The organism is Paracoccus broussonetiae, from assembly GCF_031854425.1.
Classification (GTDB): Bacteria; Pseudomonadota; Alphaproteobacteria; order Rhodobacterales; family Rhodobacteraceae; genus Paracoccus; species Paracoccus broussonetiae.
Genome location: NZ_JAVRQI010000009.1, coordinates 54,775 through 166,609, shown reverse-complemented (window position 1 = coordinate 166,609; position 111,835 = coordinate 54,775). Strand labels below are relative to the sequence as shown.

The 111,835-nt window shown below is 64.2% G+C and carries 113 protein-coding genes and 1 tRNA gene (2 of these 114 running past the window's edge); 55 read left to right on the top strand and 59 right to left on the bottom strand.

Annotated features, from left to right (window positions below; translation table 11 throughout):
- The 10 genes from RM190_RS13215 to ltnD form a co-directional block, all read left to right on the top strand.
- Positions 1-374, top strand: the end of a protein-coding gene (locus RM190_RS13215; protein WP_311759923.1) for a Gfo/Idh/MocA family protein. It extends 559 nt beyond the left edge of the window; the window shows 374 of its 933 coding nt (coding positions 560-933); its start codon lies beyond the left edge, outside the window; it ends in the stop codon at positions 372-374.
- Positions 368-1,285: a 2-dehydro-3-deoxygalactonokinase gene (locus RM190_RS13210; RefSeq protein WP_311759922.1), complete on the top strand. Its 918-nt coding sequence runs from the start codon at positions 368-370 to the stop codon at positions 1,283-1,285. Before RM190_RS13215 ends, RM190_RS13210 begins: the two co-directional genes overlap by 7 nt.
- Positions 1,282-1,878 carry a 2-dehydro-3-deoxy-6-phosphogalactonate aldolase gene (locus tag RM190_RS13205; RefSeq protein WP_311759921.1) on the top strand — a complete coding sequence of 199 codons (597 nt, stop codon included), beginning with the start codon at positions 1,282-1,284 and terminating at the stop codon, positions 1,876-1,878. Before RM190_RS13210 ends, RM190_RS13205 begins: the two co-directional genes overlap by 4 nt.
- Entirely contained in the window at positions 1,875-2,720 is an 846-nt protein-coding gene (locus RM190_RS13200; protein ID WP_311759920.1) for an SMP-30/gluconolactonase/LRE family protein, read from the top strand. Before RM190_RS13205 ends, RM190_RS13200 begins: the two co-directional genes overlap by 4 nt.
- Positions 2,717-3,727 (top strand): aldose epimerase family protein, encoded by a 1,011-nt coding sequence (locus RM190_RS13195; protein WP_311759919.1) that lies wholly within the window; start codon positions 2,717-2,719, stop codon positions 3,725-3,727. Before RM190_RS13200 ends, RM190_RS13195 begins: the two co-directional genes overlap by 4 nt.
- A gap of 45 nt (positions 3,728-3,772) precedes the next feature.
- A complete protein-coding gene (locus RM190_RS13190) occupies positions 3,773-4,525 on the top strand; it encodes a GntR family transcriptional regulator (RefSeq protein WP_311759918.1) in 753 nt (250 codons plus the stop codon).
- A gap of 101 nt (positions 4,526-4,626) precedes the next feature.
- A complete protein-coding gene (locus tag RM190_RS13185) occupies positions 4,627-5,601 on the top strand; it encodes a Bug family tripartite tricarboxylate transporter substrate binding protein (protein ID WP_311759917.1) in 975 nt (324 codons plus the stop codon).
- 57 nt (positions 5,602-5,658) lie between these two features.
- Positions 5,659-6,132, top strand: coding sequence for a tripartite tricarboxylate transporter TctB family protein (locus RM190_RS13180; RefSeq protein WP_311759916.1), 474 nt, complete (start codon positions 5,659-5,661; stop codon positions 6,130-6,132).
- A gap of 10 nt (positions 6,133-6,142) precedes the next feature.
- Positions 6,143-7,636: a tripartite tricarboxylate transporter permease gene (locus RM190_RS13175; RefSeq protein ID WP_311759915.1), complete on the top strand. Its 1,494-nt coding sequence runs from the start codon at positions 6,143-6,145 to the stop codon at positions 7,634-7,636.
- Positions 7,633-8,532 (top strand): L-threonate dehydrogenase, encoded by a 900-nt coding sequence (gene ltnD / locus RM190_RS13170; RefSeq protein WP_311759914.1) that lies wholly within the window; start codon positions 7,633-7,635, stop codon positions 8,530-8,532. The genes RM190_RS13175 and ltnD overlap by 4 nt, the downstream gene beginning before the upstream one ends.
- 53 nt (positions 8,533-8,585) lie before the next feature.
- Here ltnD and RM190_RS13165 read toward each other — a convergent pair whose 3' ends face one another.
- Genes RM190_RS13165 through RM190_RS13135 form a run of 7 tightly spaced genes read right to left on the bottom strand, consistent with a single transcriptional unit; the run spans position 8,586 to position 15,359 of the window.
- Positions 8,586-9,341 (bottom strand): hydroxypyruvate isomerase family protein, encoded by a 756-nt coding sequence (locus RM190_RS13165; protein WP_311759913.1) that lies wholly within the window; start codon positions 9,339-9,341, stop codon positions 8,586-8,588.
- Between the two features lie 53 nt (positions 9,342-9,394).
- On the bottom strand, positions 9,395-10,237 hold the full coding sequence (locus RM190_RS13160) for an ureidoglycolate lyase (RefSeq protein ID WP_311759912.1): 843 nt from the start codon (positions 10,235-10,237) through the stop codon (positions 9,395-9,397).
- The gene (locus RM190_RS13155; protein ID WP_311759911.1) at positions 10,234-11,175 is read right to left on the bottom strand and encodes a DMT family transporter; all 942 of its coding nucleotides are present in this window, start codon (positions 11,173-11,175) and stop codon (positions 10,234-10,236) included. The genes RM190_RS13160 and RM190_RS13155 overlap by 4 nt, the downstream gene beginning before the upstream one ends.
- Positions 11,172-11,864, bottom strand: a complete 693-nt coding sequence (locus RM190_RS13150) for a GntR family transcriptional regulator (RefSeq protein WP_311759910.1) — start codon at positions 11,862-11,864, stop codon at positions 11,172-11,174. Before RM190_RS13150 ends, RM190_RS13155 begins: the two co-directional genes overlap by 4 nt.
- A gap of 13 nt (positions 11,865-11,877) precedes the next feature.
- Positions 11,878-12,816: a 2-hydroxyacid dehydrogenase gene (locus tag RM190_RS13145; protein WP_311759909.1), complete on the bottom strand. Its 939-nt coding sequence runs from the start codon at positions 12,814-12,816 to the stop codon at positions 11,878-11,880.
- A 3-nt stretch (positions 12,817-12,819) separates the two neighbouring features.
- Positions 12,820-13,554, bottom strand: coding sequence for an SDR family oxidoreductase (locus tag RM190_RS13140; RefSeq protein WP_311759908.1), 735 nt, complete (start codon positions 13,552-13,554; stop codon positions 12,820-12,822).
- A gap of 23 nt (positions 13,555-13,577) precedes the next feature.
- Positions 13,578-15,359 carry an IlvD/Edd family dehydratase gene (locus RM190_RS13135; protein ID WP_311759907.1) on the bottom strand — a complete coding sequence of 594 codons (1,782 nt, stop codon included), beginning with the start codon at positions 15,357-15,359 and terminating at the stop codon, positions 13,578-13,580.
- A 129-nt stretch (positions 15,360-15,488) separates the two neighbouring features.
- Here RM190_RS13135 and RM190_RS13130 point away from each other — a divergent pair, with 129 nt between their 5' ends.
- From RM190_RS13130 to RM190_RS13115, 4 genes are all read left to right on the top strand, one after another.
- Positions 15,489-16,400 (top strand): dihydrodipicolinate synthase family protein, encoded by a 912-nt coding sequence (locus tag RM190_RS13130; RefSeq protein WP_311759906.1) that lies wholly within the window; start codon positions 15,489-15,491, stop codon positions 16,398-16,400.
- A gap of 170 nt (positions 16,401-16,570) precedes the next feature.
- The gene (denD, locus tag RM190_RS13125) at positions 16,571-17,548 is read left to right on the top strand and encodes a D-erythronate dehydrogenase (protein WP_311759905.1); all 978 of its coding nucleotides are present in this window, start codon (positions 16,571-16,573) and stop codon (positions 17,546-17,548) included.
- The gene (locus RM190_RS13120) at positions 17,535-18,287 is read left to right on the top strand and encodes a GntR family transcriptional regulator (protein WP_311759904.1); all 753 of its coding nucleotides are present in this window, start codon (positions 17,535-17,537) and stop codon (positions 18,285-18,287) included. The genes denD and RM190_RS13120 overlap by 14 nt, the downstream gene beginning before the upstream one ends.
- A 32-nt stretch (positions 18,288-18,319) precedes the next feature.
- Entirely contained in the window at positions 18,320-19,054 is a 735-nt protein-coding gene (locus RM190_RS13115) for an SDR family oxidoreductase (protein ID WP_311759903.1), read from the top strand.
- A 130-nt stretch (positions 19,055-19,184) separates the two neighbouring features.
- Here the strand turns inward: RM190_RS13115 and RM190_RS13110 are convergent, their stop codons facing one another.
- From RM190_RS13110 to RM190_RS13085, 6 genes are all read right to left on the bottom strand, one after another.
- The gene (locus tag RM190_RS13110) at positions 19,185-20,069 is read right to left on the bottom strand and encodes a carbohydrate ABC transporter permease (RefSeq protein ID WP_311759902.1); all 885 of its coding nucleotides are present in this window, start codon (positions 20,067-20,069) and stop codon (positions 19,185-19,187) included.
- Entirely contained in the window at positions 20,069-20,995 is a 927-nt protein-coding gene (locus tag RM190_RS13105) for a carbohydrate ABC transporter permease (RefSeq protein ID WP_311759901.1), read from the bottom strand. The genes RM190_RS13110 and RM190_RS13105 overlap by 1 nt, the downstream gene beginning before the upstream one ends.
- 55 nt (positions 20,996-21,050) lie before the next feature.
- Complete coding sequence (locus tag RM190_RS13100) at positions 21,051-22,367, bottom strand: ABC transporter substrate-binding protein (protein ID WP_311759900.1); 1,317 nt, start codon at positions 22,365-22,367, stop codon at positions 21,051-21,053.
- 78 nt (positions 22,368-22,445) lie between these two features.
- A complete protein-coding gene (locus tag RM190_RS13095) occupies positions 22,446-23,492 on the bottom strand; it encodes an ABC transporter ATP-binding protein (protein WP_311759899.1) in 1,047 nt (348 codons plus the stop codon).
- A gap of 136 nt (positions 23,493-23,628) precedes the next feature.
- Positions 23,629-24,522, bottom strand: coding sequence for a sugar kinase (locus RM190_RS13090; protein ID WP_311759898.1), 894 nt, complete (start codon positions 24,520-24,522; stop codon positions 23,629-23,631).
- Between the two features lie 90 nt (positions 24,523-24,612).
- Entirely contained in the window at positions 24,613-26,055 is a 1,443-nt protein-coding gene (locus tag RM190_RS13085) for an aldehyde dehydrogenase family protein (RefSeq protein WP_311759981.1), read from the bottom strand.
- 186 nt (positions 26,056-26,241) lie between these two features.
- Between RM190_RS13085 and RM190_RS13080 the strand changes: the two genes are divergently transcribed.
- Positions 26,242-26,898 carry a peroxiredoxin gene (locus tag RM190_RS13080; RefSeq protein ID WP_311759897.1) on the top strand — a complete coding sequence of 219 codons (657 nt, stop codon included), beginning with the start codon at positions 26,242-26,244 and terminating at the stop codon, positions 26,896-26,898.
- Between the two features lie 100 nt (positions 26,899-26,998).
- Positions 26,999-27,637 (top strand): FMN-binding negative transcriptional regulator, encoded by a 639-nt coding sequence (locus tag RM190_RS13075; protein ID WP_311759896.1) that lies wholly within the window; start codon positions 26,999-27,001, stop codon positions 27,635-27,637.
- Here RM190_RS13075 and RM190_RS13070 read toward each other — a convergent pair.
- The 7 genes from RM190_RS13070 to RM190_RS13040 form a co-directional block, all read right to left on the bottom strand.
- Entirely contained in the window at positions 27,634-28,431 is a 798-nt protein-coding gene (locus RM190_RS13070; protein ID WP_311759895.1) for a hypothetical protein, read from the bottom strand. The two genes, RM190_RS13075 and RM190_RS13070, sit on opposite strands and share 4 nt — an antisense overlap.
- Before the next feature lie 69 nt (positions 28,432-28,500).
- Positions 28,501-30,645 carry a polyribonucleotide nucleotidyltransferase gene (pnp, locus tag RM190_RS13065; RefSeq protein ID WP_311759894.1) on the bottom strand — a complete coding sequence of 715 codons (2,145 nt, stop codon included), beginning with the start codon at positions 30,643-30,645 and terminating at the stop codon, positions 28,501-28,503.
- Positions 30,646-30,950: 305 nt separating this feature from the next.
- Positions 30,951-31,286 carry a hypothetical protein gene (locus tag RM190_RS13060; protein ID WP_311759893.1) on the bottom strand — a complete coding sequence of 112 codons (336 nt, stop codon included), beginning with the start codon at positions 31,284-31,286 and terminating at the stop codon, positions 30,951-30,953.
- A 210-nt stretch (positions 31,287-31,496) separates the two neighbouring features.
- Positions 31,497-31,766 carry a 30S ribosomal protein S15 gene (gene rpsO, locus RM190_RS13055; RefSeq protein ID WP_311759892.1) on the bottom strand — a complete coding sequence of 90 codons (270 nt, stop codon included), beginning with the start codon at positions 31,764-31,766 and terminating at the stop codon, positions 31,497-31,499.
- Between the two features lie 151 nt (positions 31,767-31,917).
- Positions 31,918-32,685 (bottom strand): calcium-binding protein, encoded by a 768-nt coding sequence (locus RM190_RS13050; protein ID WP_311759891.1) that lies wholly within the window; start codon positions 32,683-32,685, stop codon positions 31,918-31,920.
- Between the two features lie 102 nt (positions 32,686-32,787).
- On the bottom strand, positions 32,788-33,441 hold the full coding sequence (locus RM190_RS13045) for a YggS family pyridoxal phosphate-dependent enzyme (protein WP_311759890.1): 654 nt from the start codon (positions 33,439-33,441) through the stop codon (positions 32,788-32,790).
- A 69-nt stretch (positions 33,442-33,510) separates the two neighbouring features.
- On the bottom strand, positions 33,511-34,524 hold the full coding sequence (locus RM190_RS13040) for a porin (protein WP_311759889.1): 1,014 nt from the start codon (positions 34,522-34,524) through the stop codon (positions 33,511-33,513).
- 445 nt (positions 34,525-34,969) lie between these two features.
- Between RM190_RS13040 and RM190_RS13035 the strand changes: the two genes are divergently transcribed.
- The 10 genes from RM190_RS13035 to RM190_RS12990 all read left to right on the top strand — a co-directional run bounded on the left by RM190_RS13035 (position 34,970) and on the right by RM190_RS12990 (position 46,067).
- On the top strand, positions 34,970-35,434 hold the full coding sequence (locus RM190_RS13035; RefSeq protein WP_311759888.1) for a DUF3576 domain-containing protein: 465 nt from the start codon (positions 34,970-34,972) through the stop codon (positions 35,432-35,434).
- A 66-nt stretch (positions 35,435-35,500) separates the two neighbouring features.
- The gene (leuS, locus tag RM190_RS13030) at positions 35,501-38,038 is read left to right on the top strand and encodes a leucine--tRNA ligase (RefSeq protein ID WP_311759887.1); all 2,538 of its coding nucleotides are present in this window, start codon (positions 35,501-35,503) and stop codon (positions 38,036-38,038) included.
- Positions 38,025-38,510, top strand: coding sequence for an LPS assembly lipoprotein LptE (gene lptE, locus RM190_RS13025; protein ID WP_311759886.1), 486 nt, complete (start codon positions 38,025-38,027; stop codon positions 38,508-38,510). Before leuS ends, lptE begins: the two co-directional genes overlap by 14 nt.
- On the top strand, positions 38,507-39,535 hold the full coding sequence (holA, locus tag RM190_RS13020; RefSeq protein WP_311759885.1) for a DNA polymerase III subunit delta: 1,029 nt from the start codon (positions 38,507-38,509) through the stop codon (positions 39,533-39,535). The genes lptE and holA overlap by 4 nt, the downstream gene beginning before the upstream one ends.
- Positions 39,536-39,588: 53 nt before the next feature.
- A complete protein-coding gene (locus RM190_RS13015) occupies positions 39,589-40,752 on the top strand; it encodes a TIGR03862 family flavoprotein (RefSeq protein ID WP_390908396.1) in 1,164 nt (387 codons plus the stop codon).
- Between the two features lie 71 nt (positions 40,753-40,823).
- Complete coding sequence (locus tag RM190_RS13010) at positions 40,824-42,068, top strand: MFS transporter (RefSeq protein WP_311759883.1); 1,245 nt, start codon at positions 40,824-40,826, stop codon at positions 42,066-42,068.
- A gap of 65 nt (positions 42,069-42,133) precedes the next feature.
- On the top strand, positions 42,134-43,333 hold the full coding sequence (locus RM190_RS13005) for an MFS transporter (protein WP_311759882.1): 1,200 nt from the start codon (positions 42,134-42,136) through the stop codon (positions 43,331-43,333).
- Positions 43,320-44,354 carry a glycosyltransferase family 4 protein gene (locus RM190_RS13000; protein ID WP_311759881.1) on the top strand — a complete coding sequence of 345 codons (1,035 nt, stop codon included), beginning with the start codon at positions 43,320-43,322 and terminating at the stop codon, positions 44,352-44,354. The genes RM190_RS13005 and RM190_RS13000 overlap by 14 nt, the downstream gene beginning before the upstream one ends.
- Positions 44,351-44,968: a glycosyltransferase family 29 protein gene (locus RM190_RS12995; protein WP_311759880.1), complete on the top strand. Its 618-nt coding sequence runs from the start codon at positions 44,351-44,353 to the stop codon at positions 44,966-44,968. Before RM190_RS13000 ends, RM190_RS12995 begins: the two co-directional genes overlap by 4 nt.
- Before the next feature lie 76 nt (positions 44,969-45,044).
- The gene (locus RM190_RS12990) at positions 45,045-46,067 is read left to right on the top strand and encodes an aspartate-semialdehyde dehydrogenase (protein WP_311759879.1); all 1,023 of its coding nucleotides are present in this window, start codon (positions 45,045-45,047) and stop codon (positions 46,065-46,067) included.
- A 216-nt stretch (positions 46,068-46,283) separates the two neighbouring features.
- Here RM190_RS12990 and RM190_RS12985 read toward each other — a convergent pair whose 3' ends face one another.
- The 3 genes from RM190_RS12985 to RM190_RS12975 all read right to left on the bottom strand — a co-directional run bounded on the left by RM190_RS12985 (position 46,284) and on the right by RM190_RS12975 (position 49,987).
- A complete protein-coding gene (locus tag RM190_RS12985) occupies positions 46,284-46,919 on the bottom strand; it encodes a 5'-methylthioadenosine/S-adenosylhomocysteine nucleosidase (RefSeq protein ID WP_311759878.1) in 636 nt (211 codons plus the stop codon).
- A gap of 89 nt (positions 46,920-47,008) precedes the next feature.
- Positions 47,009-48,580: a PAS-domain containing protein gene (locus RM190_RS12980; protein WP_311759877.1), complete on the bottom strand. Its 1,572-nt coding sequence runs from the start codon at positions 48,578-48,580 to the stop codon at positions 47,009-47,011.
- Between the two features lie 72 nt (positions 48,581-48,652).
- Positions 48,653-49,987, bottom strand: coding sequence for an ActS/PrrB/RegB family redox-sensitive histidine kinase (locus tag RM190_RS12975; protein WP_390908394.1), 1,335 nt, complete (start codon positions 49,985-49,987; stop codon positions 48,653-48,655).
- Between the two features lie 159 nt (positions 49,988-50,146).
- On the opposite strand from RM190_RS12975, the gene RM190_RS12970 reads away from it, so the two are divergent.
- Both RM190_RS12970 and RM190_RS12965 read left to right on the top strand, forming a co-directional pair.
- Positions 50,147-50,698: an ActR/PrrA/RegA family redox response regulator transcription factor gene (locus RM190_RS12970; protein WP_311759875.1), complete on the top strand. Its 552-nt coding sequence runs from the start codon at positions 50,147-50,149 to the stop codon at positions 50,696-50,698.
- Positions 50,699-50,784: 86 nt separating this feature from the next.
- Complete coding sequence (locus RM190_RS12965; protein WP_311759874.1) at positions 50,785-51,093, top strand: H-NS histone family protein; 309 nt, start codon at positions 50,785-50,787, stop codon at positions 51,091-51,093.
- A gap of 30 nt (positions 51,094-51,123) precedes the next feature.
- On the opposite strand, the gene RM190_RS12960 is transcribed toward RM190_RS12965, so the two are convergent.
- The 3 genes from RM190_RS12960 to RM190_RS12950 all read right to left on the bottom strand — a co-directional run bounded on the left by RM190_RS12960 (position 51,124) and on the right by RM190_RS12950 (position 52,963).
- Positions 51,124-51,735: an HD family hydrolase gene (locus RM190_RS12960; RefSeq protein ID WP_311759873.1), complete on the bottom strand. Its 612-nt coding sequence runs from the start codon at positions 51,733-51,735 to the stop codon at positions 51,124-51,126.
- Between the two features lie 111 nt (positions 51,736-51,846).
- Entirely contained in the window at positions 51,847-52,353 is a 507-nt protein-coding gene (secB, locus tag RM190_RS12955; RefSeq protein ID WP_311759872.1) for a protein-export chaperone SecB, read from the bottom strand.
- Positions 52,354-52,402: 49 nt separating this feature from the next.
- The gene (locus tag RM190_RS12950; RefSeq protein WP_311759871.1) at positions 52,403-52,963 is read right to left on the bottom strand and encodes an FxsA family protein; all 561 of its coding nucleotides are present in this window, start codon (positions 52,961-52,963) and stop codon (positions 52,403-52,405) included.
- Between the two features lie 109 nt (positions 52,964-53,072).
- On the opposite strand from RM190_RS12950, the gene RM190_RS12945 reads away from it, so the two are divergent.
- Together RM190_RS12945 and RM190_RS12940 are read left to right on the top strand one after the other, a co-directional pair.
- Positions 53,073-53,729, top strand: coding sequence for a Tim44/TimA family putative adaptor protein (locus RM190_RS12945; RefSeq protein WP_311759870.1), 657 nt, complete (start codon positions 53,073-53,075; stop codon positions 53,727-53,729).
- Positions 53,729-54,343: a Smr/MutS family protein gene (locus RM190_RS12940; protein ID WP_311759869.1), complete on the top strand. Its 615-nt coding sequence runs from the start codon at positions 53,729-53,731 to the stop codon at positions 54,341-54,343. The genes RM190_RS12945 and RM190_RS12940 overlap by 1 nt, the downstream gene beginning before the upstream one ends.
- Positions 54,344-54,371: 28 nt before the next feature.
- Here RM190_RS12940 and RM190_RS12935 read toward each other — a convergent pair whose 3' ends face one another.
- From RM190_RS12935 to hslV, 3 genes are all read right to left on the bottom strand, one after another.
- A complete protein-coding gene (locus RM190_RS12935; RefSeq protein ID WP_311759868.1) occupies positions 54,372-54,551 on the bottom strand; it encodes a PLD nuclease N-terminal domain-containing protein in 180 nt (59 codons plus the stop codon).
- A 54-nt stretch (positions 54,552-54,605) separates the two neighbouring features.
- Positions 54,606-55,910: an ATP-dependent protease ATPase subunit HslU gene (gene hslU, locus RM190_RS12930; RefSeq protein ID WP_311759867.1), complete on the bottom strand. Its 1,305-nt coding sequence runs from the start codon at positions 55,908-55,910 to the stop codon at positions 54,606-54,608.
- A gap of 91 nt (positions 55,911-56,001) precedes the next feature.
- Positions 56,002-56,556: an ATP-dependent protease subunit HslV gene (gene hslV / locus RM190_RS12925; protein WP_311759866.1), complete on the bottom strand. Its 555-nt coding sequence runs from the start codon at positions 56,554-56,556 to the stop codon at positions 56,002-56,004.
- An 85-nt stretch (positions 56,557-56,641) separates the two neighbouring features.
- Here hslV and RM190_RS12920 point away from each other — a divergent pair, with 85 nt between their 5' ends.
- Positions 56,642-57,547, top strand: a complete 906-nt coding sequence (locus RM190_RS12920; RefSeq protein ID WP_311759865.1) for a hypothetical protein — start codon at positions 56,642-56,644, stop codon at positions 57,545-57,547.
- Positions 57,548-57,580: 33 nt separating this feature from the next.
- On the opposite strand, the gene trxA is transcribed toward RM190_RS12920, so the two are convergent.
- The 6 genes from trxA to dapB are packed head-to-tail and all read right to left on the bottom strand — an operon-like array spanning position 57,581 to position 67,196.
- Positions 57,581-57,901 (bottom strand): thioredoxin, encoded by a 321-nt coding sequence (trxA, locus tag RM190_RS12915; protein WP_311759864.1) that lies wholly within the window; start codon positions 57,899-57,901, stop codon positions 57,581-57,583.
- A 54-nt stretch (positions 57,902-57,955) separates the two neighbouring features.
- Entirely contained in the window at positions 57,956-61,348 is a 3,393-nt protein-coding gene (gene addA / locus RM190_RS12910) for a double-strand break repair helicase AddA (RefSeq protein WP_311759863.1), read from the bottom strand.
- Positions 61,341-64,280, bottom strand: coding sequence for a double-strand break repair protein AddB (gene addB / locus RM190_RS12905; RefSeq protein WP_311759862.1), 2,940 nt, complete (start codon positions 64,278-64,280; stop codon positions 61,341-61,343). The genes addA and addB overlap by 8 nt, the downstream gene beginning before the upstream one ends.
- Complete coding sequence (locus RM190_RS12900) at positions 64,273-64,944, bottom strand: nucleotidyltransferase family protein (RefSeq protein ID WP_311759861.1); 672 nt, start codon at positions 64,942-64,944, stop codon at positions 64,273-64,275. The genes addB and RM190_RS12900 overlap by 8 nt, the downstream gene beginning before the upstream one ends.
- The gene (gene tsaE / locus RM190_RS12895) at positions 64,941-66,356 is read right to left on the bottom strand and encodes a tRNA (adenosine(37)-N6)-threonylcarbamoyltransferase complex ATPase subunit type 1 TsaE (RefSeq protein ID WP_311759860.1); all 1,416 of its coding nucleotides are present in this window, start codon (positions 66,354-66,356) and stop codon (positions 64,941-64,943) included. The genes RM190_RS12900 and tsaE overlap by 4 nt, the downstream gene beginning before the upstream one ends.
- A 33-nt stretch (positions 66,357-66,389) precedes the next feature.
- A complete protein-coding gene (gene dapB, locus RM190_RS12890) occupies positions 66,390-67,196 on the bottom strand; it encodes a 4-hydroxy-tetrahydrodipicolinate reductase (protein ID WP_311759859.1) in 807 nt (268 codons plus the stop codon).
- Positions 67,197-67,265: 69 nt separating this feature from the next.
- Between dapB and rbfA the strand changes: the two genes are divergently transcribed.
- From rbfA to truB, 3 genes are read left to right on the top strand one after another with little or no spacing between them, the layout of a single operon-like run.
- Entirely contained in the window at positions 67,266-67,685 is a 420-nt protein-coding gene (rbfA, locus tag RM190_RS12885; RefSeq protein WP_311759858.1) for a 30S ribosome-binding factor RbfA, read from the top strand.
- Positions 67,675-68,430 (top strand): phosphodiester glycosidase family protein, encoded by a 756-nt coding sequence (locus RM190_RS12880; protein ID WP_311759857.1) that lies wholly within the window; start codon positions 67,675-67,677, stop codon positions 68,428-68,430. The genes rbfA and RM190_RS12880 overlap by 11 nt, the downstream gene beginning before the upstream one ends.
- 1 nt (position 68,431) lies before the next feature.
- Positions 68,432-69,328: a tRNA pseudouridine(55) synthase TruB gene (gene truB, locus RM190_RS12875; RefSeq protein WP_311759856.1), complete on the top strand. Its 897-nt coding sequence runs from the start codon at positions 68,432-68,434 to the stop codon at positions 69,326-69,328.
- Here truB and RM190_RS12870 read toward each other — a convergent pair.
- The 8 genes from RM190_RS12870 to RM190_RS12835 all read right to left on the bottom strand — a co-directional run bounded on the left by RM190_RS12870 (position 69,325) and on the right by RM190_RS12835 (position 75,494).
- On the bottom strand, positions 69,325-70,260 hold the full coding sequence (locus RM190_RS12870) for an MBL fold metallo-hydrolase (protein ID WP_311759855.1): 936 nt from the start codon (positions 70,258-70,260) through the stop codon (positions 69,325-69,327). The two genes, truB and RM190_RS12870, sit on opposite strands and share 4 nt — an antisense overlap.
- 78 nt (positions 70,261-70,338) lie before the next feature.
- Positions 70,339-70,986, bottom strand: a complete 648-nt coding sequence (locus RM190_RS12865; RefSeq protein WP_311759854.1) for an RluA family pseudouridine synthase — start codon at positions 70,984-70,986, stop codon at positions 70,339-70,341.
- Positions 70,983-71,609, bottom strand: a complete 627-nt coding sequence (locus tag RM190_RS12860; RefSeq protein ID WP_311759853.1) for a LysE family translocator — start codon at positions 71,607-71,609, stop codon at positions 70,983-70,985. The genes RM190_RS12865 and RM190_RS12860 overlap by 4 nt, the downstream gene beginning before the upstream one ends.
- A 176-nt stretch (positions 71,610-71,785) precedes the next feature.
- Positions 71,786-72,181, bottom strand: coding sequence for a GFA family protein (locus tag RM190_RS12855; protein WP_311759852.1), 396 nt, complete (start codon positions 72,179-72,181; stop codon positions 71,786-71,788).
- Complete coding sequence (locus tag RM190_RS12850) at positions 72,159-72,617, bottom strand: GAF domain-containing protein (protein WP_311759851.1); 459 nt, start codon at positions 72,615-72,617, stop codon at positions 72,159-72,161. Before RM190_RS12850 ends, RM190_RS12855 begins: the two co-directional genes overlap by 23 nt.
- Complete coding sequence (locus tag RM190_RS12845; protein WP_311759850.1) at positions 72,614-73,444, bottom strand: NAD-dependent epimerase/dehydratase family protein; 831 nt, start codon at positions 73,442-73,444, stop codon at positions 72,614-72,616. The genes RM190_RS12850 and RM190_RS12845 overlap by 4 nt, the downstream gene beginning before the upstream one ends.
- Positions 73,441-74,280 carry a glycosyltransferase gene (locus tag RM190_RS12840; protein ID WP_311759849.1) on the bottom strand — a complete coding sequence of 280 codons (840 nt, stop codon included), beginning with the start codon at positions 74,278-74,280 and terminating at the stop codon, positions 73,441-73,443. The genes RM190_RS12845 and RM190_RS12840 overlap by 4 nt, the downstream gene beginning before the upstream one ends.
- Complete coding sequence (locus RM190_RS12835) at positions 74,277-75,494, bottom strand: NAD-dependent epimerase/dehydratase family protein (protein WP_311759848.1); 1,218 nt, start codon at positions 75,492-75,494, stop codon at positions 74,277-74,279. Before RM190_RS12835 ends, RM190_RS12840 begins: the two co-directional genes overlap by 4 nt.
- A gap of 151 nt (positions 75,495-75,645) precedes the next feature.
- On the opposite strand from RM190_RS12835, the gene RM190_RS12830 reads away from it, so the two are divergent.
- The 5 genes from RM190_RS12830 (at position 75,646) to RM190_RS12810 (ending at position 79,361) form a co-directional block, all read left to right on the top strand.
- Positions 75,646-76,092, top strand: coding sequence for an RrF2 family transcriptional regulator (locus RM190_RS12830; protein WP_311759847.1), 447 nt, complete (start codon positions 75,646-75,648; stop codon positions 76,090-76,092).
- Positions 76,093-76,258: 166 nt separating this feature from the next.
- Complete coding sequence (locus tag RM190_RS12825; RefSeq protein ID WP_311759846.1) at positions 76,259-77,110, top strand: shikimate dehydrogenase; 852 nt, start codon at positions 76,259-76,261, stop codon at positions 77,108-77,110.
- A complete protein-coding gene (gene coaE / locus RM190_RS12820) occupies positions 77,107-77,703 on the top strand; it encodes a dephospho-CoA kinase (RefSeq protein ID WP_311759845.1) in 597 nt (198 codons plus the stop codon). The genes RM190_RS12825 and coaE overlap by 4 nt, the downstream gene beginning before the upstream one ends.
- Positions 77,696-78,427 (top strand): DNA polymerase III subunit epsilon, encoded by a 732-nt coding sequence (dnaQ, locus tag RM190_RS12815; RefSeq protein WP_311759844.1) that lies wholly within the window; start codon positions 77,696-77,698, stop codon positions 78,425-78,427. Before coaE ends, dnaQ begins: the two co-directional genes overlap by 8 nt.
- Before the next feature lie 55 nt (positions 78,428-78,482).
- Complete coding sequence (locus RM190_RS12810) at positions 78,483-79,361, top strand: YihY/virulence factor BrkB family protein (RefSeq protein WP_311759843.1); 879 nt, start codon at positions 78,483-78,485, stop codon at positions 79,359-79,361.
- Here RM190_RS12810 and RM190_RS12805 read toward each other — a convergent pair.
- From RM190_RS12805 to RM190_RS12795, 3 genes are read right to left on the bottom strand one after another with little or no spacing between them, the layout of a single operon-like run.
- Positions 79,358-81,142, bottom strand: coding sequence for a sensor histidine kinase (locus RM190_RS12805; RefSeq protein WP_311759842.1), 1,785 nt, complete (start codon positions 81,140-81,142; stop codon positions 79,358-79,360). The genes RM190_RS12810 and RM190_RS12805 overlap by 4 nt on opposite strands.
- A gap of 11 nt (positions 81,143-81,153) precedes the next feature.
- A complete protein-coding gene (locus RM190_RS12800) occupies positions 81,154-81,741 on the bottom strand; it encodes an RNA polymerase sigma factor (protein WP_311759841.1) in 588 nt (195 codons plus the stop codon).
- 6 nt (positions 81,742-81,747) lie between these two features.
- Entirely contained in the window at positions 81,748-81,894 is a 147-nt protein-coding gene (locus tag RM190_RS12795) for a NepR family anti-sigma factor (protein ID WP_311759840.1), read from the bottom strand.
- A gap of 92 nt (positions 81,895-81,986) precedes the next feature.
- On the opposite strand from RM190_RS12795, the gene RM190_RS12790 reads away from it, so the two are divergent.
- Positions 81,987-82,790: a response regulator gene (locus tag RM190_RS12790; RefSeq protein ID WP_311759839.1), complete on the top strand. Its 804-nt coding sequence runs from the start codon at positions 81,987-81,989 to the stop codon at positions 82,788-82,790.
- Positions 82,791-82,812: 22 nt separating this feature from the next.
- Here RM190_RS12790 and RM190_RS12785 read toward each other — a convergent pair whose 3' ends face one another.
- The 11 genes from RM190_RS12785 to RM190_RS12735 form a co-directional block, all read right to left on the bottom strand.
- Positions 82,813-83,778 carry an NAD(P)H-dependent flavin oxidoreductase gene (locus tag RM190_RS12785; protein ID WP_311759838.1) on the bottom strand — a complete coding sequence of 322 codons (966 nt, stop codon included), beginning with the start codon at positions 83,776-83,778 and terminating at the stop codon, positions 82,813-82,815.
- Positions 83,779-83,857: 79 nt separating this feature from the next.
- Positions 83,858-84,913 (bottom strand): aldo/keto reductase, encoded by a 1,056-nt coding sequence (locus tag RM190_RS12780; protein ID WP_311759837.1) that lies wholly within the window; start codon positions 84,911-84,913, stop codon positions 83,858-83,860.
- A 20-nt stretch (positions 84,914-84,933) separates the two neighbouring features.
- A tRNA-Sec gene (locus RM190_RS12775) sits at positions 84,934-85,029 on the bottom strand.
- 7 nt (positions 85,030-85,036) lie between these two features.
- A complete protein-coding gene (selB, locus tag RM190_RS12770; RefSeq protein WP_311759836.1) occupies positions 85,037-86,962 on the bottom strand; it encodes a selenocysteine-specific translation elongation factor in 1,926 nt (641 codons plus the stop codon).
- Positions 86,959-88,296, bottom strand: a complete 1,338-nt coding sequence (selA, locus tag RM190_RS12765) for an L-seryl-tRNA(Sec) selenium transferase (protein WP_311759835.1) — start codon at positions 88,294-88,296, stop codon at positions 86,959-86,961. The genes selB and selA overlap by 4 nt, the downstream gene beginning before the upstream one ends.
- Entirely contained in the window at positions 88,296-89,204 is a 909-nt protein-coding gene (gene fdhE / locus RM190_RS12760; RefSeq protein ID WP_311759834.1) for a formate dehydrogenase accessory protein FdhE, read from the bottom strand. The genes selA and fdhE overlap by 1 nt, the downstream gene beginning before the upstream one ends.
- Before the next feature lie 27 nt (positions 89,205-89,231).
- Positions 89,232-89,918, bottom strand: a complete 687-nt coding sequence (locus RM190_RS12755) for a formate dehydrogenase subunit gamma (protein WP_311759833.1) — start codon at positions 89,916-89,918, stop codon at positions 89,232-89,234.
- Positions 89,918-90,907, bottom strand: a complete 990-nt coding sequence (gene fdxH / locus RM190_RS12750) for a formate dehydrogenase subunit beta (RefSeq protein ID WP_311759832.1) — start codon at positions 90,905-90,907, stop codon at positions 89,918-89,920. Before fdxH ends, RM190_RS12755 begins: the two co-directional genes overlap by 1 nt.
- A complete protein-coding gene (gene fdnG, locus RM190_RS12745) occupies positions 90,904-93,987 on the bottom strand; it encodes a formate dehydrogenase-N subunit alpha (RefSeq protein ID WP_311759831.1) in 3,084 nt (1,027 codons plus the stop codon). The genes fdxH and fdnG overlap by 4 nt, the downstream gene beginning before the upstream one ends.
- Before the next feature lie 142 nt (positions 93,988-94,129).
- Positions 94,130-95,206, bottom strand: coding sequence for a hybrid-cluster NAD(P)-dependent oxidoreductase (locus RM190_RS12740; protein ID WP_311759830.1), 1,077 nt, complete (start codon positions 95,204-95,206; stop codon positions 94,130-94,132).
- On the bottom strand, positions 95,206-96,447 hold the full coding sequence (locus RM190_RS12735; protein ID WP_311759829.1) for an aromatic ring-hydroxylating oxygenase subunit alpha: 1,242 nt from the start codon (positions 96,445-96,447) through the stop codon (positions 95,206-95,208). The genes RM190_RS12740 and RM190_RS12735 overlap by 1 nt, the downstream gene beginning before the upstream one ends.
- Before the next feature lie 548 nt (positions 96,448-96,995).
- Between RM190_RS12735 and RM190_RS12730 the strand changes: the two genes are divergently transcribed.
- The 7 genes from RM190_RS12730 (at position 96,996) to RM190_RS12700 (ending at position 104,216) form a co-directional block, all read left to right on the top strand.
- Positions 96,996-97,445 carry a CopD family protein gene (locus RM190_RS12730; RefSeq protein WP_311759828.1) on the top strand — a complete coding sequence of 150 codons (450 nt, stop codon included), beginning with the start codon at positions 96,996-96,998 and terminating at the stop codon, positions 97,443-97,445.
- A gap of 120 nt (positions 97,446-97,565) precedes the next feature.
- Positions 97,566-98,837 carry a transcription termination factor Rho gene (gene rho / locus RM190_RS12725; protein ID WP_311759827.1) on the top strand — a complete coding sequence of 424 codons (1,272 nt, stop codon included), beginning with the start codon at positions 97,566-97,568 and terminating at the stop codon, positions 98,835-98,837.
- Positions 98,838-98,853: 16 nt separating this feature from the next.
- Positions 98,854-100,113 carry a tRNA uridine-5-carboxymethylaminomethyl(34) synthesis GTPase MnmE gene (mnmE, locus tag RM190_RS12720; protein WP_311759826.1) on the top strand — a complete coding sequence of 420 codons (1,260 nt, stop codon included), beginning with the start codon at positions 98,854-98,856 and terminating at the stop codon, positions 100,111-100,113.
- The gene (gene mnmG, locus RM190_RS12715) at positions 100,079-101,983 is read left to right on the top strand and encodes a tRNA uridine-5-carboxymethylaminomethyl(34) synthesis enzyme MnmG (RefSeq protein ID WP_311759825.1); all 1,905 of its coding nucleotides are present in this window, start codon (positions 100,079-100,081) and stop codon (positions 101,981-101,983) included. The genes mnmE and mnmG overlap by 35 nt, the downstream gene beginning before the upstream one ends.
- Complete coding sequence (gene rsmG, locus RM190_RS12710) at positions 101,983-102,564, top strand: 16S rRNA (guanine(527)-N(7))-methyltransferase RsmG (RefSeq protein ID WP_311759824.1); 582 nt, start codon at positions 101,983-101,985, stop codon at positions 102,562-102,564. Before mnmG ends, rsmG begins: the two co-directional genes overlap by 1 nt.
- Positions 102,557-103,333: a ParA family protein gene (locus tag RM190_RS12705; RefSeq protein WP_311759823.1), complete on the top strand. Its 777-nt coding sequence runs from the start codon at positions 102,557-102,559 to the stop codon at positions 103,331-103,333. Before rsmG ends, RM190_RS12705 begins: the two co-directional genes overlap by 8 nt.
- A gap of 10 nt (positions 103,334-103,343) precedes the next feature.
- Positions 103,344-104,216: a ParB/RepB/Spo0J family partition protein gene (locus tag RM190_RS12700; RefSeq protein ID WP_311759822.1), complete on the top strand. Its 873-nt coding sequence runs from the start codon at positions 103,344-103,346 to the stop codon at positions 104,214-104,216.
- Between the two features lie 99 nt (positions 104,217-104,315).
- On the opposite strand, the gene RM190_RS12695 is transcribed toward RM190_RS12700, so the two are convergent.
- Both RM190_RS12695 and hrcA read right to left on the bottom strand, forming a co-directional pair.
- Complete coding sequence (locus RM190_RS12695) at positions 104,316-104,867, bottom strand: nucleotide exchange factor GrpE (protein WP_311759821.1); 552 nt, start codon at positions 104,865-104,867, stop codon at positions 104,316-104,318.
- A 5-nt stretch (positions 104,868-104,872) separates the two neighbouring features.
- Entirely contained in the window at positions 104,873-105,928 is a 1,056-nt protein-coding gene (hrcA, locus tag RM190_RS12690; RefSeq protein WP_311759820.1) for a heat-inducible transcriptional repressor HrcA, read from the bottom strand.
- Positions 105,929-106,014: 86 nt separating this feature from the next.
- On the opposite strand from hrcA, the gene rph reads away from it, so the two are divergent.
- The 8 genes from rph to RM190_RS12650 form a co-directional block, all read left to right on the top strand.
- Entirely contained in the window at positions 106,015-106,728 is a 714-nt protein-coding gene (gene rph, locus RM190_RS12685) for a ribonuclease PH (protein WP_311759819.1), read from the top strand.
- Positions 106,725-107,330, top strand: a complete 606-nt coding sequence (rdgB, locus tag RM190_RS12680) for an RdgB/HAM1 family non-canonical purine NTP pyrophosphatase (protein WP_311759818.1) — start codon at positions 106,725-106,727, stop codon at positions 107,328-107,330. Before rph ends, rdgB begins: the two co-directional genes overlap by 4 nt.
- The gene (locus RM190_RS12675) at positions 107,323-107,697 is read left to right on the top strand and encodes a RidA family protein (protein ID WP_311759817.1); all 375 of its coding nucleotides are present in this window, start codon (positions 107,323-107,325) and stop codon (positions 107,695-107,697) included. The genes rdgB and RM190_RS12675 overlap by 8 nt, the downstream gene beginning before the upstream one ends.
- On the top strand, positions 107,694-108,884 hold the full coding sequence (hemW, locus tag RM190_RS12670; RefSeq protein WP_311759816.1) for a radical SAM family heme chaperone HemW: 1,191 nt from the start codon (positions 107,694-107,696) through the stop codon (positions 108,882-108,884). Before RM190_RS12675 ends, hemW begins: the two co-directional genes overlap by 4 nt.
- On the top strand, positions 108,881-109,237 hold the full coding sequence (locus RM190_RS12665) for a YbaN family protein (protein ID WP_311759815.1): 357 nt from the start codon (positions 108,881-108,883) through the stop codon (positions 109,235-109,237). Before hemW ends, RM190_RS12665 begins: the two co-directional genes overlap by 4 nt.
- Positions 109,238-109,339: 102 nt before the next feature.
- The gene (gfa, locus tag RM190_RS12660; RefSeq protein ID WP_311759814.1) at positions 109,340-109,924 is read left to right on the top strand and encodes an S-(hydroxymethyl)glutathione synthase; all 585 of its coding nucleotides are present in this window, start codon (positions 109,340-109,342) and stop codon (positions 109,922-109,924) included.
- A 130-nt stretch (positions 109,925-110,054) separates the two neighbouring features.
- Positions 110,055-111,185 (top strand): S-(hydroxymethyl)glutathione dehydrogenase/class III alcohol dehydrogenase, encoded by a 1,131-nt coding sequence (locus tag RM190_RS12655; protein WP_311759813.1) that lies wholly within the window; start codon positions 110,055-110,057, stop codon positions 111,183-111,185.
- A gap of 78 nt (positions 111,186-111,263) precedes the next feature.
- A protein-coding gene (locus tag RM190_RS12650) for an ATP-dependent Clp protease proteolytic subunit (protein ID WP_311759812.1) crosses the window boundary here: on the top strand, positions 111,264-111,835 show its 5' portion. 67 nt of this gene lie beyond the right edge of the window; only the first 572 of its 639 coding nucleotides appear in the window; it begins with the start codon at positions 111,264-111,266; the stop codon falls past the right edge of the window.

Here is a 111,835-nt window from a genome sequence, read left to right as displayed (position 1 = left end):
CGACCGGGGCCGAGCTTGAATTCCCGGCAAACCGCGACACGCCCATCGCAGGTCGGTTGACCATGCTGACCGAGGAAGGCGCGCCGGTCGACCTGGACTTCGACTTCCGCGAAACGGGCGTCCAGACCTGGAACATGCGGATCGAAACCGATCGCGGCGTGATGGAGCTGTCGCAAGGCGGCGCGACCATCACTGCCGATGGCGAGGTTCTGTCCGCAGAAGGCGCGCTGGCGGGCGAATACGACCGCATCTATGCCCGCTTTGCCGAGCTGATCGCGAAAGGCGAAAGCGATGTCGACCTGACACCCTTCCGCCATGTCGCCGATGCCATGATGCTGGGGCGCCGGGTGCAGACCGACGCGTTCGAATGGTAAGCCCCGTCGTGACCGGTCCGGACTGGATCGCGGTCGACTGGGGCACCACCCGGCTTCGCGTTTGGGCCATGCAGGGATCCGAGGTGCTGGACAACCGCTCCTCGGACAAGGGCATGGGCAGCCTGACGCCGGAAGGGTTCGAACCCGCGCTTCTGGAACTGGTCGCGGACTGGTTGGGTGACCGGCCGGTTCCGGTCATCGCCTGCGGCATGGTCGGCGCGCGGACGGGTTGGGTCGAGGCGGAATACCGCCCCACCCCCTGCACGCCGCTGGACCCGCTGCGCGCGACACGACCCCTGGTCGCCGATCCGCGGCTTCAGGTCCATATCCTGCCCGGCCTGTCCCAGATCGACCCGCCCGACGTGCTGCGCGGGGAGGAAACCCAGATCGCGGGATTTCTGGCGCGGAACCCGGATTTCGAAGGCACGCTTTGCCTGCCCGGCACGCATTGCAAATGGGTGCGCATCGCATCCGGCATGGTCGAGGGGTTCCACACCTTCATGACCGGAGAGGTCTATGCCCTTTTGTCGCGCCAATCCGTACTGCGCCTGACCATCGGCGACGCACGACCGGACATGGACAGCTTTCTGGAAGCTTCGGCCCAGGCGGCGACCAATGCCGACATGGCCCCGGCAGGCCTGTTCCCCCTGCGCGCGGCGGCATTGCTGAACGGGTTGACGGCGGAACAGGGCGCTGGACGGCTTTCGGGCCTGCTGATCGGGTCCGAACTGGCCGCAGCCCGACCGCTATGGAGCGATCGCCGCGTGGTCATCATCGGCGCGCCCGAACTTTCGGCGCTTTACGCGGGGGCCTTGACGCAGGCCGGTGCGGATGCTCATCAAATGGATGGTGGCGAACTGGTCCTTGCCGGACTGACCGCCGCCGCTTCCGCCCTGACGAGGACCACATGACCCAGCCAATCATAGCCATCCTGCGCGGCCTGACCCCGACCGACGCACTTGCCGTGGGCGAGGCCCTGATCGATGCCGGCATCGACCGAATCGAAGTGCCGCTGAACTCTTCCGATCCGCTGGAAAGCATCCGCCTGATGGCCACGGCCTTTGCCGGGCGCGCCACCATCGGCGCCGGCACCGTCCTGACGGTCGAGGATGTGGCCCGCGTCGCGGATGTGGGCGGGCGCATGATCGTTTCGCCCAACACCAATCCCGAGGTCATCCGCGAAACGCGGCGGCTGGGGCTGGAATCCTATCCGGGCGTGTTCACCGCAACCGAGTGCTTTGCGGCCATCGCCGCCGGGGCCACCGGTCTGAAGCTGTTCCCCGCCGATCAGGCCGGGACGGTCGCGCTCAAGGCGCTGCGTGCGGTGCTACCGCGCGACATGTCGGTCTATGCCGTGGGCGGCGTCGGTCCGAACAATTTTGCGGACTGGATCGCAGCGGGCGCGCAGGGCTTCGGCATCGGCAGCTCGCTTTACAAGCCCGGCGACAGCGCCGATCAGGTGGGCCAGCGCGCCCGCGAAATGGTCGCGGCGCTTCCGGCATGAAATACACGCTGTTCGACCCTCGCCCTTGCCTGCTGGGCGAGGGGGCGTTCTGGCACCCCGAGCGCCAGCAGGCCTTCTGGTTCGATATCCTGAACCGCCGGATGCTGAGCCGCAGGCACGGCCGCGAACTGGCATGGAGCTTTGACGATCGTGTCTCGGCGGCAGGCTGGATCGACCACGACAATCTGCTGATCGCCAGCGAAACGGCGTTGTTCCGTTTCGACCTGCGCGATGGCAGCCGTCAGCATCTGGTCGCGCTTGAGGCCGACCGCCCCGACACCCGCTCGAATGATGGCCGCGCCGATCCGCAGGGCGGGTTCTGGATCGGGACCATGGCCACGGATGGAAGCCCGGGACAGGGCGCCATCTATCGCTATTACCGGGGTGAGCTGCGCAAGCTGCATTCTCCCGTCTCGATCCCCAACGCGATCTGCTTTTCGCCGGATGGCAAGCTGGGTTATTTCGCCGACACGGATGCCCAGATGGTCTGGGTCCAGGATCTGGATAGCGATGGATGGCCCAAGGGCCAGCCACGCGTCTTCCTTGACCTGCGCGGGACCGACCAGTTTCCCGATGGCGCAGTGACCGATGCGAAAGGCAATTTCTGGAACGCCCGCTGGGGCACCGGCAAGCTGGTCTGCCATGCCCCCGACGGCCAATTGTTGCAATCGGTCGAGCTGCCCGTGAAACAGACGACCTGCCCCGCCTTCATCGGCGAAAGACTGGACCGCATCCTTGTCACCAGCGCGGCGGTCGACCTTGGCGGCGCGCAGGACGGGCGCAGCTGGATGGTGCTGCCGGTCGGCGTGACCGGGCGACCCGAACCACAGGTGCAACCATGACGAAGGACGCTTTCGGCAAGCTGCCCGATGGGCAAGAGGTCAGCCGGATCACCATAACGGGCCACGGGCTGACCGCCTCGGTCGTCACGCTGGGCGCTTCTCTGCAAGACTTGCGCCTGGACGGGGTCGCGCATCCGCTGGTGCTGGGCTTCCCGACCCTGCCCCCCTATCTGGACGAGGGGCGCTATTTCGGCGCGATCGTCGGACGCTGCGCGAACCGCATCGCCCGCGGCGAGGCCGAAATCGACGGGCGCCCCCTTGCCCTGGATCGAAACGAAGCCGGGCGGACGACGCTGCATGGCGGCTCGGACGGGACAGGGGTGCGCAACTGGACAGTCGCCGATCACGGGCCGGATTTCGTCGCATTGTCGGATTACCTGCCGGACGGTCACATGGGCTTTCCGGGAGCGATGCTGGTGCGCGTGCGCTATCAGATCCTGCCCGGCCCGGCACTGCGGATCGAGATTGTCGCGACCTCCAGCGAAACCACGATCTGCAATTTCGCGCAGCACAGCTATTTCAATCTGGACGGCAAAGCCGACATCTCGGACCACCGCCTGACCATCCCGGCCGAGACCTACCTGCCGGTGGACGAGGCGTTGATCCCCTTGGGCAGCCCTGCGCCCGTCGCGGGCACGCATCTGGATTTCCGTCAGCCGGTCCAGCTGGCCGAACGGCTGGGCGGTCCGTTGATCGACCATAACCTGTGCATCGACACGACCCGCCACCACCTGCCCCGTCCCGCGGCAGTGTTGCAGGCGGGAGATGTCCGCATGACGATCGACTCGACCGAGCCGGGACTGCAGGTCTATGCCGCCGCCCACATGCAGGGCGGGGCCAAGGGGATCGGCGGCGCGCCTTATGGCCGCCATGCCGGGATCGCGATGGAATCCCAGCTTTGGCCCGATGCGGTCCATCACGGGGATTACCCCTCGACCCTGCTGACCAGCGACCAGGTCTATCGCCAGACGACCGTCCTGGGCTTCACGCGCACCGGAAGCAGTTGACGCACTCATCCGCTTCAAGGGAAATGGTGTTTCAGGAGGAACACCATGACCACGACATCCGCGGCGCCTGCCCCCAGCGGTCCGCAACCTGCCCCCGCCGCCGAGATGCCTGCCGCAGCGCAGATGCATCTGATCCTGCATCGGCGGATCATCAGCGGTGACATCCTGCCCGGCACCCGCCTGTCCGAACAGGAGATCGCGGACCAGTATGACCTGTCGCGCCAGCCGGTCCGCGAAGCCTTCATCCGCCTTGCCGGAGAGGGCCTGCTGGAAGTACGGCCCCAGCGCGGGACCTTCGTATCGCGCATCGACATGGACTGGGTGCTCAGCACGCGTTTCATCCGCGAGGCGGTCGAATCCGATATCGTCCGCCTTGCCGCCCGGAATGCCCGCCCCGAACAGATCGCGACCCTGCGCGAAATCCTGGTCCGGCAGGACGCCATTCCACAGGGCGACGCCAAGGCCCTGGTGATGCTGGACGAGGAATTTCATTATACTCTGGCCGAAATCGCCGGAAAGGTGATGGCCTGGAACCATCTTCAGGTGCTCAAGGTGCATCTGGACCGGGTGCGGCACCTGGTCTCGGCGGTGACGCCGAACGACATCATGCTGGACCAGCACCGCGCCGTCGTCGACGCCGTCGCAAGTGGTGAGGCGGACCAGGCCGAAACCGCCATGCGCCTGCACCTTCGACGCGTCTTCGGCGACCTTCCGGGCATCATGCAACTGTCGCCCCAATATTTCGACAAGGCCGAAAAACTGGCATGTATGCATTACGATCTGGCGGTGAATACGTGAAACGTCGTGCGTCCTTCAGGCGCAGTTGACAATGTATACATGAAACATGATCCTTCCTTCCGGAGGAAAGGCGCGGAAACGCGCCATCAGGGAGGAAGATCATGAAACGCAGAGCCGTTCTGCCGCTGCTTGCGGCGGGTTGCATGCTGGGCACCTGGAGCGCCCCCGCATTTGCCGAATATCCCGAACGACCCATCGAAATGATCGTGCCTTGGGGCGCAGGTGGCGGCACCGATGCCGTGGGCCGGATCTTTGCGCAGATCCTGCAGGAGGAACTGGGCAAGCCGGTGAACGTGGTGAACCGCACGGGCGGTTCGGGTGTGGTCGGCCATACCGCCATCGCCCGCGGCAAGCCCGATGGCTATACCATTGGCGTCATGACGATCGAGATCGACATGATGCATTGGCAGGGGCTGACCGACCTGACCTACAAGGATTTCGACATTCTCGCGCTGGTCAACGCCGATCCCGGTGGCATCATGGTGGCCGAGGACGCCCCGTGGAAGACCGCAGCCGAATTGCGCGATGCGATCAAGTCCGAGCCGCCGGGAACCGTCAAGGCCTCGGGAACCGGTCAGGGCGGCATCTGGCACCTGAACCTGCTGGGCTGGCTGATGTCCGAAGGCATCCCGCTGCAATCCGTGCCCTTCGTCCCCAGTCAGGGTGCGAATGCCGGGCTGACAGACATGGTCGCCGGCGGAGTGCAGATGGTTCCCTCGTCCCTGGCCGAGGGACGCGCCCTGATCGACGCGGACCGCGTGCGTGCCCTGGCCAGCATGTCGGACGAACGGCAGGACCTGTTCCCTGACACCCCGACCCTGAAGGAGGCCACCGGCTCGGACTGGAAGCTTTCGGTCTGGCGCGCCATTGCCGCGCCGAAGGACATGCCCCCCGAAGCGCGCGAGCGTCTGATCGCGGCCATCGAAAAGGCGTATAACAGCGACGCCTATCAGAACTTCATGAAGGACCGCGGCTTCGGCCTGCGTTGGGCCGGCCCCGAGGAGGCGACCGCGACCGTCGCTGCCGATGACGCCAGCCTTGGCGACATCATGAAAAAAGCCGGCTTGGCAAAGTAAGACAGGGCCGCGGGTGATCCCCGCGGCCTTTTTCCTGCAGTCGGGAAGGGGACCGGCATGAGACTTGGGGACCGCGCGCTTGGCGTGCTGACATTGCTGGGGGGGATTGCGATGTTCATCGCCGCCCGCCAGTTTTCACCGATACCGGGGCAGAAGTACGGGGCCGAGACGCTGCCCACGGTCATTGCCGGTCTGGCCGTGATCGTCGGGATCTGGCTGATCGTGCAGGGCTTGGCGACCGAACGCGGCGCGCCCCTGGCGACCGCGCTCGACTGGGCGGGAGAGCCGCGGACCTGGGCCAAGCTGGGCGCCACCGCGCTGCTGATCCTGGCCTATATCCTGACCGTGGACTGGCTGGGCTTCACCATCGCCAGTCTTGTGCTGGTCGCCGCGATGATGCTGCTGACAGGGACAAAGCCATTGCCGGCGCTGCTGATTTCACTGGTGACCGTGGTCGTCGTGCAATTCGCCTTCGGCAAGATGCTGCTGGTGCCGCTGCCGCGCGGCGAGTTCCTGTCCCTGCCGTGGTGAGGTCCATCAGATGAGCGTTCTCGCACAATCCTTCGCCATGGTCTTCGACCCCCATGTCCTGCTGGTCATGCTGCTGTCCGGCGCCTTCGGCCTGTTTGTCGGCGCCATTCCCGGCCTGACCGCGACCATGGCCACGGCCCTTCTGGTGCCGATCACCTTTTTCATGGAGCCGATTGCCGCAATCGCCTCGATCGTCACGGCATCGGCGATGGCGATCTTTTCGGGTGACATTCCGGGCGCGCTGCTGCGCATCCCCGGCACGCCCGCCTCGGCCGCCTATGTCGATGATTCCTATCGTATGACCCGCGACGGCCGCGGCCCCGAGGCGCTTGGCGCACTGCTGGTCTTTTCGGTGCTGGGCGGCGTTTTCGGCACCATCGTCCTGATCGTCGCCTCGCCGCTGCTGGCCGAGGTGGCACTGAAGTTCTCGTCCTTCGAGTATTTCTGGCTGGTGCTGCTGGGCCTGTCCGCGGCGATCTTTGTCTCGCCCGGCTCGATCCCGCGCGGACTGGTCGCGCTGGTGATCGGGCTGGTCGCGGCCTGCGTCGGCATGGACAATCCCACCGCCGAGCCGCGCTTCACCTTCGGCAATGTCGACCTGCTGGGCGGGATCTCGTTCATTCCGGCGATGATCGGCCTGTTCGCGCTGGCCGAGGTGTTCCGATATCTGGTGCGCGGGTACAAGCTGGGCGCGCCGCTGCGCCCCTCGACCAAGGGGATGCTGCGCAGCCAGATCCCGATCATGCGCAAGTATCCCAAGCAGATGCTGCGCGGCAATATCGTCGGTACGCTGATCGGCGCCCTGCCCGGCGCAGGCGCAGACATCGCCGCCTGGATTTCCTACGCCATGTCCAAGCGCTTCTCGCGCGAGCCCGAGAAGTTCGGCAAGGGCCATGTCGAGGGGCTGGTCGAGGCCGGGGCCTCGAACAATGCCGCCGTCAGCGGCGCCTGGATCCCGGCGCTGGTCTTCGGCATTCCGGGCGACTCGATCACCGCCATCGTGATCGGCGTCCTTTACATCAAGGGGATGAACCCGGGCCCGACGATCTTCATCGAACAGGCCCCGCTCATCAACGCGCTTTTCATCGTCTTCCTGCTGGCGAACCTGCTGATGATCCCGCTGGGCTGGATCGCGATCCGCGCCTCGACCACGATCCTCGCGGTGCCGCAGCGGGTGCTGATGCCGATCATCATGCTGTTCTGCATCGTCGGGGCCTTCGCCATCACCAACTCGGTCTTCGGGATCATCCTGATGCTGGCCTTCGGCATCCTGGGCTTCATGATGGAGGAAAATGACATTCCCATCGCCCCGGCGATCCTCGGACTTGTCCTTGGTCCGTTGCTTGAACAGCATTTCATCACTTCGATGATCAAATCCGACGGCAACATGCTGGCCTTCTTCGAACGTCCCATCGCGGCCGGGCTGGGGATCTTCACGATCCTCGTCTGGACAGCCCCGCTGATCCGCAAACTGCTCGCCCGCCGCAAGGAGGCCTGGACATGAGCCTGACCACTGCCGTCATCGGCCTCGGCTCGATGGGCCTTGGCGCCGCGCTGTCGCTGGCCCGTGCGGGACTCGACATCCGCGGCGTGGATGTGAACCCGGCCCCGCTGGCCGAGCTCGCGTCCGCCGGGGGCCGACCCGTCGCCACCCCGGCCGAGGCTGCCGCCGCCGACGTGATCTTCGTCTATGTCGTGAACGCAGCCCAGACACGGACCGTGCTTTTCGGTCAGAACGGCGCCGTGGCCGCGGCGCGTCCGGGCACCATCTTCGTCCTTTGCCCGACCATGCAACCCGATGACGCGGTCGCCATCGCCGAACAGGTGCAGGCGGCCGGGATGGTCGCCATCGACGCCCCGGTTTCGGGCGGGGCCACCAAGGCCCGCGAAGGTGCGATCAGCATCATGGCCTCCGGCCCTCCCGAGGCCTTCGCCCGCATCCAGCCCGCGCTCGACGCGATCGCGGCGCGGGTCTTCCGCCTTGGCGACACGCCCGGCGCGGGCAGCCGGATGAAGCTCATCAACCAGCTTCTCGCCGGCGTCCATATCGCCGCCATGGCCGAGGCGATGGTGCTTGCCGCGAAAAGCGGCCTCGATCTTGGCACCGTGCAGGAGGTCATTACCGAATGCGCGGGCAACAGCTGGATGTTCCAGAACCGCGGCCCGCAGGTGGTGTCGGGGGACTACACGCCCTTCTCGGCCGTCGACATCTTCGTCAAGGATCTGGGAATCGTCACTGACAGCGCCCACGCACTTGGTAGCCCGGTTCCCCTGGCCGATGCCTCGCTGGCGCTTTACCGCGCCGCCTCGGAAGCGGGGCTCGGGCGCGAGGCCGATGCCGCGATCGCCAAGATCCTGGCGGAACGGGCGGGCGCGACCTTGCCCGTGAAACAGGGCTGATCTTCACTGTTTCCCAAATACCCACGCCGCCCGCGCCACGGGCGGCGTGATTGTCAGATCGCGCGCAAGGCCGGCAACCAGCCCAGGCTGTCGCCGGTCGGACCGACGGGGCGGTACTCCGCGCCGACGGGCCGGGCCCAGCCCAAGTCGCGCAAAGTCGCGCAAATATGGCGGAAATCCAGCTCGCCATGATCCGGCGTGCCCCGGTCGGGAACGGCCGCGATCTGGACATGCCCGATCACCGGCTGCAATGCCTGCAAACGGCGGGTCAGATCGCCTTCCATGATCTGCAGGTGATAGCAGTCGAACATCAGTTTCAGGTTCTCGTGCCCGGCGCGTTCGATCAGGTCCAGCGCCTGCCCCGAATGCGTCAGGAAATAGCCGGGCGCGTCATGGCGGTTCAGCGGCTCGATCAGGATAGTCAGCTCGGGCGCGGCGCGGCAGGCATGATCCAGATTGGCGCGGAACACGGCCTCGGCGGCCGGACCTTCGGCAAAACCCGCCATGACGTGAATGGCGCCGCAGCCGATGGCACGGGCATAGGCAATGGCGCGGTCGATCTCGGCACGGGCCTCGGCCTCGCGTCCGGGCAGGGCCGACAGGCCGTTTTCGCCCGGCTTGCCCCGCAGCGTGTTCAGGCCCAGCATCTCCAGGCCGGTTTCGGCCAGCGCCGCGGCGACCGCCTCGGGCGCCTGGTCATAGGGCCAATGGCATTCGACGGCATCGAAGCCGGCCGCCGCCGCCGCGCGGATCGCGTCGGGCAAGGCCATATCGTTCCACAGAAAGCCGAGATTGGCTGAAAACTTCATCCTTCCCTCCTCAAGGAATCGGGCGGCGGGACAGGCCCGCCGCCTTTCGTCACTCAGGCGCGGCGGACCTTCTGGGTCTGCTCGCCCAGGCCCTCGATGCCCAGACGGATCGTCTCGCCGCCCTTCAAAAAGACCTGCGGGTTCTGCCCCATGCCGACGCCCGGAGGCGTGCCGGTGGTGATCACGTCGCCCGGCATCAGCGTCATCAGCCGCGAGCAATAGGCGATCAGCTTGGCCACGCCAAAGATCATCGTCTTGGTCGAGCCGTCCTGATAGCGCTTGCCATCGACCTCAAGCCACATCGACAGGTTGCCGGCATCGGCCACCTCGTCGCTGGTGACAAGCCAGGGACCGATCGGGCCGAACGTGTCGAACCCCTTGCCCTTGTCCCAGGTCTGGCCCCGTTCCAGTTGCCATTCGCGTTCGGACACGTCGTTGATGACGCAATAGCCCGCGACATGGTCAAGCGCCTCGGCTTCCGAGACCTTGCGCGCGGTCTTGCCGATCACGATGCCAAGCTCGACTTCCCAGTCGGTCTTGGTCGAGCCCTCGGGGATCACCACGTCGTCGTTCGGGCCGACGATGCAGCTGGTCCATTTGTTGAAGACGACCGGCTCGGCCGGGACGGGCATCCCGCTTTCGGCGGCGTGGTCGGCATAGTTCAGGCCGATGGCGATGAACTTGCGCACGTGACCGACGCAGGCGCCCAGACGGGGCGAGCCTTCGACCACCGGCAGCGAGGCGACGTCGATCGCGGCCAGTTTCGCCAGCCCCTCGGGGGTCAGCGCATCATCCGAGATGTCGGCCACGTGGCCCGACAGGTCGCGAATCTTGCCCTCGCCGTCCAGCAGGCCGGGCTTTTCCTGGCCCTCGGGGCCATAGCGCAGCAGTTTCATCTGTCCTCCTTATTTCGGGTTGTCGAATGGGATTGTTCCGATGGTAATGCGATCGCGGAAGTGCGAATTGCGGCAATTCTCTTTCTACGTCCGGACAGCCAAAGCAGCGCGCCGCCCGAGATGATGACCACCGCGCCCAGAAGCGTCGATACCCCCGGCACCTGGCCAAAGACCAGATAGCCCGCGACGCTGGCAAACAGCAGTTGCAGATAGACGACGGGGGCCAGGACCGAGGCGTCGGCGATGCGATGGGCCAGCGTCACCAGACTGTGGGAGCTGGCCCCGATCACCCCGATGAGAACCATCAGCACCACCGTCAGCCAATCATGCGGCTGCTGCCATTGCATCAGCGCAAACGGCGCAAGGCTGATCGTCGCAATACCGCTGGCCCAGATCTGCTGGGTCGCCGTCGATTCCGCCGCCAGCATCCGGCTGAGGATGAAATAGACCGAGGTGCAAAGACAGGCCCCCAGCGAATACAGGATCGCCGGATGGAACCCCGCCTGCCAGGGCGAGACGACGACCAGCACCCCCATGAATCCCAGCAAAATGGCGACGAACTGCGCGACGCCGACCTTTTCACCCAGCACCGGCACCGCCAGCAGGGTAACCAGGACCGGACTTGCGAACATGATCGCCGTCACCGTGGTCAACGGCAGCACGCTCAGCGCGACGAAGTTCAGTGCGGTGCTGCCCAGAAGCGCCAGCGAACGCAAAAGCTGCAGCCGCGGATTGACCGAGCGCAGGACGCCCCAGCCCCGCCGCGGAACCGTGGCCGCAAGCGTCGCAACCAGATGCACCGCATAGCGCACGAAGGCGACCTGCATGGTGGCAAGCCCCGAAACCAGAAGCCATTTGGCGGTCGTGTCCTGGCCGGCGAACAGCACCACGGCGCCCGTCATCAGGGCCATGCCCTTGAGGTTGTTCCCCATGCTCATTCCGGGCGGTCTTCCCCTGTCGCGGTTTGCGCGGCGCCATCGCCGTCCTGTTCCAGGAAGTGGTCGCGGATATTGGCGATCATCGCGCCAAGATGGGCGCCGATCTCGGCCTTGATGGCCGCGACATCGCGCAGGGCCAGCGCGGCGTGGATCGCCTTGTGCTGGCGCAGGACGCGTTCGCGCGACAACTTGCGCCGCGCCGACAGATAACGCGCGCGCCACAGCCGAGCCATATAGGCGCCATGCGTTTCCGCCAGCGCAGCGTTATGCGAGGCGGCGACGATCGCGGAATGAAACTGCATGTCCAGTTCGAACACATCCAGCGTATCGGCCTCGCCATAGATGGTCTCGATCCGGTCCTTGAGCGCGCCGATGGCCGCGATCTCGTCATCGCTGGCCTTTTCGCAGGCCAGTTCGCCCGACAGCAACTCCAGCGCGTGCAACACGCGAATCTGGTCGATGATCTCGGCCAACGAGGGGTTGGCGACGACCGGGCTGCGCAGCGGGCGAAGCTGGACCAGCCCCTCTTTCGCCAGAATACGGATCGCCTCGCGCATGGGGGTGCGCGAGACGCCCTGCCTTTCGGCATTGTCGCGTTCCTTGATCGGCGCGCCGGGGGGCAGGTTGCCGCGCAGGATCTCCCGGCGCAGTTCATAGGCGATGGCCTCGGCCAAAGTATCCTCGGTCATCGCCGGCCTTCCTTCAGTTCACCGGCGTGACGGCAGGCTTGCCGTCCAGCAGGTCGCGCAGGTTCCTGCGCTGCAATTCCCCCATCGCCGCCCGCGTCTCAAGCGTGGCAGAGCCGACATGCGGCAGGATCGTTGCGTTTTCCAGCGCAAGAATGCGCGGATCGGGCGCAGGCTCGCCCCGGAACACGTCCAGCCCGGCCCCGCGCAGGCGACCGTTCTGCAGCGCGTCGATCAGCGCCTCTTCGTCGATGACCGAGCCGCGGGCGATATTGACGATGACGCCGTCCGGTCCCAGCGCGGCGATCACCTCGGCCGAGACGAGGCCCTCGGTCTCGGGCCCGCCGACGACCGCGATGACCATGTCATCGACGGCGGACGCCAGCGCCACCGGGTCGGTATGCCAGTGCCAGCCGGGGGTTTGCTTTTCGCTGCGCGAGAAATAGTGGATCTCGCACTTGAAGGCGGCAAGCCGGTCCGCGATCTCGCGCCCGATGCGGCCAAGACCAAGGACACCGACCTTGCGGCCCGACATCTTGCGCTGCAGAGGATATTCCGGCCCCTTGGCCCAATGTCCTTCGCGCATCCAGCGCTCGGCCGCGTTCATGCGGCGACTGTCCGCGATCAGCAATGCCAGCGCCAGGTCTGCGACATCATCGTTCAACACATCGGGCGTGTTCGTCACGGTGATGCCGCGCGCGGTCGCCGCGGGAATGTCGATGGCATCGAAACCCACGCCGAAATTGGTGATGAAGCGCAGGTTGGGCAGCAGGTCCATGACCTGCGAACCCAGCCCCTTGTGGCCCAGGAAGGCCAGCGCCACCACCTTGGCCCGCTCGGCCTCGGGCAGGTCCGCGATCAGCTCGGGACCGGCAAGATGCGGTGCGGCGAACTGCTCGCGCAGCGCCTTGATGTCACGCTCGGCATAAGGGCCGACAGCCAGAACCTCGGCCATGCCTCAACCCCGACCGATATAGGGCATGTTGGTCGCCATGACCGTCAGCCACTGGATATTCGCACCATCGGGGACGCTGGCCATATGCAGGACCGAATCCGCCACGGTCTTTGCGTCGATCACCGGCTCGACCTTGATGGATCCGTCAGCCTGCGGCACGCCCTTGGTCATCGCCTCTGCCATGTTGGTCAGGGCATTGCCGATATCGACCTGTCCGCAGGCGATGTTGAAGCGCCGCCCGTCCAGCGACAGCGTCCGGGTCAGGCCCGTCACCGCGTGTTTCGACATGGTATAGGGCGCCGAGCCGGGACGCGGCACGTCTGCAGAGACCGAGCCGTTGTTGACGATGCGTCCGCCCATCGGGTCCTGATTGCGCATCTGCCGGAAGGCAGCACGGGCGCAAAGGAACATGCCGCTGATGTTGACGTCAGCGACGGTGCGCCATTCCTCGACACTGATCTCGTCGATCATCTTCGAGGGCAGCACGGCACCCGCGTTGTTGAACAGGACATCCAGCCGGCCCCATGCCGCGACCGCCTTGGCAAAGGCCGCATCGACCGCCGCCGGATCGGTCACGTCGCAGGGCAGAACCAGTGCGTCGGCATGGCCCGCCGCGGTTTCCGCCAGCGCCGCTTCGCGCCGTCCGATCAGGCCGACCTTCCAGCCCTTTTCCAGAAACAGTTGCGCCGTGACGCGGCCCACGCCGCTGCCGCCACCGGTGATCAGGATGTTCTTCACGAGGTTCTCCTCCCTCAATTCCATCAATGGTTGTCGCGCGGCAGGGTCTGCCGCACGCGCTGATAGGCGGTTGCAAGCTCAAGGCAGCCGCCCTTGTCAAGCTGGCCGACTTCCTTGCGGTAGATCTCTTCCCAGGGGGTCTGGCACTCCAGAACCGGGGGCGTCCAGGCATCCTTGCGCGCCTGCCATTCGCCCTCGTCGACCAGCGCGTCCATCCGGCCCGCATTCAGGTCCAGCCGCACGCGGTCCCCGGTCCGCAGATAGGCAAGCCCGCCACCCACGACCGATTCCGGCGAGGCGTTCAGGATGGACGGGCTTTCGGATGTCCCAGACTGCCGCCCGTCGCCCACCGTCGGCAGGTGGTTGATGCCCTTTTTCAGCAGCGCATCCGGCGGCTGCATGTTCACCACCTCGGCGCTGCCGGGATAGCCGACACAGCCCACGCCGCGGATGAACAGGATGCAATTCTCGTCGATGCCAAGCGCCGGGTCGTTGATACGGTCGTGGTAATCCTCGGGGCCTTCGAAGACGATGGCGCGCGCCTCGTGGACGCCCTCATTCCCCGGTTCGGACAGGAATCGCTGGCGGAAGTCCTTCGAGATCACGCTGGTCTTCATCAGCGCGCTGTCAAACAGGTTGCCGGTCAGCACGATGAATCCCGCATTCTCGCGCAGCGGGTTGCCATAGGGACGGATCACCGCCTGATCCTGGCTTTCCCAGCCGATCAGATTCTGCCCCATGGTCTGGCCGGTCACGGTCATGACCTTTTCATGCAGGCGGCCGGCTTTCTTCAGCTCTCCCATGACGGCAGGCACGCCGCCCGCGTGGAAGAAGCTTTCGCCCAGATACTCGCCCGCAGGCTGCATGTTGACCAACAGCGGCACGTCGAATCCGACCTTCTGCCAGTCGGTCACGTCCAGCTCGACCCCGGCATGGCGGGCGATGGCCTGCAGATGCGGCGGAGCATTGGTCGATCCGCCGATGGCCGCGTTGACGATGATCGCGTTTTCAAAGGCTTCGCGGGTCATGACGTCGCTGGGCTTGATGTCTTCATAGACCATCTCGACGATGCGCTTGCCGGTCTGATAGGCCATGTTCATGCGCTCTCGGAAAGGCGCGGGAATGGCCGAGCAGCCGGTCAGCGACATGCCGAGCGCCTCAGCCATGGCGTTCATCGTGCTGGCGGTGCCCATGGTGTTGCAATGGCCAAGGCTGGGCGCGCTGGCGCAGACGCGGGACATGAACTCGTCATAGTCGATCTTGCCCTCGGAGAGCAGGCGGCGGCTTTCCCAGACCACGGTGCCAGATCCGGCGCGCTTGCCCTTCCACCAGCCATCCAGCATCGGGCCGCCGTTCAGCGTAATCGCGGGAATGTCGACGGTCGCCGCGCCCATCAGCATCGCGGGGGTGGTTTTGTCACAGCCGGTGGTCAGCACGACCCCGTCCAGCGGATAGCCGTGCAGCACCTCGACCAGACCCAGATACGCCAGGTTGCGGTCGAGCGCCGCGGTCGGGCGCTTGCCCGTCTCCTGAATCGGATGGACGGGGAATTCCATCGGGATGCCGCCACCGTCGCGGATGCCCGCCTTGATGCGGTCCATCAGAAAGACGTGGATCTTGTTACAGGGCGCAAGGTCGCTGCCCGTCTGGGCAATGCCGATGATCGGGCGGGCCGATTGCAGCTCTTCGCGGGTGAACTGCTGATTCAGGTAACGCTCGATATACAGCGCGGTCATGCCGGGATTGTTCGGGTTGTCGAACCATTCCTGGGACCGGAAGCGCTTGTTTGCTTTGGTGTTCGCCATGGCTTGCCCCCTCCGTAAAGCCAGCTACGCCAAACTTGGTATACCAGAGGAACCGGCGGCGAAAGGGGGCAGCTTGCGCCCGGTGCAAAATGGTATACCATCCGCGGCGATTATTTCTGGGAGGCCGTCATGGCTAAATACGAGGGCATCTGGCCGGTTGCGCCGGTTTCATTCAACGACGACGGCTCGGTCGATTACGACGGCATGCGCCGCATCCTCGACTGCATGGTCGACCAGGGTGTGGACGGGATCTGCATCCTTGCCAACTTCTCGGAACAGTTCCTGATCTCGGATGCCGAGCGCGAGGAACTGACCCGCGTTTCGATCGAGCATGTCGCCGGCCGCGTGCCGGTGATCGTGACCATCAGCCATTATGCGACGCCGATCGCGGTCGAGCGCGCCCAGCTTGCCAAGGATCTTGGCGCGGCGATGGTCATGATGATGCCCCCCTATCACGGCGCGCTGCTGAAAGGCACGGCCGAGCAGACGTTCGAACAATTCGCCCGCGTCGGCGATGTCGGCATCCCGATCATGATCCAGGACGCGCCGCTGTCGGGCGTCGACCTGCCCGTGCCGCTGCTGGTCCGTATGGCGCGCGAAATCGAGATGGTGAAGCTGTTCAAGATCGAATGCCCCCGTGCGGCGGCCAAGCTGCGCACGCTGATCGCCGAAGGCGGCGACGCGATCGAGGGTCCCTTCGACGGAGAGGAAGCCATCACCCTGCTGGCAGACCTGGATGCGGGTGCGACGGGCTCGATGACCTCGGCCATGATCCCCGACCAGATCAAGCCGGTGCTGACCCATTGGAAGGCCGGCGACCGTGCCGCTGCCACTGCCGCCTATGCCCGCATCCTGCCCGCGGTGAACCACGAGAACCGCCAATGTGGCTTCCTGTCGGCCAAGGCCGTCATGGTCGAAGGCGGGGTGATCAAGTCCGAATTCAGCCGCCACCCGATCCCCGCGCTGCACCCGGCGACCCGCGCCATGCTTCTGGATCTGGTCCGTCCGCTGGATCCGGTCGCCCTGCGCTGGGGCAAGTAAGCCGCAATGCCTCCCCGTCCGCGACGCGCGGGCGGGGGAACCTGCAGGAGCCGGCTCCTCCACCTGCCCCGATGCGCCAATCTGGCGCGCGGCATACCATCGAACCACTGGCGCCACCCGAATCGGCAATGTATACATAGCTGACCGAAGCGAGGGAGGAAGGTTCGGACATGAAGCTGTTGATCATTGGCGCGGCCGGCATGGTTGGCCGCAGGCTTGCGGAAAACATCCTGAAGACCGGCAAAGTGGGCGACAAGCCTGTGGATGCACTGACCGCCTTCGACGTCTTTCCCGCCGACCTGTCATCGACCGATGCGATCGCCGTCAAGGTGCTGTCCGGCGACATCGCGGACCGCGCCACGGTTGACGGGCTGGTCGCCGATCGACCTGACGTGATTTTCCATCTTGCCGCCATCGTCTCGGGCGAGGCCGAGGCCGATTTCGACAAGGGTTATGCCATCAACATGGATGGCACCCGCCATCTGTTCGAGGCGATCCGCGCGCAGGGACCGGATTATCACCCGCGTGTCGTCTATACCTCGTCCATCGCCGTGTTCGGCGCCCCGTTCGAGGAAAAGATCACCGACACCTTCATCACCGCACCCATGACCAGCTATGGCGCGCAGAAGATGATCGGAGAGCTGCTGCTGAACGACTATTCGCGCAAGGGCTTCTTCGATGGCGTCGGCATCCGCCTGCCCACCATCGTCGTGCGCCCTGGCAAGCCGAACAAGGCGGCCTCGGGCTTCTTCTCGGGCATCATCCGGGAACCGCTGGCGGGCATGGACGCCGAGCTGCCGGTCGAGGATGACGTCCGCCACTGGTTCGCAAGCCCCGATGCCGCAGTCGGCTTCCTGCTGCATGCCGCGACCATGGACACGGCACAGCTTGGCGTGCGGCGCTGCCTGACGATGCCGGGCCTCAGCCTGACCATCTCCGAGGTGCTGGATGCGCTGCGCGAAGTCGCCGGGGCGGATGCGGTGGCCCGCGTGAAACGCGTCCCGAACGAGACGATCCGCACCATCGTCGCAGGCTGGCCGACCGATTTCTCGCCCGAGCGGGCGTTGGCGGCGGGCTTTACTGCCGATCCGGACTTCCAGTCGATCATCCGGGCCCATATCCGCGACACCGCCGATGCGGCCGGCTGAGCCGACAGGCAGCCGAAAGAACGACCGGGGCAAGCCGCGCTCGTCCCGGCCGGTGCCCAGCCTGCAGGGGTTGACCGAGATGGCCGCGCGCGAGCGGGCCTATCACGACCTGCGCTATCGCATCCTGACCGGGCGGCTTGCGCCCGGCACGACGCTTCTGGAAACCGAGCTGGCCGCCTTGCTGTCGCTGTCGCGGACCCCCGTGCGCGAAGCCGTCATCAAGCTGGCCGAAGAGGGGCTGGTCGAAGTCAGGCCACGCCACGGCGTTACCGTCAAGGCGCTGTCCTTGCAGGATTTCGGCAATATCCTCGACGTCTTCTCGGCGCTTGAGGTCAGGGCCTTCGAGCTGACGGCCGAACGCGGCCTGAGGATCGAGGACGTCCGTCGTCTCGGCCGGATGCTGGACGAGATGGAAAATGCGACCGCCGTCGGCGACATCACCCGCTGGTCCGAACTGGACGACGAATTCCATTCAGAAGTGGTGGCGCTTTGCGGCAACCAGCGCCTTCAGACCGCGATCAATGCCTTCTGGGGCCAGCAATATCGTGCCCGACTGATGATCCTGCCGCTTCGTCCGATGCCGGTGGAATCGAATGACGAACATCGCAGCACCTTCGCCGCCCTGCAGGCGGGCGACAGGGCGCTGACGCGCGAACGGCATAATGCCCATCGCGACCGGGCCGACCGGCAGCAGCTGGACCTGCTGCGCCGCTCATTGGGCAGCAATGGCCTGGCCTGAGAAATCTCCAAGGAACGGATGAGGGAGCAGCAATGAACAAGATCGATCTGGACGGCCGGCTTGCGGTCGTGACCGGCGGCGCGCAGGGCATCGGCCTTGCCGTCGCGCAGCGCTTCGTCGAAAGCGGCGCGCGGGTAATCCTGTGGGACCGCGACGGGGCTGCGGCCGAACGCGCCGCCGCAAGCCTGGGGGCCTCAGCCTCGGCCCGTCAGGTCGAACTTGCCGTCGACACCGAGATCGAGGCGGCGGCGGCAGAAGCCGGTCCCGTCGACATCCTGGTCAACAATGCCGGCATCACCGGCGGCAATGCCAAGACATGGGAGCTTGATCCCGCCGTCTGGCGCCAGGTGATCGAAGTGAACCTGAACGCCCCCTATGTCACTTGCCGCGCACTGGTGCCCGGCATGATCGAGCGTGGCTATGGCCGGATCGTCAACGTCGCCTCGATCGCAGCCAAGGAGGGCAACCCCAATGCGGCGCATTACTCGGCCTCCAAGGCCGGCCTGATCGCGCTGACGAAATCGCTGGGCAAGGAACTTGCCGGGACCGGGATCCTGGTCAACGCGATCACCCCGGCTGCCGCCCGCACGCCGATCTTCGACCAGATGACCCAGGAGCATATCGACTACATGCTGGCGAAAATTCCGATGAACCGCTTCCTGGAACCGGCCGAGGCAGCCTCGCTGGTGGCTTGGCTTTCTTCCGAGGATTGCGCCTTTTCGACCGGCGCGGTCTTCGACATTTCGGGTGGCCGCGCGACCTATTGACGTGGCTGCCGGGGGCTTTCGGCCCCCGGACCCCCGAGGGTATTTTCGAAACAGTGAACGGGGCAGCGCCGCTTTCGCCGTTTTGCAAATACCCCGGGGGGAGTCCGAAGGACGGGGGGCAGCGCCCCCCTTATTCCTTGACGGCGCCGGTCATCGAACTGACGTAGTAATCCACGAAGAACGAATACAGGATCACGACCGGCAGCGACCCAAGCAGCGCCCCGCTCATCAATGCGCCCCATTCATAGACATCGCCGCGCACCAGTTCGGTCAGTACGCCGACCGGGATCGTCTTGTTTTCCGAGCTGGAGATGAAGGTCAGTGCGTAGATGAATTCGTTCCAGCTGAGCGTGAACGCAAAGATCCCGGCCGAGATCAGGCCCGGCACCGCCAGCGGCAGCACGATCTGGGTCAGGATCTGCCAGCGCGTCGCGCCATCGACCAGCGCCGATTCCTCAAGTTCGTAGGGGATCGAGCGGAAATAGCCCATCAGCAACCAGGTGCAGAACGGGATCAGGAAGGTCGGATAGGTCAGGATCAACGCCAGCTTGCTGTCGAAGATTCCGATCTGGAAGACGATCACCGACAGCGGGATGAACAGGATCGAGGGCGGCACGAGATAGGCCAGGAAGATCAGCAGGCCAGTGATCCGCGCGCCGCGAAAGCGCAGCCGCTCGATCGCGTAGGCCGCGAAGACCGAAGCGGCAAGCGACAGGAAGGTCGAACAGACCGCCACGACCAGCGTGTTCCACAGCCAGCCCGGGTAGCTGGTTTCAAACAGCAGGTACTTCATGTGTTGAAGCGTCGGCCCCACCACCCAGAAGGGGCTGTGGTTCTGGTAATCGGTCAACTGGGCATTCGGCTTCACCGCCGTGATCGCCATCCAGTAGAACGGGAACAGCAGCACGAAGATGAAGCAGGCCAGCGGCAGCCAGACCAGGAAGATCTTGCGCCCCCGGCTTTCGAACTGGTCCATGCCCTCATGGTCGTCGGTGACGGTTGCCTGCTGGGCCATCAGTCTGCTCCCTGCTGCCATTTGCGGCGCTGAAGGCCGAAGAAGCTGAAAAGGATCGCGGCCAGCAGGAAGGGGATCATCGCGACTGCGATTGCCGCCCCTTCGCCCAACTGCCCGCCGGGAATGGCGCGCTGGAAGCTGAGTGTCGCCATAAGGTGCGTCGCATTGACCGGTCCGCCGCGGGTCAGGACATAGATCAGCTGGAAATCGGTGAAGGTGAACAGGACCGAGAAGGTCATGACCACCGCGATGATCGGTGTCAGCAGCGGCAGCGTCACCCGACGAAAGCGCTGCCAGGGGGTTGCGCCGTCGATGGCCGCGGCCTCGTTCAGGGATTGCGGAATGGTCTGCAACCCGGCCAGCAGCGAGATCGCGACAAAGGGAATCCCGCGCCAGACATTCGCCGCCATCACCGACAGCCGCGCGTTCCAGGGATCGCCCAGAAAGTTGATCGGCTGGCTGATGATGCCCCATTTCAACAGCACCCAGCTGATGATCGAGAACTGACTGTCGAAGATCCACCAGAAGGCCAGTGCCGACAGCACCGTCGGCACCACCCAGGGCAGCAGGATGATGGCGCGGAAGAAGTTCTTGAAGGGCAGGTGCCGGTTCAGAAGCAGTGCCAGCCACAGGCCCAGGCCAAATTTCAGGACCGAGGCGACGACGGTGTAGAACAGCGTGTTGAAGACCGCCAGCCAGAAGACCGGGTCGTCCATCAGCCAGGCATAGTTCTCAAGCCCGATCCAGACGCCGGGCCGGCCGATCCTGGCATCGGTGAATCCAAGCCAGACCCCCAGGCCCAGCGGATAGGTCAGGAAGCACAGCAGAAATGCCGCCGCGGGCAGCATGAACAGCAGGCCAAGGCCATTGCGGCTTTCGACAAAGCGCCGCCACAGCGAGGCGCGCGGTTCGGGCGGGGGGGGCATGTGCTGCTCCTTCCTCACATCGGAAAGGGGGGCGCCCGAAGGCGCCCCGATGCGGTCAGCGGTAATAGCGCGCGATGCGGCGCTCGGCATTGGCGATCGCTTCCTCGGCCGTGCGCTGGCCGGTCACGGCCTCGGCGAACATGTCGACCAGGACGTAATCGGCCATGACCCCAGCGGATGCCGGTCCCAGCGGGCCAGCATAGCCGTTGGCGCGAAGCGATTCCGAAGCCTTCGCATAGGGCGCGTGCACCGGGTTCGAAGTCCAGACCGGGTTGTTGGCAAAGCCCTTGAGCGCCTGGCAGCAATAGGCGCTGGCGCCGGTCAGCCAGGCGTTCATGCGATCGGCCCCGTACATGAACTCGAGATAGGCCTTGGCGGCATTCGGGAACTTGCAGTGCTGGAAGATCGAGATGGTCGAGGTCTGGTGCAGTTCGACTGACTTGCCGACCGGGCCGATCGGCAGGTTGCTGGTGCGAATGTCCTCACCCAGCGCCTTTGTCGCCTCGTCCTTCATCGCCGCATAATACAGCGAGACGCCGTTCGCGGTCAGCGAGATGTCGCCCGCCAGGAAGGCACGGTTGTTGTTGATGTCGAGCCAGCTTTCCGTGCCCGGAACGAAGACCGCGTACAACTTCTTGGCGTATTCGATCGCAGCCAGTGTCTCGGGGCTGTTGATCGCGACTTCGCCCTTTTCGTTCACGGTCTGGCCGCCATGGCTCCAAAGCAGCCAGTGGACGAAGTTGTTGCCATCGCCCACCGCCTTGCCGAAGGGGAAGCCAGCCGGGGTGCCCTTTTCCTTAAGCGCCGTGCACAGCGCCAGGAAGCCTTCGGTATCCTTGGGGAATTCCTCGAACCCGGCCGCCTTCACATGGCTGTCGCGATAGCAGATGGCGTTGCCGATGGCACAAAGCGGGGTCGAGATGAACTTGCCATCCTGTTCACCATAGGCGCGCAAGCCGTCATACCAGCCGCCGTTCTTCTCGCCCAGCATGGTGCAAAGATCGGTCACGTCGACCAGCTTGTCCGGGTACTGGAAGGGGTCGTCGAACCAGCTCATCACCATGTCGGGGCCCGAGCCCACGTTCGCGGCGACGGCGGCTTTCGGACGCACATCCTCCCAGCTTTCCTGGTCGATGCGGACTTCGACGCCGGTCGCTTCCGTGAAGGCCTTGGTGTTGGCGTTCCACGCCTCTTCCTCGCCCTTGACGAAGGGCACCCAGCGCAGCAGGCGCAGGCTGGCACCCTGTTCGGGGGTGAACATCGGAGCCCCTGCCGCCTGGGCCAAGGCCGGACGTGCAAAGGGGCTGGTCAACACGGCGCCGGCCGCAAGCGCGGCGCCGCCCTGCAAGAGCTTTCTGCGGTCGATGGACATTGCTTCACTCCTCCCAAAGTGCAATGCGGCCGTTTCGCGGCCCGTTATACCCGCCCGCCCAAAGGCAGGCGGGGCCAGTCAGTCCGTCAGGCGCACCCCGCTGTCAGCGTCGAACAGGTGCACGGCGGTCGGGTCGATGGCGACATTCACCACCTCGCCGGGCCCGGCGCTCACGCGGTCGCGGAAGACGCAGGTCACGGCTTCCCCGCCCAGCTTGCCCGCGACATAGGTCTCGGCCCCGGTGGGTTCGGTGACCTCGATCATCAGGGGAATGTCGCCGCCCAGCGTGATCGCCTCGGGGCGGACGCCATAGATCAGCCTGCGCCCCTCGGGCGCGCGGATCACCGGCAGGCGCTGGCCATTCTTGGCGACAAAAGCGCCGCCTTCGACGCTGCCCGGGATCATGTTCATTGCCGGGCTGCCGATGAAGCCTGCCACGAACAGATTCGCCGGACGGTCGTAAAGATCAAGCGGAGCGCCGATCTGCTCGACCCGACCGTCATGCATGACCACGATCTTGTCGGCCATGGTCATGGCCTCGATCTGGTCATGGGTGACATAGACGGTCGTGGTCTTCAGCCGGTTGTGCAGGTTCTTGATCTCGGTCCGCATGCTGACGCGCAGCTTGGCGTCCAGGTTCGACAACGGCTCGTCGAACAGGAACACCTGCGGATCGCGCACGATGGCGCGGCCCATGGCAACACGCTGGCGCTGGCCACCCGAAAGCTGGCGCGGATAGCGGTCCAGCAGATGCGCCAGGCCCAGGATCTCGGCCGCGGGCTTGACCTTCTCGCCGATCTCGGCCCGTGAGGAGCCCTTGAGCTTCAGCGAGAAGCCCATGTTTTCGGCCACGGTCAGATGCGGGTAAAGCGCATAGTTCTGGAACACCATCGCGATGTCCCGGTCCTTGGGCGGCAGGTCGTTGACGACCTTTTCACCGATCAGGATGTCGCCGGACGTGATATGTTCAAGTCCCGCCAGCATCCGCAGCAGGGTCGACTTGCCGCAACCCGAAGGCCCGACCAGAACGACGAATTCACCTTCGTCGATATCGACCGAGACGCCGTGCATCACCTCGACCGCGCCGTAGGATTTCCTTACCTCGCGGATAGTCACCGAGGCCATGCGATCCCTCCTCCCAAAGGTATCCATTGGGGGGCAGGCTGTCAGGAAGGCCGATCCCGATCAAGCATTTTATTGGCGATGCGACAAGATCGACCGTCTTGCTCGTTCATTGCGCAATGTATACGCTGCGAACCCCTTACAATGCATCATGCGGGATCAGGGCGCCCGGATGACAGATCACGCGACCAGCGGTTGCATGGCCCTTCTGGACGGCCTCGGCCATCCCGGCCCCGGCCAGACGTGCGGACAGATAGCCGCCGTTGAAGCTGTCGCCCGCGCCGGTCGTGTCGACCGGCTGAATGCGTTCGCCGCAGGACAGGTCCAGCCAATCCCCCCGAGGCGTGCGCCCCAGCATGTCCCCGCCGCCGTTCTTGACCAGGATTTCCGAGACACCGGCCCCCAGATAGCGGTCGGCGGTGGCGCGCGGGGTGGCGTCGCCGAAATATTGTGCCTCTTCGTCGAAGCTGGGCAAGGCGATGTCGGCAACGGCCGCACCCTTGACGATCCAATCGCACATCTCGGCGGCACCGGACCACAGGCGCAGGCGCATGTTGCTGTCAAAGGCGACCTTCGCCTTGGCCGTCTTCAGCGCGGCCAGCAGCACCTCGCGCCGCTCGGGCGTCAGGATCGCCAGCGTGATCCCCGAGAAATAGACAAGGTCCGCCCCATCGAAGCATTGCGCCAGATGGGCGGGGTCGTCGGCCAGGCAACGCGCGGCCGAACTGTCGCGCCAATAGGTGAAGCTGCGCTCGCCATCCTTCAGGTCGATCATGTAAAGGCCCGGCGCGCGCGTCGGATGACGGGTGATGCACCCGGTGCCGATCCCCGCGCCGCCGATGAAATCCAGCAGCGCCGTCGATATTGCGTCCTGACCCACGCAGGTCAGGTAATCGACCGTCGCATCCTTCGGCATCAGCGCGCGCAGATACCAGGCGGTATTGAACGTGTCGCCCGCGAATGCCTGACGCCAAAGGCCCTGCCCCGCGCCCGACAATTCCACCATGCATTCGCCAACCGATACCACCCGCATCTCGTCCCCCGATATTTGCGAGCCGCAACTTAGCGGGAACGGCCGAAATGAAAAGGGTCGCCCTGCGGCGACCCTTTGCTTTGCTTCGATTCAGGCGTCCACGTCCCAGCCGCTGATCTGCTTGCTGTCCATGAACTCCTCAAGCCCCCAGACGCCGCCTTCGCGCGCCCGGCCCGATGCCTTGACCCCGCCAAAGGCCGAGCCACGGCCGCGGCTTTGGCCATTCGTCTCGATCATGCCGGCGCGAAGCTGGCGGGCCAGGCGATTCCGGCGCGTGCCGTCCTGGGTCTGGACATAGTTGGTCAGGCCATAGACCGTGTCATTCGCGATACCGACTGCCTCTTCCTCGGTGTCGAAGGGAATGATCGACAGGACCGGCCCGAAGATTTCCTGCCGGGCGATGGTCATGTCGTTGTTCACGTCGGCAAAGACCGTCGGGCGGACGTAATAGCCGCGGTTGACGCCCTCGGGCAGGCCGGGACCGCCCGCAACAAGCCGCGCACCTTCGTCGATGCCCTTCTGGATCAGATCCTGGATCTTGTCCCACTGCACCTTGCTGACGACCGGACCGATATGGCGGCCCGGCTGGTGGGCAGTCGCAACCTCGGTTTCCTCGGCGATCTTCTTCGCCTGCTCGACCGCGGTCTCATAGAACGAGCGCTCGACCAGCATGCGGGTCGGGGCGTTGCAGCTTTGGCCCGAGTTGTAGAAGACGTGCCGCACGCCGCGCGCCACCGCCTTTTCATCGGCATCGGCAAAGACAAGGTTCGCACCCTTGCCGCCCAGTTCCAGAGCCACCTTCTTCAACGAATCCGCCGCGGCCTTGCTGATCGCAATGCCCGCGCGGGTCGAGCCGGTGAAGCTGATCATCTCGACGTCGGGATGGACCGAAAGCTGGGTGCCAACGCCAAGGCCATCACCGTTCACCAGGTTGAAGACCCCTTTCGGCAACCCTGCCTCGTCCACGATCTCGGCGAAAAGCATCGAGGACAGCGGTGCGATCTCGGACGGTTTCAGGACGACCGTGTTCCCGGTCAGGATCGCCGGGATCACCTTCAGCGTGACCTGGTTCATCGGCCAGTTCCAGGGCGTGATCAGACCGATGACGCCGATCGGTTCCCATGCGACCATGCTGTCCGGTGCGTGCGGCCCCAGCGGTCGGATGAATTCGAAATTGCGGAAGGCCTCGATGAAGGCTTCGATATGGCTGACGCCGCAGCCTGCCTGATCGGCGACCGCCATGTCCTGCGGCGCGCCCATCTCATGGCTGATCGCCGCGCCCATCTCGGGCTGGCGGCGCTTGTAGATTTCAAGGATCTTCTCGACCTTGGCCAGCCGTTCGGCGGGGGGCGTGGCCGACCATGCCGGGAAGGCGGCCTTGGCCGCGGCGACCGCCGCATCCGTATCGGCCTGCCCACCCAGCGAGATGATCGCGACCGGCTCTTCGTTCGAAGGGTCGATAACCTCGAGGTCATTCGGTGCCGACGGCGCAACCCAGGCACCGTTGATGTAGAATTTCCGCTTATCTGCCAGTTCGCCCATGCGCGGACCCCCTTTGCTCTGTCTGGAGACAAGGTGACACCCGAACCGCCCGGCTTCAAGGCCCGTGCTTCGGGGGCGGCGCGACCGGTTTTTTCACGACCCGAGAAGTCGTGCTGGAAAACCCGCCGCACATGCATATCTTGACCCAGCGGAGCAAACCTAAAAGGACCAATTGCCATGTCCCTGCGCATCAACGACACCGCCCCCGATTTCTCGGCCAATTCCACCGAAGGCAACATCGCGTTCCACGACTGGATCGGCGACAGCTATGCCATCCTGTTCTCGCATCCCCGCGACTTCACGCCGGTTTGCACCACGGAGTTCGGCGCAGTCGCCCAGCTGGTTCCCGAATTCGAAAAGCGGAACACCAAGGTTCTGGGCGTTTCGGTCGATTCGGTCACGGACCACGCCAAGTGGAAATCCGATATCGAGAAGGTCGCGGGCGTGCCCGCGAATTTCGCAATCATCGACGACAGCGACCTGACCGTCGCCAAGGCCTATGACATGCTGCCGGCGGATTACTATCTGCCGACAGAGGGGCGCACCCCGGCCCATTCGGCGACCGTGCGTACCGTGTTCATCATCGGGCCGGACAAGAAGGTCCGCCTGACCATGACCTATCCCATGTCGGTCGGCCGAAACTTCGCCGAGATCCTGCGTGCCCTTGACGCGGTGCGCAAGACCGACGGCGTGCCCCTGGCGACCCCGGCGAACTGGATCCCCGGTCAGGACGTGATCGTGGCGCTGGCACTGGATGACGCCGCTGCCGAGGCGAAATACGGACAGCTTGACAAGAAGCTGCCCTATCTTCGCTTTGCCAAGGATCCGGCCTGACCCGGCCCGGCCGCGTCCCATCGGGCGCGGCCCCCTATCTGTCTGGACAGGGTAATGGAAACGCTTGATCCTGCCCGACGGACCAGCTTCGGACGCACAGATGTACATACCCCCGCATTTCAGTGAAATCAGCCCGGATGAAATCGCGGGGATCATGCAGGACGCACCGCTGGCCTGTATCGTTTCCCAGACCCCTCAGGGCCTGATCGCGAACCATGTTCCCTTGCTGTCCGCGCCCGACGGCACGCTGATCGGGCATGTGGCGCTGGCCAATGACATGCACCGGCTGATCGACGAGGGGCAGGAGGTCATGGCGATCTTCAGGGGCGAGGACGCCTATGTCTCGCCGAATTTCTATCCCTCGAAGCCGGAACATCACCGCCATGTGCCGACCTGGAATTATCAGGTCGTGCATGTCTATGGCACGCTCCGCTTCCAGCATGACGAGCAGGCCAAGCGCGCCGCCGTGGGCCTGTTGACGCGCATCCACGAACGGCGGCTGAACGGCAATGACGCTTGGCGCATGGCGGATGCCCCAGCGGATTACCTGCAGCAAATGCTGTCGAATATCGTTGCCTTCCGGCTGACGGTTACGCGGGTGCTGGCCAAGTCGAAGCTGAGCCAGAACCGGGACGCTCGCGATTATTTTGGTGCGATCGCAGGGCTTGAGGCCAGTGGCCATTCCGGCATGGCCCGGCGCATGGCCAGACTGCGCGACGCGGGCAATGAGCCCACCTAAAGGAAGCCGGCAGCCCTTGCCCGCGCGACGTGATGCCCCAGGAAGGAATCCTCGGGGATCTCGCTCAGCCCCTCGCGCGCCAGCAGCTTGTTGATGTTGCTGGCCGTCAGGTGAACCGCATGCGTGCCGGGGCCAAAGCTGCCATCACGCAGTTCGCCCGGCTGGATGAAGCGGCGGCAATCGCGGGTCAGTACCGGATACAGCACGTCCATCGGCAGCGCGTGACGCAATTCATCATGCCGGCGCAGGAAGGCGGTCAGCGCGCGCGGCCCGGTCGAACCCCAGGGCCAGCGATCGATCGGCACGCCGCGGCCCAGCGTCCTGACCCAGTATTTCGCGCGCCGAAGGCCGGTGATATGGGGCGCGACGCCACGCGTCTCGGGCGTCAGCTTCGAAAGCTCGGCCAGTGTCGGCGAATCCTTGGGCAATCGCAGCACGGCGCAATTCACCTGGTCGGGCTTTTCATAGCCATAGATCCGTTCGCCCACGAAAGCGAAGGGCTTCAGCGCGATCATGTCCAGATCGACCCAGGTATGGTCGGTGTTCCGCATCAATGCGAAGCGGAAGAAATTCGAATGCAGCGACGGGCTTTTCTCGCGCGCGTAGATGGCAATGCGTTCACCCGGCAGCACTTCGCGCGCATCCCGCGCCAGGACACCCGCAGGCAGGTTCGCGATCGGCGCATAGCTGTAGACGGTCAGCGGATTGCCGACCCGCAGGAAGGATGCGACCGAGGCCAGCTCGATCGGGCCAAGACGCTCTCCTACCCAAAGCGTCGCAAGGGAATTCCTCATCATTGCCTCGCATGAAAAGACCGGCCCGGATAATCCGGGCCGGTCACGATCAGGGAAAAGAACGTCCGATCACTCGGCCGATTCTTCTTTCTTCTCGGGGGCGATCTCCTCGCCGGTTTCCTGGTCGACCATCTTCATGCCAAGGCGGACCTTGCCGCGATCGTCGAAGCCCAGCAGCTTGACCTTCACCTCTTGACCCTCTTTCAGGATCTCGTTGGGGTGGGTCAGACGCTTGTTGGCAATCTGGGACACATGGACCAGACCGTCGCGCTTGCCGAAGAAGTTCACGAAGGCGCCGAAATCGACCAGCTTCACGACCTTGCCGATATAGACCTTGCCCTCTTCCGGCTCGGCCACGATCGAATAGATCATGTCATAGGCCTTCTTGATCGAATCGGCATTGGCCGAAGCGATCTTGATGACGCCGTCGTCGTTGATGTCGACTTTCGCGCCCGAGGTTTCCACGATTTCGCGGATGACCTTGCCGCCCGAGCCGATCACTTCACGGATCTTGTCGGTCGGGATGGTCATGGTCTCGATGCGCGGTGCATGAGCCGAGAACTCACGGCGACCTTCGGTCAGGGCATGGGCCATCTCGCCCAGGATGTGCATCCGGCCGTCCTTGGCTTGCGCCAAAGCCTGCTCCATGATCGCCGGCGTGATACCCGCAACCTTGATGTCCATCTGCAGCGAGGTGATCCCGTTTTCGGTGCCCGCAACCTTGAAGTCCATGTCGCCAAGGTGGTCTTCGTCACCCAGGATATCGGTCAGGACCGCATATTTGCCGTCGTCTTCCAGGATCAGGCCCATGGCGACGCCAGCAACCGGAGCCTTCAGCGGGACACCCGCATCCATCATCGACAGCGAGCCGCCGCAGACCGAAGCCATGGAGGACGAGCCGTTCGATTCCGTGATCTCGGAAACGACGCGGATGGTATAGGGGAAGTCGGTCGCAGCCGGCAGCACGGCCTGCAGCGCGCGCCATGCCAGTTTGCCGTGGCCGATCTCGCGGCGGCCGGGCGAACCCACGCGGCCAACCTCGCCGACCGAATAGGGCGGGAAGTTGTAATGCAGCAGGAAGTTCGAGCGGAAGTTGCCGTGCAGGGCGTCGATGATCTGTTCGTCATCGCCGGTGCCCAACGTGGTCACGACCAGCGCCTGCGTTTCGCCACGGGTGAACAGCGACGAACCGTGGGTGCGCGGCAGGACGCCGACTTCGCTGTCGATGGCGCGGACGGTCTTGGTGTCGCGGCCGTCGATACGGGCGCCACCGTTGATGATGTCACCGCGCAGGATGCCCGATTCCAGCTTCTTCAGCGCCGAACCCAGGTTGGCGTCGGCCAGTTCTTCCTCGGTCAGGGCTTCCTTGACCTTGGCTTTTGCGGCGGCGACGGCATCCTGACGCTCGCCCTTGTCGCGCAGCGCATAGGCAGCGCGCATGTCGGCCTCGCCCAGCGATTTCACGCGGGCATAAAGCGCGCTGTAATCCGGCGACTGGAAGTTGAAGGGCTCTTTCGCGGCGACTTCGGCCAGGTCGATGATCAGGTCGATCACCGGCTGCATCGCCTCGTGGCCGAATTTCACGGCGCCCAGCATTTCTTCCTCGGTCAGCTCATAGGCTTCCGATTCAACCATCATCACGGCGTCTTTGGTGCCCGCGACGACCAGGTCCAGACGCTGCTCGGGATTGTTGCGCAGCTGGTCCATGTCCTGGACTTCCGGGTTCAGCACGTATTCGCCATTGGCGAAACCGACGCGAGCTGCGCCGATCGGACCCATGAACGGAACGCCCGACAGGGTCAGCGCGGCCGAGGCGGCGATCATGGCGACAATGTCGGGATCGTTGACAAGGTCGTGGCTCAGCACGGTGCACATCACCAGGACTTCATGCTTGAAGCCGGGGGCGAACAGCGGGCGGCAGGGGCGGTCGATCAGGCGGGCGGTCAGCGTCTCTTTTTCGGACGGACGCGCCTCACGCTTGAAGAAGCCGCCCGGCACTTTGCCGGCGGCATAGTATTTCTCTTGATAGTGGACCGTCAGCGGGAAAAAGTCCTGCCCCGGTTTCGGCTCTTTCGCGAAAGTGACGTTGGCCATGACGCTGGTTTCGCCAAGGGTGGCGATGACCGAGCCGTCGGCCTGACGGGCAACCTTGCCCGTTTCCAGCGTAAGCGTCTCTTCGCCCCACTGGATGGATTTCTTCACTTCATCAAACATCTGGTTTCCTCTGGGAACGGCCGGCCCTCCGGTCACGTCCTGTCATATGGCGGCCCCATTGCCGCCCGCCCCGATCCTTCGCATGGCCCCCGAGGCAGGAGCGTCACGTCACAGATGGACGCGCCATACAGCAAAACAAGGGATTTGGGAAGTGCGAAGGCGGTTCCGCACACTGCGCGGAACAGAGGTTTCAGGGGGGCTACCGGTTGCCTCGGGCGAACACACTTCATCACTATGCGACCCTCGCGGGGGAAGGACGGGACAGTCGCCCCGTCCTGGCGGTCCAGAGCCCGTAACTGGATTCCTCAGCGCCCTGTCATGCTGGCGAGGCAGCGGGTGCCAGTTCCTGCGGCTTCGGCGGCGGGCATCCTGCATGATGGAAGCTCTGCCGCAGCCTGATGCAGGATCATGCCGCAAACCACCGGCCTGGCGGCAACTGCAGGCATCGCCTCGTCCGCCGGGAGCAGCGTGCAGGCCCCTGCCCGCTCATTCCACCAATAAGTCTGCGATATATTGACGTAACCCTGCCGGGTAAGTTCCTCGGGTCCCGGACGAGCCGCCCCGGCCGGATCGTTCTCGGCGAGCGCTGGCAATGCAAGAAGCGCCGCCAGAATGGCGACGAATGTCACTGGAAATTTCATCGGTCGGTCCTTTCACGGACGCATGAAAAATGGACTAGGAGATATAAAAATTCGCGCAGCATGGCAGCGCGCCGGCATCCTAGTCGATTTGACCGATTCGTCTAAATTGTTTCTCGCGAAGCCTTCTAGGGCCCCGGCCCATGGCCCGCCGCAATGAAAAACGCCCGCGGCTTGGCCACGGGCGTTCCAGTCATTCGGTCCTGCCTCGGATCAGCGGCGCAGACCCAGCTTGGAGATCAGGCTGGTGTAGCGCGCTTCGTCCTTGCGCTTCAGGTAGTCGAGCAACTTGCGGCGCTGCGCGACCATCATCAGCAGACCACGACGCGAGTGATTGTCTTTCTTGTGCGTTTTGAAATGCTCGGTCAGCGTCGCGATACGCGACGACAGGATGGCAACCTGGACCTCGGGCGAGCCGGTGTCGCCTTTCGCGGTCGCGAATTCAGCCATCACGCGGTTCTTTTCTTCAACAGTGATCGACATCGGGGTCTCCTTTCAGGATCAAAGAGTTATGGCACAGCCCGGGATGTCGTCCAGCGCTGGCCCGTGGAGATGTCCACCGGGATTCGGTCCGGCGGATGCGCGCGTATAGGCGAATTTGCAGGGAAAGCAAAGGATTTTCAGCGATCCTGCCCTATCCCGTATGCGGGACGCGCGTCATCAGGATGTCGCGCAACTGAACGCCCCCTGCCCCCAGAACGCGACCGATGGCTTCGCCGTCGAGTCGGATCACCGTCGCCCCGTCGCGGTCACGATCCAGCGTCAGCAGAGGCTCAGGCTCATGCGCGTCGCCATGCCAGCGAAGTTCGATGATATCTTCGCCCGCACGGTAATCCCCGATTTCCGGCATGCCACTTCCGGGTTCATCCAGCAGGAACAGGTCGCGCCCGGCCCCGCCTTCGGCAAAGTCCCCCGCCATCGGATGCAGCGTGTCCTGGCCGTCGCCGCCGTGCAGCCAGGCGCGCGCGGGATCATCATTCCCCTCCAGCAGATCATCGCCATCGCCCCCGAACAGGGTATCGTCCCCCGCCCCTCCATCCAGCGTGTCGTCGCCACCCTGTCCAGCCAGAGAATCCGCCCCTCCGCCCCCGGTCAGAAGATCGTTTCCGCCGGAGCCATAATCGCTATCGCCATAGAGCCAGTCGGTCCCCTCGCCGCCGCGCAGCGTATCATCCCCCTGCCCGCCATGCAGATCGTCGTTTCCGCCAAGCCCGTCCAACAGGTCGTCGCCGTCGCCGCCGGACAGCCAGTCCGATCCCTCGGACCCGATGACCTCACTGCCCGGCTCGTCCCCCTCATCTCCATCGGGCGGGGTTTCGGGGGCTGGCATGGGCGACGGACCGGTCGCGTCGACCGCCATCCCCATGAACAGAAGCCCGATCAGGCTGCCCAGCAGCAACATGCGCGACACCATGCAGAATCGTGAACCTGTCCTGAAGACTAGGTCCGGGCGCTGCGCGGCACACGTGCTTTGATGGAAAAGGGTTAACGGTGGCCGGCGGCTTCAGCGATAGTCGCGCGCGCCAAAGATGGCGCTGCCGACCCGCACATGGGTCGCGCCCGCAGCGATCGCGCTTTCAAAATCGGCGCTCATACCCATCGACAGGCCGGAGAGGCCATTTCTCGCTGCGATCTCACGAAGCTGGCCAAAATGGGGGACAGGGTCCTGATCGTCGGGCGGAATGCACATCAGCCCGGCCAGAGGCAGATCCAGGCCCCGGCATTCGGCCACGAAAGCATCGGCATCTTGCGGCAGGATCCCGGCCTTTTGCGGCTCGACCCCTGTATTCACCTGTACGAAAAGCTGAGGACAGCTGCCGCGCGCCTGCACCTGCCGCGCCAGCTTCTGTGCAAGCGAGGGGCGGTCAACGGTGTGGATCGCGTCGAAAAGGTCCAGCGCCAGCTTCAACTTGTTGGTTTGCAGCGGCCCGATCATGTGGACTTCGACATGCGGAAAGCGATGGCGCCAATCGGGCCATTTTCCCGCCGCCTCCTGGACATAATTCTCACCAAAGACGCGCTGGCCGGCAACCAGCACCGCCTCGACCCTGTCGGCGGGCTGCACCTTGCTGACCGCGATCAACTGGACCGAACCAGTCGGACGGCCCGCGGCTGCTTCTGCCGCGGCAATGCGGCGCTTGATGTCAATCAATCCCATGCCGCGAGATTCCCAAAAGAAAAGAGCGGGCACAAGGCCCGCTCTTCGTCAAATCGCTGTCCCGAGGGATCAGAATTTGAATTTCACACCGAGGTCGGCAACGGTGTCGTCGAGGTAGTCGGTGTCGACGATACCACCGGCCAGGACAGCGCCGCCGCCCAGGTCGTATTCAGCACCGATACCGAACGAGTCGAACGAGTCGTCGTCGAAGCCATCGGCAACGCCTTTGGTTTCGTCACGGCGCCAGAAGCCTTCCAGCAGGATGGCGTCCATCTGGTAAGCAGCGCTCAGACCGTAGGTCTTGTCGAATTCGACAGCGGTGTCGCCAGTGACGTCGTCGAAGACGATGCCGCGATCGCTGTAGTCAGCGTAGATACCTTTGACCGAGAAGTTGTTGAAGTTGCCTTCAGCACCCAGGGTGATCTCGCTCGCGTCGTCGTGCTCGGCATAGCCCAGAGCGACCCAGAAGTTTTCGGCTTCGTATTTACCGGCAACGTTCCATGCGGTCGAAGCGGTGTCGACTTGGTTGCCCTCATCGTCGATGCCGAAACCCACGCCGGTCACTGCCGGACCCGAGGTGTTCGAGCCGTCCGAAGCCGAAGCGAAGAACGAGAAGTTCTCGAAGGTGTATTCGTACAGGATGTTCGGACCTTGGTCGGTGTTTGCACCGTCGCCGGTCAGGTACGAAATTTCTTCGACGTCACCAGCGAAGGTACCGTCGGTGTAGCCGACTTCGTACAGGTCGCCAATTGCGTTTTCCGAAGCCGAAACGGTGTCACCCATCGACAGCTTGCCGTAGGTGCCCGAAATCCAGACAGCGCCGGCGGTGCCGCGAGCGGCCGAACGCAGCGAGTCCGGGTAGTCGCTGTAGTTTTCTTGGTCGACGCGGAACTCACCACCGAACGACAGGCCGGCATCCGATTCACCGGTCAGGTTGAAGCGAACGCGGGCGCGGCTCGAGAACTGAGCGTCATTGCCGTCATAGATCACACCCATGCGGCCGTCGCCGGAAACAGCGACTTCGGCCGAGGCGAAGCCAGCCGAAAGCACCAGGGCGCTGGTGGCGAAAAGAACCTTTTTCATGGTTTTCCCTCTTGTCTCTCTCGTGTGCCCCAACCGGCAGGCCGGCATGAGGTATGGTTCGCTGTGTCGCCTGTTCCCCTAATCATTGCAACGGAATCAAATCTGGGCTTCCCCTTTAGCAAGGACGGTGATGCACAAGGGCCACACCCGCCGCCGACCCACCCCGGAATCGCCCCGGAACGCATCGTATCTCACCTGTTTATGGAGGTTTTTGCCAACGTTTCTTGTGGGATGCGCGACCTGGGATCCATGGGGCCGCAAACGAACGGACCGCATTCCGAACGGTCGGGACCGCCCCGTTCAATGCGCCATATGCGGCCATCGCGGGGACCGTGCCGGCCCTTGGGGCGACGCGGCGGGGTTCGCCGCCGCCCGCAACCCGCTCTCTTGTCGCTTGGCATCAATTTGCGCTATGGCTCGGCCAGGACGATCCGGGGGATGACAGATGACCAGACGCGCCGCACGGCTGACCGCCGCCCTGTTTCTTTGCGGGGCGCTTGCCGCCTGCTCAGGTTCGGGCTCGGGCCAGAACACCGGACGACCGGACGAAGTCTCGCCCGAGGGCGCCTCGCTTTGGGATCTGTTCGGCAACCGCCGCAGCTCGAACGACACGGTCGCGGTGAACCGCTACCTTTGGAATGCCAGCCTCGAGGTCCTCAACTTCCTGCCGATCCAGACCATTGACCCGTTCACCGGGGTCATCGTCACCGGCTATGGCACTCCGCCCGGCGGCGGCCGTTCCTATCGCGCGACCGTCAAGGTTTCGGACCCGTCGCTGGATGCGCGCGCGCTGAAGGTGTCGCTGCAGGGACCGGGCGGCAGCGCAGTCGCGCCCGATACCGTCCGCGCGGTCGAGGATGCGATCCTGACCCGCGCCCGCCAGATGCGCGTTCGCGACGGCAAGCTCTGACCCCGCTGGACCTGCGGCGAAGCAGCATATAATACCCTGCGGGCAATCTGACGCCCGGAGGTTCCCATGCCCTATGATCCCGCAATCAGCGAGCCGCGCTGGCAAGAGGCGTGGGATAGCGCGGCGACGTTCCGCGCGATCCGGGACGAACGGCCCAAATATTACGTCCTCGAGATGTTCCCCTATCCCTCGGGGCGCATCCACATGGGGCATGTGCGCAACTACACGATGGGCGACGTCGTGGCGCGGTTCAAACGCGCTCAGGGTTTTTCAGTCCTGCATCCGATGGGCTGGGATGCTTTCGGGATGCCGGCGGAAAACGCCGCGATGGAGCAGGGCGGCCATCCCCGCACCTGGACCTACGCCAATATCGCAACCATGCGCGAGCAGCTGAAGCCGCTGGGCCTGTCCATCGACTGGAGCCGCGAATTCGCGACCTGCGACGACGAATATGTCGCCCAGCAGCAGGCACTGTTCCTGGATTTCCTTGATTCCGGGCTGATCTATCGCAAGTCGGCGATGGTGAACTGGGATCCGGTCGACATGACCGTGCTGGCCAATGAACAGGTCGAAGACGGGCGCGGCTGGCGCTCGGGCGCGCTGGTCGAACGGCGCGAGCTGACGCAATGGTTCTTCCGCATCTCGGATTACTCCGAGGAGCTGCTGTCTGCCTTGGCCAACCTGAACGGCTGGCCCGAAAAGGTCCGGCTGATGCAGCAGAACTGGATCGGCAAGTCGCGTGGCCTGCAATTCAGCTTCAAGACGGTGAACGCGCCGCAAGGCTATGACGCGGTCGAGGTCTATACGACCCGGCCCGACACGCTGATGGGCGCAAGCTTTGCTGCCCTGTCGCCCGATCACCCCCTGATCAAGGCGCTGGCCGAGACCCGGCCCGAGATCGCCGATTTCTGCGCCGAATGCCGCCGCATCGGCACCACCGAGGAAGCTATCGAGACCGCGCCCAAGCTGGGCTTCGACACCGGCCTGACCGTGCGCCATCCGCTTGATCCGACTTGGGAATTGCCGATCTGGATCGCGAACTTCGTGCTGATGGATTACGGCACCGGCGCGATCTTCGGCTCGCCCGCCCATGACGAACGCGACCACGAATTCGCGCAGAAATACGGCCTGCCGATCCGCGCGACCTTTGGCGAGCGCGGCATGTCGCTGGAACAGGCCGACGCGTTGGTCGCGGCCGCCCCCTATGTGCCGCTGAAATCCGAAGTCGTGACCTATGTGCGCGGCTTCTCGGGCGAAACCGACCAGACGGGCGAAGCCGCGGTCAACGCCGCCATCTCCCATGCCGAGACCGCGGGCTATGGCGAAGGCGTGACCAAGTTCCGCCTGCGCGACTGGGGCATTTCGCGCCAGCGTTACTGGGGTTGCCCGATTCCGGTCGTCCATTGCCCGGATTGCGGCACCGTCCCCGAGAAAAAGGAAAACCTGCCGGTGCTGCTGCCGCAGGACGTGACCTTCGACGTGCCCGGCAACCCGCTGGATCGCCACCCGACCTGGCGCAACGTCGCCTGCCCGGTCTGCGGCAAGGCCGCCCGGCGCGAGACCGACACGATGGACACGTTTGTCGATTCGTCCTGGTATTACGCCCGCTTCACCGCCCCGCGCGCGACCACGCCGACCGACCGCGCCGACGCCGATTACTGGATGAATGTCGACCAGTATATCGGCGGGATCGAACACGCGATCCTGCACCTGCTTTATTCGCGGTTCTTCGCCCGCGCGATGGTCAAGACCGGCCACCTGCCCGAGACGGCGAAAGAACCCTTCGACGCGCTGTTCACGCAGGGCATGGTCACCCACGAGATCTACATGACCCGCGACGAACGCGGTCGTCCGGTCTATCACCTGCCCGAATCCATCACGGACGGCAGACTGGCGGATGGCAGCCCGGTCGAGGTCATCCCCTCGGCCAAGATGTCGAAATCCAAGAAGAACGTCGTCGACCCGGTGAACATCGTCGCCAATTTCGGCGCCGATACCGCGCGCTGGTTCATGCTGTCCGACAGCCCGCCGGAGCGTGACGTCGAATGGACCGCCGCCGGAGCCGAGGCCGCGAACAAGTTCCTGGCGCGCGTCTGGCGCTTGTCCGACGAAAATCCGGAGGGCGAGGGCGATCAGGAACTGCTGCGCGCCGCGCATCGCGCCATTGCCGACGTGACCAAGGCGATCGAGGGCTTTGCCTTCAACAAGGCCGTCGCCAAGCTCTATGAACTGGCGAATGCCATTGGCAAGTCACCCGCTGGCGGCGAATCCCGCCGCGAGGCGCTGCGAATCCTGGCCCAGCTTCTGGCGCCGATGGTCCCGCACCTTGCCGAAGAGCTCTGGTCGAAAGCCGGCGGGCAGGGCATGGTGGTCGACGCCGCCTGGCCCAAGGCGGACCCGGCTTTGCTGGTCTCGGACAGCGTGGTGCTGCCCATCCAGATCAACGGAAAGCGTCGGGCCGAGATCGAGGTGCCGAAAGATATGCCGAAGGAAGAGATCGAGGCCATTGTTCTGGCCGACGAAACCGTCCAGCGCTTCATGGAAGGCGCGGCGCCGAAAAAGCTGATCGTCGTGCCCGGACGCATCGTCAATGTCGTGGTCTAGGCGCGCGCTGCTTATCGCGCCGCTGATCGCGGCGGCCTGCGGCTTCTCTCCGGTCTATGGGCCGGGGGGAACGGGGGGCAAGCTGTTCGGAAAGGTTCGCACGGCCGATCCGAAATCGCCCGACGATTTCGCCTTTGCCGGCCGCATCGCCGAGCGGATGGGGGCCGAAACCTCGGCCACCTACCAGCTTGACTGGGAAATGCGCATCGCTGTGGTGCCCCAAGCGATCACGCCGGAGGAGGTCACGACACGTTACGCCCTGAACGGCAGTGTCATCTTTACCCTGACCGAGGCGGCCACCGGACGTCCCGTGACGCGGGGGCAGGTCAGCAGCTTTACCTCGTATTCGACGACCGGCACCACCATCGCGACAATGGCGGCGGAACAGGACGCGCATAAACGCCTGGCCCGGTTGCTGGCCGACATGGTGGTGACACGGCTGATGGCCGTCGATCCCGCGACGATTCCATGATCCTGAAGGGCGCCGAGATCGCCCGCTATCTTGCGCGCCCAGATCCTACGCGCCCGGCTCTGCTGATCTATGGTCAGGATGCGATGCGCGTCGCGTTGAAGCGCGCAGAGGCGGTCAAGGCGCTGGTCGGCGACAACGCAGATGAGGAAATGCGCCTGACCCGATTGCCCGGCGGCGACCTGCGCAAGGATCCGGCGGCGCTGATGGATGCGGTCAAGGCGGTGGGATTCTTTCCCGGCCAGCGTCTGGTGCTGGTCGATGACACGCCCGATGCAGCCGCCCCGGCCATCGCGGCGGCAATCGCCGATTGGCGCAGCGGGGACGCAGTCATTGTCGTGGCCGCGGGCGGGCTGTCCAAGTCCTCGGCCCTGCGCAAGCTGTTCGAACCCCATCCCGCCGCGGTCACCGCCCCGATCTATGACGATCCACCCGGCGAGGAAGAGATCACCCGTTGGCTGGCCGAAGCGGGCCTGCGCGAAGTGCCGCGCGATGCCATGCGCGACCTTGCACTGCTCAGTCGCGCGCTCGATCCCGGCGATTTTCGCCAGACCGTGGAAAAGATCGGCCTTTACAAGCATGGCGACCCGACGCCGCTGACCCCGGCCGAGATCGCCGATCTTGCCCCCGCGACGATCGAGGCCGAGGTGGACGAGCTGATCGATTCCGTGGCCGAGGGGCGCGCTCGTGAATTTGCTCTGCTGATGCGGCGGATCGAGGCGCAGGGAATCCTGCCCGTCACGCTTTGCATCGCCGCGTTGCGCCATTTCCGGGCCCTTCATGCCGCCTCGTCCGATCCCGGTGGGCCGGGGGCCGGTCTGGCGCGCCTGCGCCCGCCCGTCTTTGGCCCTCGGCGCGACCGGATGCTGCGGCAGGCGCAGGTATGGGGAATGCGCGCGCTGGAGGATGCCATTCACCAGCTGATCGACACCGACCTTTCCCTGCGCTCGGCATCCCGCGCGCCAGCCCTTGCGGTGATGGAGCGGATGCTGCTGCGGCTTTGCATGATGCCGCGGGGCGGGCGGTGAACGCTGCCACGCGGGTCGATGCGCTGATCGTCGGTGCCGGCCCCGCGGGCCTTATGGCGGCCGAGGTGCTGGCCGGGCAGGGCGCACGCGTTCTGGTGGCCGAGGCCATGCCGACCCCGGCCCGAAAATTCCTGATGGCGGGCAAGTCGGGCCTGAACCTGACCAAGAACGAGGGGCGGGACGCCTTCAGCCGGCGCCTGCACGGTCCCATGCTGCAAGGTGTCGGGCAGGTCGCAGGCCACGCCCTTGGCATCGACGAGTTCGGCCCGGCCGAGGCGATCCGCTGGGCCAAGGGGCTGGGGATCGAGATGTTCACCGGTTCGACCGGCCGCGTCTTTCCGGTCGGGATGAAGGCCTCGCCCCTGCTGCGGGCCTGGCTTTCGCGATTGCGGGGGCAGGGGGTCGATCTTCGCACCCGCTGGCGCTGGACCGGGTTCGAAGGGCAGGCCTGGCGCTTCGACACCCCGGACGGCGCTGTCCTGCTGGACCCCAATGTCGCAGTCCTTGGCCTTGGCGGCGCAAGCTGGCCACGGCTGGGGTCGGATGCCACATGGATCCCGTGGCTGGCCGGGCAGGGCGTTCGGATCGCGCCGTTCCGCCCCGCGAACATGGGATTCCGCGTTCACTGGTCCGCCGCGATGACCCGGCATTTCGGACAGGCGGTCAAGGGCACCGCGATCAGCGCGGGCGCACTGGTCAGCCGCGGCGAATGGGTGGTGACTGCCCAGGGCGTCGAGGGTGGCGGTATCTACGAAATCGCGCAGGCCCTGCGGGACGGCCAGGACGGACGGATCGACCTTGCCCCCGACCTGCCGCTGGCCGAGCTTGCGCGTCGCTTCTATCGCGCGCCAGCGCGTCTTTCCGTCGGGAACCGGATCCGGCGGGTGCTGGGCGACCCCATGCGTGCGGCGCTGCTGATGGAATGGGGGCAGCCCCTGCCCGCGGATCCCGACGGGTTGGCCGCAGCCGCGAAATCCCTGCCGCTTCGCCATGACGGGGCGGCAGGGCTTGATCGCGCCATATCGTCGGCTGGGGGAATCATGGCCGAAGCCCTGGGCGAGCGGCTGGAGCTGTCGGTCCTGCCGGGCGTCTTCGCCGCGGGCGAGATGCTGGACTGGGAAGCCCCGACCGGGGGCTATCTGCTGACCGCCTGCCTGGCTTCGGGACGGCTGGCGGGGACCGGCGCGGCGATGAAACTTGGTCTCAGGCCCCGCTAGACCCCAGACGGACCATTGACCTTGTCGAAACTCCCGCGCAGGAATCGACTGCCATACCAAGGATGATGCCGATGACGAACGCCTCCCGCGCCTCTTTGTTCACGCCGGTCCTGATCGGCGGCTCGCTCATCCTGTTGATCAACTTTGCCCTACGGGCCAGTTTCGGGGTCTTCCAGATCCCGATCGCCAGCGAATTCGGCTGGCCACGGGCCGAGTTCAGCCTGGCGATCGCGATCCAGAACCTGGCTTGGGGCATTGGCCAGCCGATCTTCGGCGCACTTGGCGAACGCTGGGGTGATCGCTGGTCGATCATCATCGGGGCGTTCCTGTATTCCGCCGGGCTGATCCTGACCGCCCATGCCACCGACCCCGCGACGATGCAGCTGCTGGAGGTGATGGTCGGCTTTGGCATCGCCGGAACCGGGTTTGGCGTCATCCTTGCGATCATCGGCCGCGCTTCCAGCGACGAAAATCGCAGCCTTGCGCTTGGCATCGCCACGGCGGCAGGCTCTGCCGGACAGGTCTTCGGCGCGCCGTTGGCCGAGGCGCTGCTGGGCTTCTATTCCTGGCAGTCGGTCTTCATCATCTTTGGCGTCCTGGTGCTGGCCTGCCTGTTCTTCCTGCCGCTTCTGGGCGACGGCAAGCCCGCCCCACGATCCGAGCTTGAGGAAAGCATGGGCAGCGTCCTGAAGCGCGCCTTTACCGACCCCTCGTATCTGATGATCTTCGCGGGCTTCTTTTCCTGTGGGTATCAGCTGGCCTTCATCACCGCCCATTTCCCCGCCATGATTACCGAGATGTGCGGGCCGATCAGTCCGACCGGAACCCTGGCAAGCCTAGGCATCACCACGACCTCGGCGCTCGGGGCTGCGGCGATTTCGCTGATCGGGCTGGCCAATATCGCGGGGGCGATCTTCGCGGGGTGGCTCGGCAAGCGCTACAGCAAGAAATACCTGCTGGCGGGCGTCTATACCCTGCGGACGATTGCGGCGGCGACTTTCATTCTGATGCCGATCACGCCGACGAGCGTCGTCATCTTTTCGGTCGTGATGGGGGCGCTGTGGCTGGCGACGGTGCCGCTGACCTCGGGTCTTGTCGCCTATATCTATGGGCTGCGCTACATGGGGACGCTTTACGGCTTCGTGTTCCTCAGCCACCAGCTCGGCTCGTTCCTGGGGGTCTGGCTGGGCGGCAAGATGTATGATGCCTATGGCGACTACACCATGGTCTGGTGGATCGGCGTCGGTGTCGGTGCCTTCAGCGCCCTGATCCATCTGCCCGTGCGCGAGGCGCCCGCACGCCTTGCCGCCGCGTGATCGCCACGGCTTGAACTTGGCAGGCCGCTGACGCAGCTTGCCGGCCGCAACCGAGGGACCAGAAAATGCGCTGGATCATGTCGCCGGGACTTCTGTCCCTTGTGCTGGGCTATACGCTCAGCCAGTTCTACCGCGCATTCCTGGCAGTGCTTGCACCGACGCTTCACGCCGAGCTTGGCGCGGGTCCGGCAGATCTGGCCCTGTCTTCCGGGCTTTGGTATATCGCCTTTGCCGCGATGCAGGTGCCGGTCGGCTGGGCGTTGGACCGTTTTGGCCCACGCGAGACCGTCGCCGTCCTGCTGGGTCTCGGCGGAGCGGGTGGCGCGCTGGTCTTCTCATTGGCGACCGCCCCTTGGCATGTCCATCTGGCGATGGCGTTGCTGGGCGTCGGCTGCGCCCCGGTGATGATGGGCAGTTTCTTCATATTTGCCCGGACCCTGCCCCCGGCATCGCTGAGCGCGGCGAATGGCGCGGTCGTGGGACTTGGATCGCTGGGCAACATGCTGGGTGCGGCTCCGCTGGTCTGGGTCAGCAACCAGCTCGGCTGGCGCGAGACGCTGCTGGCGCTGATGCTGGTTACCCTGGCCGTCGCGCTGACCGTCTTCACCTGCGTCAGGAACCCCGACCGTCCCGCGGGCAAGCTGCCTCCGGCACGGCTGCGCGACCTGCTGAAAGTGCGCGAGTTGTGGTTCATCCTGCCGCTTCTGGGCGTCACCTATGCTGCATCCGCCTGCATCCGAGGGCTTTGGGCCGGGCCGTATCTGGCCGAGGTCTTCGGCGCCAGCGACTATGCGATCGGCTGGGTCACGCTGGGCATGGGGGTCGCGATGGTCACGGCGAACCTGTCGGTCGGCTGGATCGTGCGGCTGTTTGGGTCCGACAAGCGCACCTCGATCGCCAATACCGTCCTGCTGTGCCTGGTGCTGACCACGCTGATGCTGGCGCCGGGCACCAGCCTTGGGCTGTCGGCGACGCTGCTGGTCATGGTCTGCATCTCGGACAGTTCCTATTCGCTGATCATGTCGCACGGGCGCGCCTTCCTGCCCCATCACCTGGTCGGGCGCGGCATCACCTTTCTCAACATGATCTCGATCGCCGGGGTCGGGGTGATGCAGTTCCTGTCGCGGCCGGTCTATCTGGCCACCTCGGCCCGGCATGAGCCCCCGGCGGCTTACGGTTACATTTTCATGTTCTTCCTGATACCTCTGGCGATCGGATTGGTTTTCTATCTGTTCAGTCCCGAGGATCGCCATGCACGAAATTGACGTCGTCGCGCCCAACCTGAAACGTCGCCTGTCGGGCGTCACGGCCACGGTCGTGCGGCTGATCCCGATCCAGTCGAGGATGATCGGCATCGTCACCACCGGCCCCGGCCTGCCGCCCGAGCTGCCGCATATCCCGCTGACCCGCGCGGCGACGCTGCCGCGCGACCGCTGGCGCGTCTGGCACGCGCGCCGGAACACCGAAATGGCATTGGGCCTGATCCTGCGCCGGCTGCTGGGGCGCCGTTATCGGCTGCTCTTCACGTCGGCGGCGCAGCGCGCCCATACCGGCTTCACCCGCTGGCTGATCCGCCAGCAGGACGCCCTGATCGCGACCTCGCCCCAGGCCGCCAGTTATCTTGAGCGCCCGGCGACAGTGATCCTGCATGGGGTCGATTTGACCGTCTTTCACCCTTCGGACCAGCGCGAAGCCCTGCGCGCGCGCATGGGTTTTGCCCCGCAGGACATCGTGATCGGCTGTTTCGGGCGCATCCGCGCGCAAAAAGGCGTCGACCTGCTGGTCGAAGCCGCTCTGGACCTGTTCCCCTCGCGCCCGCGGGCAAAGCTGATCTTCACCGGCCGCGTCACCGCCGACAACCAGAAGTTCACCGACGAGCTTATGGCTCGGATCAGTGCGGCGGGATTGGCGGATCGGATCCGCTTCCTTGGTGAGGTTCCGTGGGAGGAGGTGGTCCAGAACTATCAGGCCATCGATCTTTTCGCCGCCCCGGCCCGATGGGAGGGATTCGGCCTGACCCCGCTTGAGGCCATGGCCTGCGGCGTTCCCGTGGTCGCGCCCCGCGGCGTCGGCGCCTTCGAAACCCTGATCCGCGATGGCGAGACGGGCAGTCTGGTCGCCCGTGACGACGCCCGTTCGCTTGCCGATGCGCTGGCCCACTGGCTGGATGACGACGCGGCGCGCATCGCCGCCGGTCGCGCCGCCCGCGCCAATGTCGAAGCCAACCACTCGATCGAAGACGAGGCCCGCGCCATCGTCGCCGTCTATCGAAAGCTGCTCGGATGAACCGGCTTGGCTTCCTGCTCGCGCGGACCCTGCGGGACGAGGACGCGCTGCAGCGGCTTTCCGTGCCCCAGTCGCGCCTGCTGAGCGATCTTGCCGGCAAACGCTTGGCGCTGGTCGGAAATGCCCGCGCTCTGGCCGAAAGCCGCAATGGCGAACGCATCGATGCCGCCGATCTGGTCATCCGCATCAACCGCGCGCCGATGACCAGCCCCGAAAGCCACGGACGCCGGACGGATTGGCTGGCGCTGGCGATGCGTCTGCGTCAGGCAGACCGCGACCGCATCGGTCCGGCCCGCATCCTGTGGATGTCGCACAAGCGCAAGCGACTGGATTGGGAATCGGCCAGCAGCCCCGGTTTCTACCTGCATCCGCTGGGCGACTTCGCGGCTTTGCGCGACCGGCTGGACGCCCCGCCGACCACGGGCGCGATGATGATCGACCTGATCGCACGCTCGCCCGCGGCGGGGCTTGAGCTTTACGGCTTTGATTTCTTTGCCTCATTATCGCTGTCAGGCAGTCGGGATGCGGGCAAAGTGCCGCATGACTTCGGCAAAGAGGCAGAATTCGTGTCAAATCTACTTAAAAATGACCAACGCATCCGGCATATCCGCTGATTAGCCCACGGAAACCGCTTCCTTTTCCCGGTTTCCTGACCTATATCTCCTCGTCCTTAGATGAGGAGACCCCCAGATGGGCTACAAGGTCGTTGTCGCCGGCGCCACGGGGAACGTGGGCCGTGAAATGCTGAACATTCTCGCCGAGCGCGAGTTCCCTGCCGATGAGGTTGTTGCTCTGGCTTCGCGCCGGAGCCTTGGCACAGAGGTCAGCTTTGGCGACAAGACTTTGAAGTGCAAGGATATCGAGGGCTTCGACTTCACCGGCTACGATATCGCGCTGTTTGCGATCGGGTCGGACGCGACCAAGATCTATGCCCCGATTGCCGCTTCGCAAGGCTGCGTGGTCATCGATAACTCGTCGCTCTATCGCTATGATCCCCAGATCCCGCTGGTCGTGCCGGAAGTGAACCCGGACGCGGTCGAGGACTACCGCAACAAGATGATCATCGCGAACCCCAACTGTTCGACTGCTCAGATGGTTGTCGCGCTCAAGCCCCTGCATGATCGCGCCCGCATCAAGCGCGTCGTAGTCTCGACCTACCAGTCCGTTTCGGGCGCGGGGAAAGACGGCATGGACGAGCTGTGGAACCAGACCAAGGGCATGTATGTCCCCGGTCAGGAAGTCGAGCCGAAGAAGTTCCAGAAGCAGATCGCCTTCAACGTGATCCCGCAGATCGACGTCTTCCTGGACAGCGGTGACACCAAGGAAGAATGGAAGATGACGGCCGAGACGAAGAAGATCGTCGACCCGTCGATCAAGGTGACCGCGACCTGTGTTCGCGTGCCGGTCTTCGTGGGTCACTCGGAATCGGTGAACATCGAGTTCGAGGATTTTCTGGACGAGGACGAGGCCCGCGACATCCTGCGCGAGGCACCGGGGATTCTTGTCATCGACAAGCGCGAACCGGGCGGCTACTCGACCCCGGTCGAATGTGTCGGCGATTTCGCGACCTTCATCAGCCGCATCCGGCAGGACGTGACCGTCGAGAACGGCCTGAACATGTGGATCGTCTCGGACAACCTGCGCAAGGGCGCGGCGCTGAACGCGGTCCAGATCGCCGAACTGCTGGGGAACCGGTGCCTGAAGAAGGGCTGAACCCGGCGCAGTGCCTGTGTGATTATGGCGTCCCTCGGGGCGCCATTTTCATTTTCCCCCGACAGGCCCGCGCGACAATGTCCCGACTGAAATGGAGCGATCCATCGCCCTGCAAAGGTCGATCATCCGATTGGCGGCGCCAAAGACGACGCTAGGGAAAAAGCTGATGAGCCGCCTCAGGAAAACGGCTGTCGGGATCAGGCCGCGATTGCCCGTCTAGACGCGCGGCTTCGACATCAGGCCCCGCTCCAGCGCCTGGGCGAGCAGGTCGACCGCTTCTGCCAGACGCTCGTCGACCAGATGCAGGTATTGCGTCCAGTCGGACAATTGCCTGACCTCCGAAACGCCGTCCGAAATGCCGCGCAGGCCGATCATCGGGATGCCGAAGGACTGGCACGCGCGCAGAATGGCGAAGGTCTCCATGTCCACCATCTCGGCCTCGATACCATCATAGGCCGCGCCACTGACCACGCTGCCGCCGGTCGCAAGCGAAGCTGCGGGCAGGTCCGGGATGCGATGCGGCAGCGGGACACGGACGGGCAGTTGCAGAAATGGCGTCTCGCCCTTGGCATAGCCCAGGGCCGAGGCGTCCATGTCGCGATACTCGACCGCCCCGACCTGATAGACCTGCGCCTGCGCCAGGCTTGGCGATCCTGCCGAACCCAGCGACACGACCAGATCCGGCAGCCGGTCCGCATGTCGCAACGCCGCGAGCGCCCCGGTCAGCACCACCGCCGCCTCGATCGGGCCGACGCCGGTCATCAGCGGTGAGATGCGGCGGCGCAGATGCGGACCATATTCGGCGTCGACGGCCATGACGAACAACACGTCATGCCCGGATATCTTGTCCATCGCCGGAGCTGTGTGCATCGCGTCTCTCGTCTTGCGGGGCGTTCCAGTTGGATGGACCACAGGATCGCCCGGCATGCAATATCCCCGTCTCAGCCGGGCACCATCCGCGTGTCCGCATCCACGACCTGCCCGGATGCCTGCTGATCCTCAGCGACCGGGTGCTGAAAGCTCAGCATGACCCGCCCGCCGGACAATGGGCGCAGGCACCAGGCCAGCAGCCCCCCCGCAGGGCCGACCAGCGCCCCCCGCAAGGGTCCAGCGGACGAAGGTGCGCGGACGGACTGGCATAGCGTGTTCAGGCCGGGGCTTTCGCCACAGGACGCGGACCAGCGCGCGACCTGATCCTCGACCCCGGCCCGCGCGGCACCGCCCCAAAGCTCGACATAGCCGCGGTTCGACAGCAGCAGGTCGCCATTCGCGGCAAAGACGGCGACGGCATCGTCAAGCCCGTCCAGCACCTCAGCCCCCAGCGAGATATCGGCGCGGAACTTGCGCGTCAGCGAGATTTCCGAGGTAATGTCCTCGAACAGGAATGCCAGCGCGCCATCGGGATGCGGCCGCCCCGTCACGCGATAGGTCTGGCCGCCGGGCAGGGACCATGTTTCGACATGACGCCCCGAGGCCGAGGCGATCTCCAGCGTGTTCATCCGCTGCCGCCAACTGCGGTAATCCTTGGGCTCGGGCACCATCCGCGCCTCGCGCAGGCGGTCGAGAAAGGCGTAAAGCGTGGGCCGCGCGGTCAGGAAGCCGATGGCAAGCCCGGTCAGGTCGATCAGCGCAGGATTGAAAAGCTGCAGGTTCCGATCGCGGTCGAATATGGCCAGCCCGATCGGCAGGTCGGCAAATGTCTTGGTCAGCGTCTGCACGAATTCCCGCAGGCTGCGTTCCGCGCGGACCGCCGCATCGGCGGGCAGGGCAATCGCCACGGTCTGGTCGGCCACGTCATGAGCGTGGCAATCATACCAGCGGGATTGCCGCTCGCTTTGGATCTGCACGCGCTGGGACGCACCATGCGCGGTTTGCACCGCCTCGGTTCGTGGGGGCAGCTGAAACAATTGGGGCAGCGGCCACAACGTCTGCCCCTGCGCCACCGCGTCCGCAAGCTGCAGATAGGCCGAGTTCGCCCAGGTGACCTGACCCTGTTCATCCTGCCGCCAGGCCAGCATGGGCGAACGATCCATCGTGCTGCGCAGGATCTCCAGCTCATGCTGCATGGCAGCCAGCGTCAGGGAATCGACGACGATACCCGCGTTCTCGGCCATGGGATCGGCGATCGTCAGTCGCAACAACCCGTCGCCCACTTCCTCTGCCAGCAGGCGCAGTCCGGCAAGACCCGAATCCCGGCTGGCGATCTCGACTCGGCAAAGCCGTCCGATATCCTTCAGCGGGTCGACTGAATCCGGCATTCGGACGGCCAGCCAGGACAGCAAGCGCTGCCAGTCTCCTTCCCCGGGAAGCACGGTCAGAAGCGCGCGGGCGGGGGCGGTGGCATCGACAAGCTGGCGATCCCTGAACAGGAACACGATCGGCTCAAGCTCTCGTTCCAGGCGCAGGCGGGGGGCCGGGACCCGGTTGCGCCGGGCAAGGCCCGCCGCAAGCCCCCATGCCAGAACCACCGCAACCAGCGCGGCGGCGAAGGCGATCAGGAACTGTGTCAGCATGGGGCGACCTGTCCGGGGAATCACTCGATTCCACAGCTAGCCCGAGATGCTGAACAAAGAGTTAATCCTGCCCTAGCCGGTGATCTGGGGGTTTTCCCCCAAAGCGCCGCGATCCTCGGCCTCGATCAGCCCGCGCGGCCAGGTGACGGTGACTTGCGCGCCGCGCTGGCGGTTGCCGAAGCGCACATCCGCACCCGCGCGCTCAAGCAAGGTCTTGGCGATGAACAGGCCAAGTCCCATGCCTTCATAACTGCGCCCATCTTCGGCCCGCGGCCGGGTGGTCAGGAAGGGACTGCCGATCCGCGGCAATAGCGCGGGCGGAAAACCCGGCCCGTCATCGGCGATACGCAGCCGCAACTCGCGCCGACCGACACTGGCCTCGACCAGAACCTCGGCATTGGCGAAATCGACGGCATTCTGGATCAGGTTGCGCAAGCCGTGGATAAGCGCCGCATCACGCCGGATCGTGACCGGCTGGCCCGGAGTCTCGATCCGGATGCGCACGCCCCGATCGCGATGGGGCGCCGCGGCCTCTTCCAGCACCGCGCGCAGGGGAGCCTGATGGATCAGCAGGTCGTCGCGCCCCGCACTGCCCATCGAGCGCAGGATCGCGGCGCAGCGTTCCGCCGATTTCCGTAGCAGGGCCAAATCCTCGCCCAGATCCGTCCGGTCGGGCATCGCTTCGGAGATCTCGTCGGCCAACTCGGCGCTGACCAGCTTGATCGTGGCCAGCGGAGTGCCCATTTCATGCGCCGCCGCCGCGACGACGCCGCCCAGATGCTGCAGCTTCTGTTCACGCTCCAGCGCCATGCGCGCGGCGAACAGAGCGTCCGAGGTCGCGCTGATCTCTGCCGTCACGGTGCGGGCATAGAAAGCGAAGAACAGTGCCCCGATGATGATCGCGCACCAGTTCCCGACCAGCAGGGGATCGCTGAGCGTCAGGACCGGCCCTTCGGTAAAGGTCAGCGGACGCGCGAAATTGCCGGCCAGGGTCACCATGATGATGGTGGCGATCCCCAGCGCAACCAGTTGCCGGCCGGGCAGGGTGGTGGCGGCAACCGTGACCGGGGCCAGCAGCAGCAGCGCAAAGGGGTTGGTCAAACCGCCCGTCAACGACAGCAACGTCGCGATCTGTGCCAGGTCGAAGCCAAGTTGCCAGGCAGCCTCATAGGGGGTGATGCGCCGCGATCCGCGCAGCATCAGCGCCACGTTCACCAGAATCGCAAGCCCGATGACCATGAGAACCGGCCCCAGGACCAGATGCGCCCCGATCATCAACGCGACAGCCACCGCGCAGGACTGCCCGGCAATGGCCACCCAACGCAGCAGCATCAAGGTGCGCAGACGGATCGGCTCTGGTCCCGGCTGGCCGGGAAGGAAATCGAAACGTCGAGAGACAAGGCCGATAAACACCCGACTTCTCCTGCTTGGAAAACCACGGCTAGATACGCAGGCTTTCCGTTTCCTTCAACCGCAAGGCAACTTGTCCCGCGATCACCTGACCGGCATTTGACCCGGCAAGGGAATGGGCCTAGAAGGCCGCCGGTTATTCAGGGGTAATTGGACATGGCCGAAAGCCAGAATATCGGACCCGATCCCAGCCTGCTATTGGTTGATGACGACGAAATCTTTCTGGGCCGTATGGCGCGCGCGTTGCAAAAACGCGGATTCGAGGTCGCGATGGCAGGGTCAGTCGCCGACGCGCGCGCCATCGTGCAATCCAGCCCTCCCGCCTATGCCGTGGTCGATCTGAGGCTTGAGGACGGCAACGGCCTTGATGTCGTCGATGCGTTGCGCGAAGCGCGGGCGGATGCGCGAATCGTGGTCCTGACCGGATATGGCGCCATCGCCACCGCAGTCGCGGCAGTGAAAATGGGCGCAACCGATTACCTGTCCAAGCCCGCCGATGCCGATGAGGTGATGCGCGCGCTGATTTCCAGCACGACCGAGGTTCTTCCCCCCGCGCCGGAATCGCCGATGTCCGCGGATCGCGTGCGCTGGGAACATATCCAGCGTGTTTATGAGCAATGCGAACGAAATGTCAGTGAAACGGCACGCAGGCTTCATATGCATCGCCGGACGCTTCAGCGCATTCTGGCCAAGCGCAGCCCAAGATAATCGGACGCGCAGTCTTTCTTGCATGCAAGCGAATATATCGCGTAATATATCCGCGTAAGTGAAATACCCCTCAGGAAATGAGAATTATGGAATTGGACCTGGACAAAATGTCCCTTCGCGAACTTCGCGATCTTCGCAACAAGGTCGAGAAAGCGATTTCGACCTTTGAGGATCGCCGTAAACGCGAAGCGATTGCCGCAGTCGAGAATGCGGCGCGCGAGTTTGGCTTCAGCCTCGCCGATCTGGCGGATGCCAAGCAAAACCGCAGCAAGGTCGCACCGAAATACGCCAATCCTGCCGATCCCCAGGCCACCTGGACCGGCCGCGGACGCAAGCCGCGCTGGGTCATCGAGGCGCTGGACGCCGGTCGCAAGCTTGAAGATCTTGAGATCTGATTACAATGCTCCGCCCTTGGGCGGAGCATTTCATTTCGGCTGGCGATCGATTTCCGCGATCACGGCCTGAAAACGCTCAAGATAGGCATTCCGCGTTTCTACCGGAGGGCGAAGCCTGATTTCCAGGCCTTGCAGCAATTCGGAATCCGGGACGGGAAACAACCGATCCGCTTCGGCCCTTGAAAATCCGGCGATCTGAATCGCCTCAAGCCAGGCGGAAACCCGATCGGCGCGTTTGATCGCAGCCTTGACCGGTTTTGGCAATTGCGCGGGCAATCCGAATCGACGGTGAATCGCCGCGGTCAGGCGCGCGTCCATTTCACCGTATTCGCGCCCCAATGCCGCCTTGACCGGGGAAATCATGTCCCCGATCACATATTCCGGCGCATCGTGAAGCAATGCCGCCAGATGCCAGATCGGCGCAGTCTCGGGTTCGGTGCGCCGGTGGATTTCCTCGACCAGAAGCGAGTGTTCGGCCACGGAATAGGCCCAGTCGCCGCGCGTCTGCCCATTCCAGCGGGCGACGAAGGACAAGCCATGCGCGATGTCGCCGATTTCGATATCGAAAGGCGTCGGGTCAAGAAGATCCAGCCGCCGCCCGGAAAGCATCCTTTGCCACGCCCGTGTCACGCGCCTTGTCATCAACCCATCCCCGCCGATCGGCAAAGGCTAGCCGCCGCGAGCAACGGATGCCAGAAAATGAAATGGCCCGCTTCCGAGAGGAAACGGGCCGCGAGATCAAGTCCCGATCGTTCAGGACAGCTGTTGGTCGGCGGGGCGCTCGGCCTGGACGCGGCGGGCGATTTCCTGGCGATACAGCGCGACGAAATCGACCGGGTCCATGTTGAAGGGCGGGAAGCCGCCATCACGCGTCATGTCCGAGATGATGCGGCGCACATAGGGGAACAGCATCCGCGGGCATTCGATCATCAGGAAGGGATGCAGCTGGTCCTCGGGCACGCCCTCGACATGGAAGATCCCGCCGTAATCCAGCTCGCACAGGAAGATCGGCGACTTGTCCTTGGAGTTGGTGGATTGCACACGGAACTTGCAGACCACCTCGTACTGGTTCTCGACCTGCCGCTTGCGGGCATCCAGGCTGACCTGCACCGCGATCTCGGGCTGGACCTCGCCCGAAGGCAGACCCTTTTGCGCGACGGCATTCTCAAAGGACAGGTCGCGGATGTACTGGGTCAGGATCTGCATGCGGACGGCGGGCTGGGCGCCATTCGGCACGCCGGTATTGGTTTCTTCGCTCATTGGGGTCTCCCTGCTTTGCGGGGCGTTCTAGCACTGTGGCGGGCGGCGCTCAATGCCGGGTCCACCCCGACTTTCCGCCAGTCCCACCCTGCGTCCGCCCGTCGGTCAGACCCTCGCGCACCGGGGCAGGCGGATCGTCCTGGACCGAATACTCGCCGTCGATCACCCCGTCACGGGACGAACCGCGTCGGAAACCCGCAGGGTAATCTCCGGCAAAATCGCTGTCGCGACCCGGCGCGCGATAGCCATAGCCCGTGCCGGACACGCCGATGCGGCGCCCCATCCAGCGCATGACCAGTTCCCGCACCGCGGGGATCAGCAGCAGAAGACCAAGGGCGCTGGTGAAAAGTCCCGGCACGATCAGCAGAAGCCCCGCGATCATGATCAGCGCGCCATGCGCCATCGGCGCGGCCGGGTCACGGAATTCCTGCATGGCCCGCTGCACGTCCAGCATCGCCAGCGCGCCCTGACGGCGCATCACGGCGGTTCCCCCCAGCGTCGAAAGCACGACCAGCGCGATGGTCGGCAAGACCCCGATCGCTCCGCCGACCTGGATGAACAGCGCGATCTCGACGATCGGCAGGATCACGAATGGCAATAGCAGCCACATGGGCGCCCCCTTAACTTCAGACTTCTCCGGGCGGTCAACTGGACTTGGCCTTCCCTGCACCCTACATAGGTATTTGACGCCCAGTAAGAAAGCTCTCCCAGGACCGTTGATGTCGAACCCCATGCTGCAACTTCTTGTTCTAGCCGCGATCGCCGTTTTCCTGATCCTGCGTTTGCGGGGTGTCCTTGGCACGCGGGACGGCTTCGAAGCCCCGCGAGTCCCGGACGAAACGTCGCCCCCCCGCCGCTTCGACGTCGTCGAAGGGACGCCGGACCATTTTGACAACGATATCGACGACCATGCCGAGCCGGGCAGCGCCAATGCGCGCGCATTGGCCGCGATGAAGCAGGTCGAGCCCGATTTCGCCGTCGGCCCATTCCTTTCAGGCGGGAAAGCCGCCTATGAAATGATCCTGATGGCTTTCGAGCGCGGCGATATTTCCGAGGTGCGTGCCTTCCTGGCCCCTCCGGTCGCCGCCGCCTTCGAAAGCGTCATCGCCGATCGCAAGGCCCGGGGCCTGACGACCGAGGCGCAGTACCTGGGCACGCGTGAAACCGCGCTGACCGCCGCCGAGTTCAATCCCGCGACCCGGCAGGCTGAAATCTCGATCCGCTTCGTGGGTGAGATGATCGTTGCAACCCGCGATGCCCAGGGCAATGTTGTCGACGGCGATCCCAAGGCCGCGCGCAAGCAGCGTGACACCTGGACCTTCGCGCGCCAGATGGGTTCGCAGGATCCGAACTGGCAGCTTGTCGCCACTGCGTGATGGCACGGCGCAGGGGCCTTTCGGCCGATGAAAAGGCCCTTTGGTCCCGCGTCGCCTCGACCGCGGTGCCGCTGCACCCCCGTCGCAGCGATGCTGCCCCGCTTCCCGATACCCTGATCTCGACCCCGCAGGTAAAGCCCTTGCCACCGGCGGCGTCCCGGCCCGACCTGATGCCGCTGGACGATTTCCGGATCGGGGCGCGTCCGTTGAAGTCGGCCTCGACCCGGATCGAACTGTCCTCGCATCCCGCCCAGTCGGTGCGCGAGCACCCGTTGCGGATGGATCACAAGACCCATCGCCGGATGAACCAGGGCAAGCTTGCTCCCGAAGCGCGGATCGACCTGCACGGCATGACGCTGAGCGTCGCCCAGCCGAATCTGATCCGTTTCGTGATGAATGCCCATACCTCGGGGCTGCGTCTGGTGCTGGTCATCACCGGCAAGGGACGCGAAGGCGGGCCGGATGCGCCCCTGCCAGTCCGCCCGGGCGCGCTGCGCCACAATGTTCCGCTATGGCTGCACATGGCACCGCTGGCACCCCTTGTCCTGCAGGTGCGGCCTGCCCATCGCCGCCATGGTGGCGAGGGCGCCTATTACGTCTATTTGCGGCGCTGACGAAAACGCGGCCCGATGGGCCGCGAAGTCATGAACCGTAATTGGCCTTGGGTCCGGCGAACCACCAGATGATCAGCCCCAGCACCGGCAGGACCGCCACCAGCACGATCCAGATGATCTTGGTCGAAGTCTGGACATTCGTGTTGATGATCGAAGCGATCGCCCAGACGTCCAGTGCGAAGATGATCGCGCTGATGATATAGCCCATGAGTACTCCCCAAGCTGCTGCCACCCTCAACGATCGCAGCAGCCGGAAGTTCCGTCACAGGACGTAGCGTGACAGGTCCGTCGAACGGGCAAGGTCGCCCAAGTGCTTCTCGACAAAGGCCTCGTCCACCGTCACCGCCTCGCCCGAGCGATCGGGGGCGCCGAAGGACAGCTCCTCGAAGACGCGTTCGATGACGGTGTAAAGCCGGCGCGCACCGATATTCTCGACCGAACCGTTCACCTCGGCGGCGATCCGGGCCAGGGCGCGGATGCCGGTTTCCGTGAAGCCGACCTCGACCCCCTCGGTCGCCATCAGCGCGGTATACTGGCGCGTCAGGGCGTTATCGGTCTCGGTCAGGATGCGGACGAAATCCTCTTCCGTCAGCGGACGCAGTTCGACCCGGATCGGCAGGCGGCCCTGAAGCTCGGGCAGCAGGTCCGAGGGCTTGGCGATGTGGAAAGCGCCCGAGGCGATGAACAGGATATGGTCGGTCTTCACGGGGCCATACTTGGTCGAGACGGTCGTACCCTCGATCAGCGGCAACAGGTCTCGCTGCACGCCTTCGCGGCTGACATCACCACCACGCGCATCGGTCCGGGCAGCGACCTTGTCGATCTCGTCGATGAAGACGATGCCGTTCTCCTGCACCGTCTCCAGTGCCGCGGCCTTGACCGCCTCGTCGTCCAGAAGCTTGTCGGCCTCTTCGGCGATCAGCAGTTCATAGCTTTCCGATACCGTGACCTTGCGCCGCACCTTGCGCCCGCCAAAGGCCTTCATCAGCCCCGACAGGTCCATCATGCCGCCCATTCCGCCAGGCTGGCCGGGGACTTCCATCATGCCCAGCGGGTTCGAATTGTCCTGAAGCTCAAGCTCGATGACCGTGTCGTCCAACTCGCCCCGCTTCAGCTTGTCGCGGAACATCGCCGTGGTCTGCTCGCGCGCACCATCGCCCGCAAGGGCCGCGACCACGCGGTCCTCGGCGGACTTGTGGGCCTTGGCCTTGACCTCCTCGCGCATCCGTTCGCGCGTCTCGATGATCGCGGCATCGGTCAGGTCGCGGATGATCTGCTCGACATCGCGCCCGACATAGCCGACTTCGGTAAACTTGGTCGCCTCGACCTTCAGGAAGGGCGCGCGCGCCAGCTTGGCCAGGCGACGGCTGATCTCGGTCTTGCCGACGCCGGTCGGGCCGATCATCAGGATGTTCTTCGGATAGACCTCGTCGCGAAGATCGTCGCCCAATTGGCGACGACGCCAGCGGTTGCGCAAAGCCACGGCAACGGCGCGCTTGGCATCCTTCTGACCGATGATAAAGCGATCCAGCTCGGACACGATCTCGCGCGGCGTCAAATCACTCATGTTGAAACCTCTCTTCATGCTGGAAACGGCCTTGAATTCACCGTTTCCGAAATACCCCGGGGGAGTCCGCAGGACGGGGGCAGAGCCCCCTTCAGCCCAGAATCTCGACGGTCAGGTTGCCGTTCGTATAGACGCAGATGTCGGCTGCGATCGCCATCGCCTTGCGGGCAACGTCTTCGGCATCCAGATCGCTTGCCATCAGGCCGCGCGCCGCCGCCAGGGCAAAGTTTCCGCCCGACCCGATGGCCGCCACGTCATGCTCGGGTTCCAGCACGTCGCCCGCGCCCGTCACGACGAATATGTCCTTGCCGTCGGTAACGATCAGCATGGCCTCCAGGTTGCGCAGGTACTTGTCCATGCGCCAGTCCTTGGCCAGATCGACACAGGCCCGCGCCAGCTGTCCCGGTGCGGATTCAAGCTTCTTCTCCAGCCGCTCAAGCAGGGTAAAGGCATCTGCAGTCGAGCCGGCAAAGCCCACTACCACGTCATGCCCGCCGGGGGTCAGCCGGCGCACCTTGCGGGCCGTGCCCTTCATTACCGTCGGGCCGACACTGACCTGACCATCCCCGGCGACGACCACCTTGCCGCCACGCCGCACCGCAAGGATCGTGGTGCCGTGCCAGCCGGGAAACTTTTCATCGGACATGCATATTCTCCGCATTGGTCTTGGCCCGTCAGATATGGGCCGGGCGGGGGTTTCGCAACCCGGCCCCTGCCGCTAGGCTTTGACGATGACCCTGCCGACGACGCTGCGCATCTACCTGGAAGCCCCGATGCTGAGGTCCGCCAGCGAGGGCAGCTTCAACTTCCTGAACGTGTTGAAGGCCACGGTGGAAGGGGCTGGCTGGCAGGTCGAGTGGTGCGAGACGGGGGCCGAGGCGCGTCGGCGCGCGCCCGACCTTGACGGCTATGCGCTGTTTCATGCCGAGGCCCCGACGCATGACCGCGCGCTGACCTTTCGACGCGCCTATCACTATCCCTTCTGGCAGATCGAGCGGGCGCAGCAGCGCTGGCGATTCGACGTGGCGCGCAGCGAATTCGTCCCGGCCCAGGTGGATGCCGGGCGGGCCGGCCAGTTCGTGCAAAGGCTGCGGGATCGGGTTCTGCCCGGCGCACCACCAAGGCGCGGGGAAAGCATCCTGGTGCCCTTGCAGGCCGAGCTGCGCCGTTGCCGCAGCTTCCAGACCATGAGCCCCGTCGAGATGCTGGATGAGGTCGCCGCGACAGGCCGTCCGGTGGTGGCGACGCTTCATCCGAAAATTCCACATGATGCCGCCGATGATGCGGCCTTGCAGCAGGTGGCGGCCCGCCATCCGAACCTGCGTATCGCAACCGGGACGACGATGACACTTTTGCGCGATTGCGCCTTTGTCGCGACGGAAAACAGCGCCGTCGCCTTTGACGGCTTCCTGCTGGGCAAGCCCGCAGTGCTGTTCGGCCAGATCGACTTCCACCACATCGCGCTGAATGTCGCCGATCTGGGGCCAAATGCGGCACTCGCGGCTGCGGATAGCCATGCGCCGGAATTCGATCGATATATCTATTGGTTCCTGCAGGAAAAGGCGATCAACGCAACCCTGCCCGACGCGGGATCGCGCATCCTTGCCGCAATGAAAAGGGGCGGCTGGTCCATCTGACCACCGCCCCCATTGTTCGACTTTAAAAACTGATCAGATCGCGTCGTCGATCCAGGCTTTCAGCGCCGCTTTCGGCGCCGCGCCGATCTTGTTCGAGACGACCTGGCCGTCCTTGAACAGGAACAGCGCCGGAATGCCGCGCACGCCAAGGGCCGCCGGGCTTTCCGGATTCTCGTCCACGTTGACCTTCACGATCTTGACCTTGCCGCCATATTCCGCGGCAAGCTCTTCCAGCGCCGGACCGATCTGGCGGCAAGGGCCACACCATTCGGCCCAGAAATCGACCACGACCGGGGTCGCGGACTGGCGGACTTCGCTGTCAAATTCGGCGTCGGAAACGGCTTGAGTGGCCATTGAAATCTCCTGCGATACGCCGGGTTGGGCCCGGCAGGACGTGTCCCACAAGAGCTAGGCACCCACAGGGTCACGGTCAAGGCCCGCAATGATGCCATCAAGCAGTACATCGGGCAGGGGCATCAGGCTGCGGCTCGCCGTCCAAAGCACGGCTGCCGCGACGGGGCGGTCCGGCCAAAGCTGACGCAGCGCCGTGCGATAGGCCGCCATCTGCCGCAGGATGCCCAGGGGCGTGGCCTCGGGTCGGTCCGGCACGTCGCGATTCGACTTGTAGTCGATGGCAAGGATCGCGTCCGGCGTGACGACCAACCGGTCGATCTTGCCCCACAGCATGCCGATGCCCGGCAAAGGCGCGGACAGCGCGAGTTCCTGAAATACCTCGGCCCCATCGGGCAGGTCGAAGACTGCGGACAGGGCAGGGGCGGTCAGCACCTCGCGCGCTTCGTCCAACAACCCTGCCAGTGCCACCGGTTCAGGCAGGCCACCTTCGGCGTCGGCCAGCACGTCGCGCGCGATTCCCGGCCATGCCGCGGGGTCGTGGCCGGGCAGGTGCTCCAGAAGCAGGTGCAGGCGCGTGCCGAACAGCATCGCGGCCGCGGCATCGCCCTGGCCTTGCGCGACCATTACCTTGGCCCCACCCAACGAGGTCGCGGCAACCGGCCTGCGCTTTTCCGGCGCGGCTGGCGGATCGGCGCGCAGCCAACCGGGCTCGACCGGCATGGACCTTTCGACATGCACCGTTTCGGGCGCGGTTTCGGGCCAGTCGCCAAAGCTCAGGCGCCGGATCTCGCCGCCCCAATCGGCGGGCAGGCGGGTCTCGGTCAGGTCGGCGCGGTCGATCCCGGCGGCGACCAGAGAATGCCAGCTGTCTTCGTCGACGCCGGTCTCGCCCGCGGCGGCGACGATCAGCCAGCTTTCTGCGCGGGTCAGGCCAACGTAAAGCAGGCGCTTGCGCTCCTGCAGCTGGCGGTCGGTCAGGTCGGCGGCCAGATCCTCGACTGCATCCGGGCGTTCGCCCTTCTTGCCGCGCCACAGGGGCATCCCGTCGGGCATGGTCAGCACCTGCCCTTCGCGCGGGGGGCGGCGCTTGGCCGTGTCGGGCATGATGACGATGGGGCTTTCCAGCCCCTTCGAGCCGTGGACGGTCATGACGCGGATCAGCCCCTCGCCATCTTCGCCCGCAGAGCCGGGCTGGCGCTTGACCTCGACATCGTCGCCGCTGAGCCAGACTAGGAAACCGGTCAGCGAAGGCGTCTCGCTGCTTTCATAGCTCAGCGCCTGGGACAGCAATTCGTCGATGCCGTCCTCGGCCTCGGGCCCCAGCCGCGCCACAAGGCGCTCGCGCCCGCCGTGGCGGATCAGCAGGCGCTGGATCAGGTCATAGGGGCGCATGAACCCGGTCCAGCGCATCAGATCCGCCAGCAGGTCCACGGCCTCGCGATGACCGGAGTCGCGCAGCCGACGCCACAAATACTCGCCCTTCTTCCGCTTCGTCGCCAGACGGTAAAGCTCTTCCTCGCCCAGCCCGAACAAGGGAGAGCGCAGCGCGGCGGCCAGCGACAGATCGTCTTCGGGTGTGGCCAGGACCGACAGCACGGCGCGGATGTCGCGCACCGCCATCTCTCCGGCCAGTTTCAGACGGTCCGCCCCCGCCACGGGCAGGCCGGCGATCTTCAGCGCCGCGATGATCTCGGCAAACAGGTCCGAGCGGCGCTGGACAAGGATCAGCACGTCCCCGGCGCGGACCCGGCGGATGCAGTTGCGCTTGGCGTCATGGATCGGCTGCGCCAGGATCCCCGCAATCGCGCGCGCGACGGCGCGGGCCAGTTCGGTCGTTTCGGAGTTCTCGGCGGGCTGGTCGACGGGATCCGTCCAGTCACCGGCCTCGGGCTTGTCTGGCTTCGGGATCGCGGGCCACAGGTCGACCCGACCGGGCATGTCCGTGCGAAAGGCGCGATGTTCGGGCGGATCGCCCAGCCCGCGCGCGGCATCCCCGGCAAAGACCCGGTCGACCAGCGACAGGATCGCGGTGGATGAGCGGAAGCTGTGGCGCAATTCCAGCACCTGCATCGGGTTCATCACCGCCGCAAATGCCTCGGCAAAACCCGCGCGACGGGTTTCGAAGACCGCGATGTCGGCCCCCTGGAAGGAATAGATCGACTGCTTGGGATCGCCCACCACGAACAGGCTGCGCGACCCCGCCTCTCGCGCGCCCTGCCCCGAGGTGAATTCGTCCGTCAGCCGCTGGATCACCTGCCATTGCGCCGGGCTGGTATCCTGCGCCTCGTCGACCAGAATGTGGTCGATGCCGCCATCCAGCCGGAACAGCACCCATTGCGCCATGCTGTTTTCCGACAGAAGCCGCGCGGTGCGATCGATCAGGTCGTCGAAATCCAGATATCCCCGAACTGCCTTTTCCGCGCGATAGCGGCCAAGAAAGGCGCAGCCGAACCGGTGCAGGGCCAGCGTGCGCGCCGCATGGCTCAGCGCGATGCGGCGCGGGCGAGCGGATTCGACCCGCTCCATCAGGATCGCCAGATCGTCGATCAGTTCGGCGCAGGCGCCACTGCGCAGCGCCTTGGTCGGAAAGCTGTCGTATTTTGCAGTGAAGGGGTCTTTGGCGCCCGATCCCGTAAGAAGCACGGCTTCAAGGATCAGCAGCTCGGCAAGGCCCGGACGCGTCCAGTTGCCGGTCGCAAGGCGCGCCGCCGCCTTCTGGTCGTTGCTGCCGCTTTTCAGCAGATGGGGGATCATCGCGGCAATGACCAGCGCGCCGTCTGTGAAGGTCCGCGACAGCAGCAGGGTCATGTCCTCGCCCGGCTCAAGCCCGCAGGCGCGCCAGATCGCACCGGGATCGGCGGGGTTCTCAAAGCCGCGCAGGCCGGACAGGAAACCATCCAGGTTCTCGCCCGAATGCAGCGCCAGCAGGTCCGTCAGCTCGGGCGCATTCTCGCGCGCCATGTCCTCGATGATCTCGGACCGGATCAGGGCGGCGCTGCGGTCGTCAAGCTCGGTAAAGCCGTGGGGGACGCCTGCCTCGATCGGAAAGCGGCGCAGGACGCCGCCGCAGAAGCTGTGGATGGTCTGAACCTTCAGCCCGCCGGGCGTTTCGATCGCGCGTGCGAACAGCCGGCGCGCGGCGCGCAGGTCGGGGGCCTCGTCCTCGCCCAGTTGCGCCAGTTCCGCACGCAAGCGCGCTTCGGGCAGCATCGCCCACTTGCCCAGACGCGCCAGCAGGCGGTTCTGCATCTCGGTTGCAGCCGCCTTGGTATAGGTCAGGCACAGGATCTTTTCCGGGGCGGTTCCGGCCAGAAGCAGCCGCGCCACGCGGTCGGTCAGCACGCGGGTCTTGCCCGAACCCGCATTTGCCGTCAGCCAGGTCGAGCGCAGCGGATCCGCCGCCCGGACCTGCGCCAGTGTCGCCTCGTCGAATGCAGGCCTAGTCATCGCTGAACCTTTCCGGGCTGGACGCCTGGGTGGTGTCCCATTCGCCATGCCGCGACAGGTGGTCATAATCGCTGGCGTGGTCGGTCCGCTCCATCGCCAACCGTGCGGTAAAGCCGCGTTCGCCGCCAAGATAACGGCCGATCAGTTCCACGAAGCCCGCCCAGGTTTCGGCGGCGAATCCCAAGGAGAAGTCCCGCGTCTCGGTCTTACCCTCGCCGCCAAGCTGGATATAGCTGATGCCTTCGACCTCTGAGGGGCCAAGGCCCCGGAACGCGCCCTGTTCCACCATCGCGGCCTCAAGTGGAAGCTGCTTGTCGAAGTGGCGGACCTGCGCGTCGGTCGGGGGCTTGCCGGACTTGTAGTCATAGACATGCACTCGCCCGTCGGTCAGTCGATCCAGCCGGTCGGGCTTGGCGATCAGGCGGAAATCGACGCCGGGAATGCCAAGTTCGGCATATTCCTCGACCACGGTCGGGCGACCGCGTTGCAGGCGCGCGGCTTCGTCGGCCATCAGCCGATCGGCGATGCCCGCGATGCGCGCGCGCCAGAACAGCCGGGCCGAGGGCCAGGGCACGTTCAGCGCCAGCACCTCATCGGTGATGTCCAGCAGGCGCGACTTCATCAGGTCAGAGCTTTCGGGCAGTTCCGGCAAACCGCGCAGGAAACGGTCCATGATCTCGTGCAGCACGGTGCCGCGTTCGGCGGCATCGGCCTCGGGGCGCAGGGGATCCAGCGCACGCAGACCCAACACCCTGCGGGCATAGATCGCATAGGGGTCGCGGATCAGTGTGCGAACCTCCGTCACGGACATCTGCCGCAGGGCCGGGGCGGGCGGAATGGGCGAGGGGCGTCGCGCCGGTTCCAGACGCATCCGGGGCCGGGCATGCAGCTCGGCCAGGTCAAGCCATGCCTGCCCGCGCCCGCGCATCTCGGCCAGCGCCTCGGGGCCAAGCTGGTCGGGCAGTCCACCCAGCAGGTTGACCAGCCGGTTCAGCCAGCGCGAGGGGATGGTCTCGGCCTCGGCATCGCGCCGCGCGCGACACAGGACGACCTGTGCCGCCCCCACCGCCTGCTGGAAGTCATGCGCCGCCAGCCCGACGCGACGCTCGGGCAGGGTCAGTCCCGCCGACAGCCGCATCGGACGGGACAGCCACGGATCGGGCGGCAACGCCTGCGGCCAGCCGCCTTCATTCAGCCCGGCAAGGATGACAAGCCCCGCCACTTCGCCCACCGCCTCGGTCCGGGCCTCGCGCGGGCCGCGGAACCGGACAAGGGGATGCGAGGCGACATCCTGCCGCACGGCCTGCCCCTGAAGCTCGGCGTAAAGCAGGTCGCGGAATTCCGAGGGGCGCAGATCGTGGCCCATCTCAGCATGTGCGGACAGATGATCCAGCACACCCCGCGCCAGCCCCCCCGCGGCCTTGTCCCACAGTTCCGAGGCGTCGGCACTGCCCCCTGGCCCTGCGGCCAGATCCTCGGCAAGGTGGCGCAGATCCGCCAGCCGCTGCGCCATCGGGCGCGGCGCGCGGTCAAGGGCCAGCGGCACGATGCGGTCCAGCAGTCCCGCCAGCCACAAGGCCCAGGGCTTGCTTCGGTCATCGCCACGCTCGGCCCAGTCGCGCAGGGCCGCGCCATCGGGAAAGGCCGGACCTTTTGCCCGCAGATGCAACTCCAGGTCGCGAGTCAGGCGCAGATGCTCGCGCCGGTAATCCGCGCCCAGCCCGGTCGCCATGACCGGATGCTTCAGCAGCACCAGCAACCCGTCGATCATCAGCTCGGCCCCGAACAGGTCGGCGACATGGCGCAGGAACAGGCCGGGTGCGGTCAGCGGCAGGGGCTGGCCCGCAGAATCGTCGGGGATGATGCCCCAGCGGTCCAGCGCCGACTGGACGCGGCGGGTCAGCATCCGGTCGGCGGCAATCAGGGTGACGGGCTGCGCCCGCCCGACGGATTCGCGGATGATCAGCGCGATCGCCTCGGATTCCTGTCCCGGCTGCTCGGCCTCGATCAGGGTCAGGTTCTGCGTCGCGGGCAGCAGGGGGCCAAGCGCCGGCCCCTCTTCGATCCACTGGTCGGTCACCGGCGCGGGCCTTAGCGCCAGCGAGATCAGGCGGTTCCGCGCGGGATCGGGGGCCGTGCCGGACAGCCAGTCGGCGGGCATTCCGAATTCCGAGACAAAGGGGGCATAGCGGGCCTGCGGATGATCCTCGGCCAGCGCGTCCATTCCGTCCCAGACCGCGCGTGGCAGGTCCGGGTCGAATCCCGGCAAAACCACCGCCCCCATCGGCAGGCGGGCGACGGCGCGCATGAAATCCCGCGTCGCGCCATGCGAGCCGGTCGAACCCGCGATGACCACCGGCCCGTCCGGCAGATTCTCGCCCCGCGCCCATCCCTCGGCCAGCAGTTCGGCCGCGGCGCGCTGGCGGGATTCGCGGTCCTGCGGCGGATCGGTCAGGTAGTACCCGGCAGCAATCTTCAGAAAGGCAAGTGCGCGGCCCCAATGCTGGGCGTGATCGCCCGCATCAATCCGGTCCAGCGCCTGCGCGTCCAGCCCCTCAAGCTGCATCTCGGCCATCAGCCCGGCCAGCGATGCGGCGAGTTCCGGGACCGACTGCCCCTGCGCCAGATCGGGCTGTGCGCGAAGCGCGGCATCGATCAATCGCCCCAGTTCAAGCCGCCGCGCCAGCGTGGGCGTGGCCGAGCCGCCGCCCAGATCCGCGATCAACCGAAGCCGCGGCAGGATCACCGGCCCGCGCCAGATCAGCGCGTCGCGCAGCGCCATCAACGACTGCCCCGAATTGGCAAAGACGGTGACGCGTGCCATTTCCTGCGGCGGGCGACCGCGCATCCTTGCGATCAGCCCCTCGGCGAAGGCACCGGGAAAATCGGCGCCGCAAGGCAGGCTGAACAGGCCACCCTGCCACTCAGCCATCCAGAAGCGCCTCGGCCAGGGGGATGCAATCGGGGCGACCCACGTCGCACCATTGGCCGTCATGGACCAAGCCAAAGGCCCGCCCTTCGGCGATTATCAGATCCCACAGGCGGTTCAGCGAAAACACCTCGTCACCAATCTCGGACAGGCGGTCCGGCCGCAGGATCTGGACGCCGCCATAGACCAGCCCGCCACCGCGGATCAGCCGCCCAGCCGGGTCAAGGCTGAAGTCGCCATCGCCCTGTCGACCGACGGTCCGTTCCAGCGGCACCAGCATCAGCAGCGCATCCATCCGTGCGTCCCATGCCCGCAGAAGCTCGCCGATGGGGTTCGGGCCGGTCCAGATTACGTCGGGGTTCATGGTGACGACCGGACCCGTCCCCAGCAGCGGCAGGGCCTTGCGCAGGCCTCCCCCTGTCTCCAGCAGCATCCCGGCCTCGTCCGAGACCGCGATGTCCCGGCCCGCGACATGATCCCGGATCTGCTGGCCCAGATGGTGAGTGTTCACGACGACGCGCCCGACCCCGGCTTCGCGCCCCAGGTCCAAAGCCCGGTCCAGCAATGTCCGGCCCGCGACTTGGATCAGGGGCTTCGGCGTCACGTCGGTCAGCGGGGCCATCCGCGTGCCCTTGCCGGCGGCGAAGATCATCAGCGGCAGCGTCATCCGCGGGCAATCCTTTCGATGACCGCGGGCGTCGGCGCGGGAATGCCCTTCAGCGCAGCGGCCAGCGGCGCAAGCGCGGGATGGGCGATATCGCGCTGGATCGCATCCCAGACGCGCGGCATGAACGCCAGATAGCGGCGCTTGCCGTCCCGCTGCGCGAGCCGGGTGAAGATCCCCATGATCCGCAGGTTCCGTTGTGCGCCCAGCAGCGCATAGGCGGCACGGAACCGGGCCTCGTCAACTCCGGTTGCGGCGACATAGCGGGCGATCTGCGCCTGCTCGATGGCGGGATCGACATCGCGGCGCGCGTCCTGAAGCCCGCTGACAAGATCATAGGCAGGATGAACCGCGACCGCGTCCTGAAAGTCGAGAAGGCCAAGCGGCGCGTCATCCAGCCAGACAAGGTTCTCGGCATGAAAATCGCGCAGGCCAAGGACCGCAGGAACGCCTCCCGCCAATTCGGCATGAAGGCGTTCGATCACTGCCGCGACCTCGGCCCCGCTGCCACCGCCCGCCGCCGGGGGATAATAGTCCGCGAACAGCGCCACCTGGCGGGCAAGCTCCGGCCCGTCCAGAGGCAGCACGAATTCGGGCGGCTGATGGCCATGAAGTTCGACCAGAAGATCGGTCATCCGGTCATAGATGCGCGGCGCCAGATCCGGCTTGGCCTGAATCACGCGGGCGACCAGGTCGTCGCCCAGATCCTCGATCAGCAAAAGCCCCTCGGCCTGGTCGGCTGCCAGGATCTCGGGGGCGTGCAGGCCCCGCGCGCGCAGCCATTGCGTCATCGCGACATAGGGACCTAGGCTGCCCGGTCCGGCATCCATCAGGACGGCGCTGCGGTCTTCGTCGATCAGGCGGAAATAGCGCCGCGCCGAGGCATCGCCCGCAAGCGGGACGACGCGCGCCCCGGACCAGCCTGCGCGGTGGACCAGCCGCGCAATGGCGGGAAGTCGGGCCATGCCGCCCCAGCGCGCGGCAGAGCCCGCCATCGTCACCCGGCGCAGGTCGGGAAAACCCGCAAGCGGTTCCAGCCCCAGAATCAGGGGATCGGGCAGGGGTCCGCCATGATCGGGCCATTCGATCAGAACGACCGCGTCGCGCATCGCCTCGTCAAGGCCCAGCTCAGCCAGTTCGTCGGGATGGGTCAGGCGATAAAGGTCGGCATGCCAGATTTCGGTCCCCATCGGGTCCTCATAGGTCTGGACCAGCGTAAAGGTGGGGCTTGGCACGTCTTCGGCCATCTCGCCCTGGCGGGCGCGGATGAAGGCGCGGGCGAAATGGGTCTTGCCCGCGCCGACCGGACCCTCCAGGGCCACCACGTCTCCGGGTTTCAGGATCGCCGCCATGACGCGCGCAAGGCAGGCGGTCAGGTCGGCATCGGCATGGTCAAGCGTCGCGATCAGGGTCATGGGGCCGAACCTAAGCCGGGGCGGGCGGGGGCGTCAAAGCCCCAGCACATCGGCCATGTCATATTCGCCCGGTCCCTTGTCCTGACCCCAAAGCGCCGCACGAAGCGCGCCACGGGCAAAGATCATCCGATCCGAGGCAAGATGACGCAGCACAACCCGTTCGCCCGCGGTGGCAAAGATCACGTCATGTTCGCCCACGACATCGCCGCCGCGGATGGCGGAAAAGCCGATCGTGCCTGATTGGCGCGCGCCGGTGATGCCTTCGCGCGCAGGGGTGCGCAATTCGTCCAGGGTGTAGCCGCGACCCTCGGCGGCGGCCTCGCCCAACATCAGAGCGGTGCCCGAGGGCGCGTCGACCTTGCGGTTGTGATGCGCCTCGACCACCTCGACATCCCAGTCCTCGCCCAGTACGGCGGCGACCTTGCGGGTCAGGCCGACCAGCAGGTTGACGCCGAGGCTCATGTTTCCGGCGCGGATGATCGGGGCATGCCGCGCCGCCGCGGTGATCTTTGCCAGGTGCCCCGGCTCGAAGCCCGTGGTGCCGATCACATGTACTGCACGGGCCTGCGCGGTCAGTTCGGCAAAGGCCACGGTGGCGTCAGGTGTGGTGAAATCGATCACCGCCTGCGCCCCGGCAATGGCCCCTACCGCGTCGTCGGTGACGGTGATGCCAAGGGCCGCGCCGCCCATCGCCTCGCCCAGATCGCGGCCTGCCCAGGGGCTGCCTTCGCGCACGGTTGCGCCGACAAGTCGCGCCTGATCAGATGCCAGAACGGCGCGCGCCAGCATCTGGCCCATGCGGCCCGACACGCCGGTGATGACGATTCCCGGTTTTTCCATGTCCATACCCCCGTTTTGGCATGGTCTATCCCGTTGCGGCGCGGGCCGCGACCCCCTACATCTGCGCGCATGGCACAGAACCGATTTCACTCCGGGTCCGGTCCTTCGCAGCGCCAGTTGCGCGTGGGCGAACTGATCCGACACACCCTGTCCGACGTCCTGCTGCGCGGCGACGTCCATGATCCCGACCTGAACCGTTACTCGATCACGGTGGGCGAGGTCCGCACATCACCCGACCTGAAGGTCGCGACCGCCTATGTCCTGCCCTTGGGCGGCAAGGGCGCAGAGGAGGCATTGGCCGCGCTGCGCCGCAACGCGGGCGAGCTGCGCCATCTGGTCGCCAAGGCGATGACGCTGAAATACGCGCCGCAGCTGCGCTTCGTGCTGGACGAGACTTTCGACCGCATGGACGACACCCGCCGTCTTCTGAACGAAGACCGCGTGCGCCGCGACGTCGAGCATGACGACGAAGGCGGCGATGAAGATTGATCTGAAGCGCCGGCTGGGCCTTGCCCTTGGCGCGCTTGTGGCAATGACCCTGCCCGCGATGGCTGGGATCTGTGAAAAGCGCGACTTCGACGGCCAAGGCTATGTCATCTGCACGCTGGATGCCACGCAAGAGCCGGGGCTGAAGCTGTGGCTGAACGATGCCGAAGGCAATGTGCTGGGTGACTTCTTCAGCGTCAGGAAGACGCTGGGAGAAGGCGAGGTGCTGGCCTTCGCGATGAATGCCGGGATGTATCACCCCGACTATTCGCCGGTCGGACTTTACGTCAGCGACGGCACCAAGGAACATGATCTGGTCACGGCGGGCGGCGGCGGCAATTTCGGGATGCTGCCGAACGGTGTCTTCTGCGCCGGCGGCACGCGTCCCTATCAGGTGGTCGAAAGCCGCGCCTTCAAGCAGGCGCAGCCCCAATGCCGGATCGCGACGCAGTCGGGGCCGATGCTGGTCATCGACGGCGCCCTGCATCCGCGCTTTCTAGTCGACAGCGACAGCCGCCACATCAGGAACGGCGTCGGTGTCTCGCCCGACGGGCAGACGGCATGGTTCGCGATCTCGGATGACGAGGTGACGTTCCACGAGTTCGGCCGCCTGTTCAAGGACGGCCTTGGCGCGCGCGATGCGCTTTACTTCGACGGCTCGATCTCGCGGCTTTACTCGCCCGAATTGCGCCGATCGGATTTCGGCCGCCGACTGGGGCCGATCATCGGATATACGGGAAAGAACTGACATGGCGCGGAAAAAGGGACGCGAGATCCACGGTTGGCTGATCGTGGACAAGCCCGCTGGCGTGGGCTCGACCGACGTGGTCGGCAAGGTCCGCTGGGCGCTTGACGCCAAGAAGGCGGGCCACGCGGGCACGCTGGACCCCGACGCCACCGGGGTCCTGGCGATCGCACTGGGCGAGGCTACCAAGACCGTGCCGATCCTGACGGACGCGCTGAAGGCCTATGACTTCACGGTCAACTGGGGGGCCGAGACTTCGACCGACGACGCCTCGGGCGAGGTGCGCCAGACCAGTGACGCGCGCCCCGACGAGGCCGCGATCCGAGCCGCGCTTGGCGCCTTCACCGGCGAGATCATGCAGGTTCCGCCCAATGTTTCGGCCGTTCGCGTCGATGGCGCGCGCGCCTATGACCTTGCGCGCGAGGGTGAAGAGGTCGAACTGGCCGCCCGCCCGCTTTGGGTTGAATCGCTGGAGCTTCTGGGCACGACGCGCGATCAGGCACACCTTCGCATGGTCTGCGGCAAGGGCGGCTATGTCCGCGCCATTGCCCGCGATCTGGGCCGCGCCCTTGGCTGTCTTGGCCATGTCGATCATCTGCGCCGGATCTGGTCCGGCCCGTTCGAGGCGGCTGATGGCATCGCCTGGGACCGGATCGACCGCGCCAACCAGTCCGAGATCGAGGCCGCGCTGCTGCCGATCCAATCGGCGCTGACCGACCTGCCCGAGATGCAGGCGACCGAAATGGGCGAGGTCCGCATCCTGAACGGCAATCCCGGCCAGGTTCTGGGTCACGCCGATTTCGGCACCGAGGTCTGGGTCAGCCGTAACGGCCGCGCATTGTGCATCGGCCGTTACATGGGCGGCGAGGTTCAGCCCAGCCGCGTCTTCAACCTGAGCTAGCCCGCAAACTGGTAGGTCGCGGGGACATAGCGGAATGTCCCCTCGGCCTCGCCCGGCGCGATAAAGGCCAGCGCGGGAAAGGGCATGTGATAGCCGATGAACGGGATGCGGTCGGCTGCCAGCCGCGCCAGCACGGCCTTGCGCGTGGTCGCGCCCATGTCCTTGTCCACGTCGAAGCGGACATGCCATTCCGGGCGCTGCACCGAATAGACATAGTGGTTGAAGCTGTCGCCGGTAATCAGCAGTTTTTGCCCATCGCTTTCCAGCAGATAGATGGTGTGCCCCGGCGTGTGGCCATAGGCGGCCGCGGCGGTGATGCCCGGCAAGACCTGGTCGCCGTCGCCGATCAGGGTCGCCTTGTCGATCAGCGGCACGACATGGGTGGTATAGGCCTCGCTGGGATTGGCGGCCCAATAATCATTCTCGTCCTTCGGCGCGATCAGCTGGGCCTTGGCGAAAACCGGCTTGCCCTCCTGCATCAGCCCGCTGACATGGTCGCCATGCATATGCGTCAGCACGACATGGGTCACATCATCGGGGGCATAGCCCGCGGCGGCCAGCGCCGCCTTGTTGACGTCGGGAACCATGCCCGTGTCGAACAGGACAAGCGCATCGGGGGTCTTGACCAGCGTCAGGGTAAACGACTGCCCCGAGCGGTCCGAGGGGATGAAGTTCGCCTCGCTCAGCTTCTCGAACTCGGCCGCGTCGGCACCCACGCCGAAGGTCTCGATCGGCTTCTCGCGCATGGCGGCGCCGCCAAGCATCGTGGTGATCTGGAATCCGCCAAGCTGGACGGTGTGGGTCTGGGCCATCGGCGCCTCCTGTTCCGTCGCTGGCGCCTGGCCTTGGGCCAGGGCAGGCAGGACCATCATCGCGGGGACGGACCCGCCCAACAGGATGGCGCTGCGACGGCTGATTCCGGTATTGCTCATCTTCCGCTCCCATATTGGCTAAACCACGCCGATACTAAGCGAAATTTCTCTGCATCCCGAGTGAAACTGTCGTGAAGCCTAGAACGGGACCGGGGCGGTGAAGCTTTGCATCACCCCGGTTTCGGGATGCTTGAAGCGCAGGTTCTCGGCGTGAAGCATCAGGCGCGGGAAATCGGCGGCCGCGCCGGTGGCGTAAAGTGAATCGCCAAGGATGGGGTGGCCCAGCTCGGCCATGTGGACACGCAGCTGGTGGCTGCGCCCGGTCACGGGCGACAAGCGCACGCGCGTTTCCATGTTCGTGGCGCGGATGACCCGCCAATCGGTCTGGGCGGGGCGGCCTTCGGCATGGTCGACCTTCTGCCGGGGCCGGTTCGGCCAGTCGACGATCAGCGGCAGGTCGACGGTGCCGACCTTGGGCTCCAGCCGTCCCGACAGCCGGGCGACATAGGTTTTCTTGGTCTTGCGATCCTCGAACTGCTTCGACAGATACCGCTGCGCATGGGGCGTCAGCCCAAAGACCATGACGCCCGACGTGTCCATGTCCAGCCGGTGAACCAGCAGGATGGTGGGAAAGGCGCCGCGCAGGCGCTCGATCAGGCAATCGGTCCGATCCTCGCCCCGACCCGGCACTGAAAGAAGTCCAGAGGGCTTGGACACGACCAGCACCTCGTGATCGGCATGGATCACCTGCGGCTGCTCGTCCGTCGGTTCGTAAACGAAGCTCATTTCCAGACCAGCCGCAGGGCAAGGCCCGCGAACATCACGGCGGCGATGCGGTTCACGATCCCCAGCCGCTTGCCGATGACCGCCCCGGCAAAGCCGCCGACAAGACCGTAACCGATCGTCACCAGCGTCCCCGAGGCCATGAACATCAGCCCCAGCCCCAGGATCTGCTGCCAGATCGGGCCGAATTCCGGACGGGTGAACTGAGGCAGGAAAGCCAGCAGGAACAGCACCGGCTTGGGGTTCAGCAGGTTCGACAGCGCCCCGCGGCGGATGATGTTCCATGTGCTGGATGCGGCGCGGGCGCGGGGGTCGATCTCTCCGGCGTTCCAGCTTTTCCAGGCGAGCCACAGCAAGTAGCCCGCGCCGGCAAACTTGATCGCTACCAGCGCCTCGGGATGGGCGGCGACCAGTGCGCCCAGGCCGATCGTGGCCATCACGACATGGAAGGTCACGCCCAGCCCGACCCCCAGCCCCGCCAGCGCGCCCGCGCGCGGTCCGTTCTGGATGCCACAGGCGCTGGCAAAGAAAACGTCCTGCCCGGGGGCAAAGTTCAGCACCAAGGCGCCCGCCATGAAGGCGATCAGCTGCTGCGCCGGAAAATTGGCAATCGTGTCCCAGATCATCGTCAGAACCTGTAATAGTCGCCGCGGTCATCGGGATAAGAGGGCGCGCCCAGCCTTAGCCCTGTCGGCGTATCGAACGCGCCGGCGGAAACGTCAACCTTTGCCGAGCCATTGCGGCGCCAGAACAGGGTCGAGCGCAAAGGCCACCGCCCCGCACAGGCAGCGGCCCTTGGTCTTTATTCGGCAGGGTCCTGCGGCAGGCCGTCAGCGATCTGGTAGTAGTCGCCCTTGTCCGCGACAAAGATATGGCCCAGCAGTTCCAGCCCGGTCGGGCTGTCGATTGCGCCCGCGGCGACGTCGATGATGTCCGAGCCGTCGCGCTGCCAGAACAGCGAAGATCCGCAGCTGGCGCAGAACCCCCGCCGCGCGATGTCCGAGGCGCGGTACCATGCCGGCTCGCCCTCGATCACCAGGGATTTGGGCAGGATCGCGGCCCAGACATGGCCAGACCAGCGCCGGCATTGGCTGCAATGGCAGGCCTTCAGCCCATGGTCTTCGTCATAGACGCCATGAAAGCGGATCTGGCCGCACAGGCAGTGGCCGGTGAATTCAGTGTCGGTGGAAGCTTTCATCCAGGATCTCCCGCAGGCGGTCTGCATCTTCCTGGGTGAAAGCGTCGGGCTGGTTGCTGTCGATGTCAAGGACGCCCAGAAGACGCTCGTCCGCGCCAAAGACCGGGATCACCAGCTCGGACCGGGTCGAGCTGGCGCAGGCGATGTGGCCCGGAAAGGCATCGACATCGGGCACAAGCTGGGTTTCGCCGCTGCGCGCCGCCGCCCCGCAGACCCCGCGCGAAAAGGGGATTACCAGGCAGCCATGACCACCCTGATAGGGGCCGATCTTCAGCACCTCGGGTTCGGTGACGCGATAGAAGCCGGTCCAGTCGAACCGGGCGTCGGCATGGTGGATCTCGCAGGCTAGGGTCGCCATCAGAGCGACCTCGTCGGTTTCGCCATGCGCGAGGCTGCGGATGGTTTGCGCGAGTTCGGCGTAATCGACCTGTTTCATGATTCTTCCCCAATGGCGTCGCGCAGGATCTGTGGCAGATCGGCGTGAAGGCGCGCAAGCCCGTCCGGCCGCCAGCCAAGCGCGGCCAAACGATCACACAGCGGCACCCGCAATGCCCCGACATCCGCGCGGCGAGGCGGCGGGACGTGGCTGCCGGTCAAGACCGCGATGCCCGACAGAAGGTCGTGATGGTCAAGGATCAGGTCGCTGACGTTATAGCTGCCGCCCATCGCGGGATCGCCCAGCACAAGCAAGGCGGCGCGTCCCAGGTCGGCACCGTGGACCTCGGTCGCAACGCGGCTGGGCACGGGGCGGTCGGCCAGAAAGTCGCGGATCAGCCCGGTCCATTTCTGCGGTTGTCCGGGACCGAAGACCCCGGTCGGGCGCAGGCTGGCAGTCAGGAAATCTGGCGCGCCCATCGCGGACAGCGCCGCTTCACCCGCTGCCTTGACCTCGCCGTAAAGATTGACGGGCGCGGCGGGCAGGTCGTCGGCAAGATCGATGCCGGCCGGGTGGCCATCATGGACCGCGCGCGAGGACAGGAACAGCACCCGGCCCACCCCCTGCGCGCGTGCCACGTGAAACAACGCGACCGAGCCATCCAGGTTCGCGCGCGTGAAGGCGTCGGGGTCGTCCCCCTCGCCACCGCGATACTTGCCAGGGACATGCTGGAACGCCGCGTGGATGAGGGCATCGCAGCCCGTCATGTCCGGGATCTGGCCAAGACGCCAGCCGGGCAGGGTATCGACCTGATGTCCGGCCTCAATCGCGGCGCGGTGGATCCAGCGCCCGACAAGGCCCGAGGCGCCGGTCAGCGCGATCCTCATGCCGCACCGGGGGGCGGAGGCAGGTCGCGCGGGTCCGGAACCGGGCCGTCGCCCGCATGGGCTTTCCACAAATCGATCAGCACCCGCAGACTGTCCGCCTTGGCATGCTGCTGCCATGGCTTTTCATACTGGTAGTGCAGCACGCGGATATCTTGCCAGCGCCACAACTGGGGCAGGTTCAGCCAGACATATTGCAGCATGTTGTCAAAGACCGGCAGGCCGTGCCAGTTCGGGAAAAAGCTTTCCAGAAAGGTCTGGTCGGTGCGCCGCCAGAATTGGCCCGGCTGGTCCAGCCGCGCCAGCATGGCATCAAAGGTTGCGGCCGAGGGGCGCGCGGTGAACACGCCCGAGTTCAGACGATGAAAATCGCCAAGGCTTTCATAGACATTGGGCGCGGCCGAAAACTCGGGATAGTCGAACAGCCGGTCGATATTCTGCAACACGATCGCATCGGCATCGATGAAGACCACGCGCTGGTAGTCCAGTTGCCAGAGCCGCAGCTTGGCAAAATTGTCCAGCGGCGTGTGAAAGGGCGGTTTCTCGCCCTTGGTAAAGGGGGCCGCACCGTGCAGCCGGTCGCGCGCATGAAGCGCGTTGAAATCGTCCGAGGTCGGAAGCAGATCCACATGAACGGCACGCAGGCCCGATGCGCAAAGCTCATTCACCAGGCTGTCGGGCAGATCGGTGTATAGCAGCACGAGGTCGGCGGAGGTCCCGGTCCGGCGAAGCGAGCGGAACAGGGCCGCCGCCCCGGTCGCATAATCGGGATTGGTTGCCAGCGTGACGAAGGCGCGGTCGGACCGCGCCTTGCCCTTGGGGTGAATGCCGGATGTCACGAGACGGAACGCAGCCTTTTGCCTTCGGGGTCATGCTCGACGCGCTTGGCGATGTCCTTGGTCCAGGCCGAGACGGCCGGGACGCGGGTGCGGTCGATGCGGTGGGCATATTTCCGCGCCACCTCGACCACTTCGGACAGCAGCCCTTCGGCCAGGGTGATGGGCTTCAGCCCCAGCGCAAGGAACTGGTCGTTCCTGACGATCAGGTCGTTCTCCTCGGCCTCCTTGCGGGGGTTGGGCAGATAGGCCACCTCGGCCCCGGTCAGCTTCGCCACCATCTCGGCGAGATGGCGGACGCGGTGTGTCTCGGTCATCTGGTTGAAGATTCGCACACGCTCGCCGGCCTGCGGTGCATCCTTCAACGCCAGCTCGACGCAGCGCACCGAGTCCTGAATGTGGATGAAGGCGCGCGTCTGGCCCCCAGTGCCATGCACGGTCAGCGGATAGCCGATCGCCGCCTGGATCAGGAAGCGGTTCAGCACCGTGCCGTAATCGCCATCATAGTCGAAGCGGTTGATCAGCTGCTCATGCCGGCGGGTCTGGTCGGTATGGGTGCCCCAGACGATGCCCTGATGCAGGTCGGTGATGCGCAGACCGTCGTTCTGGGCGTAGAATTGGAACAGGATCTGATCGAGGCTCTTGGTCATGTGATAGACCGAACCGGGTCGCGTCGGATACAGGATCTGCTGGTCCCGCTTGCCAGCGGGGGTGTCGATCTGGACGTCGAGATAGCCTTCCGGGATCGGCGCGCCGACCGTGGAATAGCCATAGACCCCCATCGTACCCAGATGGACAAGATGCGCGTCGATGCCGGTCTCGACCAGCGCGGCCAGCAGGTTATGCGTCGCGTTGGTGTTGTTGTTGACGGTATAGACCTTGTGGCGATCGGTCTTCATCGAATAGGGCGCGGCGCGCTGTTCGGCGAAATGGATCACCGCGCCGGGGCGATATTCGGCCAGCCACTGCTTCAGCCGCTCATATTCCGTCGCCAGGTTCAGAAGGTGGAAATGGATCTTGCGTCCGGTTTCCTGATGCCAGATGCGACAGCGTTCCTGGATCGAGTCCATCGGGGTCAGGGATTGCACGCCCAGCTCGGTATCGATCCAGCGCCGCGAGAGATTGTCGAGGATATGGATCTCGTGCCCCAGCTCGGACAAGTGCAAGGCGGTCGGCCAACCGACGAATCCGTCACCGCCGAGAACTGCAATGCGCATCATCATCTCCTTCTGCTGCGCCGCAGGAATGCGCGCGCAATGTGTCAGAATTATAACGCTTTGACGATAGTCCTGCGTTCCATGCAATCTGCACGCCCGATAAACCGGCGAAACGATTGCAACCGCGCGTGGCGATCACTATTGATTTTCTATGATCTCGCAGAAAACCAAATATGCCATCAAGGCACTGATGGCGCTTGCCGATGAAGTGGCCGCAGGCGGAAGCGCGCTGACGATCGAAGAGATCGCGCAGCGCTCCGGCGCGCCCAAGCGCTTTCTGGAACACATCATGCTGGAACTGCGCAATGCGGGCTATGTCGGCTCGCGGCGCGGACGCGCGGGTGGCTATATCCTGATCAAGCAACCCAAGGAAATCTCGATCGGAGAGCTGTTGCGCCAGGTCGATGGTCCGATCGCGCCGCTGCCTTGCCTGTCGCGCCGTTCGTACCAGCGCTGCGAGGATTGCCCGGACGAGGCAAGCTGCCGCCTGCGCAAGATGTTCGGTCAGGTCTTCTGGTCCTATCTGCTGCTGATCGAGTCTCTGACCCTTGCCGATCTGGTCGAGGAAGGTGGCCTGCCCGAAATGGGCGTGGCCTGACGGCGGAGGAGCCAAGCCGCCGGAAAGGTTGCCTTTCTGCCATGCTGGCCGGAGCTGTTTCCGGATGCAGCTTGACCCGGAAAGGCGCTGGCGGCACTTCTCGTCCGAGGATCGCCCGCCGTCCGGCGGGCCATGTCACATGAAGCCCGAAAGCGCCTGATCGATCATGCCGGATTCCCAGACCCAAAGCCCCCGCAACGTCCCGATTGCCGGCGTCCTCGGCTGGCCGATCGCGCATTCGCGCTCGCCCCGTCTGCACGGATACTGGCTGCGGAAATACGGGATCCAAGGCCATTACATTCCGGTGCCGGTCCTGCCCGAGCACCTGGCCGAGGTGCTGCGCGCCATGCCGCGCATGGGCTTCGTCGGCGCGAATGTCACCATTCCGCACAAGGAAAGCGTGCTCGCGCTGGCCGATGTCGTCACCGACCGCGCCGCGCTGATCGGGGCCGCCAACACCCTGATCTTCCGACCCGACGGCAAGATCCATGCCGACAATACCGACGGCTATGGCTTCATCGCCAATATCCGGCAGCATGCGCCGGACTGGATCCCGGATGTCGGCCCGGCTGCCCTGATCGGGGCAGGGGGCGCGGCGCGGGCCGTGGTCGCCTCGCTTCTGGAAAGCGGTGTGACCGAGTTGCGCATCGCGAACCGAACCCGCATCCGGGCCGAGCAGATCCGGGCCGAATTCGGCGCCAAGGTCGTCGTCTATGACTGGGCACAGGCCGGCAACATGCTTGAGGATGCAGTGACCGTGGTCAACGCGACCTCGATGGGCATGGACGGCAAGCCGCCGCTGCGCATCCCAATGGATGCGCTCAGCCCCGAAACGCTGGTCACGGATCTGGTCTATACCCCCCTGATGACGCCCTTCCTGCAAGAGGCCCAGGCGCGGGGATGCCAGATCGTGGACGGGTTGGGGATGCTGCTGCATCAGGCCGCGCCGGGCTTCGAGCGCTGGTTCGGCCACCGTCCCGAGGTTGACGACGACCTGCGCCGGGCCGTTCTGGAATGAGCTTCGTGCTGGGCCTGACCGGCGGGATCGGCATGGGCAAATCGACTGCCGCCGAAATGTTCCGCCAGCTGGGTCACCCGGTCTGGGATGCCGATGACAGCGTCCACCGCCTGTATGCCGCAGGTGGCGCGGCCGTCGCCCCGGTCGCGGCCGCCTTTCCCGGTGTCGCGCAGGCGGGCGCCATCGACCGCACGGCGCTGCGCAAGGCGCTGGCCGCCGATCCCGGGGGCTTCGCCCGGCTGGAGGAGATCGTGCATCCGCTTGTCGCCGAGGACCGCCGCGACTTCCTGCAGCGCCACCATGCCGCGCCCATCGTGGTTCTGGACATCCCCCTGCTTTACGAAAAGGGCAGCGAGGGTGCGATGGATGCCGTCGCCGTCGTCTCGGCCCCGGCCGAGCTTCAGCGTGACCGCGTGCTGGCCCGCCCCGGCATGACCGAGGACAGCTTCCGCATGATCCTGTCCCGCCAGATGCCCGACGCGGAAAAGCGCAAGCGTGCGGATTTCATCATCCCCTCGATCACGCGTCAGGGGGCGCAGGCAGCGATCATGGACATCTGCGACCGGATCATGGCAGGAAGGCCCCATGCGTGAGATCGTTCTGGATACCGAAACCACGGGCTTCGACCCCGAAACCGGCGACCGCATCGTCGAGATCGGCGCGCTCGAGCTGATGAACCACCTGCCCACCGGGCGGACCTTCCATGTCTATATCAACCCCGAACGATCCATGCCGCAGGAAGCGTTCGAGGTGCACGGCCTTGGCGACGATTTCCTGCGCGACAAGCCGGTCTTCGCGACGGTGGCCCGAGATTTCGTCGAGTTCATCGGCGAGGATTCCCGGCTGGTCATCCACAACGCCCAGTTCGACATGAAATTCCTGAATGCCGAACTGCGCCGCGCGGGTCATGCGGTGATGCCCTATGGCCGAGCGATCGACACGCTTGAACTGGCCCGGCGCATGTTTCCCGGCGCCCAGAACTCGCTGGATGCGCTGTGCCGGCGGTTCCGTGTCGACAACTCGAACCGCACACTGCACGGCGCGCTTCTGGACAGCGAGCTTCTGGCCGAGGTCTATCTTGCGCTGCGGGGTGGCCGTCAGCCGGGACTGGTGCTGGAGGGTCCGGCGGGCGCCGGCCAGGCCCAAGGAACCGCAGGGGCGGGAACCGGGGCGGTCGCGGCACCGCGCAGTGCAAGGCCACGGCCCCTTGCCCCGCGCCTGACCGAGGCCGAGGCCGAGGCCCATGCCGCCTTTGTCGGCAAGATGGGGGAAAAGGCGCTGTGGCTGCGTTACCAACCGGCCGGTGCCGCGGCCTAGGCCCAACCCGCCTTTCCCACGCCGGGAAAGGACATAACCGGATGAGGACGGTCTGTTGCTGAGCGACGCATGGCAGTTCATCAACGCGCTTTTCGAGCGGATGGACAAGATCCACATGAGCCTGATTGCGGCGGGCGTGGCCTTCTATGCCATGTTCGCGGTCTTTCCGGGCCTGGCGGTCCTCTTTGCACTTTGGGGCGTGTGGTATGATCCCCAGCTGATCGAGACCTATGTCCATACCGCCGACGAGTTCATCCCTTCGGGCGCGGCGGACATCATCTATGGCCAGATCAACTCTCTGATCGCGGCGGGACGGACGCAGTTTGGCTGGGCGACCGGGATTTCGTTCCTGGTCGCCACCATCTCGGCCCGCGCGGGTGTGGATGCGCTGGTGCGCGGGCTGAACGCGGCCTATGGCGTGCGGTCGCATTCCACCATCTTCGGCTTCCTTCTGGCCTATGTCCTGACGCTGGGCATCGTGGGTGTCGTCGGCCTGGGACTTGCGGTCATCGTGGTGGTGCCGTTGGCCTTCAACCTGCTGCCGGACGTGCCATTGCGCGACTGGATGATCGGGTCGGTTCCCTGGGTCGCGATCTTCGCCATCGTGCTGGTGGTGATCGGGATCATGTATCGCTATGGCCCGAACGTGAAGACGCCGCGCACCCCGATCTTCACCTGGGGTTCGATTTTCGCCGCGCTCGCTTGGGCGATGGCCTCTTACGGGTTCTCGGTCTACCTGAACAACTTCAACAGCTATAACCGCATCTATGGTTCGATCGGGGCAGTGATCGCGCTGCTGATGTGGTTCTATCTGGGGGGCTTCTCGGTCATGCTGGGTGCGCTTATCAACCTTGAGCTGGCGCGGCATCGCCGTATCGCGCAGGCCCGCAAGATCCGGCGCGAGGCCCGCAAGGCTGCCGCAGACAAGGGCTAGTGACGCGAACCGGGCCGTGCCGCCGAGGTCAGGATCACGCCCTGCGCATCCATTCCCAGCGGCCGACGCTGCACCGGATCGACGCGGAAGCGCAAACGCAGACCAAAATGCCCCGGCCCCTGATCCAGTTCGGCGCTGCCCTCCAGCTGAGTCGCAAAAGCCTCGATCAGCTGGCTGCCCAGTCCAGTCCCTTCGGCCATCGCGGCCGAACTGCCGACCGAATTCACGATCTCCAGCAACGCCTCTCCCTGGCCGATGCTGTGCAGCCCGACGCGGACCCAGGGCGCCTCGCCATCTACGGCACCGGCGTATTTCAGCGCGTTGGTAAATGCCTCGGTCGCCAGCAGTGACAGGGGCACGGCCTGATCCGGCATCAGCACCAGCTTGTCCAGGTCGGTCCTGACCTGAAGCCCGGATCCCGGCGAGATCGAGGCATTGGCCATCTGGTTGATGATGTCGCTGATAAGCCGGTCGGCCTCGACCGAATCCAGATGCTCGGCCTGATAAAGGTTGCGATAGATCGTGGCGAGCGAGGCGACGCGATCCTGAACCGAGCGCAGCACCCGCCGCGCATCCTCGTGATCGATCATGCGGATCTGCATGTTGATGATCGAGGCGATAAGCTGCAGGTTGTTCTTGACCCGGTGATGGACCTCTTTCAGCAGCACGGTCTTTTCGTTGACCGACGCCTCCATCGCGTCCTCGTCGCGGATCAGGATGCGGGCCATGTTGTGGAATGTCTGGCTCATGTCCGCGATCTCGGCCGGGGCATCCTGCAGGACCGGTGGCGGGGCAGAGCGGTCGCCAATGGCAAAGCGGCGCATCTGGCCGCGCAATTCGCGGATGTGGCGCAGCACCAACCGATAGACCGCGAAATAGGCCACCGCCAGCGATGCCGCCCACAGGATCAGGGGCAAGATCAGCGCGGCGCGGCGCGTCTGGTCGATCCCTGCGATACCCAGTTCGGACCGGGTCCACGACCCCATCGCATAGACCAGCCCCGGAACCACGGGCACGACACTGAACACCCGCCGCTCGCCCGTCGCGGAATAATCGCTGAAGGTCGTCTCGCTGCGCGACAAAAGCGAAGGCAGGGTCTTGCCGCGCGGCAGCAGATCCTCGATCCGGCCATCGACGCCCTGACCGCCGGTCAGAACCTGGCCCAGATTGTTGAAGGTCAGAACCCGCACGCTTTCCGGCCCCAGCCCCGCCACATGCGTCGACCGCAGCATGTCGTGAGACATGGCGACGGCGATATAGCCCAGCAGCTCAGCACCCCGATAAAGCGGCTGGATCACCACGATCGATGACGAATCCCCCTCCATCCCGACATTGCTGGTGGTGACAAGCGTGCCGGGGCTTTCGACGAACAGTCGATAGGCCGGATCGTCGGTCACGTCATCGAGGCCCGGCGCCGAGGAACACAGCGTAGCCCCGTCCAGCCGCGTAAACCCGGCATAGGCGAAGTTGACCGATCGCTGAACGAAGCCGCGCATGATGTCCGCGCAGGCGCGGGGATCATTCATCGTCTCCAACACCGCAGGCCCAAGTGCGTCGGCGGTGCCAAGCGCGCTTTGCAGCAGCGCGCGCTCGCCCGCCGCCGCGGTTGCCGTCCGCCCAAGCAGGCCGATTTCGGATGACCGTTCGTACTCGCGCGACAGATGCAGGGTCTGGATGACCGAGATCAGGCCAATCGGCAGGATCGCCAGCGACAGCAGCCCGCCCAGACGGAACCCCAGCCCTTTCATGAATTCGGGCCTCTCCAGAAACCGGCGCAGCACGAGAGGGATCCTTAACGGATCATGGGGATGTTTTGCGCCATGACGGCCAGGGTCGCGCGATCGGTCATTTCCAGCTCTTCGCCTTCCTCAAGCTTCAACAGCTCAGCAAGCCGGCGGCGCCCGCGATTGGCCCGGGATTTGACCGTGCCCACGGCAACGCCGGTCATGGCGGCTGCCTCTTCATACGAAAATCCCGATGCACCGACAAGGATCAGCGCCTCGCGCTGCTCATCGGGAAGTTTCTTGAAGGCGTTGCGGAAGTCGTTCATCGCAAGGCGGCCGTCATGTTCGGGGCGCGCGGCCTGCCTTGCGGCATGGATGCCGTCGGAATCGCTGACTTCGCGCCGGGTCTTGCGACGGGCCGAATAGAACGTGTTGCGCAGGATGGTGAACAGCCAGGCGCGCAGGTTGGTCCCGGGCTGGAACTTCTCGATATGGGTCCACGCCTTGACGATGGTATCCTGGACCAGATCGTCGGCCGATGCCCCTTCACGGGTCAGCGACAGCGCAAAGGCGCGCAGCGCCGGCAGGTGGTTCACCAGTTCATCTCGCGGATCGCCATGATCCGAAGCGCGCGTGGCCTTGGTCTTTCCGGTCATGCGCAATCACTCCTGCTCGCGCAACTTGTCGAGCAATTCCAGGAACCTGTCGGGAATTTTCTGGGTCGAGTCTTGTTCATACACACGCTTCAGGTTTTCATCGATCTGCTTCTCGATTGCGACCTTTTTGCGTTCCTCTCGCCTGATATTCATATTTAAGTTATTCCCGAAATTCTTGTGCGCACTGTGCCTAACCGTTACGTATCCAATCAGGTTCCACGAAAATACGCATTTCTGAGGACGACATGACAGCAGCAGATCTGGCCCAATCGATCAGTCGCGAACTGCCCTACCTGCGGCGCTATGCGCGCGCGCTGACCGGCAGCCAGACCGCAGGCGACAACTATGCCGCCGCAACGCTGGAAGCCATTCTTTCGGATCGCGGCCTGATGGCTGGCGATGATACGCGGCTTTCCCTGTTCCGCACCTTTCACGCCATCTGGCAAAGCTCGGGCCAGCCGGTCGAACTGGAAGGCCAGACCCCGCAAGAGGCGCGCGCCCAGTCGCATCTGCGCAAGCTGACCCCGAACTCGCGCGAGGCACTTTTGCTGCGCACGATCGAAGAGTTGCGCTATGACCAGATCGCAAAGGTCATGCAGGTCGAGCAGCCCGAGGCCGAGGAGCTGGTCCAGATCGCCCTGTCCGAAATGAGCAACACGCTGTCGGGCAAGGTCATGGTGATCGAGGATGAAACCATCATCGCCATGGACCTCAAGGGCATCGTTCTGGCGATGGGCCATGAAGTCACCGGGATCGCTCGCACCCACAAGGCCGCGGTCGAGCTGGCGCATGAACGTCGCCCGGACCTGATCCTGGCCGATATCCAGCTTGCCGATGGCTCCTCGGGGGTCGAGGCGGTGAACGAGCTGATCTCGGATCTGGGCGACCTGCCGGTGATCTTCATCACCGCTTTTCCGGAACGGCTGCTGACCGGCGACCGCCCGGAACCGGCCTTCCTGATCTCGAAGCCCTATTCGGAAGAACAGGTGCGTTCGGCGGTCAGCCAGGCGATGTTCTTCGCCTCGACCGAGGGGCTGAGCGCGGCCTGACCGCGCCCGGCCTTATTCCCAGTCAGTCCGCGCAAACCGCGCGCTTCGCCTCGGCATAATCCCGGGCGAGGGTATCGATCAGCATGGCCGCGGGTTCTACCGTGCGGATTGCCCCGATCCCCTGGCCCGACCCCCAGATCTGGCTCCAGGCCTTGGCCTTGGCCGCGCCCCCAAAGTCCATGGTCGTGACATCGGCCGTGTCCAGTGCTTCCGGGTCAAGCCCGGCATTGCGGATCGACGGGGCCAGATAGTTGCCGTGGACGCCCGTGAACAGGCTGGAGTTCACGATGTCCTCGGCCCCGCTTTCCACGATCATCCGCTTGTAGTCGGGCTGTGCATTCGCCTCGGCCGTGGCGATGAAGGGGCTGCCGATATAGGCCAGATCCGCGCCCATGACTTGCGCCGCAAGGACCGCGCGTCCGGTCGCGATCGACCCGGAAAGCAGCAGTGGCCCGTCGAACCAGGCGCGGATTTCCTGGATCAGGGCAAAGGGCGATTGCTGGCCGGCATGGCCGCCCGCGCCCGCGGCGACCGCGATCAGCCCGTCGGCGCCCTTGTCGATGGCCTTGCGGGCAAAGGTGTTGGTGATGACGTCGTGAAGCGCGATACCGCCGCAATCATGGGCGGCGGCGTTCACCTCGGGCCGGGCGCCAAGGCTGGTAATCCAGATCGGCACCCGGTGGCGATGACAGATTTCGATGTCCCGCTCGAGCCGCGCATTGCTGCGGTGAACGATCTGGTTCACGGCAAAGGGCGCGGCGGGATGATCTGGATTGGCCTGGTTATGGCGATCCAGTTCTTCGCTGATGCGGGTCAGCCAGGCGTCAAGAAGGATCGGGTCGCCATCTTTCTCGCGGGCGTTCAGCGCCGGAAAGCTGCCGACGATCCCGGCCTTGCATTGCGCAATGACCAGTTCCGGCCCTGACACGATGAACATCGGCGAGGCCACGACCGGGATCCGAAGGCCGGCAAGAATGGGGGGCAGCATGACGTCTCCTCGGTGGTCAGCATCGGGCGGCAGGTTGCACAAGCCGCCCGGCGCTGCCAACGGTTCCGTGGCGTCCGCTTCAGTAGGGCATCGGATTCTCGTGATGCAGACGGTCGATGCGCTTCAAGGCCTCATCCGTCAGAACCAGATCGATCCCCTTCAGCAGATGATCAAGCTGGGCCCGGCTGGTCGCCCCGATGATCGGGATGCAGGCGAAGGGCCGCTGCCGGGTAAAGGCGATCGCCATGTGGATCGGGTCCAGCCCCAGTTCGCGGGCCAAGGCGTGATAGGCGCCGACGATCTCGACCGCCCGCCGCGTCCTGCGCCCGCCCAGATCGCCGGTCCCGCCATGCGCCTTGTCGACAAAGGCGCGGCTGCCATCCGGTTCGTCCCCTTCGCGATACTTGCCGGTCAGAAGACCGGCGGCCAGCGGCGAATAGGCCAGCAGCGTGACACTTTCGTTCACCGCCACCTCGGCCATGTCGGTGTCGTAAAGGCGGCACATCAGCGAGTATTCGTTCTGGATCGCCGCGACACGCGGTCCGCCGACGCGGGATGCGGTGTCGATCCAGCGCGTGGTGCCCCAGGCGGATTCGTTCGACAGGCCAAAGGCGCGGACCTTGCCCGCCTTCACTGCGTCGGCCAGCGCCTCCAGCACGTCGGCCATATGGTCCAGCGTCTTCTGGCGGTCCTGCTTGCGCGGGTCATAGTGCCAGTTCTGGCGGAAGGCATAGCTGCCCCGGACCGGCCAATGCAGCTGGTACAGGTCGATGTAATCGGTGTGCAGCCGCTTCAGCGAGGCATCGATGGTCTGGTGGATGATGCGCCCGTCATAGCCGTCGTGGCGCACCTTGTCGCTGGGACCGGCCACCTTGGTCGCGATCTCGACCTTGTCGCGCCCGCCGCGTTCGGCCAGCCAGGCCCCGATGAACTCCTCGGTCCGGCCCACGGTTTCACGCAGGACTGGATTTACAGGATACATCTCGGCGGTATCAAGGAAAGTGATCCCGGCTCCGACCGCCATGTCCATCTGTCCATGGGCGTCGGCCATGCCGGTCTGGTTGCCAAAGGTCATGGTCCCCAGCGACACGGCACTGACCGTAACCTCGCTGGTGCCAAGCGTCACACGTTGCATCGAATGCCTTTCGTCAGAATTGGCGGAAGAGAATGGGAGTCGAACCCACCCGGGACAGGCTCGCTGCCCCAACCGGATTTGAAGTCCGGCCGCCCCACCGGGGACGATTCTCTTCCAAATGGCTCATCCGTCCGACCTGTCCGGCGTGAACAGGTCGATCCGGTGCGGATTGATGCGCCGCAAATCGCCCCGCCGCAAGGTTAGGCCGAGCCTGTCGAAGAAGTCGAGGATCTGGATCGCCACTTTGCGCCCGTTTTGCACCTGATCGCGAAAGGTGGGCGCAGTGAACCAGCCGTCATCGCTGGATTTGGCGATGTCACGGATGATCCCCACCATCTCGACCGTGGTTGCGCGGGCAAAGAAATGGTCATGAGCGATCTGGTCGACCCGGCCCTGACGCGCGGCCATGCGCAGAAGGCGGCGCAGCTCTGCCTCATCCTGGTCAAGCTCGCTGGCGAAGTCGCGGACACGCGGCGGACGGAAACGCTCGGCCCCCTCAAGGCGTGGCAGGATCGTGTCAAGGATGGCTTCGTCCTGCGGTGAAAGCCGGGGCAGGTGGCCCGGCAGGCGCAGGAAGGCGCCATCAAGGGCGATCCGGCCCGCCTCGGCCTCGGCCCGCAGAAAGGCCGCGAAATCCGCCTTCGGCAGGCGCGGCTCCAACACAAGACGCAGCCTTTCGCGACCCAATCCCTGCAGGTCGGCATTGTCATTGTGGAAATCGGCCAGGACCTTTTGCGCCTGCGCGCGCAAGGCGCCAAGGCGTTCCGGGGCCAGCGCCTGTATCGTCCCGGCGATCACCTGAAGGCCCGACGTCGAAAGCGCCGTCTGGACCTCCTCTGCCGACAGGGCACGGTCCCGCGCGAAGCTCTGGATATCGACAAGCCCAATCTGCCCCAGTGCAGCCAGCGCAGCCGCAGCGTCGGGAAGGGCCATGGCATGCAGGACGGCAAGCCGCTCGGGACGGGCCCGGCGACGGGCGGGTGCGCGAAGATCCACGATCTGCCCGCCGCCGATGGTCCGGCGCGCCGAAACGTCGCGCAGGATGAAGCGGTCGCCCACGGTCGCGGCCAAAGGCCGGTCCAGCACGATCTGCGCCAACCCTTCGGCACCCGGCATCAGGTCTTCGGAAAGGGGCACGATGCGGGCGCCAAGATCGGCCGAGCCAACATGCAGCCGGGCAGGGAACCATGTCGTCAACGGCTTCGGCTCGGACGGCAGGGCCCGCATCAGGACGTCGATCCGGTCGGTCGGCGCGTGAAGTGTGGGATCAAGCGCCACATCCCCGCGCGAGATTGCGTCGCGCGCGACCCCGTCGCCCGCAAGGTTAAGCGCGCAGCGCTGCCCGGCAAGTCCCTGCCCTGCCTTGCGGTTCTGCGCGTGGATGCCCCGAACGCGCGCGGCAAGACCCAGGGGGCTGATGGTGATCTGGTCCCCGACGCTGACCTGACCGGAAAGCACGGTTCCCGTGACCACTGTTCCTGCGCCCGCCAGGGTGAAGCTGCGGTCGATTGACAGCCGAAATCGGGCATCGGTGGCGCGGGCGGTGGTCGCAGTCTCGGCCTCGGCCAAGCGCTGCCGCAATGCGTCGATTCCCGCCCCCGACATGGACGACACGGGGATGATCGGGGCCCCCGCCAGCCCGGTCGGCGTCAGCAGCGCATCGATCTCCAAGGCAAGCATCTGGATCCGCGCCGCATCTGTCAGATCAGATTTCGTCAACGCGACGACGCCGCGGCGGATGCCCAGCAGATCCAGGATTGCCAGATGCTCCCTGGTCTGGGGCATGATGCCGTCATCAGCCGCCACGACCAGCAGCGCCAGATCGATCCCGCCAGCCCCGGCCAGCATGGTGTGGACGAATTTCTCATGCCCCGGAACGTCGACAAAGCCGGTGACGGTCCCCGCGCCCAGGTCGGCATAGGCAAAGCCAAGGTCGATGGTGATCCCCCGTGCCTTTTCCTCGGCCAGCCGGTCGGCGTCTACACCCGTCAGCGCGCGGACCAGCGCGGTCTTGCCATGGTCGATATGACCGGCGGTTCCGACGATCATACAGGCAGCGCGTCAAGCAGTGCCTTGTCCTCGGGCAGGCAGCGCAGGTCCAGGATCAGCGCACCATCATGGATGCGACCGATGATCGGAACCGCAAGGCGGCGCAGCCGCTCGGCCAGGCCATCGGGCGAGGGCGTCAGCGCCAGGCCCGCGCTGGCAAGCGTCTCGGTGGGCAGCGCGCCAGAGCCAATCTGGCTGGCGCAAGCGATCACCTGCACGCGACAACCAAGCCGGGCCGCAACCAGCGGGGCCAGCCGTTCCGCCTGTGCCCGGATCTCGGCTTCCGACCGGGACAAAAGACGCAAGGTTGGCAAGCGCTCGGCCAGGCGGTCGGGATCGCGGTAAAGGCGCAGTGTCGCCTCGGTCGCGGCGATGCGGATCTTGTCCATGCGCAGGGCGCGCTTCAGCGGGTTCCTGTTGATCGCGGCAATGATCTCTCGCCTGCCCAGGATGAACCCCGCCTGAGGACCGCCCAAAAGCTTGTCGCCCGAAAATGTGACGACATCCGCACCCTCGGCAATCGCGGCCGCCACCGTCGGCTCGGGCGAGATCCCCCAGCGGGACAGATCGACCAGCGTGCCCGAGCCAAGGTCGTTCAGCATCGGCAGCGCGGCCTGCCGGGCGATTCCGGCCAGTTCGGGGGCAGGAACCTGGCTGGTGAACCCCTCGATCCGGTAATTCGAGGTGTGGACCTTCATCAGCAGCCCGGTATCCGGACCGATCGCTTCGCGGTAATCACGGGCGTGGGTCCGGTTGGTGGTCCCGACCTCGCGCAAGCGGCAGCCCGCCTGTTCCATGATCGCAGGCATGCGGAAGGCGCCCCCGATCTCGATCAACTCGCCACGCGAGACGATGGCCTCGCGCCCACGGGCCAGCGTGTTCAGCGCGATCAGGACGGCAGCGGCGTTGTTGTTGACGACCGTCGCATCCTCGGCCCCGGTCAGTTCGCACAGAAGTCCGCGCAGGTGGCTGTCGCGTTCACCTCGGCCCCCGCTGTCAAGTTCGAACTCCAGCGCGGCAGGCGCGCGCATGGCGGCCGTCGCGGCCTCGACCGCGGTATCGGCCAGAATGGCGCGGCCAAGATTGGTGTGCAGGACGGTCCCGGTCAGATTCAAGACCGGCCGCAGGCGCGACAGCGCCGCATCCTGCAAACTGGCCGTAACCGTCCCAAGGATCCGCTGGCTGTCAGGCAGGGGATCGGGCCGCGATGTCCTGATCGTCGCAAGCTCGGCACGGATCGCTTCTGTCACGACGGACCGGCCATGGGCTCTGATCAGCGCATCGCAATCGGCAAGCAGGCGATCCACGGAAGGCAGCGCACGCAGATCCGACATCAATATCCCATCATGAACGGATTGAAGCCCCCGCGCGTCCATTCCGTCTCTCGCATCATCAGGTCCAGCCCAAGACTTGCGACGTCATCCGCGACCGGTTCTAGGGTGGGGTTCTTGTTTTGGTAAAGGATCTTCACCCAATGCGAACATTCGCGGCAGATCTCGGCCTTGACGGTCGCTTCCTCGGTCTCGACCGAGCGATAGGTAATCCCCTTGGTTGAACCGCAGCAGGTGCATTTCACCCGAACCTCGTTCCACAGGGTCTGGCAGGTTGCACAGGAACAGTATCGCGCGCCTTCAGCCCCGATATTTTCCGTTACCATGCTGACCACCGGTCGACCGCCACATGCAGGGCATGTGCCGGTTCGGATCGCTACCAGTTGTTCCACGTGAAGCGTCGAGGCCAGCATCGCGGCATGGACCTGCAGGGCCGCGGCGGCGAAAATATGGGGTGCGATCGCGTCCGGAGGAATGTCATCGGCCAGGACATTGCCCATGACCCAATCCAGATCCGCAGGCGGCGCATCCTGAAGTGCCTGCAGGGCCAATCGCGCTGGTTCGGGCATCGGACTGTCGGCCAGTTTCCGGCAAAGCGCGGTCAGCACGGGGGCAAGCTCGGCACGCATCCCCTGCCGATCCAGCGGCGGCATCCGGCTTGATCGCGCAAGTTCGATCCTCGCCGGAGGCAGCGGATCGGGACGCGGCAGTTCTTGGGCCAGCGCCGCCTGCGCACGCGAAACGTCGCCCAGGAATCTCAGGTAAGGCGCGAGGTTCGGACTGTGCTGGGCAAGGAAATCGAAACGCCCCGCCCTGGTTGCGAACAGGGTTTCCGGATCAGGAAGGCGCGCCAGGGGAACCTTGGCGACGCCGCCGATCATGGAAGGATCGGGTTTCAAGCTTGAAGTCATGGTGTCCTGACTGGGCCTGCGTCCGGGTCACTCTGCCGGACCGCGACCTTCACGTCCAGCCAGTTCCCGCAACCATTTGCGATGGTGCCGCCAGGCCCACCCGCCGGTCACGGTGCCCCGCGTCATCGCCCGCAGCGTGCCCCGCGTCCAGAAGGCGGCATAGACATGGACAATGAAGGTCAGGATGATCAGTACCGCCGCCAGAGAATGAACCAGCATCGCCCAGCGTCGAACGGGCAGCGAGACAAGGTCGGGAAAGTACTCCTCCCAGATCATCACGCCGGAAACGATCAGCACGATGATCAGACCCGACATCGCCCAGAAGACGCCCTTTTGCCCGGCATTGTACTTGCCGAGTTCGGGCAGCCGTTCCTCGTGCCCTTTCACCACTTCGCCGATATTCGCCACCCAGGTGCGATCCTCGGGGCGGGGCAGGTTCAGTTTCCAAAGCTGGGCGAACAGCACGAAGAAGCTGAAGAACAGCAGGATCCCCACGAAAGGATGCAGCCAGCGCGTGGCCTGGCCGCCCCCGAACAGCCCGGTCAGGAAGTAAAGCGCGGGGTGGAACAGGGAGAGACCCGACAGCAGAAGCACGATCAGGGAAATCGCGGTCACCCAGTGATTGGCGCGGGTGAAGCCGCGATAGCGGCTGACCGTAACCGGCGCGACGGTTTCGATATGGTCACCGCTTTGGGAGTAGAGCCGCTTCTCCATCAGAGACTCTCCTTTCCGGGGGGCAGGCTGCTTTCGACAAGGTGCTCGGCCTCCTGCTCTTCCTGCTGCGAGACGCTGTTCGCACGCGCGAACAGGCCATGCAGGATCGAGCCGACCGCCGCCGCGCCGATCACGGCAAGCCCGACGGTCTTGGTCACACCCTTCCAACCGCGCACCACAGGCGAGATCCGGGGATCTTCGGGCAGGTTCGCGTAAAGCGAAGGCTGGTCCGCGTGGTGCAGGACATAGAAGACATGGGTGCCGCCGACGCCTTCCGGATCATAGATCCCCGCATTCTCGAAGCCGCGCGATTTCAGATCGGCAACGCGCGTGTTCGCATGCTCGATCATGTCCTCCTTGGTGCCGAAGACGATGGCCTGGGTCGGGCAGGCCTTGGCACAGGCTGGCCCCTGTCCCACGGCCACGCGATCGGAACACAGGGTGCACTTGTAGCTTTTGTGGTCGACCTTGCTGACACGCGGGATGTTGAAGGGACAACCGGTGATGCAATAGCCGCAGCCGATACAGTTCTCGTGGATGAAATCCACGATGCCGTTCGAATATTGCACGATGGCGCCCGGTGCCGGGCAGGCCTTCAGGCAGCCGGGATCGCTGCAATGCATGCAGCCATCCTTGCGGATCAGCCATTCCAGATTGCCGGTTTCGGGATTGTCGAACTCGCTGAAACGCATCAGCGTGAACATGTCCGGCGTCAGGTCATGCGGATTGTCATAGACCCCGACATTGTGGCCGATCTCGGGCGAGGTGTCGTTCCATTCGGCGCAAGCCGACTGGCAGGCCTTGCAGCCGATGCATTTCGATACGTCGATCAGCTTTGCCACCGGCGTCAGCTCTCGCTCGGGCTTGGGCAGGTCGGGCATGGCCGAGGCGCGGACGACATCGCCCACGCCCAGGTTCGCGGTCATCGGCTGGATCGGCGGGTTCGAGACCGCCGTCCGCGGACTGTCGAGGTTCGGATCCATGGTCATGACACCACCTCGCCCTTCGCCGGTTCGATATTGCACAGAAACGCCTTGAATTCAGGCGTTTCCACGTTCGCATCACCCACGAACGGGGTCAGGCTGTTTGGCCCGAACCCCTTGCGCGCGGCGCCAATGAAGCCCCAGTGCAGCGGGATGCCGACCACATGGACCAGCTTGTCACCGCATTGCAGCGGCCGGATGCGCTTGGTCACCACCGCCTTGGCGGTGATTTCGCCGCGCTTCGACCACACCCGAACGGTGCCGCCCTTGGTGATGCCCTTTTCGGCGGCCAACTCCTCGCTGATCTCGACGAAAAATTCGGGCTGCAGGGCCGCGTTGATGCGGTTGTGCTTGGTCCAATAGTGGAAATGCTCGGTCAGGCGATAAGAGGTCGCCACGAAGGGAAACTCGTCACTGGTGGCGAATTGCTCTGCGTCCTTGACGAAGACCCGCGCCACCGGGTTGCCGCGCATTTCTGGATTGAAGACGTTCGCAATGGGCGACTCGAAGGGTTCCATATGCGTCGGGAAGGGCCCGTCGCGCATCAGGCCGCGGGTAAACAGCCGCGATGCCCCTTCGGGGTTCATGATGAAGGGACCGACCGCATCCGGCTTGGCGGTGGGCGAGATGTCGGGGATGTCGTAGCCCACCCACTTCTCGCCATTCCATTCCATCAGCTTGCGCGTGGGATCCCAAGGCTTGCCCTGCATGTCCGCCGAAGCCCGGTTGTAAAGGATCCGGCGGTTCAGCGGCCACGAGAAGCTCCAGTTCAGGAACAGGCCGGTATCGTCGGGATCGGTATTGTCCCGGCGGGCCATGTTGTTCCCGTCCTCGGTCCAGCAGCCGGCATAGATCCAGCAGGCAGACATGGTCGAGCCGTCGTCGCGCAACTGGCTGAAGTTCAGCAGTTGTTTGCCCTTCGCGGTCAACAGCTTGCCGGTGTCCACCAGATCATGGACATCCCCCAGCGCCCTGCCGTTCAGCTCCTTCGCCAGCTCCTCGGCCGTGGGCTCGTTCTCATCGGCATAGTCCCAGGTCAGGTTCAGGATCGGGTCGGGGAAGGTTCCGCCTTCTTCCTGGTAGAGTTTCTTCAGCCGCAGGAACAGCTGGGACATGATCCACGTGTCGCGCTTGGCCTGGCCCGGAGGGGTCGATGCCGCCCAGTGCCATTGCAGCCACCGGCCCGAATTCACCAGCGAACCATCGTCCTCGGCAAAACTGGTGGTTGGAAGCTCGATCACCTCGGTCTGGATCGAGGCCGGGTCCACGTCGTTGTATTCGCCGTGGTTCTCCCAGAAATGGGCGGTCTCGGTCTCCAGCGGATCCATGACCACCAGAAGCTTCAGCTTGGCCAGCGCCGAGGTCAATTTCGCCCGGTTGGGGAAGGACAGCAGCGGGTTGAAGCCCTGGCAGAAATAGTTGGTGATCTTTCCTTCGTCCATCAGCTCGAACATGCGCAGGATGTCATAGGTCGGGACATCCAGCTTGGGCAGGTAGTGATAAGCCCAGTCGTTCTGGACCGTCGCCGCGTCGCCCCACATGGATTTCATGAAGCTGACCATGAACTTGGGATAGTTCTGCCAGTAACTGGTTTGGCCCGGTCGTAGCGGCTTGAAGGCGCGGCTGGACATGTAGGTCGTCCAGTCGGCTTCCTTCTCGGTCGGGATGTTCAGGTAGCCGGGGATCAGGTTCGACATCAGGCCGATATCGGTCAGACCCTGGATGTTGGAATGCCCGCGCAAGGCGTTCATCCCGCCGCCTCGGACGCCGATATTGCCCAGGATCAGCTGCAGCATCGCCATGCCACGAATGTTCTGCGACCCCTTGGAGTGCTGTGTCCAGCCAAGCGCATACATCGAAGTCATGGCCTTGTCGGGGGCCGAACATTCCCCGATCATCTCGGCGATCTTCAGGAAGCGGTCCTTGGGCGTGCCACAGACCTGTTCGACCAGTTCCGGCGTATAGCGTGAGACATGCTCTTTCAGCAGGTTCCAGACGCAGCGCGGGTTCTGCAGGGTCATGTCGACCTGCGCGAAGCCGTCATCGCCGATGACGTAATCCCAGCTCGACTTGTCATAATCGCGCTTCTCGGGATCATAGCCCGTGAAAAGCCCGTCACTCCACCCGAACTCGTCCTTCACGATGAAGGCCGCGTTGGTGAAGTTCTTGACGTATTCCCACTGGACCTTGTCGTTCTGGATCATCCAGTTGATCATGCCCATCAGGAAGGCGATGTCCGATCCCGGCCGGATCGGGGCATAGTAATCCGCGACCGAGGCCGTGCGCGTGAACCGAGGGTCAACGACGATCAGCTTTGCGCCGCGATGGGCCTTGGCCTCTGTCACCCATTTGAAGCCGCAGGGATGGGCTTCGGCGGCATTGCCGCCCATGACGATCACGAGGTCAGTGTTCTTGATGTCGGTCCATGGATTGGTCATCGCTCCGCGGCCAAAGGTCGGGCCCAAACTGGACACCGTGGGGCCGTGTCAAACGCGCGCCTGGTTATCGAAACCGACAATTCCCAGCGACCGGACCACTTTGTAGGTCAGCCAGGCCGTTTCATTCGTGGTGGCCGAGGCGGCCAGGAAGCCGGTCGAAACCCAGCGATTGACCGGCACGCCGGCATCGTTGTTCTGGACGAAATTCGCCTCGCGGTCGTCCTTAAGCGCGCGGGCGATCTTGTCCAGCGCCTCTTCCCAGGCAATTTCCTCGAACCGGTCGCTGCCGGGGCGGCGGATGCGGGGAACGGTCAGCCGGGTTGCCGACAGGACCGTATCCTTCAGCGCCGCGCCCTTGGGGCAAAGCGTTCCGCGATTGGTCGGGTGATCCGCGTCGCCCTCTATATGGACGACCTGGGCGGTTTCACCCGCCGCTACGTCGCCCTTGGAATAGATCAGGATGCCGCAGGCGACCGAGCAATAAGTGCAGGTGTTCCGGGTTTCCGTGGTCGAGGCCAGCTTGAATGCGCGTACGTGCGCCTGTTCGGCAGCTTCCGCGTCCCCAAATCCCATTGCCCCGAGTGAGGTTGCCGCGACACCCGCACCCGCCAGCTTCAGAAAGCCACGGCGTGAGAGGTCGATGTTCATCGTGCCTCCTATTTTGCCTGTCAAATGGATAGGTAGGATCAGCATGACTCTTGGAGAAGCGAGTTGTCAAGCAAAGCAAAAACCCCCGGCAAAACCGGGGGCTTTCACACTAACCAGATGAAAATAATAGAGAAGAGCGAGATCAGACTTCGACTGCCACGGCCCCGATGGGATGAGAGCAACAGGCCAGGATATAGCCTTGCTCGATATCTTCGTCCGTGATGCCTCCGTTATGGACCATGTGCACGTCGCCCGAGATCTTGCGGATCTTGCAGGTACCACAAAGACCGAAGGTGCAGCCCGACGGAATGTTCAGACCCTGCGACTTGGCGACACCGAGGACAGTGTCGGTTTCGGCGCATTTCGCGATGATTCCCGAACTGGCAAAGGTGATCTGCGCCTGGTTCGTCTCGTCCGGGATGACGTCGTCCAGAACCGGTGCCTCGGCCTCGTTCCTGACGGGAGCACCAAAGCTTTCCTGATGATAATGCTCCATGTCATAGCCAAGCGCGACCAGCATGTCGCGCACCGCCTGCATGAAGGGCTCGGGCCCGCAGCAGAAGACCTCGCGTTCAAGGTAATCGGGGGCCATCAGGCCCAACATGATCTGATTGAGACGACCCCGATAGCCGTGCCAGGTGCGGAAAGGATCCGCATCCTCGATGGTGAAGCGCAGTTGCAGACCGGGCACCCGGTCCGCCATCTGCTCAAGCCGCTGGCGAAAGATGATCTCGCTGGGGCTGCGGGCCGCGTGGACAAAGACGATGTCCGGCATCTCGCCTGAGTCCCAGGCCCATGTTGTCATCGACATCAGCGGCGTGACGCCCGATCCGGCCGAGATGAACAGGTATTTCGGGGCCTCGTGCCGGATAAAGCTGAAAATCCCGGCCGGGCCGAAGGCTTTCAGCTTCATCCCCGGCCGCAGGTGGTCCAGCATCCAGCGCCCACCCTGGCTGCCCGGCTGGGCCTTGACCGTGATCGAGATCGACAAGGGCCGCGACGGGCTGGAACTGATCGTATAGGTGCGCTGGACGTTCCCGCCGGGAACCGGCAGGTCCAACGTGACGAACTGTCCCGGCTGATAGTCGAAATAGGACCCCGACGGTGCGCGGAAGGTGAAGGTGGCGGTGTCCTGCGTCTCGGGCACCACCATTGCGCATTCCAGCGGCTCGTCGTCCTTCCACGGGCGGTCGCCGAAGGCCTTGACCAGAACCGCCATTATTCCGCCGCCATCGCCGGGGCCGGGTTCAAGCGGTTCTTCATCAACGAGACATACCAATCGACGAAGTGGATCACCCCTTCTTCCTGCGTCTTGGAATAGGGCCCGGGTTCATATGCGGGGGACCGGATGCCGTTCTGGTTTTCTTCGACCACGCGGCGATCTTCATCATTGGTGGAAAGCCAGACCTCGGTCAGCTTTTCAAGATCATAGTCCTTGCCCTCGACCGCGTCCTTGTGAACCAGCCACTTTGTCGTAACCTCTGTTTCAGTGGGGCTGATCGGCAGCAGGCGGAAGACGATCGCATGGTCCGCCAGGAAGTGGTTCCAGCTGGACGGGAAATGATAGAACATCAGGCTGCCCGCGTCGGCCCAGGGCATGCCACCCATCAGTCGCGTCACCGCCGATTTCGTCGACATGGTAAAGCTTTCCGCGTGGTCAAGCAGCGGCACCCGTGCCAGCCGCCATTGCATGTCCGCCTGGCTGACAAAGCGCGCGGGCATCCCCGCCTTGTCGCAGCGGTCCCAATGGGCGAGAATTTCCGGCGAGGCGGCATTCGGCCCTTCCATCACCGTCATCAGCGGGTTGTCGGAATAGGTCCGGCACAGAGACGGGTGAGAGCCGCTGCAGTGATAGCATTCGCGGTTGTTCTCGATCACCAGCTTCCAGTTGCCCTTTTCCACGATGGTCGAGGAATGGGCGACCTTGGCATCGGCCAGCAGGCCTGACGGCGCAAGATAGGGAATCAAGCTTTTCGCAAGCTCGCCGATCGCCGGGGGCACCTGTGCAAGGCAGACGAAGACCATGCCGTTCAGATCGACGCAATGCACGGTCTTCAATCCGAATTTCGAGGCATCGAAGTCATCGCCCATGTCGCGGGCGTAAAGCAGCTTGCCGTCCAGTTCGTAGGTCCACTGGTGATAGGGGCAGACAAGTTTCGCGGTCGAGCCCGTGGCTTTAGAGCACAGCCGCTGTCCACGATGACGGCAGACATTGTGGAAGGCGCGGATCTTGCCGTCGCCGCCTCGCACGATCAGGACCGGATAGGCGCCGACCTGAAGCGTCGCGTAGTTGCCGGTCTTAGGGATTTCGCAGGACGGAATGGCGAAAAGCCATTCCTTGTACCAGATCTGCTCAAGGTCCGCCTGGAAGGCCCCCTGATCGCAGTAAAGGTCGCGGGTCAGGGAGTAATTTCCCGGACGGCTGGCAAGCTGGGACAGAATTTCGGCATTGTTCAGCATGGCTGGGTTTCCGGTGGCTGGAGAGGGCGTCCTTCACGCGAGATTTGCACCGGATCACGTCGCCGCAATCCACCAAATGCGACATCCCGACGACGAATTCTGACGTTGCGTGACACGTGACCGCCACTTGCCGTCAGACGGCCTGAGACCAGTGGGAATAACCCTGTGGAGGAATCGGGTGCGACTCAGATGGGCGAATCTGTGGGAATCAATTCGGACAAATAGAGCCTGTGGATGCCAGCCCGGAACGCATCGGGAACCAGGCCAGGTTCTCCACATGTCGAGAACTTCCCGCACCTTCTCCACAGCCTGTGAGTGAATCAACTTTTCACAAATTTATCCACAGACTGTCTTTCTCTAACTATCTGTCTTTGAATGATAAAATTGTTAATCAAACGTTTACGTTTCAGTTTTCCCCAATCATAAATTTTGGGGATTTCGGGCGTGAAACACTGATTTCCAGTCATCCACAGGCCCAATAACTACATCATCCTTCTTTATCTTTACGACTATTTAAGAGAGAGGAGCATTCGTCCGGAGGTGATCCCATGACCGATCTGCTTGCCCTGTCCTACCCATGGGTGAAGTCCCTTCACATCATGGCAGTGCTGTCGTGGATGGCGGGCCTGTTCTATCTTCCAAGGCTGTTCGTCTATCACGCCGAGCGGGGCCGCAACGGCGAGGCAGAGCCGGCAGCGTCTCTCGCGATCATGGAAGACAAGCTTCTGCGCCTGATCATGCGGCCTGCCATGATCCTGACCTGGATTGCCGGGCTGCTTCTGGTCGCAACCCCGGGAATCGTCGACTGGTCAATGGCCTGGCCCTGGACCAAGGCCGTCGGTGTGATCGCAATGACCTGGTTTCACATGTGGCTTGCAGGCCAGCGTCGGCTGCTTCAGGCGGGGCAGGGACTGACCGGCAGGCGCTATCGGATGATGAACGAATTGCCGACGATCTTGATGGTCGTGATCGTTCTGTCGGTCATTCTGAAGTTCTGAGAATTGACTCAAGGGAGGATTCTCCCTATCTGAGCGTTCAACCGTCGTCCGGCGGCCGCTTTCCATTCACAATTACCATCGTGCCGCGATCCGCTGATCCGCCGCGTCCATGGACATGATATGAGCGAAGAACGTCTGAACCTGGCCGATCTCAAGGCGAAAACCCCTGCCGACCTTCTGGCCATGGCCGAAGAGTGGGAGATTGAGAACGCCTCGACCATGCGCAAGGGCGAGATGATGTTCTCGATCCTGAAGGAACATGCCGAAGAGGGATGGGATATCGGTGGCGACGGTGTTCTTGAAGTCGTCCAAGATGGATTCGGCTTCCTTCGTTCGACCGAAGCGAACTATTTGCCGGGTCCGGACGACATCTACGTCAGCCCGGAAATGATCCGCCAGCATTCACTGCGCACTGGCGACACTGTCGAAGGCGTCATCCGCGCACCGGGAGAAAATGAGCGGTATTTCGCGCTGACCCGAGTCGAGCGAATCAACTTTGAAGATCCCGAGAAGGCGCGCCACAAGGTCGCCTTTGACAACCTGACCCCGCTTTACCCGAATGAGCGGCTCAAGATGGAAATCGAGGATCCGACGATCAAGGATCGTTCGGCCCGCATCATCGACCTGGTCGCCCCGATCGGCAAGGGCCAGCGTTCGCTGATCGTTGCGCCGCCGCGGACCGGCAAGACCGTGCTTTTGCAGAACATCGCGCATTCGATCGAGAAGAATCATCCCGAGTGCTATCTGATCGTCCTGCTGATCGACGAACGCCCCGAAGAGGTCACGGACATGCAGCGCTCGGTGAAGGGCGAGGTGATCTCCTCGACTTTCGACGAACCCGCGAGCCGGCACGTTGCAGTTTCGGAAATGGTCATCGAAAAAGCCAAGCGGCTGGTCGAGCATAAGCGAGATGTTGTGATTCTTCTCGATTCGATCACAAGACTTGGTAGGGCGTTTAACACCGTGGTCCCTAGCTCGGGCAAAGTCCTGACGGGTGGTGTCGATGCGAACGCATTGCAGCGGCCGAAGCGCTTCTTCGGTGCGGCACGGAACATAGAGGACGGTGGTTCGCTGACCATCATCGCGACCGCGCTGATCGACACCGGCTCGCGCATGGACGAAGTCATCTTTGAAGAATTCAAAGGGACCGGTAACAGCGAGATCGTCCTGGATCGCAAGGTTGCGGACAAGCGCGTCTTCCCGGCCATGGACATCCTGAAATCCGGGACGCGGAAAGAGGAACTGCTCGTCGAAGCGCGCGATCTGCAGAAAACCTATCTTCTGCGCCGGATCCTGAACCCCATGGGCACCACCGACGCCATCGAGTTCCTGCTTTCGAAACTGAAGCAGACCAAAAGCAACAGCGAATTCTTCGAATCGATGAACGCCTGACCGGCCGGAGGATGTTTTGGACACGATCTTTGCCGAGGCCACACCGCCCGGTCGAGGAGGCGTTTCGGTCGTTCGTTTGAGCGGCCCGGATTCGCATGCTGTCCTGCAAACCTTGGTCGGGGCCGTTCCAGAAGCACGGCGCGCCTATTTGCGCGCCGTCCGCGATGGGGATGATCTTATAGATCGTGCGCTGGTGCTGTGGTTCCCAGAGGGGCACAGTTTTACCGGTGAAGAAGTCGCGGAATTCCACCTTCACGGTGCCCCGGTCATTTCAACCCGCTTGGCTGAAGCTTTATTGGCACGCGGTTTGCGTCGTGCTGATGCCGGTGAGTTCAGCAAGCGCGCCTTTCTGAACGGGCGTATGGACTTGGCAGAAGCAGAAGGCTTGTCCGACCTTTTGTCTGCCGAGACGGAAGCCCAAAGAAAATTGGCAATGCGTACCGCAGATGGCGAACTCGGGCAAAAGGCGGACGAACTCCGCTCAAAGCTGATCCGTGCAGGGGCGCTGGTTGAGGCAAGTATTGATTTCGCGGACGAAGAGGTACCCGAAGAGGTCCCGGCCGAGGTCTATTCGCTTATCGATTCTGTGCGCCATGATATCTCGATGATGTTAAAGGCCTACCCAGCCACCGAGCGTCTTCGGCAAGGATATGAAGTAGCGATAATCGGCCCACCAAATGCCGGGAAATCCAGCCTTCTCAATCGGATAGCTCAACGAGAGTTCGCACTTGTGTCGGATATTGCCGGTACGACGCGTGACATTCTTGAACTGCGTACGGACCTGCGGGGCCTGCCAGTGACGTTTCTGGATACGGCTGGATTGCGGGAGAGCGCGGATCCGGTAGAAGCGATGGGTGTCAAGCGTGCGACGGAGCGCGCGGAGCAAGCGGATCTTAGGATACACCTATCCGAAAGTCCCGATGTGTCGACCCTGCGTGTGGATGGAGATTTTGTTGTCAGGTCCAAGGCAGACCTGGGCTTTGGCAACGGCATTTCAATTTCCTCCAAGACAGGGGAAGGAGTCGCAGAGCTTCTGGATATGGTTTACGATAGCCTAAGAGTTAAAGCAGCCGATTCCGGTCTGGTAGGTCATCGGCGCCAAGCGGAAGCACTGGAGCGCGCGCGCGACGCACTCGACATCAGCGCTGGAACTGAGCCGGAATTCTTGGCCGAAGCGCTGAGATCCGCAGTTCTCGGGCTGGCTTCAATGGTTGGACGAGTCGGGGCGGAGGATTATCTGGATGAGATCTTTTCCTCGTTCTGTATCGGAAAATAGGGTGTTTCACGTGAAACAGTTCGATGTGATTGTTGTTGGCGGCGGACATGCTGGTCTTGAGGCCGCAATGGCGGCTGCGCGTATGGGTGTCGCGACGGCGCTAGTGACATTGCGCGAGGACGATCTAGGCACAATGTCTTGCAACCCTGCCATCGGAGGGTTGGGGAAGGGGCATCTGGTGCGTGAAGTGGACGCACTGGATGGCGTGATGGGTCGAATCGCCGACAAGGCAGGGATTCAGTTTCGGTTGCTGAACCGACGGAAGGGTCCGGCAGTTCAAGGGCCCAGGGCCCAAGCGGATCGAAACATATATCGGCGCACTGCAAGACAGTTGGCGCTACTGGAACCGAATCTCGAGATTGTCTTGGGAGAGGTATCCCAAATCGTACATGCGATGGATCGTGTTGAGGGGATTAGGCTGGCGGACGGCCGTGAACTGGCATGTTCCCAAGTCATTCTCACGACGGGAACATTTCTCAACGGATTGATTCATATCGGTGAGGAGACGCGGACTGCAGGGCGTTGGGGTTCTGATGCGTCAGTTTCACTTGCCGCTTCTCTTCGCCCCTTGGGCCTGCCCCTCGGTAGACTGAAAACCGGGACACCTCCGAGGATTCTGAGATCAAGTATCGACTGGGATTCGCTTGAACAGCAGCCGGGTGACGACTGCCCCGTAATGTTCTCGTATTTGAGCGAGCGGCCCACCGCGAGGCAGGTCAGCTGCGCGATCACATATACTAATGAGCGTACACACAAGGCTATCCGCGATAACTTGGGTCTATCAGCCATGTACGGCGGACGCATCGACGGTGTCGGACCGAGATACTGTCCTTCAATCGAAGATAAGGTGGTGCGATTTGCAGAGAAAACTTCGCATCAGATATTCCTTGAGCCCGAGGGTCTCGATTCCGATTTGATATATCCTAATGGCATCTCAACCTCGTTACCCGAGGAAGTGCAGTATGAGTATGTAAGATCGATCCGAGGCCTGGAAGAGGCCGCAATCGTCCAGCCTGGTTATGCTGTAGAGTATGACTATGTCGATCCCCGGGCGCTGAGCTCTTCTTTAGAGGTCAAGGCCATGCCTGGTCTTTTCCTGGCAGGTCAGATTAACGGCACCACAGGATATGAAGAGGCAGCTGCACAAGGCCTTGTTGCAGGCCTCGGAGCCGCGCTTTGCTCTCAAGGGCGAGAACCCGTACATTTCAGCAGATCACAAAGCTATATCGGTGTGATGATTGACGATCTTGTAACCCGAGGGGTCAGTGAGCCCTACCGCATGTTTACGTCGCGCGCGGAATTTCGGCTGTCTCTTCGGGCCGATAATGCAGATCAAAGGCTTACACCGGTTGGAATTGAGATTGGTTGCGTGGGCTCGGACCGGCGGGAAAGTTTTGATTTCAAAATGGGGCGTTATAGAGCCGCGCGTAGGGTCGCGGAAGACCGCCAGTTTACCTCCCATGAACTTCGGCGACTTGGCTTGGATGTGCGGCAGGATGGGAGCAGGCGCAGCCTTTTTTCGCTGCTCGGGCAGCAGGAAATTGGGCGTGAAGTGGTGCTTTCCTTGGACACTGAACTCGCGCAAGTCGACGGATCCATATTGGATCAACTAGGGACCGATGCGCTCTATCAGCAGTACACCGATCGCCAAGAACGCGATGCCCAGCTGTTGCGTAAAGAAGAGGCTGTGGGCATTCCCGCGGATTTTGACTATGATTCACTTTCCGGGTTGTCCAATGAGCTGAAGGATAAGCTGAAGCGGGCACGACCAATCAATCTTGCTGCAGCATCGGCAATTGAGGGAATGACTCCAGCCGCGCTGACGCTTGTCTTGGCAGTATTGCGTTCAGACCGGCGTCGTGCAGTTTAATGACTGTTTCACGTGAAACAGATCCGCTCGAGAAGTATGCGGCCCTCATTCGCAAGTGGAACCCCGTAATCAATCTTGTCGCACCTTCGACACTGGACCAGGTGGAAAGTCGCCATATTGCCGATTGCCTGCAGTTGGTGACCATATCAGCCAAGGCGAGGGGCCCATGGCTTGACATGGGCAGCGGAGGGGGCCTTCCGGGGATAGTTTTGGCAATTCGCCGCCCAGATCTACCAGTGACTCTTCTGGAAAGTGATAAGCGTAAGGGAAGCTTTCTTCGCACAGTAGCGCGAGAACTGGAGCTTACCAACGTTCAGATTATTTCCGAGCGCATCGAGAGCGCCCGTCCGCTCTTTTCGAGCAACATCAGTGCGCGGGCGCTTGCCCCACTTCCTCTCCTGATGTCATATGTTCATAGACATCTTGATCCCAGGGGGCGGGCATGGCTTATGAAGGGGCGCAATTGGCAGTCCGAGGTAGAAGAGGCCCGCAAGATATGGAGCTTTCAGCTTAATGCTCATGAAAGCCATACTCATCCCGGTGCTGCAATTTTGGAACTAACGGATATCCGCTATGCCTGAAACACGCGTCATCGCCATTGCCAACCAGAAGGGCGGGGTCGGAAAGACGACCACTGCGGTAAATCTCGCGGCGGCATTGGCCGAAGCGGGACATCGGGTTGCGGTTATAGATTTGGATTCGCAAGGTAATGCGTCAACGGGGCTTGGTATTCCACCCGAGGAGCGCGACCGGACAACCTATGATCTGTTGATGGCCGAGACTAGTTTGGCTGAGTGCGTCATCCCGACCAAAGTGGATAACCTCAGTCTTGTCCCTTCAAGTCGGGACCTCGCCTCGGTCGACCTTGAAATGTCCAATCGCCAGGGCCGAACCCAACTTCTTCGTCGCAAGCTTCCCAGCACATCAGAATTTGAGTATTTGCTTATCGATTGCCCGCCGGCTCTTGGTCTGCTTACTGTGAACGCAATGGTTGGGGCAGGAAGTGTTCTCGTTCCATTGCAGGCCGAGTTCTATGCGCTTGAGGGGCTGTCCCAGTTGCTGATGACCGTCAGAGAGGTACGGCAAACTGCCAATCCAGACTTACGGATCGAAGGCGTGTTGCTGACGATGTCCGACAATCGAAACAATCTTTCGCAACAGGTCGAGGCTGACGCCCGGAATACGCTGTCCGGGTTGGTCTACAATACGGTAATCCCGCGCAATGTTCGCCTGTCTGAGGCGCCGTCGCATGCGATGCCGGTCCTGCATTACGATTCCAACTCTAAGGGTAGTCTAGCCTATCGAGAGTTGGCCAAGGAATTCTTGTCCAGACAATATGCGACAGCCTGAGGAGGAGCCCGTGTCAGAGAACAAGCTTGAGAAAAGAGGGCTGGGGCGCGGACTGTCGGCGCTGATGGCCGATGTAGATTTGATCCCTTCCGAAAGACCAATGCCGCGACAACTTCTACCCGTCGAACAGATTACCCCCAACCCAGACCAGCCGCGGCGCAGCTTTGCGCAGGAGGCATTGCAAGAACTGGCGGATTCGCTGCGTCAGCGCGGAATGCTGCAGCCTTTGATCGTGCGGCCACATCCCAGCGACCGTGGCCTTTATCAGATCGTTGCGGGTGAGCGCCGTTGGCGGGCTGCGCAACTGGCGCAACTTCATGACGTTCCCGTGATCGTTCGTGAACTGACCGACACAGAAGTTCTTGAAATTGCTATTGTCGAGAACATTCAGCGGTCGGATCTGAACGCGATCGAGGAGGCCGCGTCCTATCGCCAGTTGATGGATCGTTTCGGTCATACGCAGGAAAAGGTGGCGGAGGCTCTGAACAAGAGTCGCAGTCACATCGCCAACCTGCTGAGACTTCTCAACCTTCCGGAGCAAGTGCAAACTTGGTTGAAGGAAGGCAAGCTGACCGCAGGACATGCGCGTGCATTGATCACCGTGCCAAATGCGGTGGAGTTGGCGCGAAAGGTTATCGAGAAGAACCTTTCTGTGCGTGAGACAGAGGAATTGGTTCGCCGTCAGGTTGAGGCAGCGAAGCAGAAACCCGCCAGTCGTCGACCCGAGAAGGACGCTGATACCCGCGCGCTGGAGAGCGATCTTTCGGCCCACCTGAAGATGAAAGTCCAGATCAATCACTCCGGACAAGAGGGCGGGCAACTAGTTGTCAGCTACAAGGATCTGGATCAGTTGGACAAGCTTTGCCAAGCTCTCGGTAATTGATAAATCAATATTTGGTATATTACATATCTTATTTTTCTATATGTAGAAACCCCGGGATATCATCCCGGGGTTTTCACTTGATCTAGTCTGTTAGTGAAATCAGTTTGCGGGGGTCGAGCTGACGCCAACCTTGGCAGGTCGCAGCAGACGATCATGCAGCATGAAACCGTTGCCCATGACCTGGATGATGTTTCCGGCGATCGTACCCGGAACCGGGGCCTCGAACATCGCCTCGTGATGCTGTGGGTCGAACTTGTCACCGATTTCCGGTTTGATGACGACGATACCGTGCTTGGCAAAGACATTGCCAAGCTCACGCAAGGTCAGTTCGACACCCTCGATCAGCGCCGCCGATGCGGCGCGCTGGTCATCGTTGACGGTTTCAAGCGCCCGCGACAGGGCGTCATGGACCGGCAGCAAGTCACGGGCCAGGCGCGTGCCGCCATACTGTTCGGCCTCGCGGCGTTCCTTGTCTGCGCGCTTGCGGGCGTTTTCGGCATCCGCAAGGGCGCGCATGAACTTGTCCCGCAGGCCGTCGCGTTCGGCGATCAGCGCCTCGATCTCGGGCGAGGAGCCTTCCGTGTCCTCCGGCAGAGGTTCGGCAAAGTCCTCATCGTCAAGGGGGCTTCCATTCGGGTACTCGTTCGTCATGTCCTTCATCCTTTCCGGCCGGAGATGATCCGGCCGACGAGCTGCGCAGTGTAATCCACAATCGGCACGATACGTCCGTAGTTCAGCCGGGTGGGGCCGATCACGCCGACCGCGCCAACGATCTTTCGGTCGGCATTCATATAGGGTGAAACGACCAGAGATGAACCGGAAAGTGAAAAAAGCTTGTTCTCGGAACCGATGAAAATCCTGACGCCCTCGCCGTGCTCGGCCAGCTCAAGGAATTCGGCGATGTCGCGCTTGCGTTCCAGGTCGTCGAAAAGCGTCCTGATCAGGTCCAGGTCGGCAAGCTCATGGGCCAGCAGATTGCCACGCCCGCGCACGATCAGGCGCGGATCGGGGCCGTCGTCATTCCACATCGCAAGACCAGACGAGATCAGCTCGGCAGCGACCTGATCCAGTTGCTGGCGGCTGGCCTTGATCTCCTGCGATATTCCGTGACGCAGATCGGCCAGTGTGCGCCCCTCGGCGACCGCGTTCAGGAAGTTCGCGGCCTCGCGCATGGAACTCGCGGTATGCCCCTTTGGCGGAGAGAACACCCGGTTCTCTACCCGCCCGTCTGCAAAGACCAGCACCACCAGGGCACGATCGGGCGCAAGACTTACGAATTCGATATGGCGGACAGGGGCTTCCTGCTTCGGCATCAACACCAGCGACGCGCCGTGTGTCAGGGTCGACAGGGCGGTGCTGACGCGGTCCAGCATGGCCCCGGTATCGCCGCTTTCATTGCCGAGCGTCTCTTCGATTATCTCGCGGTCGGTGGTCGAGACAGGCCCGGCCTCCATCAGTCCATCAACGAAAAGCCGAAGGCCCAACTGGGTCGGCATTCTCCCGGCCGAGACATGTGGATGGTCCAAAAGCCCCAGATGCTCAAGATCCTGCATTACGTTGCGGATCGTGGCTGCGCTGACACGCTCGCTCATGTCGCGAGTCAGTGTCCGAGAGCCGACAGGCTCGCCGGTGGCCAGATAGGATTCGACGACGCGGCGAAACACCTCGCGCGAGCGGTCATTCAGGTCGGAAAGCAAGGCGGTTTCAGGCATGGCACATGTGCTTGGTCGTTCGCGGGGTTGCGGTCCGGGGGGGCCGACCTGTATTTGAACAGCAAAACCCCCGAAAGGAATGACCGATGCGACCTTCTGGCCGAAAATTAAGCGATATGCGTCCGATTTCAATCGAGACGGGCGTCATGCGCCACGCTGAAGGGTCCTGCCTGATCTCGTGCGGGCATACGAGGGTCCTGTGCTCGGCCACGATCGAGGACAAGGCACCGCCCTTTCTGAAGGGCTCGGGGCAGGGCTGGGTCACGGCGGAGTACGGAATGCTGCCGCGCGCGACCAATTCCCGCAACCGGCGCGAGGCGGCCAGCGGCAAGCAATCGGGCCGCACACAAGAGATCCAGCGCCTGATCGGGCGGTCGCTGCGCGCAGGTGTTGACCGGCGCGCCTTGGGTGAACGCCAGATCGTCATCGACTGCGATGTGATCCAGGCGGATGGTGGAACCCGCTGCGCCTCGATCACAGGGGGCTGGGTGGCATTGCGGCTGGCCGTGAACAAGCTCCTGACGGCGGGCGTCATATCCTCTGACCCGATCATGGACCATGTCGCGGCGGTGTCCTGCGGCATCTATGCCGGCCAACCGATCGTCGATCTGGACTATGCTGAGGATAGCGAGGCCGGTACCGACGGCAACTTCATCATGACCGGTGCCGGACGCCTGATCGAAGTCCAGATGTCCGCCGAGGGCGCGACCTTCTCGCGGCCCGAGATGAACCAGTTGCTGGACCTCGCCGAGGCCGGAATCGCCGAACTGGTTCTCGCGCAGAAAGAGGCCATCGTATGAGGAGGCTGACCGAGGGGAAGCTTCTTGTGGCGACCCATAACAAGGGCAAGCTGGAGGAGATCCGCGCCATGCTTGCCCCGCACGGGATCGACGTGACCTCGGCCGGAGAGTTGGGACTGGCCGAACCGGACGAGACCGAGACGACCTTTATCGGCAATGCCCGTATCAAGGCGCGCGCAGCGGTGCAGGCGACGGGGCTGCCTGTCCTGGCCGATGACAGTGGCATCACGGTTGACGGGCTGGACGGTGCGCCGGGCGTCTATACCGCCGATTGGGCCGAGACGCCCAACGGGCGCGATTTCATGCAGGCGATGACCCGCACATGGTCCGAACTTGACCAGCGCGACGTGCCCGAACCCCGCACGGCCCAGTTCCGCGCGACGCTGATCCTGCTCTGGCCGGATGGTCACGAGGAAATCTTCGAAGGTATTGCGCCTGGCCGCCTGACCTGGCCGCCGCGCGGGCAGCAAGGCCACGGCTATGACCCGATCTTCATTCCCGACGGTCAGGACCGGACCTTCGCCGAGATGACCGCGGATGAGAAGAACCTCATCAGCCACCGTGCCGATGCCTTCCGCAAGCTGGAGGCGGCCTGTGTCTAGGATCTCGACCGGCTCCCCCTTCGAAACGGCGCTCGGCTATAGCCGGGCCGTGGTCAAGGGGCCGTGGTGCTTCGTTTCGGGCACCACGGGCTATGACTATGCGGCGATGGCGATGCCCGACAGTGCCGCCGAACAGGCACGGAATGCCTTTGCCACGATCTTCGACACGCTTCGCAAGGCGGGATTCGATCCAGCCGACATCGTGCGTGTGCAATACACGATTATCGATCCAGCATTGGTGGAAGAAATTACCCCGGTTCTGGGCGAGGCGATGAAGGTTGCGTTACCTGCGGCCACGATGGTTGTCGCGGGGCTCATCAGACCCGAAATGAAGGTCGAGATCGAGGTAACCGCGTTCAAGGGATGACAGCCGCCACAATCACCGCACAATTGGATCCCATTGCCCAGGACTGGAGGGCGGGGGGGTTCGCGCTTTATGTCCATTGGCCATTCTGCGCCTCGAAGTGCCCATATTGCGATTTCAACAGCCATGTATCGGCGACTGTCGATCAGGGGCGTTGGCTTGCTGCCTATCGCAAGGAGTTGGCGCGGTTGGGGCAGGAATTGCCGGGCCGGGTGCTGAACAGCATCTTCTTTGGCGGTGGCACGCCCAGCCTGATGGCCCCCGAGACGGTCGCGGGCGTGATCGAGGCTGCCCGTGCCGAATGGCCCTTTGCCAACGACATCGAGATTACGCTGGAGGCGAATCCTACCAGCGTCGAGATGGGACGCTTCCGCGCCTATGCCGATGCAGGGGTGAACCGCGTCTCGATGGGGGTGCAGGCGCTGAACGACGACGACTTGAGGCGATTGGGCCGGATGCATAGCGTGGCAGAGGCGCGGGCCGCCTTCGACATTGCGCGGGATTGCTTCGCGCGCGTCAGCTTTGATCTGATCTATGCCCGCCAGGACCAGGACCGGGCCCATTGGAGGCGTGAGTTGACCGAGGCGCTTGGAATGGCTGTCGACCACCTCTCGGCCTATCAGCTGACGATCGAGCCGGGGACCGCTTTTGGTGCCCGCCATGCCAAAGGAGGCTTGAAGGGGTTGCCGGACGACGATCTCTCCGCCGACATGTATCAGGACACGCAAGAGATCTGCGCCGCCGCTGGAATGCCGACCTATGAGATTTCGAATCACGCCAGGCCGGGCGCCGAAAGCCTTCACAACCTGATCTATTGGCGGCAGGGGGACTGGGCAGCCGTAGGGCCCGGCGCGCATGGCCGCCTGACGCTGGCCAATGGACGCTGGGCGACCGAGGCGCATCGCGCCCCCGGTGCCTGGCTGGAGGCGGTTGAGGCGCGGGGCACCGGCGACAGCCTGCGCGAATGCCTGTCCCTGTCGGATCGCGCCGTTGAATATCTGCTGATGTCACTTCGTCTGACCGAAGGGCTGGAAGTGCCGCGATATCTGGCCCATGGGGCAAAGCTGCCCCAGGGCAAGCTTGCCGACCTGATCGGCCTTGGACTGGTCGAGCAGCGCGGAGACCGGCTTGCCGCGACAGCGGCGGGCAGGCCCGTCCTGAACGGCATCCTGCGCGAACTGGCCGAATGATGCGCCTGCTGTGGCTTGCCCTTGGCTGGCTTTCGCTGACGGTGGGCGTCATTGGCGCGATTCTGCCCGTGATGCCGACCGTGCCTTTCCTTCTGGTCGCGGTCTGGGCCTTTGCCAAATCCTCGCCCCGGCTGGGCGCCCGGATCATGCGGCACCCGACCTTTGGCCCGCCGATCCGGGCGTGGCGAAAACGGGGCGTGGTTGGGCGCATGGCCAAGATCTGGGCCACCGTGGCGATGGCCTGCGGGGTGGGATGGTCGCTTTATTTCGGACTTGATCCGCGCATTGTCGTCGCCCAGGCGCTGGTCTGCAGCGCGGTCGCACTGTGGCTGGTGACGCGGCCAGAATCCTGATCCGGCGATACAACCTTTTGCCCACTTGTGTGTTTTCGGCTGCGGAGCAAACTGCGCTCACTGGTGCCGTTCAAGGCCCAGGGTCTATTCGGAGGGAGGACCATGAGCGACACTTCCGGGGTGAAGATCCACCCCGCCGTTGATAACGGCATCAAGCCGGCCAAGGCCGGTTTCGCGGGCGGTGAACTTCACTGCAAATGCGCATCCAATCCGGTGCGCGTCGCGGTCAAGGCACAGACTGCGCATAACCACGTCTGTGGCTGCACCAAATGCTGGAAACCCGAAGGCGCCATCTTCTCGCAAGTCGCTGTCGTCGGCCGCGACTCGGTCGAGGTGCTGAGCGGTGCCGAGAAGCTTGAGATCGTCAACAAGGACGCTCCGATCCAGCGCTATCGTTGCAAGGATTGCGGCGTGCACATGTACGGCCGGATCGAGAACAAGGAACACCCGTTCTACGGTCTCGACTTCGTCCATACCGAGCTTTCCGACCAGGACGGCTGGGCGGCGCCGGAATTTGCAGCCTTCGTCAGCTCGATCATCGAATCCGGTGTCGATCCCAGCCGCATGGCTGGCATCCGCGCGCGCCTGCGCGAACTGGGGCTTGAGCCCTATGATGCGCTTTCGCCGCCCCTGATGGACGCGATCGCGACGCATATCGCCAAGAAATCCGGCGCACTCGCGGCTTGACGATTGCCGTTTTGGCCGCGACAGGGGGTCGGTCATACCGGCCCCCAAAGCCATGGCCACCCGCGCGTTAGGGTTCGGTTATGACAAGACATTCAGCAGGCCAATCGGCCAGGACGCAAGGAGATTATCGATGAGAACACGTGCAGCCGTCGCGCTCGAGGCCGGCAAGCCGCTGGAAGTCATGGAGGTCAATCTCGAAGGGCCGAAGGCCGGCGAGGTGATGATCGAAATCAAGGCCACCGGCATTTGCCACACCGACGAATTCACCCGCTCGGGCGCCGACCCCGAAGGCCTTTTTCCCGCGATCCTGGGCCATGAAGGCGCCGGCGTCGTGGTCGAGGTCGGCCCCGGCGTCACCTCGGTCAAGGTGGGCGACCATGTGATTCCGCTTTATACGCCCGAGTGCCGCCAATGCGCCTCGTGCCTGTCGGGCAAGACCAACCTGTGCACCGCCATCCGCGCCACCCAGGGCCAGGGCCTGATGCCCGACGGAACCTCGCGCTTCTCGATGCTGGATGGCACGCCGATCCATCACTACATGGGCTGCTCCACCTTCTCGAACTACACCGTGCTGCCCGAGATCGCGGTCGCCAAGGTGCGTGAGGACGCGCCCTTCGACAAGATCTGCTACATCGGCTGCGGCGTGACCACCGGGATCGGGGCCGTCATCAACACCGCCAAGGTCGAGATCGGCGCGAAAGCCGTTGTCTTCGGTCTGGGCGGCATTGGTCTGAACGTCATCCAGGGCCTGCGCCTTGCAGGTGCCGACATGATCATCGGCGTCGACCTGAACAATGACAAGAAGCCCATGGCCGAGCATTTCGGCATGACCCACTTCATCAACCCGAAAGAGATCGAAGGCTCGGTCGTGCAGGAAATCGTCAACATGACGAAGACCCCGTTCGACCAGATCGGCGGCGCCGATTACAGCTTCGACGCGACCGGCAACACCAAGGTCATGCGCGATGCGCTGGAATGTACCCATCGCGGCTGGGGTCAGTCGGTCATCATCGGCGTGGCGGCAGCGGGCGCCGAAATCAGCACCCGTCCGTTCCAGCTGGTGACGGGCCGCGTCTGGAAGGGCACGGCCTTTGGCGGGGCCCGTGGCCGCACCGACGTGCCGAAAATTGTCGACTGGTACATGGACGGCAAGATCGAAATCGACCCGATGATCACCCACACGATGCCGCTGGATGACATCAACAAGGGCTTCGACCTGATGCATTCGGGCGAATCCATCCGCTCGGTCGTCCTTTACTGATCGTAAACGGCTGCTTAGTTAAAAGGACGGCGGGGCCGCTGGTCCCGCCGTCGCCATGAGGAAATAAGGAGCAGGCCGATGCGTCACCAATGGCTCGATGATGACGATGACGACGACGATGAGGACGATCGCCCGCAGAAAGGCGAAAAGGACGAAGGTCTTGGCTTGCCCGAGGGGGACAAGATCGGCAAGCTCTACTTCAAGTCGCGCACGGTGATCGTCGCCGGTGCGATCAACGACAAGCTGGCGCAGCGCACCGTCGCCCATCTGCTGGCTCTGGCCGAGGACAGCGACCAGCCGATCAACATGCTGATCTCCTCGCCCGGCGGGCATGTGGAATCGGGCGACATGATCCATGACGTGATCAAGTTCATCCGCCCCACCGTCCGCACCATCGGGTCGGGTTGGGTCGCCTCGGCCGGTGCGCTGATCTTTGTCGCGGCGAAAAAGGAAAACCGCTTCTGCCTGCCGAACACGCGCTTCCTGATCCACCAGCCCTCGGGCGGGATCGGCGGCACCTCGTCCGACATGATGATCCAGGCCGAGCAGGTTCGCCTGATGCGCGACCGGCTGAACCACATCTTTGCCGATGCGACCGGCCAGCCGGTCGAGCGGATCGAAAAGGACACCCAGCGCGACTTCTGGCTGAA

Excerpts from the sequence above, each read along its gene's own strand:
- RM190_RS12920 (WP_311759865.1), top strand. The coding sequence starts at position 56,642 with ATGACCCTGCCGACGACGCTGCGCATCTACCTGGAAGCCCCGATGCTG.
- RM190_RS12935 (WP_311759868.1), bottom strand. The coding sequence starts at position 54,551 with ATGGGCTATATCATCAGCGCGATCATCTTCGCACTGGACGTCTGGGCG.
- lptE (WP_311759886.1), top strand. The coding sequence starts at position 38,025 with ATGTCGTGGTCTAGGCGCGCGCTGCTTATCGCGCCGCTGATCGCGGCG.
- truB (WP_311759856.1), top strand. The coding sequence starts at position 68,432 with ATGGCGCGGAAAAAGGGACGCGAGATCCACGGTTGGCTGATCGTGGAC.
- fdxH (WP_311759832.1), bottom strand. The coding sequence starts at position 90,907 with ATGACCATGGATCCGAACCTCGACAGTCCGCGGACGGCGGTCTCGAAC.
- RM190_RS12795 (WP_311759840.1), bottom strand. The coding sequence starts at position 81,894 with ATGAATATCAGGCGAGAGGAACGCAAAAAGGTCGCAATCGAGAAGCAG.
- RM190_RS12825 (WP_311759846.1), top strand. The coding sequence starts at position 76,259 with ATGCCGGATTCCCAGACCCAAAGCCCCCGCAACGTCCCGATTGCCGGC.
- RM190_RS13090 (WP_311759898.1), bottom strand. The coding sequence starts at position 24,522 with ATGCGGGTGGTATCGGTTGGCGAATGCATGGTGGAATTGTCGGGCGCG.
- addA (WP_311759863.1), bottom strand. The coding sequence starts at position 61,348 with ATGACTAGGCCTGCATTCGACGAGGCGACACTGGCGCAGGTCCGGGCG.
- rpsO (WP_311759892.1), bottom strand. The coding sequence starts at position 31,766 with ATGTCGATCACTGTTGAAGAAAAGAACCGCGTGATGGCTGAATTCGCG.
- pnp (WP_311759894.1), bottom strand. The coding sequence starts at position 30,645 with ATGTTTGATGAAGTGAAGAAATCCATCCAGTGGGGCGAAGAGACGCTT.
- dapB (WP_311759859.1), bottom strand. The coding sequence starts at position 67,196 with ATGGAAAAACCGGGAATCGTCATCACCGGCGTGTCGGGCCGCATGGGC.
- RM190_RS12985 (WP_311759878.1), bottom strand. The coding sequence starts at position 46,919 with ATGGACAAGATATCCGGGCATGACGTGTTGTTCGTCATGGCCGTCGAC.
- RM190_RS13150 (WP_311759910.1), bottom strand. The coding sequence starts at position 11,864 with ATGACCGAGGATACTTTGGCCGAGGCCATCGCCTATGAACTGCGCCGG.
- RM190_RS13070 (WP_311759895.1), bottom strand. The coding sequence starts at position 28,431 with ATGAGGAATTCCCTTGCGACGCTTTGGGTAGGAGAGCGTCTTGGCCCG.
- selA (WP_311759835.1), bottom strand. The coding sequence starts at position 88,296 with ATGTCGGATCTGCGTGCGCTGCCTTCCGTGGATCGCCTGCTTGCCGAT.
- denD (WP_311759905.1), top strand. The coding sequence starts at position 16,571 with ATGAAGCTGTTGATCATTGGCGCGGCCGGCATGGTTGGCCGCAGGCTT.
- RM190_RS12740 (WP_311759830.1), bottom strand. The coding sequence starts at position 95,206 with ATGGCGGTTCTGGTCAAGGCCTTCGGCGACCGCCCGTGGAAGGACGAC.
- RM190_RS12995 (WP_311759880.1), top strand. The coding sequence starts at position 44,351 with ATGAACCGGCTTGGCTTCCTGCTCGCGCGGACCCTGCGGGACGAGGAC.
- hslV (WP_311759866.1), bottom strand. The coding sequence starts at position 56,556 with ATGTCCGATGAAAAGTTTCCCGGCTGGCACGGCACCACGATCCTTGCG.
- RM190_RS12870 (WP_311759855.1), bottom strand. The coding sequence starts at position 70,260 with ATGAGCAATACCGGAATCAGCCGTCGCAGCGCCATCCTGTTGGGCGGG.
- RM190_RS12800 (WP_311759841.1), bottom strand. The coding sequence starts at position 81,741 with ATGACCGGAAAGACCAAGGCCACGCGCGCTTCGGATCATGGCGATCCG.
- RM190_RS13145 (WP_311759909.1), bottom strand. The coding sequence starts at position 12,816 with ATGGCCGAGGTTCTGGCTGTCGGCCCTTATGCCGAGCGTGACATCAAG.
- RM190_RS12705 (WP_311759823.1), top strand. The coding sequence starts at position 102,557 with ATGCCTGAAACACGCGTCATCGCCATTGCCAACCAGAAGGGCGGGGTC.
- RM190_RS12950 (WP_311759871.1), bottom strand. The coding sequence starts at position 52,963 with ATGTGGCTGCTATTGCCATTCGTGATCCTGCCGATCGTCGAGATCGCG.
- RM190_RS12945 (WP_311759870.1), top strand. The coding sequence starts at position 53,073 with ATGTCGAACCCCATGCTGCAACTTCTTGTTCTAGCCGCGATCGCCGTT.
- secB (WP_311759872.1), bottom strand. The coding sequence starts at position 52,353 with ATGAGCGAAGAAACCAATACCGGCGTGCCGAATGGCGCCCAGCCCGCC.
- RM190_RS13120 (WP_311759904.1), top strand. The coding sequence starts at position 17,535 with ATGCGGCCGGCTGAGCCGACAGGCAGCCGAAAGAACGACCGGGGCAAG.
- RM190_RS12900 (WP_311759861.1), bottom strand. The coding sequence starts at position 64,944 with ATGACGCTGCCGCTGATGATCTTCGCCGCCGGCAAGGGCACGCGGATG.
- mnmG (WP_311759825.1), top strand. The coding sequence starts at position 100,079 with ATGAGATCTTTTCCTCGTTCTGTATCGGAAAATAGGGTGTTTCACGTG.
- RM190_RS13130 (WP_311759906.1), top strand. The coding sequence starts at position 15,489 with ATGGCTAAATACGAGGGCATCTGGCCGGTTGCGCCGGTTTCATTCAAC.
- RM190_RS12785 (WP_311759838.1), bottom strand. The coding sequence starts at position 83,778 with ATGCTGCCCCCCATTCTTGCCGGCCTTCGGATCCCGGTCGTGGCCTCG.
- hemW (WP_311759816.1), top strand. The coding sequence starts at position 107,694 with ATGACAGCCGCCACAATCACCGCACAATTGGATCCCATTGCCCAGGAC.
- gfa (WP_311759814.1), top strand. The coding sequence starts at position 109,340 with ATGAGCGACACTTCCGGGGTGAAGATCCACCCCGCCGTTGATAACGGC.
- RM190_RS13115 (WP_311759903.1), top strand. The coding sequence starts at position 18,320 with ATGAACAAGATCGATCTGGACGGCCGGCTTGCGGTCGTGACCGGCGGC.
- selB (WP_311759836.1), bottom strand. The coding sequence starts at position 86,962 with ATGATCGTCGGAACCGCCGGTCATATCGACCATGGCAAGACCGCGCTG.
- ltnD (WP_311759914.1), top strand. The coding sequence starts at position 7,633 with ATGAGCCTGACCACTGCCGTCATCGGCCTCGGCTCGATGGGCCTTGGC.
- RM190_RS12970 (WP_311759875.1), top strand. The coding sequence starts at position 50,147 with ATGGCCGAAAGCCAGAATATCGGACCCGATCCCAGCCTGCTATTGGTT.
- rph (WP_311759819.1), top strand. The coding sequence starts at position 106,015 with ATGCGACCTTCTGGCCGAAAATTAAGCGATATGCGTCCGATTTCAATC.
- addB (WP_311759862.1), bottom strand. The coding sequence starts at position 64,280 with ATGGCTGAGTGGCAGGGTGGCCTGTTCAGCCTGCCTTGCGGCGCCGAT.
- RM190_RS12780 (WP_311759837.1), bottom strand. The coding sequence starts at position 84,913 with ATGCAACGTGTGACGCTTGGCACCAGCGAGGTTACGGTCAGTGCCGTG.
- RM190_RS12990 (WP_311759879.1), top strand. The coding sequence starts at position 45,045 with ATGGGCTACAAGGTCGTTGTCGCCGGCGCCACGGGGAACGTGGGCCGT.
- RM190_RS13210 (WP_311759922.1), top strand. The coding sequence starts at position 368 with ATGGTAAGCCCCGTCGTGACCGGTCCGGACTGGATCGCGGTCGACTGG.
- RM190_RS13155 (WP_311759911.1), bottom strand. The coding sequence starts at position 11,175 with ATGAGCATGGGGAACAACCTCAAGGGCATGGCCCTGATGACGGGCGCC.
- RM190_RS12960 (WP_311759873.1), bottom strand. The coding sequence starts at position 51,735 with ATGACAAGGCGCGTGACACGGGCGTGGCAAAGGATGCTTTCCGGGCGG.
- RM190_RS13100 (WP_311759900.1), bottom strand. The coding sequence starts at position 22,367 with ATGTCCATCGACCGCAGAAAGCTCTTGCAGGGCGGCGCCGCGCTTGCG.
- coaE (WP_311759845.1), top strand. The coding sequence starts at position 77,107 with ATGAGCTTCGTGCTGGGCCTGACCGGCGGGATCGGCATGGGCAAATCG.
- RM190_RS13005 (WP_311759882.1), top strand. The coding sequence starts at position 42,134 with ATGCGCTGGATCATGTCGCCGGGACTTCTGTCCCTTGTGCTGGGCTAT.
- RM190_RS13050 (WP_311759891.1), bottom strand. The coding sequence starts at position 32,685 with ATGTTGCTGCTGGGCAGCCTGATCGGGCTTCTGTTCATGGGGATGGCG.
- rbfA (WP_311759858.1), top strand. The coding sequence starts at position 67,266 with ATGGCACAGAACCGATTTCACTCCGGGTCCGGTCCTTCGCAGCGCCAG.
- hrcA (WP_311759820.1), bottom strand. The coding sequence starts at position 105,928 with ATGCCTGAAACCGCCTTGCTTTCCGACCTGAATGACCGCTCGCGCGAG.
- RM190_RS12880 (WP_311759857.1), top strand. The coding sequence starts at position 67,675 with ATGAAGATTGATCTGAAGCGCCGGCTGGGCCTTGCCCTTGGCGCGCTT.
- RM190_RS13010 (WP_311759883.1), top strand. The coding sequence starts at position 40,824 with ATGACGAACGCCTCCCGCGCCTCTTTGTTCACGCCGGTCCTGATCGGC.
- RM190_RS13035 (WP_311759888.1), top strand. The coding sequence starts at position 34,970 with ATGACCAGACGCGCCGCACGGCTGACCGCCGCCCTGTTTCTTTGCGGG.
- dnaQ (WP_311759844.1), top strand. The coding sequence starts at position 77,696 with ATGCGTGAGATCGTTCTGGATACCGAAACCACGGGCTTCGACCCCGAA.
- rdgB (WP_311759818.1), top strand. The coding sequence starts at position 106,725 with ATGAGGAGGCTGACCGAGGGGAAGCTTCTTGTGGCGACCCATAACAAG.
- RM190_RS13075 (WP_311759896.1), top strand. The coding sequence starts at position 26,999 with ATGTACATACCCCCGCATTTCAGTGAAATCAGCCCGGATGAAATCGCG.
- holA (WP_311759885.1), top strand. The coding sequence starts at position 38,507 with ATGATCCTGAAGGGCGCCGAGATCGCCCGCTATCTTGCGCGCCCAGAT.
- RM190_RS12855 (WP_311759852.1), bottom strand. The coding sequence starts at position 72,181 with ATGAAAGCTTCCACCGACACTGAATTCACCGGCCACTGCCTGTGCGGC.
- RM190_RS13045 (WP_311759890.1), bottom strand. The coding sequence starts at position 33,441 with ATGGGATTGATTGACATCAAGCGCCGCATTGCCGCGGCAGAAGCAGCC.
- RM190_RS12940 (WP_311759869.1), top strand. The coding sequence starts at position 53,729 with ATGGCACGGCGCAGGGGCCTTTCGGCCGATGAAAAGGCCCTTTGGTCC.
- RM190_RS12865 (WP_311759854.1), bottom strand. The coding sequence starts at position 70,986 with ATGAGCTTCGTTTACGAACCGACGGACGAGCAGCCGCAGGTGATCCAT.
- fdhE (WP_311759834.1), bottom strand. The coding sequence starts at position 89,204 with ATGACTTCAAGCTTGAAACCCGATCCTTCCATGATCGGCGGCGTCGCC.
- RM190_RS12665 (WP_311759815.1), top strand. The coding sequence starts at position 108,881 with ATGATGCGCCTGCTGTGGCTTGCCCTTGGCTGGCTTTCGCTGACGGTG.
- RM190_RS13105 (WP_311759901.1), bottom strand. The coding sequence starts at position 20,995 with ATGCCCCCCCCGCCCGAACCGCGCGCCTCGCTGTGGCGGCGCTTTGTC.
- RM190_RS13200 (WP_311759920.1), top strand. The coding sequence starts at position 1,875 with ATGAAATACACGCTGTTCGACCCTCGCCCTTGCCTGCTGGGCGAGGGG.
- RM190_RS13165 (WP_311759913.1), bottom strand. The coding sequence starts at position 9,341 with ATGAAGTTTTCAGCCAATCTCGGCTTTCTGTGGAACGATATGGCCTTG.
- RM190_RS13040 (WP_311759889.1), bottom strand. The coding sequence starts at position 34,524 with ATGAAAAAGGTTCTTTTCGCCACCAGCGCCCTGGTGCTTTCGGCTGGC.
- rho (WP_311759827.1), top strand. The coding sequence starts at position 97,566 with ATGAGCGAAGAACGTCTGAACCTGGCCGATCTCAAGGCGAAAACCCCT.
- RM190_RS12860 (WP_311759853.1), bottom strand. The coding sequence starts at position 71,609 with ATGATCTGGGACACGATTGCCAATTTTCCGGCGCAGCAGCTGATCGCC.
- RM190_RS13195 (WP_311759919.1), top strand. The coding sequence starts at position 2,717 with ATGACGAAGGACGCTTTCGGCAAGCTGCCCGATGGGCAAGAGGTCAGC.
- trxA (WP_311759864.1), bottom strand. The coding sequence starts at position 57,901 with ATGGCCACTCAAGCCGTTTCCGACGCCGAATTTGACAGCGAAGTCCGC.
- RM190_RS13000 (WP_311759881.1), top strand. The coding sequence starts at position 43,320 with ATGCACGAAATTGACGTCGTCGCGCCCAACCTGAAACGTCGCCTGTCG.
- RM190_RS13190 (WP_311759918.1), top strand. The coding sequence starts at position 3,773 with ATGACCACGACATCCGCGGCGCCTGCCCCCAGCGGTCCGCAACCTGCC.
- RM190_RS12730 (WP_311759828.1), top strand. The coding sequence starts at position 96,996 with ATGACCGATCTGCTTGCCCTGTCCTACCCATGGGTGAAGTCCCTTCAC.
- leuS (WP_311759887.1), top strand. The coding sequence starts at position 35,501 with ATGCCCTATGATCCCGCAATCAGCGAGCCGCGCTGGCAAGAGGCGTGG.
- RM190_RS13095 (WP_311759899.1), bottom strand. The coding sequence starts at position 23,492 with ATGGCCTCGGTGACTATCCGCGAGGTAAGGAAATCCTACGGCGCGGTC.
- RM190_RS13185 (WP_311759917.1), top strand. The coding sequence starts at position 4,627 with ATGAAACGCAGAGCCGTTCTGCCGCTGCTTGCGGCGGGTTGCATGCTG.
- RM190_RS12695 (WP_311759821.1), bottom strand. The coding sequence starts at position 104,867 with ATGACGAACGAGTACCCGAATGGAAGCCCCCTTGACGATGAGGACTTT.
- RM190_RS13060 (WP_311759893.1), bottom strand. The coding sequence starts at position 31,286 with ATGAAATTTCCAGTGACATTCGTCGCCATTCTGGCGGCGCTTCTTGCA.
- RM190_RS13160 (WP_311759912.1), bottom strand. The coding sequence starts at position 10,237 with ATGAAACTGCTGCGCTATGGCCCCGAGGGCCAGGAAAAGCCCGGCCTG.
- RM190_RS12835 (WP_311759848.1), bottom strand. The coding sequence starts at position 75,494 with ATGCGCATTGCAGTTCTCGGCGGTGACGGATTCGTCGGTTGGCCGACC.
- RM190_RS12850 (WP_311759851.1), bottom strand. The coding sequence starts at position 72,617 with ATGAAACAGGTCGATTACGCCGAACTCGCGCAAACCATCCGCAGCCTC.
- RM190_RS12655 (WP_311759813.1), top strand. The coding sequence starts at position 110,055 with ATGAGAACACGTGCAGCCGTCGCGCTCGAGGCCGGCAAGCCGCTGGAA.
- RM190_RS13135 (WP_311759907.1), bottom strand. The coding sequence starts at position 15,359 with ATGGCGAACACCAAAGCAAACAAGCGCTTCCGGTCCCAGGAATGGTTC.
- RM190_RS12845 (WP_311759850.1), bottom strand. The coding sequence starts at position 73,444 with ATGAGGATCGCGCTGACCGGCGCCTCGGGCCTTGTCGGGCGCTGGATC.
- RM190_RS12830 (WP_311759847.1), top strand. The coding sequence starts at position 75,646 with ATGATCTCGCAGAAAACCAAATATGCCATCAAGGCACTGATGGCGCTT.
- RM190_RS12790 (WP_311759839.1), top strand. The coding sequence starts at position 81,987 with ATGACAGCAGCAGATCTGGCCCAATCGATCAGTCGCGAACTGCCCTAC.
- RM190_RS12965 (WP_311759874.1), top strand. The coding sequence starts at position 50,785 with ATGGAATTGGACCTGGACAAAATGTCCCTTCGCGAACTTCGCGATCTT.
- tsaE (WP_311759860.1), bottom strand. The coding sequence starts at position 66,356 with ATGACCCTGATCGCGACGCTTGACCATGCCGATGCCGACCTGACCGCC.
- RM190_RS13080 (WP_311759897.1), top strand. The coding sequence starts at position 26,242 with ATGTCCCTGCGCATCAACGACACCGCCCCCGATTTCTCGGCCAATTCC.
- RM190_RS13175 (WP_311759915.1), top strand. The coding sequence starts at position 6,143 with ATGAGCGTTCTCGCACAATCCTTCGCCATGGTCTTCGACCCCCATGTC.
- RM190_RS13180 (WP_311759916.1), top strand. The coding sequence starts at position 5,659 with ATGAGACTTGGGGACCGCGCGCTTGGCGTGCTGACATTGCTGGGGGGG.
- RM190_RS13110 (WP_311759902.1), bottom strand. The coding sequence starts at position 20,069 with ATGGCCCAGCAGGCAACCGTCACCGACGACCATGAGGGCATGGACCAG.
- RM190_RS12735 (WP_311759829.1), bottom strand. The coding sequence starts at position 96,447 with ATGCTGAACAATGCCGAAATTCTGTCCCAGCTTGCCAGCCGTCCGGGA.
- RM190_RS12755 (WP_311759833.1), bottom strand. The coding sequence starts at position 89,918 with ATGGAGAAGCGGCTCTACTCCCAAAGCGGTGACCATATCGAAACCGTC.
- RM190_RS12980 (WP_311759877.1), bottom strand. The coding sequence starts at position 48,580 with ATGCTGACACAGTTCCTGATCGCCTTCGCCGCCGCGCTGGTTGCGGTG.
- RM190_RS13205 (WP_311759921.1), top strand. The coding sequence starts at position 1,282 with ATGACCCAGCCAATCATAGCCATCCTGCGCGGCCTGACCCCGACCGAC.
- RM190_RS13015 (WP_390908396.1), top strand. The coding sequence starts at position 39,589 with ATGGCGGCCGAGGTGCTGGCCGGGCAGGGCGCACGCGTTCTGGTGGCC.
- rsmG (WP_311759824.1), top strand. The coding sequence starts at position 101,983 with ATGACTGTTTCACGTGAAACAGATCCGCTCGAGAAGTATGCGGCCCTC.
- hslU (WP_311759867.1), bottom strand. The coding sequence starts at position 55,910 with ATGAGTGATTTGACGCCGCGCGAGATCGTGTCCGAGCTGGATCGCTTT.